Source organism: Enterocloster citroniae, assembly GCF_040545455.1.
Classification (GTDB): Bacteria; Bacillota; Clostridia; order Lachnospirales; family Lachnospiraceae; genus Enterocloster; species Enterocloster citroniae.
Genome location: NZ_JBEPLZ010000007.1, coordinates 115,344 through 230,686, shown reverse-complemented (window position 1 = coordinate 230,686; position 115,343 = coordinate 115,344). Strand labels below are relative to the sequence as shown.

At 46.3% G+C, this 115,343-nt stretch carries 103 protein-coding genes, 1 pseudogene and 1 other annotated feature (2 of these 105 cut by a window edge); of the genes and pseudogenes, 71 read left to right on the top strand and 33 right to left on the bottom strand.

Annotation, left to right across the window (positions count from 1 at the left end; genetic code table 11):
* The 3 genes from ABID13_RS12100 to ABID13_RS12090 form a co-directional block, all read right to left on the bottom strand.
* On the bottom strand, positions 1-567 hold the start of the coding sequence (locus tag ABID13_RS12100; RefSeq protein ID WP_048929029.1) for a PTS transporter subunit EIIC. Its footprint begins 849 nt before the window's first position; 567 of the gene's 1,416 nt are visible here — the first part of the coding sequence; the start codon lies at positions 565-567; its stop codon lies beyond the left edge, outside the window.
* A gap of 166 nt (positions 568-733) precedes the next feature.
* A complete protein-coding gene (locus tag ABID13_RS12095; protein ID WP_007861579.1) occupies positions 734-1,723 on the bottom strand; it encodes a LacI family DNA-binding transcriptional regulator in 990 nt (329 codons plus the stop codon).
* 143 nt (positions 1,724-1,866) lie between these two features.
* Positions 1,867-2,580 (bottom strand): GntR family transcriptional regulator, encoded by a 714-nt coding sequence (locus tag ABID13_RS12090; protein WP_242849202.1) that lies wholly within the window; start codon positions 2,578-2,580, stop codon positions 1,867-1,869.
* A gap of 313 nt (positions 2,581-2,893) precedes the next feature.
* Here ABID13_RS12090 and ABID13_RS12085 point away from each other — a divergent pair, with 313 nt between their 5' ends.
* The 11 genes from ABID13_RS12085 to ABID13_RS12035 all read left to right on the top strand — a co-directional run bounded on the left by ABID13_RS12085 (position 2,894) and on the right by ABID13_RS12035 (position 14,670).
* A complete protein-coding gene (locus ABID13_RS12085; RefSeq protein WP_048929027.1) occupies positions 2,894-3,742 on the top strand; it encodes a class II fructose-bisphosphate aldolase in 849 nt (282 codons plus the stop codon).
* Between the two features lie 22 nt (positions 3,743-3,764).
* Positions 3,765-4,700, top strand: a complete 936-nt coding sequence (gene pfkB, locus ABID13_RS12080; RefSeq protein ID WP_048929026.1) for a 1-phosphofructokinase — start codon at positions 3,765-3,767, stop codon at positions 4,698-4,700.
* Between the two features lie 41 nt (positions 4,701-4,741).
* Positions 4,742-6,076 carry a family 4 glycosyl hydrolase gene (locus tag ABID13_RS12075; RefSeq protein ID WP_048929025.1) on the top strand — a complete coding sequence of 445 codons (1,335 nt, stop codon included), beginning with the start codon at positions 4,742-4,744 and terminating at the stop codon, positions 6,074-6,076.
* A 124-nt stretch (positions 6,077-6,200) separates the two neighbouring features.
* Entirely contained in the window at positions 6,201-7,541 is a 1,341-nt protein-coding gene (locus ABID13_RS12070) for an extracellular solute-binding protein (protein ID WP_048929024.1), read from the top strand.
* A 34-nt stretch (positions 7,542-7,575) separates the two neighbouring features.
* Positions 7,576-8,451, top strand: a complete 876-nt coding sequence (locus ABID13_RS12065; RefSeq protein ID WP_048929023.1) for a carbohydrate ABC transporter permease — start codon at positions 7,576-7,578, stop codon at positions 8,449-8,451.
* 1 nt (position 8,452) lies between these two features.
* The gene (locus tag ABID13_RS12060) at positions 8,453-9,274 is read left to right on the top strand and encodes a carbohydrate ABC transporter permease (RefSeq protein WP_048929022.1); all 822 of its coding nucleotides are present in this window, start codon (positions 8,453-8,455) and stop codon (positions 9,272-9,274) included.
* Positions 9,275-9,284: 10 nt separating this feature from the next.
* Positions 9,285-10,262 carry an N-acetylglucosamine kinase gene (locus ABID13_RS12055; RefSeq protein WP_048929021.1) on the top strand — a complete coding sequence of 326 codons (978 nt, stop codon included), beginning with the start codon at positions 9,285-9,287 and terminating at the stop codon, positions 10,260-10,262.
* A gap of 33 nt (positions 10,263-10,295) precedes the next feature.
* Entirely contained in the window at positions 10,296-11,333 is a 1,038-nt protein-coding gene (locus ABID13_RS12050) for an SIS domain-containing protein (protein WP_048929020.1), read from the top strand.
* 206 nt (positions 11,334-11,539) lie between these two features.
* Entirely contained in the window at positions 11,540-13,000 is a 1,461-nt protein-coding gene (locus ABID13_RS12045; RefSeq protein ID WP_048929019.1) for an NAD(P)/FAD-dependent oxidoreductase, read from the top strand.
* A 3-nt stretch (positions 13,001-13,003) separates the two neighbouring features.
* A complete protein-coding gene (locus ABID13_RS12040) occupies positions 13,004-14,290 on the top strand; it encodes an NAD(P)/FAD-dependent oxidoreductase (protein ID WP_330376564.1) in 1,287 nt (428 codons plus the stop codon).
* On the top strand, positions 14,284-14,670 hold the full coding sequence (locus tag ABID13_RS12035; protein WP_045092943.1) for a DUF1667 domain-containing protein: 387 nt from the start codon (positions 14,284-14,286) through the stop codon (positions 14,668-14,670). The genes ABID13_RS12040 and ABID13_RS12035 overlap by 7 nt, the downstream gene beginning before the upstream one ends.
* Positions 14,671-14,833: 163 nt before the next feature.
* Here ABID13_RS12035 and ABID13_RS12030 read toward each other — a convergent pair whose 3' ends face one another.
* Complete coding sequence (locus ABID13_RS12030) at positions 14,834-15,517, bottom strand: GntR family transcriptional regulator (RefSeq protein WP_007869756.1); 684 nt, start codon at positions 15,515-15,517, stop codon at positions 14,834-14,836.
* Between the two features lie 384 nt (positions 15,518-15,901).
* Here ABID13_RS12030 and ABID13_RS12025 point away from each other — a divergent pair, with 384 nt between their 5' ends.
* The 6 genes from ABID13_RS12025 (at position 15,902) to ABID13_RS12000 (ending at position 21,671) form a co-directional block, all read left to right on the top strand.
* The gene (locus ABID13_RS12025) at positions 15,902-17,125 is read left to right on the top strand and encodes an ABC transporter substrate-binding protein (RefSeq protein ID WP_045092942.1); all 1,224 of its coding nucleotides are present in this window, start codon (positions 15,902-15,904) and stop codon (positions 17,123-17,125) included.
* 120 nt (positions 17,126-17,245) lie between these two features.
* Positions 17,246-18,112, top strand: a complete 867-nt coding sequence (locus ABID13_RS12020) for a branched-chain amino acid ABC transporter permease (protein WP_007869751.1) — start codon at positions 17,246-17,248, stop codon at positions 18,110-18,112.
* Positions 18,113-18,123: 11 nt separating this feature from the next.
* Positions 18,124-19,092 carry a branched-chain amino acid ABC transporter permease gene (locus ABID13_RS12015; RefSeq protein ID WP_045092941.1) on the top strand — a complete coding sequence of 323 codons (969 nt, stop codon included), beginning with the start codon at positions 18,124-18,126 and terminating at the stop codon, positions 19,090-19,092.
* Complete coding sequence (locus ABID13_RS12010; RefSeq protein ID WP_048929018.1) at positions 19,085-19,900, top strand: ABC transporter ATP-binding protein; 816 nt, start codon at positions 19,085-19,087, stop codon at positions 19,898-19,900. The genes ABID13_RS12015 and ABID13_RS12010 overlap by 8 nt, the downstream gene beginning before the upstream one ends.
* The gene (locus ABID13_RS12005) at positions 19,893-20,603 is read left to right on the top strand and encodes an ABC transporter ATP-binding protein (protein ID WP_007869744.1); all 711 of its coding nucleotides are present in this window, start codon (positions 19,893-19,895) and stop codon (positions 20,601-20,603) included. The genes ABID13_RS12010 and ABID13_RS12005 overlap by 8 nt, the downstream gene beginning before the upstream one ends.
* A gap of 48 nt (positions 20,604-20,651) precedes the next feature.
* Entirely contained in the window at positions 20,652-21,671 is a 1,020-nt protein-coding gene (locus tag ABID13_RS12000) for a zinc-binding alcohol dehydrogenase family protein (protein WP_007869742.1), read from the top strand.
* A 363-nt stretch (positions 21,672-22,034) separates the two neighbouring features.
* On the opposite strand, the gene ABID13_RS11995 is transcribed toward ABID13_RS12000, so the two are convergent.
* The 6 genes from ABID13_RS11995 to ABID13_RS11970 form a co-directional block, all read right to left on the bottom strand.
* Complete coding sequence (locus ABID13_RS11995) at positions 22,035-22,214, bottom strand: hypothetical protein (RefSeq protein WP_048929017.1); 180 nt, start codon at positions 22,212-22,214, stop codon at positions 22,035-22,037.
* A 10-nt stretch (positions 22,215-22,224) separates the two neighbouring features.
* The gene (locus tag ABID13_RS11990; RefSeq protein ID WP_048929016.1) at positions 22,225-22,716 is read right to left on the bottom strand and encodes a nucleoside recognition domain-containing protein; all 492 of its coding nucleotides are present in this window, start codon (positions 22,714-22,716) and stop codon (positions 22,225-22,227) included.
* A gap of 2 nt (positions 22,717-22,718) precedes the next feature.
* Complete coding sequence (locus ABID13_RS11985; protein ID WP_007869704.1) at positions 22,719-23,375, bottom strand: nucleoside recognition domain-containing protein; 657 nt, start codon at positions 23,373-23,375, stop codon at positions 22,719-22,721.
* A gap of 18 nt (positions 23,376-23,393) precedes the next feature.
* Positions 23,394-24,554 (bottom strand): M20/M25/M40 family metallo-hydrolase, encoded by a 1,161-nt coding sequence (locus ABID13_RS11980; RefSeq protein ID WP_048929015.1) that lies wholly within the window; start codon positions 24,552-24,554, stop codon positions 23,394-23,396.
* A gap of 51 nt (positions 24,555-24,605) precedes the next feature.
* Entirely contained in the window at positions 24,606-25,787 is a 1,182-nt protein-coding gene (locus ABID13_RS11975) for a hypothetical protein (protein WP_007869684.1), read from the bottom strand.
* A gap of 229 nt (positions 25,788-26,016) precedes the next feature.
* Positions 26,017-26,931: a LysR family transcriptional regulator gene (locus ABID13_RS11970; protein WP_007869682.1), complete on the bottom strand. Its 915-nt coding sequence runs from the start codon at positions 26,929-26,931 to the stop codon at positions 26,017-26,019.
* A 306-nt stretch (positions 26,932-27,237) separates the two neighbouring features.
* Between ABID13_RS11970 and ABID13_RS11965 the strand changes: the two genes are divergently transcribed.
* From ABID13_RS11965 to ABID13_RS11830, 28 genes are all read left to right on the top strand, one after another.
* Positions 27,238-28,236 (top strand): LacI family DNA-binding transcriptional regulator, encoded by a 999-nt coding sequence (locus ABID13_RS11965; RefSeq protein ID WP_007869679.1) that lies wholly within the window; start codon positions 27,238-27,240, stop codon positions 28,234-28,236.
* A gap of 184 nt (positions 28,237-28,420) precedes the next feature.
* Positions 28,421-29,386 carry an aminopeptidase gene (locus ABID13_RS11960; protein WP_048929014.1) on the top strand — a complete coding sequence of 322 codons (966 nt, stop codon included), beginning with the start codon at positions 28,421-28,423 and terminating at the stop codon, positions 29,384-29,386.
* A 64-nt stretch (positions 29,387-29,450) separates the two neighbouring features.
* Positions 29,451-30,737, top strand: a complete 1,287-nt coding sequence (locus ABID13_RS11955; protein WP_007869674.1) for an aminotransferase class V-fold PLP-dependent enzyme — start codon at positions 29,451-29,453, stop codon at positions 30,735-30,737.
* A 263-nt stretch (positions 30,738-31,000) separates the two neighbouring features.
* Positions 31,001-32,149 carry an ABC transporter substrate-binding protein gene (locus ABID13_RS11950; protein WP_048929013.1) on the top strand — a complete coding sequence of 383 codons (1,149 nt, stop codon included), beginning with the start codon at positions 31,001-31,003 and terminating at the stop codon, positions 32,147-32,149.
* Positions 32,150-32,175: 26 nt separating this feature from the next.
* The gene (locus ABID13_RS11945; RefSeq protein ID WP_007869670.1) at positions 32,176-33,042 is read left to right on the top strand and encodes a branched-chain amino acid ABC transporter permease; all 867 of its coding nucleotides are present in this window, start codon (positions 32,176-32,178) and stop codon (positions 33,040-33,042) included.
* A gap of 12 nt (positions 33,043-33,054) precedes the next feature.
* Positions 33,055-34,017 carry a branched-chain amino acid ABC transporter permease gene (locus ABID13_RS11940; protein WP_007869667.1) on the top strand — a complete coding sequence of 321 codons (963 nt, stop codon included), beginning with the start codon at positions 33,055-33,057 and terminating at the stop codon, positions 34,015-34,017.
* 5 nt (positions 34,018-34,022) lie between these two features.
* On the top strand, positions 34,023-34,790 hold the full coding sequence (locus ABID13_RS11935; protein ID WP_048929012.1) for an ABC transporter ATP-binding protein: 768 nt from the start codon (positions 34,023-34,025) through the stop codon (positions 34,788-34,790).
* Positions 34,790-35,524 carry an ABC transporter ATP-binding protein gene (locus ABID13_RS11930; protein ID WP_048929011.1) on the top strand — a complete coding sequence of 245 codons (735 nt, stop codon included), beginning with the start codon at positions 34,790-34,792 and terminating at the stop codon, positions 35,522-35,524. The genes ABID13_RS11935 and ABID13_RS11930 overlap by 1 nt, the downstream gene beginning before the upstream one ends.
* A gap of 17 nt (positions 35,525-35,541) precedes the next feature.
* Positions 35,542-36,441 carry a shikimate dehydrogenase family protein gene (locus ABID13_RS11925; RefSeq protein WP_007869658.1) on the top strand — a complete coding sequence of 300 codons (900 nt, stop codon included), beginning with the start codon at positions 35,542-35,544 and terminating at the stop codon, positions 36,439-36,441.
* Positions 36,442-36,905: 464 nt separating this feature from the next.
* Complete coding sequence (locus ABID13_RS11920; protein WP_048929010.1) at positions 36,906-37,400, top strand: deoxycytidylate deaminase; 495 nt, start codon at positions 36,906-36,908, stop codon at positions 37,398-37,400.
* Between the two features lie 4 nt (positions 37,401-37,404).
* Positions 37,405-39,180 carry a B12-binding domain-containing radical SAM protein gene (locus tag ABID13_RS11915; protein ID WP_045092938.1) on the top strand — a complete coding sequence of 592 codons (1,776 nt, stop codon included), beginning with the start codon at positions 37,405-37,407 and terminating at the stop codon, positions 39,178-39,180.
* 20 nt (positions 39,181-39,200) lie between these two features.
* A complete protein-coding gene (gene nth / locus ABID13_RS11910; protein WP_048929009.1) occupies positions 39,201-39,872 on the top strand; it encodes an endonuclease III in 672 nt (223 codons plus the stop codon).
* 72 nt (positions 39,873-39,944) lie between these two features.
* Complete coding sequence (locus ABID13_RS11905; protein ID WP_007869653.1) at positions 39,945-40,667, top strand: 3'-5' exonuclease; 723 nt, start codon at positions 39,945-39,947, stop codon at positions 40,665-40,667.
* Positions 40,668-40,912: 245 nt separating this feature from the next.
* Positions 40,913-42,487, top strand: coding sequence for a VanW family protein (locus tag ABID13_RS11900; RefSeq protein ID WP_048929008.1), 1,575 nt, complete (start codon positions 40,913-40,915; stop codon positions 42,485-42,487).
* Positions 42,484-43,098, top strand: a complete 615-nt coding sequence (locus tag ABID13_RS11895) for an AIR synthase family protein (RefSeq protein ID WP_007869646.1) — start codon at positions 42,484-42,486, stop codon at positions 43,096-43,098. The genes ABID13_RS11900 and ABID13_RS11895 overlap by 4 nt, the downstream gene beginning before the upstream one ends.
* 63 nt (positions 43,099-43,161) lie before the next feature.
* Positions 43,162-43,644, top strand: coding sequence for an Lrp/AsnC family transcriptional regulator (locus ABID13_RS11890; RefSeq protein ID WP_007869644.1), 483 nt, complete (start codon positions 43,162-43,164; stop codon positions 43,642-43,644).
* Positions 43,641-44,813, top strand: a complete 1,173-nt coding sequence (locus ABID13_RS11885) for an aminotransferase class I/II-fold pyridoxal phosphate-dependent enzyme (protein WP_007869641.1) — start codon at positions 43,641-43,643, stop codon at positions 44,811-44,813. Before ABID13_RS11890 ends, ABID13_RS11885 begins: the two co-directional genes overlap by 4 nt.
* A gap of 7 nt (positions 44,814-44,820) precedes the next feature.
* A complete protein-coding gene (locus tag ABID13_RS11880; protein WP_007869639.1) occupies positions 44,821-45,324 on the top strand; it encodes a tRNA (cytidine(34)-2'-O)-methyltransferase in 504 nt (167 codons plus the stop codon).
* 211 nt (positions 45,325-45,535) lie between these two features.
* Complete coding sequence (locus ABID13_RS11875) at positions 45,536-46,531, top strand: LacI family DNA-binding transcriptional regulator (RefSeq protein ID WP_007869637.1); 996 nt, start codon at positions 45,536-45,538, stop codon at positions 46,529-46,531.
* 48 nt (positions 46,532-46,579) lie between these two features.
* Positions 46,580-48,124, top strand: coding sequence for an acyl CoA:acetate/3-ketoacid CoA transferase (locus ABID13_RS11870; RefSeq protein WP_048929007.1), 1,545 nt, complete (start codon positions 46,580-46,582; stop codon positions 48,122-48,124).
* A 184-nt stretch (positions 48,125-48,308) separates the two neighbouring features.
* Complete coding sequence (locus ABID13_RS11865; protein WP_048929006.1) at positions 48,309-49,490, top strand: CaiB/BaiF CoA transferase family protein; 1,182 nt, start codon at positions 48,309-48,311, stop codon at positions 49,488-49,490.
* 5 nt (positions 49,491-49,495) lie between these two features.
* Positions 49,496-50,278, top strand: coding sequence for an enoyl-CoA hydratase/isomerase family protein (locus ABID13_RS11860; protein ID WP_048929005.1), 783 nt, complete (start codon positions 49,496-49,498; stop codon positions 50,276-50,278).
* A 14-nt stretch (positions 50,279-50,292) separates the two neighbouring features.
* A complete protein-coding gene (locus ABID13_RS11855) occupies positions 50,293-51,951 on the top strand; it encodes an FAD-binding protein (RefSeq protein WP_053095337.1) in 1,659 nt (552 codons plus the stop codon).
* 40 nt (positions 51,952-51,991) lie between these two features.
* A complete protein-coding gene (locus tag ABID13_RS11850; RefSeq protein ID WP_007869626.1) occupies positions 51,992-53,092 on the top strand; it encodes a C4-dicarboxylate TRAP transporter substrate-binding protein in 1,101 nt (366 codons plus the stop codon).
* Between the two features lie 19 nt (positions 53,093-53,111).
* Entirely contained in the window at positions 53,112-53,603 is a 492-nt protein-coding gene (locus tag ABID13_RS11845) for a TRAP transporter small permease (RefSeq protein ID WP_227162250.1), read from the top strand.
* On the top strand, positions 53,603-54,892 hold the full coding sequence (locus tag ABID13_RS11840; protein ID WP_007869622.1) for a TRAP transporter large permease: 1,290 nt from the start codon (positions 53,603-53,605) through the stop codon (positions 54,890-54,892). Before ABID13_RS11845 ends, ABID13_RS11840 begins: the two co-directional genes overlap by 1 nt.
* A 172-nt stretch (positions 54,893-55,064) precedes the next feature.
* Positions 55,065-56,156 carry a protein kinase family protein gene (locus ABID13_RS11835; RefSeq protein ID WP_048929003.1) on the top strand — a complete coding sequence of 364 codons (1,092 nt, stop codon included), beginning with the start codon at positions 55,065-55,067 and terminating at the stop codon, positions 56,154-56,156.
* Positions 56,157-56,271: 115 nt separating this feature from the next.
* Entirely contained in the window at positions 56,272-58,008 is a 1,737-nt protein-coding gene (locus tag ABID13_RS11830; RefSeq protein WP_045092929.1) for a phospho-sugar mutase, read from the top strand.
* A gap of 88 nt (positions 58,009-58,096) precedes the next feature.
* On the opposite strand, the gene ABID13_RS11825 is transcribed toward ABID13_RS11830, so the two are convergent.
* The 7 genes from ABID13_RS11825 to ABID13_RS11795 form a co-directional block, all read right to left on the bottom strand.
* Positions 58,097-59,020, bottom strand: a complete 924-nt coding sequence (locus ABID13_RS11825) for a tyrosine-type recombinase/integrase (RefSeq protein WP_048929002.1) — start codon at positions 59,018-59,020, stop codon at positions 58,097-58,099.
* A 43-nt stretch (positions 59,021-59,063) separates the two neighbouring features.
* On the bottom strand, positions 59,064-59,924 hold the full coding sequence (locus ABID13_RS11820; protein ID WP_007869600.1) for a tyrosine-type recombinase/integrase: 861 nt from the start codon (positions 59,922-59,924) through the stop codon (positions 59,064-59,066).
* 341 nt (positions 59,925-60,265) lie between these two features.
* A complete protein-coding gene (locus tag ABID13_RS11815) occupies positions 60,266-61,228 on the bottom strand; it encodes a choline-binding protein (RefSeq protein ID WP_045092928.1) in 963 nt (320 codons plus the stop codon).
* 147 nt (positions 61,229-61,375) lie between these two features.
* The gene (locus ABID13_RS11810) at positions 61,376-63,235 is read right to left on the bottom strand and encodes a PspC-like choline-binding domain-containing protein (RefSeq protein ID WP_048929001.1); all 1,860 of its coding nucleotides are present in this window, start codon (positions 63,233-63,235) and stop codon (positions 61,376-61,378) included.
* A 184-nt stretch (positions 63,236-63,419) separates the two neighbouring features.
* Positions 63,420-64,661: a putative ABC transporter permease gene (locus ABID13_RS11805; protein ID WP_048929000.1), complete on the bottom strand. Its 1,242-nt coding sequence runs from the start codon at positions 64,659-64,661 to the stop codon at positions 63,420-63,422.
* Between the two features lie 85 nt (positions 64,662-64,746).
* Positions 64,747-65,679, bottom strand: coding sequence for a tyrosine-type recombinase/integrase (locus tag ABID13_RS11800; RefSeq protein WP_007869588.1), 933 nt, complete (start codon positions 65,677-65,679; stop codon positions 64,747-64,749).
* An 18-nt stretch (positions 65,680-65,697) separates the two neighbouring features.
* A complete protein-coding gene (locus tag ABID13_RS11795) occupies positions 65,698-66,534 on the bottom strand; it encodes a tyrosine-type recombinase/integrase (RefSeq protein WP_007869578.1) in 837 nt (278 codons plus the stop codon).
* A gap of 751 nt (positions 66,535-67,285) precedes the next feature.
* Here ABID13_RS11795 and ABID13_RS11790 point away from each other — a divergent pair.
* The 11 genes from ABID13_RS11790 (at position 67,286) to rplL (ending at position 77,313) form a co-directional block, all read left to right on the top strand.
* Positions 67,286-68,326, top strand: coding sequence for a rod shape-determining protein (locus ABID13_RS11790; protein ID WP_007869576.1), 1,041 nt, complete (start codon positions 67,286-67,288; stop codon positions 68,324-68,326).
* A gap of 211 nt (positions 68,327-68,537) precedes the next feature.
* Complete coding sequence (gene recD2 / locus ABID13_RS11785; protein ID WP_045092925.1) at positions 68,538-70,829, top strand: SF1B family DNA helicase RecD2; 2,292 nt, start codon at positions 68,538-68,540, stop codon at positions 70,827-70,829.
* A gap of 347 nt (positions 70,830-71,176) precedes the next feature.
* Positions 71,177-71,902 carry a ComF family protein gene (locus ABID13_RS11780; protein WP_045091654.1) on the top strand — a complete coding sequence of 242 codons (726 nt, stop codon included), beginning with the start codon at positions 71,177-71,179 and terminating at the stop codon, positions 71,900-71,902.
* A 48-nt stretch (positions 71,903-71,950) separates the two neighbouring features.
* Positions 71,951-73,444 (top strand): hypothetical protein, encoded by a 1,494-nt coding sequence (locus tag ABID13_RS11775; protein ID WP_048928999.1) that lies wholly within the window; start codon positions 71,951-71,953, stop codon positions 73,442-73,444.
* Between the two features lie 168 nt (positions 73,445-73,612).
* Positions 73,613-73,762 (top strand): 50S ribosomal protein L33, encoded by a 150-nt coding sequence (gene rpmG / locus ABID13_RS11770; RefSeq protein ID WP_008726232.1) that lies wholly within the window; start codon positions 73,613-73,615, stop codon positions 73,760-73,762.
* 26 nt (positions 73,763-73,788) lie between these two features.
* Positions 73,789-74,049 (top strand): preprotein translocase subunit SecE, encoded by a 261-nt coding sequence (gene secE / locus ABID13_RS11765; protein ID WP_007869565.1) that lies wholly within the window; start codon positions 73,789-73,791, stop codon positions 74,047-74,049.
* A gap of 21 nt (positions 74,050-74,070) precedes the next feature.
* Positions 74,071-74,589: a transcription termination/antitermination protein NusG gene (gene nusG / locus ABID13_RS11760; protein WP_007869562.1), complete on the top strand. Its 519-nt coding sequence runs from the start codon at positions 74,071-74,073 to the stop codon at positions 74,587-74,589.
* Positions 74,590-74,686: 97 nt separating this feature from the next.
* Positions 74,687-75,112 (top strand): 50S ribosomal protein L11, encoded by a 426-nt coding sequence (rplK, locus tag ABID13_RS11755; RefSeq protein ID WP_007869559.1) that lies wholly within the window; start codon positions 74,687-74,689, stop codon positions 75,110-75,112.
* Positions 75,113-75,267: 155 nt separating this feature from the next.
* Entirely contained in the window at positions 75,268-75,963 is a 696-nt protein-coding gene (rplA, locus tag ABID13_RS11750; RefSeq protein ID WP_007869556.1) for a 50S ribosomal protein L1, read from the top strand.
* Between the two features lie 126 nt (positions 75,964-76,089).
* Positions 76,090-76,237, top strand: a sequence feature (ribosomal protein L10 leader region).
* Positions 76,238-76,292: 55 nt separating this feature from the next.
* On the top strand, positions 76,293-76,793 hold the full coding sequence (gene rplJ, locus ABID13_RS11745; RefSeq protein ID WP_007869553.1) for a 50S ribosomal protein L10: 501 nt from the start codon (positions 76,293-76,295) through the stop codon (positions 76,791-76,793).
* Between the two features lie 145 nt (positions 76,794-76,938).
* The gene (rplL, locus tag ABID13_RS11740) at positions 76,939-77,313 is read left to right on the top strand and encodes a 50S ribosomal protein L7/L12 (protein ID WP_007869547.1); all 375 of its coding nucleotides are present in this window, start codon (positions 76,939-76,941) and stop codon (positions 77,311-77,313) included.
* 95 nt (positions 77,314-77,408) lie between these two features.
* On the opposite strand, the gene ABID13_RS11735 is transcribed toward rplL, so the two are convergent.
* The 4 genes from ABID13_RS11735 to ABID13_RS11720 form a co-directional block, all read right to left on the bottom strand.
* On the bottom strand, positions 77,409-78,278 hold the full coding sequence (locus ABID13_RS11735; RefSeq protein ID WP_007869543.1) for a tyrosine-type recombinase/integrase: 870 nt from the start codon (positions 78,276-78,278) through the stop codon (positions 77,409-77,411).
* A 13-nt stretch (positions 78,279-78,291) separates the two neighbouring features.
* Positions 78,292-79,107 (bottom strand): tyrosine-type recombinase/integrase, encoded by an 816-nt coding sequence (locus ABID13_RS11730; protein WP_007869540.1) that lies wholly within the window; start codon positions 79,105-79,107, stop codon positions 78,292-78,294.
* Positions 79,108-79,319: 212 nt separating this feature from the next.
* A complete protein-coding gene (locus ABID13_RS11725; RefSeq protein WP_048928998.1) occupies positions 79,320-80,279 on the bottom strand; it encodes a hypothetical protein in 960 nt (319 codons plus the stop codon).
* 133 nt (positions 80,280-80,412) lie between these two features.
* A complete protein-coding gene (locus ABID13_RS11720; protein ID WP_048928997.1) occupies positions 80,413-82,206 on the bottom strand; it encodes a PspC-like choline-binding domain-containing protein in 1,794 nt (597 codons plus the stop codon).
* A 257-nt stretch (positions 82,207-82,463) separates the two neighbouring features.
* Between ABID13_RS11720 and ABID13_RS11715 the strand changes: the two genes are divergently transcribed.
* From ABID13_RS11715 to ABID13_RS11705, 3 genes are all read left to right on the top strand, one after another.
* Entirely contained in the window at positions 82,464-83,804 is a 1,341-nt protein-coding gene (locus tag ABID13_RS11715) for a tagaturonate reductase (protein ID WP_007869530.1), read from the top strand.
* Positions 83,805-84,172: 368 nt separating this feature from the next.
* Positions 84,173-85,924 carry a PspC-like choline-binding domain-containing protein gene (locus ABID13_RS11710; protein WP_048928992.1) on the top strand — a complete coding sequence of 584 codons (1,752 nt, stop codon included), beginning with the start codon at positions 84,173-84,175 and terminating at the stop codon, positions 85,922-85,924.
* A 139-nt stretch (positions 85,925-86,063) separates the two neighbouring features.
* A complete protein-coding gene (locus ABID13_RS11705) occupies positions 86,064-87,200 on the top strand; it encodes a PspC-like choline-binding domain-containing protein (protein WP_048928991.1) in 1,137 nt (378 codons plus the stop codon).
* Between the two features lie 109 nt (positions 87,201-87,309).
* Here the strand turns inward: ABID13_RS11705 and ABID13_RS11700 are convergent, their stop codons facing one another.
* Together ABID13_RS11700 and ABID13_RS11695 are read right to left on the bottom strand one after the other, a co-directional pair.
* On the bottom strand, positions 87,310-88,443 hold the full coding sequence (locus ABID13_RS11700) for a PspC-like choline-binding domain-containing protein (protein ID WP_048928990.1): 1,134 nt from the start codon (positions 88,441-88,443) through the stop codon (positions 87,310-87,312).
* 113 nt (positions 88,444-88,556) lie between these two features.
* Positions 88,557-90,266, bottom strand: coding sequence for an N-acetylmuramoyl-L-alanine amidase family protein (locus ABID13_RS11695; protein ID WP_354021039.1), 1,710 nt, complete (start codon positions 90,264-90,266; stop codon positions 88,557-88,559).
* Positions 90,267-90,522: 256 nt separating this feature from the next.
* Here ABID13_RS11695 and ABID13_RS11690 point away from each other — a divergent pair, with 256 nt between their 5' ends.
* Positions 90,523-91,923 carry an ATP-binding protein gene (locus ABID13_RS11690; protein ID WP_048928994.1) on the top strand — a complete coding sequence of 467 codons (1,401 nt, stop codon included), beginning with the start codon at positions 90,523-90,525 and terminating at the stop codon, positions 91,921-91,923.
* A 60-nt stretch (positions 91,924-91,983) separates the two neighbouring features.
* On the opposite strand, the gene ABID13_RS11685 is transcribed toward ABID13_RS11690, so the two are convergent.
* Positions 91,984-93,117, bottom strand: a complete 1,134-nt coding sequence (locus tag ABID13_RS11685) for a PspC-like choline-binding domain-containing protein (RefSeq protein ID WP_048928995.1) — start codon at positions 93,115-93,117, stop codon at positions 91,984-91,986.
* Positions 93,118-93,226: 109 nt separating this feature from the next.
* Positions 93,227-94,936: an N-acetylmuramoyl-L-alanine amidase family protein gene (locus ABID13_RS11680; RefSeq protein ID WP_354021038.1), complete on the bottom strand. Its 1,710-nt coding sequence runs from the start codon at positions 94,934-94,936 to the stop codon at positions 93,227-93,229.
* Positions 94,937-95,351: 415 nt separating this feature from the next.
* Between ABID13_RS11680 and ABID13_RS11675 the strand changes: the two genes are divergently transcribed.
* From ABID13_RS11675 to ABID13_RS11625, 11 genes and pseudogenes are all read left to right on the top strand, one after another.
* Positions 95,352-97,022 (top strand): O-antigen ligase family protein, encoded by a 1,671-nt coding sequence (locus tag ABID13_RS11675; RefSeq protein WP_082173764.1) that lies wholly within the window; start codon positions 95,352-95,354, stop codon positions 97,020-97,022.
* Between the two features lie 33 nt (positions 97,023-97,055).
* Positions 97,056-98,423, top strand: coding sequence for a sugar transferase (locus ABID13_RS11670; protein ID WP_048928989.1), 1,368 nt, complete (start codon positions 97,056-97,058; stop codon positions 98,421-98,423).
* Positions 98,389-99,327 carry a glycosyltransferase family 2 protein gene (locus tag ABID13_RS11665; RefSeq protein ID WP_048928988.1) on the top strand — a complete coding sequence of 313 codons (939 nt, stop codon included), beginning with the start codon at positions 98,389-98,391 and terminating at the stop codon, positions 99,325-99,327. The genes ABID13_RS11670 and ABID13_RS11665 overlap by 35 nt, the downstream gene beginning before the upstream one ends.
* Positions 99,328-99,346: 19 nt before the next feature.
* Entirely contained in the window at positions 99,347-100,633 is a 1,287-nt protein-coding gene (locus ABID13_RS11660) for a hypothetical protein (RefSeq protein ID WP_156200002.1), read from the top strand.
* A 364-nt stretch (positions 100,634-100,997) separates the two neighbouring features.
* Entirely contained in the window at positions 100,998-101,828 is an 831-nt protein-coding gene (locus ABID13_RS11655) for a glycosyltransferase family A protein (RefSeq protein WP_048928986.1), read from the top strand.
* Positions 101,828-102,868, top strand: a complete 1,041-nt coding sequence (locus tag ABID13_RS11650) for a glycosyltransferase family 2 protein (protein WP_048928985.1) — start codon at positions 101,828-101,830, stop codon at positions 102,866-102,868. The genes ABID13_RS11655 and ABID13_RS11650 overlap by 1 nt, the downstream gene beginning before the upstream one ends.
* A gap of 26 nt (positions 102,869-102,894) precedes the next feature.
* On the top strand, positions 102,895-103,695 hold the full coding sequence (locus ABID13_RS11645; RefSeq protein ID WP_048928984.1) for an ABC transporter permease: 801 nt from the start codon (positions 102,895-102,897) through the stop codon (positions 103,693-103,695).
* Positions 103,696-103,706: 11 nt separating this feature from the next.
* The gene (locus ABID13_RS11640; RefSeq protein ID WP_048928983.1) at positions 103,707-104,456 is read left to right on the top strand and encodes an ABC transporter ATP-binding protein; all 750 of its coding nucleotides are present in this window, start codon (positions 103,707-103,709) and stop codon (positions 104,454-104,456) included.
* Complete coding sequence (locus ABID13_RS11635) at positions 104,401-105,495, top strand: glycosyltransferase family 2 protein (protein ID WP_156200000.1); 1,095 nt, start codon at positions 104,401-104,403, stop codon at positions 105,493-105,495. Before ABID13_RS11640 ends, ABID13_RS11635 begins: the two co-directional genes overlap by 56 nt.
* Before the next feature lies 1 nt (position 105,496).
* Positions 105,497-108,184, top strand: coding sequence for a CDP-glycerol glycerophosphotransferase family protein (locus ABID13_RS11630; protein ID WP_048928981.1), 2,688 nt, complete (start codon positions 105,497-105,499; stop codon positions 108,182-108,184).
* Positions 108,185-108,206: 22 nt separating this feature from the next.
* Positions 108,207-108,359 (top strand): annotated as a pseudogene (locus ABID13_RS11625) (glycosyltransferase); the annotation flags it as partial.
* A gap of 394 nt (positions 108,360-108,753) precedes the next feature.
* Here ABID13_RS11625 and ABID13_RS11620 read toward each other — a convergent pair.
* The 8 genes in view from ABID13_RS11620 to ABID13_RS11585 are tightly spaced (at most 33 nt apart) and all read right to left on the bottom strand, a layout consistent with a single transcriptional unit that may run on beyond the window.
* On the bottom strand, positions 108,754-109,818 hold the full coding sequence (locus ABID13_RS11620; RefSeq protein WP_048928980.1) for an NAD-dependent epimerase/dehydratase family protein: 1,065 nt from the start codon (positions 109,816-109,818) through the stop codon (positions 108,754-108,756).
* Positions 109,819-109,834: 16 nt separating this feature from the next.
* The gene (locus tag ABID13_RS11615; RefSeq protein WP_048928979.1) at positions 109,835-110,542 is read right to left on the bottom strand and encodes an IspD/TarI family cytidylyltransferase; all 708 of its coding nucleotides are present in this window, start codon (positions 110,540-110,542) and stop codon (positions 109,835-109,837) included.
* Positions 110,539-111,489 carry a LicD family protein gene (locus ABID13_RS11610; protein WP_048928978.1) on the bottom strand — a complete coding sequence of 317 codons (951 nt, stop codon included), beginning with the start codon at positions 111,487-111,489 and terminating at the stop codon, positions 110,539-110,541. The genes ABID13_RS11615 and ABID13_RS11610 overlap by 4 nt, the downstream gene beginning before the upstream one ends.
* The gene (locus ABID13_RS11605; RefSeq protein ID WP_048928977.1) at positions 111,482-112,579 is read right to left on the bottom strand and encodes a glycosyltransferase family 2 protein; all 1,098 of its coding nucleotides are present in this window, start codon (positions 112,577-112,579) and stop codon (positions 111,482-111,484) included. Before ABID13_RS11605 ends, ABID13_RS11610 begins: the two co-directional genes overlap by 8 nt.
* Positions 112,580-112,612: 33 nt before the next feature.
* Positions 112,613-113,350: an ABC transporter ATP-binding protein gene (locus ABID13_RS11600; RefSeq protein WP_048928976.1), complete on the bottom strand. Its 738-nt coding sequence runs from the start codon at positions 113,348-113,350 to the stop codon at positions 112,613-112,615.
* 18 nt (positions 113,351-113,368) lie between these two features.
* Positions 113,369-114,157, bottom strand: a complete 789-nt coding sequence (locus ABID13_RS11595) for an ABC transporter permease (protein ID WP_048928975.1) — start codon at positions 114,155-114,157, stop codon at positions 113,369-113,371.
* Positions 114,158-114,184: 27 nt separating this feature from the next.
* The gene (locus ABID13_RS11590; RefSeq protein WP_048928974.1) at positions 114,185-115,222 is read right to left on the bottom strand and encodes a glycosyltransferase family 2 protein; all 1,038 of its coding nucleotides are present in this window, start codon (positions 115,220-115,222) and stop codon (positions 114,185-114,187) included.
* Positions 115,219-115,343, bottom strand: partial view of a glycosyltransferase family A protein gene (locus tag ABID13_RS11585; RefSeq protein WP_048928973.1) — the 3' portion only. 673 nt of this gene lie beyond the right edge of the window; 125 of the gene's 798 nt are visible here — the last part of the coding sequence; the start codon falls outside the window, past its right edge; its stop codon occupies positions 115,219-115,221. The genes ABID13_RS11590 and ABID13_RS11585 overlap by 4 nt, the downstream gene beginning before the upstream one ends.

The following is a 115,343-nucleotide window of genomic DNA, read 5'->3' as shown; positions in this document are numbered from 1 at the left end:
AATTCCCAGAATGGGGTTGCCTCCAAAGCGCTTCACTGCGGAATAGGTGATCAGCACCGGAAGGAAGGTGAAGGTTGCGGCAATGATGTTCAGGCATGCGGCAAAGTCCGCGACCAGTTTGCTCTGGTCTGCCAGAGAACCCTCCAGTCCGAATAAACCCGCTGTTGTAAGCAGGGATTTTATGCCCACGATCATGGCTGCTCCCACAAATGCCGGAATGATGGGAACAAAGATATCACTGAAGATTTTAAATGCTTTCTGAAGGGGCTTTAAATCCTCGGTACCCTCCTCTTTAACCTCCGCCACCGTGGACTCACCCAATCCGGTCATGATGAGGAATTCTTCATAGACCGCGTCCACGGTCTTAGTCCCGTAGATGATCTGCAGCTGTCCGCTGTTAAAGAAAACCCCTTTTACCCCGTCCAGTTCTTCCAGGGCCTTTTTGTCATACTTTGTATTGTCTGCCAGAATCAGGCGAAGACGTGTAACGCAGTGGGTAGCCTTGGATACATTTTCCTTTCCTCCGATCAGGGGAAGAAGCTGGGAAGCCATTTTCCTGTAATCCATACGTAAGATCCTCCTTTTTGTTGAGTGGTTCCAGATGGTTTATGATTGTTGGGGTGCTTCATATTGTTTAATTGCGCGCAACTTGGAACGTTCCAAATTTTCTTGGTTTTAGTATACATGGAACGTTCCAAGTTGCCAAGAGATAAATTAAAAAAATAAGACCGCTCTAAATACGAGTGGTCTTACCCTGGATAAATGTCACGGGAAACAGTTTGTAATATTCAACTTCCTCGCCTGCGATCTGCCTGCAAAGGGTGTCCACCGCATAGGCGGCTATGTCTTCCACAGGCTGGCGCATGGAGGAGATCCGGATCCGGTCATTAGCGTGACTTTTGGTACCGTCAAATCCAATGATCTGCAGGGTATGGCCGGGCACGGCCGGACAGCTGTGGGAACGGAGGGAATCGATCATATATTCCGCATACCGGTCCGCCGCGGTAAACACACCGTCCCATGGAGTGTTGTTTTTAAATTCCTGCTCCACAAAGCGGTCGATCTCCAGAATGAATTCCTGGGAATCAGATTCCGAATATAACTCTATAAAGGGGATGTCATTTTCCTGGCAATAGCTTACAAATCCATCCCGGCGCAGCTTGGTGACCCCGTTTTTATCTGAAAGCCGGCCGATGAAAGCCAACCGCCGGCAGCCCAGTTCCAGGAGCTTCTGGGCAGCCATCACGCCGCCCTGGAAATTGTCGGTGCTCACAAAGGGAATATGGGCATTAAAATAGCGTTCAATGGCCACCATGGGTATATTGGCATCCGCCACATAGGGGGCAATATCGCTGTAAGTAATGGACAGGATCCCATCCACTTTGTTTTCCTTTGCCATAGAAACATACTCCAGCTCCAGATGATAGTCATTCTGTGAATTGCACAGCAGAAGCTTGTAGCCCCGGCGGCGCAGCTCCTGTTCCATATCATTGGTTAGTTTGGAAAAAAAAGGAAACCAAACGGTGGGCAGAATGAGAGCCACGGTATGGGTCCTGTTGGATTTAAGGCTCCTGGCATAGGCGTTGGGGACATACCCCAGGTCCTTTATGGCCTGTTCCACCTTTTCCTGGTATTCGGGTCTGACCTTGACATGGTTGATGACATTGGACACAGTACCTCTGGACACACCGGCCAGTTTTGCCACATCATTGATGGTTACCATGGATGATTCCTCCTGTTGCACGCCTGAATCGCGGAATATGCTGCCAGCATACTGGATGGCGGCAGGCGAGAGATGATAGTTGTCCATATTATATCAGATCATGGGGGGAATGGCTAGAGTGTCTTTCGATTGGGGGAGAGCAGTTATTTTAGGTTTACTCTGAATATATATTTGTCCCCACGTATGACCGAATAGGTATATTCCGCAATGGAATCCTCCTCGTAACTGTATCGCTCCAAAAGCTGGCAGGGAATTGAATTGGAAATCTGCAGCAATTCCCTTTCCTTGCGGTCAGCCATGATGGGGCGGAAGGTTTCAATGGCATGGTCCACGTGGAAATCGTATTTTCTTTTTAAATATTCATATAGGGATCCCTTGTTTTTTAATAATTCTATGTTCAGCTGATGGAAGCGCCCTTTGGGAAGATAGGTGGTTTCCAGCATCAGAGGATAATTCTGCGCAGAGCGGAGACGGATCAGACGGTGAAAAGCACTCTGAACCGGGTAATTCAGTTTCTGGGCCAGCATATGGTCCAGCTGGATGACCTGGTAATCGATCAGATCATTGTGGATCAGTATGTTGTCGTTTTTTAGTTCGTCAGTAAAGGAATAGAATCCGCTCAAAGGCTGTTCAAATACCTGGGGCTGGACAAACGAGGCGTTTCCATGGACCGTATATATGTATCCGTCTTGTGACAGCCGGTTTAAAGCCATGCGTACAGTGGTCCGGCTGACATGGTATTTGTTGCTGAGATAGCGCTCAGAGGGAAGCTGGGAGTTCTCTTTGTATTCAAGAGATTCAATGGCAGCCAGTATTTCATTATAAAGTTTCATATATAAAGGAATGTCGTGCTTCAAGGGGTGGTCCTCTCCTCTAATCTGTATATTTTTAAAGTAATATATAAAACGTCAGAAAACTTTTTGTATATCTCAATAAAATATGTTCACTTAAATGACTATATCACTTTTTTTAGGATAGGGCAATTGGAAAAGAACAATAAATCAGGGGAATTTATGGAAAAATAATACCAGTGGCGCAAGTGGTATTGTTAATTGTTAGATACCACTGATGTATTGGGCGAAAATACCAATAAAAGTTGAAAATATAAGATATAAATTGTATGATATGGATAACAAAACTGAGATTTTACAAAAAAAGGAGGTATAAAAAATGCCGTTGGTGACAACAAAGGAAATGCTGTTAAGGGCACAGCGTGGATCATATGCAGTGGGGGCCTTTAATGTAGAAAATATGGAAATGGTAAAAGCCGTGATCGATATTGCAGAGGAACTGGAGGCGCCGGTAATCCTGCAGACGACCCCGTCCACTGTCAAATATGGAAACCTGTTGTCCTTTACAGCAATGGTCACGGCGGAGGCAGGGAAAAGACAGGTGGTGGCAGCCCTGCATCTGGATCACGGGAATAGTTTTGCCCTGGCGGCCCAGGCATTGAGAAACGGATATACGTCCCTGATGATCGATGGATCCCATGAATCATTTGAAGAAAATATCGAGCTGACAAGAAAGGTAGTGGAGATGGCAGGACCCAATGATATACCGGTAGAAGCCGAACTTGGGAAAGTCGGAGGAAAGGAGGATGAACTGACAGCGGAAAGTGATGTGTATACGGATCCGGAGCAGGCCAGGGAGTTTGTGGAAAGGACGGGGATTGATTCCCTTGCAGTGGCAATCGGCACTGCCCATGGTTTTTATAAGGAGACACCTGTTCTGGACCAGGACCGGCTCCGGGAGATCCGGAACCGAGTAACAGTTCCGCTGGTGCTCCACGGTGCCTCTGGGTTGAGTGACCAGGAGGTAAGAGGATGCATACAGCGGGGGATATGCAAAGTAAACTTTGCTACAGAACTAAGGGTTGCATACACGGATGCAGTAAAAAAACTGCTGAAAGAAAAGCCTGATGTTTATGATCCTAAGAAACTGGGGGAGGCAGGGATTGAACGGGTAAAGCAGGTTGTGAGGAATAAGATCCAAGTGTGCGGTTGTACGCACCGGGCTTGAGGAAAAGGACATAAGGAACGCTATGATAGGAACTGTTACATTAAATACCGCAATTGACAAACGTTATATCATAAACAGGTTTTCCATGGGGGACGTGAACCGGGTCAAGGAGTGCAGATATACGGCAGGAGGAAAGGGTATCAATGTTTCCAGGGTGGCAAGACTTGCGGGGGAGAATGTCATGGCTACCGGCTTTGTGGGCGGTCATGCAGGTGATTATATCATACAGGAGATCCAACGCCAGGGAATCACGCCGTTTTTTGTGCATACAGAAGGAGAGAGCCGCTCCTGCATCAATCTGTTTGACTGTGAGACCCACCGGCAGACGGAACTGCTGGAGCCAGGGGAGTTTGTCACAGATGAGGAGCAGAAGCAGCTTTTGGATCATGTGGACACCATGGCATCCCAGTGTGATGTGATCACAGTTTCCGGAAGCGCTCCTAAGGGAGTAAGTCCCAAATTGTATTCAGACATCATTGAGATTGCAAAAAAAAGGGGTAAAAAGGTGCTCCTGGATACCAGCGGGGAGATGTTAAAGCAGTCGCTGAAATCCGGTCCCTATCTGATCAAGCCCAATGGTGATGAGATCAAGTCGCTCACAGGAATCAGCCCGGAAACAGAAGAACAGGTGATACATGAAGCAAAAAAACTGCGGCGCATGAAGGTTGAGATCGTGGTGATATCTTTGGGAGTGAATGGTTCGGTGATTGCTTGTAATGAAGGGGTATATAGGGTTAGAGTGCCTGCTGTGGAATCTGTTAATACGGTGGGATGCGGTGATTCCATGATGGCTGGTCTGGCGGTGGGAATTGCCAGGGGGTATGGGGTGGAGCACCTTATACGGTATGCATCCGCTGTGTCAGTGGCAAATGCATTGCAGGAACAGACCGGTTTTATAGACATGAGTGATGTGGAGCGTTTGATCCCGGAAGTTGACATTGAGTTACTTGGAACATGATAAGTGAAACAATACAAAAACAAAAAGGAGAGAAAGAGCAGATGGAAAGAAAGAAATTCACCTTTATTGGAGCCGGTTCCCTTGGTTTTACCAGGGACCTTGTGAGGGATATACTAACATTTGATTCCTTCAGAAATGCAGAGATATGTCTTATGGACATTGATGAAAAGCGTCTGGAGTACTCAAAAAAGGGGATTGAAAAAGTGGTGCGCAAGGGGAACTATCCAGCGGCTATAACTGCAACCATGGATAGGAAGGAAGCTTTAAGGGATGCGGATGGAGTGTTGATCACCATTCTTCAGGGAGGTGTTAATGTATGGCGTTCCGATATTGAGATTCCTAAAAAATATGGTGTGGACATCTGTGTGGGGGATACCAGAGGTCCCGCAGGTGTGTTCCGGTTCCTGCGCACAGCACCTGTGATGCTGGACATATGCAGGGATATTGAACAGTATTGCCCCCATGCGGTGGTGCTTAATTATACCAATCCCATGGCCATGCTGTGCCGGTACATGCAAAGTGAAAGCCGGATCAATGTTACCGGACTGTGCCACAGTGTACAGGGAACGGCTGCCATGCTGGCCAGATGGATCGGCGCTGACATGGAGGATATTGAATATACATGTGCGGGAATCAACCATACTGCATTTTATCTGAAATACCTGTACCGCGGCCAGGATGCCTATCCCCTGATCCGGAAAGCGCTTAAAAAGGATGAGATCTGGAATGAGGAACAGGTGCGCAATGACATGTTTATCAATCTGGGCTACTATCCAACGGAGAGCTCCGGACATAATTCTGAATATAATGCATGGTTCAGAAAACGCCCTGATCTAATTGAAAAATACTGCACCCACGGAACAGGATGGAATCCCGGGGCTTACGGGTATATTCTGGACAGATACCTGAACCGGGAAGATACCTGGGCCAGGGAGTATGAGGAATGGCTGGAGAATGGAGAAGTGCAGCTGGAGCGGGGAAAAGAATATGCAGCAAACATATTCAATGCCATGTTTGGAGATAATCAGCCATTTCATTTTAACGGGAATCTGAGAAATCAGGGATATATCTCCAATGTGATCCAGGGGGCGGGGGTCGAGATTCCGGTCACGGCATCGAAGGATGGCATTATGCCTGAAACGGTGGGAGAGATTCCCCAACATTTGGCAGTAATGATCAACACTCTGGCGGGTTGCGAGGAACTGGCAGTCCAGGGATGCATTGAAGGTGACTGCAGGAAGATATTCCACTCCATCCTGTTTGATCCTTTGACTTCAGCGGTTCTCACCATGGACGAGATCAGGGATATGGTACAGGAAATGTTTGATGCCAATAAAGCGTATTTGAGTTACTTTCAATCCCTTACACTTGAGTGATCCGGACGATAGATTGAAATATAGTGTACATCTCATAAATTGGTACTCAACTGACAGAAAATCATCTCACAAATCTGAGTATCATGAGATTCAGCAAGTACCAAAAAGAAGAAGGAGGAAACATATGAAAATGAAAAAAATGTTGGCAGCAGGTTTGGCAGGAGTTATGGCAGTTTCAATACTGGGAGGGTGCGGATCATCCACTCAGACAACCGGTACACAGACAGCAGCAGACAGCAGTGCTCAGACAGATAACATCGGTGGGGAGAGCAGCGGGAAAACAGTGATCAAGTTTTGGGGACATCAAAATGAAGCTTGGCAGATCGCATATGAAGATATGATTGCAAAGTTTGAGGAAGCATACCCTGAATATGATGTCCAGTCGGAGTATTACCCATATAATGACTTCCAGACCAAGATACAGACATCCCTTATGGCCAAAGGGGATGGTGCAGATGTATATGCCATGTGGGGAGGATGGGCTCTGGATTTTGGAAGCACCGGCGCCCTGGCAGAGGTACCTGAGGACATGACAAAAAACCTGGAGGATGACTTCTACCAGCCTGCAGTTGCAGCTTATGAATACGGCGGAAAATATTACGGAGTTCCCATGGAGTATAATCTGGAGTACGGCGGAATGCTGGTCAATAAGAAGCTCTTTGATGAGGCAGGGTGCACCTACCCTATAACATGGGAGGAACTGGAAAAGGTATCGGATCAGGTTTCTAAATCCAATGGAAATGTAATGGAAATGAGAGAGTTTGACTTTGTGTCAGGGGACAGTCTTCCCTACCAGTGGCTGGGAATGATCCTCTCCAGTGGCGGTCAGTATCTCAATGAGGACGGTACAGTGGACTTTAATACCGATATAGCGGTATCTACCATGGAACAGTTAAGAAGTTATGTGGTTGACAGGAAGTGGACCAATCTGGATTCCCTGACCCAGGGAACTTCTGCCTATCGCCTGCTGTATGAAGGAAAGTCCTTTATGCATCCGGTGGGCTGCTGGTCAGTATCAAATGGTGAAGCCGCCTATGGATTAAAATACGGTGAGGATTATGATTATGTGGCACTCCCCTCATACAGTACCAAGACAGCTTTTGCAGCGGAGACCGGTTGGGGACTGGCTGTTCCTGAAGCCAGCAAACAGAAGGAAGGTGCCTGGAAATTCGTGGAATTCTTTACAGCCCCGGAAAATCTTATAAACTTTAATATGGCCTGCGCCCAGATACCTCCGCGTAAGAGCATGCTTGGAAATGAGACATACCTTAAATCCATGCCTTATGCTGAATGCCTGCTGGAGATCCTGGACAAAGGCCAGTGGATCGGGCCTTATAACACGGAAACCTTTAAGGGAGAGATCAATTCCATGTTTGTAACATTGTGCTCCACCAATGAATATGCATCTGTGGAAGAAGCCCTTTCAAAGCTGACAGATACAATTAATCAGACCAAGATCAACTGACGGGTTTGAATTTTTTAAGGAAGAAGGGGCGTTTATGAAAAGTAACAAATTCGTCATTCTGGTTCTGTTTCCAATCTTTGCATTGACCACTGTATTTTTAATAGCGCCGCTTTTTTATGGATTAGGTGTTTCTCTTTTTGATTTTAATCCGGTCAGGGGTCAGAATCCGTTTGTGGGGCTTAAGAATTACCAGAAGATGTTAAATGATGCCGTATTTTTGAAAGCGGTTAAAAATACGCTCATCTTTGTTTTGGTAACAGTGGCATTAAATATTGTATTCACGCTATGGATATCCACAACGCTTGTAGATCTGCCCTGGAGGCGGTGGAGAAATTTCTTCAGGGCCATATTCTTCATACCTTGTATCGCACCTTTAGTCACATCGGCTGTGGTATGGAATAAAGGCGTGCTCATTACCCAGGGAGGTCTGTTGAACTCCCTTCTGGGATATTTTGGAATTGCTCCGGTTAACTGGCTGGGCGATCAGAATATTGTCATGGCAGCCATTATCCTGTTTACCTTGTGGGCTGACTTTGGCTATAATACCGTCCTTTTCTGTGCTGGGCTGGAGGGAATCCCCAGGGATTTCCTGGAAGCCGCGGACATTGACGGGGCGGGACCCCTGCGCAAGTTTATGAGTATCCGTCTCCCATTGCTGGGACGCACCTTTGTATTTGTGCTTATGATGACCATCATATCCTATTTCCAGATGATCGTGCAGTTCATGGTGCTGGTGGCCAAAGGCGGGGTCAATAATTCTGCCACCACTTTAGCGTATTACATTTATAAAAATGGTTTTATAGACAAAAACATGGGATACGCATCCGCAGTTGCCACTATATTGTTTGTGCTCATATTTACAGTGTCCATGGTACAGCGGAGGCTGAACCGGGTAGATTGGGAGTATTGATATGGAAAAACGGAAAACGATACATAAAATTGAGGTGGCAGTTCTTCTGACCATAGCTGTGCTTGTGCTGATTCCTTATGTGTGGATGATTATGACTTCCTTTAAGACCAGCAAGGACTATCTGATGCATTCATCTTCCCTTTGGCCCAGGGCCTGGACACTGGAGGGATACAAAAAAGTATTTACCGGTTCGCCTTTTTTTAAGTGGTTTCTAAACAGTTTACTTGTCACTGGAAGCATTACGACCATTGTTATATTTACCAGCACCATGGCCGGGTTTGTGTTTGCAAAATACAACTTCTGGCACAAGGAGGTTTGGTTTGCCGTGATTCTGGCAACTATGATGGTGCCGTCACAGGTTACCATGATTCCCAATTTCCTGATCGTGCTGAATCTGGGTCTGTATAATAAACTGACAGCTCTCATTGTTCCCCAGATGGTCCGTATGTTCGGCGTGTTTCTTTGCAGGCAGGCCATAGAGGATATACCGGACAGCCTTTGTGAAGCGGCAAAGATCGATGGGGCAAGCGATTTTATGATTTACCGGAAGATCATCCTGCCGAACCTGAAACCCACCATAAGTTCTTTGGGGATATTTACCGCTCTTGCCATGTGGAATGATTATCTGAATCCACTGATCATGCTCAATGATGTTGAGAATATGACACTTCCCATTGCAATGAACTATTTTGCAAACCAATATACCGCGGATATGGGAGCGACCATGGCTGCCGCTACGTTAATGACATTGCCCATGCTTATTTTGTTCCTGTTGTTCCAGAGGCAGTTCATCGAGGGATCGACCCTGAGCGGAATCAAGTAGGAGGTTTGGTGTGTATTATCTGAGTGTAGATGGAGGAGGAAGCAAGACGGCTTTCCTCATAACGGACGAAGCCGGACATACTGTGGCTGAGGACATGGCGGATGGTTGTTCCTATCCGCAGATTGGAATTGATGGTGTTTCCAGAATGATTTCAGAAAAACTGGAATGCCTGCTGGATAAGGCAGGTCTAAGTACCAGAGACCTGAAAGGGGCTGCCTTTGGATTGCCTTGTTATGGAGAAGACCGTAAAGCGGACAAAGAACTTGAACGTGCGGTGATCAGTGCGGCGGATCTGCCCTGCGCCGGTGTTTATAATGACGTGGAGCTGGGCTGGGCCGGTTCGCTGGGACTGGATGCAGGCATCCATGTGGTTGCGGGTACGGGAGCCATTGCTTACGGCAGAGATATCAGCGGAAACAGTTTCCGCTCCAATGGGTGGCATGAAGATTTTTCAGATGAAGGGTCCGGCTACTGGCTGGGGATGCAGGCTGTCTCTCTGTTTGCAAAACAGGCGGACGGACGTTTAGAGAGATCCTTTCTGTATCAACGGATGAGAGAGGAACTAGGTATTTCAGGTGTGGATGAACTTGTGCCATTGTATAGGGCAGAGTATATGGAAAACAGAAAAAAGATTGCGGCTTTGCAGAAGGTACTGCTTAAGGCAGCAGCTGATGGGGATTCCAGTGCCGCTATACTATATGGCAGAGGGGCAGAGGAACTGGCTGCCAGTATAAGGGCCGTGGCCTCCGGACTGCATTTTGATGAACATAGTTCCATACCTGTATCTTACAGCGGCGGTGTGTTCCTGGCTGGGGAATTTATTATGAAACCACTGAAGGAGGCATTGGGCAGCAGCCGGTTTGATATGAGAAAACCACTGCTGGGGCCGGTACAGGGCGGTATCCTTCTGGCAGTACAGCAAACGGCACCGGATACAGTGCGGTCAGTCAGATTGGTGCTTACGGGCGGCAATAGAGGAGACGTGTGAGATGGACGGGAAAATGGAGAGGAGAAAAGGAAGATGTTTTTGACTGAAAAGGAAATAATGGAGCAGCATGTAGCGCTGACCAGGACATTCCAATATTTTATTGAGAATAAGGCGGTGATTGAGGAGTTTTTCCAACAGCACACCGAGAAAAAATTTTTGTTTTTAGGATGCGGCTCCAGTTATATGCTTGCAAAAACCGGGCAGAGAAAGTTTGCAGCCTGCAGAGACACGGCAGCTAATGCCATTGCAGGAGGAGATTACCTGGTGAACAAAGAGTTTTATGAGGAGACTGTAAGAGGAAGCATTGTGGTGGTCCTGTCCCGCTCCGGGCAGACAACTGAGATTGTTGAGAGCGTAAAGGAAATGAAAAAGCGTTATAACAACCCTGTGATCTCCATATCTGCCAAAGCGGATAATGATGTGATGCCCTACAGCAATCTGGATCTTACCCTTGACTGGTGTTATGACCAGAGTGTTTCCCAGACCAGGACTGTAACAAATCTTTACATGGCTGTCCTATTTCTGGCAGCCATTTACCAGGAGGATAACAGTGTCATAGCTGACTTATTCCGTGCCGTGCTGGAGAACAAGGAGTATAAGGAGGAGAACCGCGGCCGCTTGAGAAAAATTGCCGGAAGGGAATGGGACAACGTGGTTATTCTGGCAGATGGCCCGGTCGTTGGTGTAGGAGAGGAGGGTGCTCTGGCATTTACAGAGATTGCCATGATCCCGGGCAGGTTCTTCCATCTTCTTGATTACAGACACGGACCAATGGTGTTAAATGATGAAAGAACATTGACCATTGTTCTCGTAGGACCTGGTGAAAATCAGCTTCAGACAGATATGCTGGAGGATCTAAAGGCCAGAAAATGTATCCTTATCACCGTATCCACGGAAAAGGAGAACATCTATGGAGCAGATGAAAATATCTATATCGGAGACATAAAAGATTTTGGTGTTATGGGTATTCCTTTTATCTTTATTATGCAATGTCTGGCATATGAGAAAGCGGTCATAAAAGGCACTAACCCGGATGCACCCATTGGGTTAGATGCATTTATTACATTATAATAGCAATATAATTAAAAGCTGAGATATCTGCGGGCTATTTGCTGCGGATATCTCAGTTTTCTAGTCATCCCATGAATTTTGATTAATTACAATTTCCTATTGACTAAACTCAATACATATGATAAAAATAGATTATATTCATGGGATGAATTAAAAGCGTTCTGACAGACAGACGCAAAGTGCCATAACAAGGAGGAAACAGCGGCATGAAACAGCTATATGATGTACTCATTATCGGCGGCGGCGTGGTGGGAAGTGCCATTGCCAGGGAAATGTCCAGATATGACCTGAAGATAGGCGTTCTGGAGAAAAACCTGGATGTGTGCTATGAGACCAGCGGGCGCAATTCCGGCGTGGTCCACGGGGGGTTTGCATATGATACAGGCTCACTGAAAGCAAAGCTCTGTGTGGAAGGAAACAAAATCATGGGACAACTTGCAAAGGAGCTGGATTTTAAATTCATCCGCTGCGGCAAGGTATTGGTAGGGAACACCCAGGAGGATATGGATACCCTGAAGCGCACCATAAAGCAGGGCGAGGCAAACGGGGCCTCCGGGCTGGAGCTGGTCGATAAGGAACGCCTTCATGAGCTGGTTCCCGCAGTGGTGGGGGAGTTTGCCATGTTTTCACATAACAGCGGAATCGTGGACCCCTTTAACTACACCATTGCCCTGGCTGAGAACGCCCATGCCAATGGAGTGGATTACTATTTTGACCACCAGGTAACTGCTATTGAGCGTGATGATGACGGCATTTATAGTCTTACCACGTCCCATGGAGTGTTCCATACGCGCTGGGTGGTGAACGGCGCCGGACTAGGCTGCGGCCATATTTCCGATCTGCTGGGAATCAAAGGCTATAAGATCATTGGCTCCAAAGGCGACTATATCATACTGGACAAGAGGACCGGGCCGTTGCTTCCCATGCCCGTTTATCCGGTGCCCAGCAATACTTATATGGGGATCCATGTTACCAATACCACGGACGGCAATGTGATCATCGGGCCGAATGCGGATATGGTGACTGATTTTACATACTATGGCGTTCCCCAGGAAAATATGGATTACCTGGCGGAGAGTGCCTCCGGCCTGTGGCCCTGCATCCGCAAGCAGGACTATATCCGCAACTATTCCGGCATCCTTCCCAAGTGGGTGGATGACAATGGGGCGATACAGGATTTCAGGATAGAGATCCGGGATGAGATTGCTCCCAGGGCCATCAACCTGGTGGGCATTGAATCCCCGGGACTGACCGCCGCGGTGCCGATTGCGCGGTATGCCATCGGACTGATGGCGGAGCGGGAGAAGCTGGAGCCCAACCCTGGCTTCCAGCCTGTGCGCAGGGGGATCACAAGGTTTGAGGAGCTGACAAAGGAAGAACAGAACCGGCTGATACGGGAGAACCCTGACTACGGCGAAGTGATCTGCCGTTGTGAAAAGGTGACCAGGGCTGAAATCCTTGCCGCGATCCATAATCCCCTGGGTGTGGGCACCATGGCAGGCATCAAGTACAGAACACGCTCCATGATGGGGCGCTGCCAGGGCGGCTACTGCCAGATGCGGATCGCGCAGATGATAGAGGAAGAACTGGGCAAAAAAGAGACGGAAGTGCAGTATGCTGGAAAAGGCTCTCAGATGTTTTTCGGTAAAGTCAGGCAGGAGGCGTAGGATATGGATGAGCTGATGAATAAAAACACAGATACCCCCACAAACCAAATCAGAACCGAGTCGGTGGACGTCCTTATTGTGGGAGGCGGCCCCGCGGGTCTGGCTGCCGCGGTCCAGCTGTATCACAGGGGAATCCGCAGTATCCTGATCGTGGAAAGGGAAAAGCAGCTGGGCGGGATCCTGCGCCAGTGCATTCATGATGGCTTTGGCCTTACCCGGTTTAAAACAACACTCAGCGGACCTGAGTACGCAAAGCGTTTTATTGATGAGGTAAATGAGCTTCAGATCCCCTATATTACGGATGCCGCCGTACTGGAAGTGACGGACACAAAGCTGGTGACAGCGGCCACCCGTGACGGCTTAAGACAGTGGAAGGCCGGAGCAGTCATTCTCACCATGGGCTGCAGGGAGAGGACAAGGGGAGCGCTGGGAATCCCGGGAGAACGCCCCACCGGCGTGTTCACCGCAGGTGTTGCCCAGGCCTATATCAACCTTTATAACATTATGCCTGCCAGGGAAGTGGTGATACTAGGCTCCGGTGATATCGGCATGATCATGGCCAGACGTCTGACCCTTGAGGGAGCCCATGTCCAGGCTGTGTTTGAGATCCAGCCATACCCCAGCGGCCTTCCCCGCAACATTGAACAGTGCCTGAATGACTATAACATTCCGCTGTACCTGAGCCATACGGTTACTGCGATCCATGGAAATAAGCGTCTTACGGGTGTGACCATCTCCCGGGTGGATGAACATTTTAAACCCATTCCGGGCACGGAAAAGGAATACAGCTGTGACACGCTGATCCTCTCAGTGGGCCTGATCCCTGAAAATGAATTGTCATTGGATGCAGGTGTAACCCTGGATGGCAGGACCAAGGGAGCGCTGGTGGATGAATATTTCCAGACCAATGTGGAAGGTATCTTTGCCGCGGGCAATGTTCTCCATGTCCATGACCTGGTGGATTTTGTGTCCATGGAGGCTGAGGCTCTGGCTGACTCTGCAGCGGAATATATCAGGGAGGGAACGCTTCCCGACTGCCCGGTTGAAATAAGGACGGACAGGAATATAAACCATACCGTTCCCCAGCGCGTCAGCGGAACCCGCGGATTTAAGCTGTCCATGCGTGTTAACCGCCCCATAAAGGAATGCCGGATCGTTGTGCGCCAGGATGGTGTGGAGATTGCTGCAAAGAAAATGAAAAAGGCCATACCGGCAGAGATGATCCAGATGACCATTGACCCGGATAAACTTACAGCGGCCGGAGATCTGGAGGTGTGTGTGGAATGCTGAGAGAATTTACATGTATCATCTGCCCTAACGGGTGTGAGATCAGGGCTGAAATAGGGGAAAAAGAGAATGGGGCTGTGGAGATCCTCTCCATTGAAGGGGCTGCCTGTAAAAAGGGCAGCGCATATGTGGAACAGGAATTAAAGGATCCCCAGCGCAATATTGCCACGTCTGTCCTTGTAAAGGGAGGGATCCTGCCCCTTGCAAGCGTGCGGCTGACATCCCCTATTCCCAAATGCCGTATATTTGATGCCATGGCTGAAATCAGAAAATGTACCCTCACTGCTCCTGTGGAAGCAGGAACCGTGGTCATCCATACTCTTCTGGGATATGATACGGACGTGATCGTGACCAAGGAGATACCTGTATCTGCGGAAAAGTAATATATTATATCGAACTGTTACTCGAATTAAATATATTAGAAATCAAAAGCTTCCCAAAGCATAGATGCCGTACCGGCATATACGCTGGGAAGCTTTTTGCATAGGGGTCATTATGTTGACCGCAATCTTGGTCTTGGTCCCTGCATTGATATGTGTTTGTCTCCTACAGGAAATAGTCCGGGAATTTTTTCTTTAATATGTTCTGGTCAACAAGGGCTGTGGATATGTGTTCCACCATTGCCTTTCCTGCCTCCTTGGCATCCCGGTTTTCCAGGGCTTTGCAGATAGCCAGGTGTTCACTGATAACACGGTCGGAGATTGCGATATGGTAGCTTAGTTTTCGCTGGCGGTCAAAGTGGGGCATTACATTCTGCATGGTATCATAGATAAAGGACATGCTGCATATATCGTAAAATTCCTTGTGAAAGGCGATGTCCAGGGACAGGAACTTCTCAAAATTTTCCCTGGGGCCTCCGGAAGCATAATCTTTCTGGAGTGTGATGGTGTCATAGAGATTGTCCAGGTTGCTTTGGGAGATAAGGCCGCAGCTCATCTCGGCCAAAGGCCCCTCGATCATCCTGCGCATGGTGCACACCTGTTCAACGATCTCCGAATTGATCAGGGACACAAAAATCCCGCGCTGGGGATAGCTTTCGATCAGCTGTCCATTGGTAAGGGAAAGGATAGCTTCCCGCACCGGTGTCCTGCTTATGTTCAGTTCTTTTGATATCTCCATATCTGATATCTTCTGTCCCGGTTCAAAATTAAGGTTGATAATCTGGTATAGAAGATACCTCTGCGCGTATTCACGGGCAGTTTCCCCCGGCCTTTGAGTGAAATAGTCCATATTCAAGTCTCCTTTGGCAGTATACATATATTAATACCACAATTTGAGTAATATATTAAGTTATATAATCGTTAAGTTTTGCTTTCCAATAGTATATCGCTGTATTTGTTAATCTGTCAAGTGAGACAACGGCCTATAATATATAATAATACAGTATGTCAATAGAATGTTAACAAACCTTAACGGTCAAAATACACAAATATAAATTCAAATAAACGTGAAATGTAACAAAAGTATCGTTAAAAAAATATTTAATATTGCATTTGTAACTGAAAAATAGTATATTATCGGCACAAAGATATATTACATATACGTTAATATATCGTTAAGATTCTTAATAATAGTATTAAGAAGACAGGGAGATAAGAAGAGGAGGATTCAAACATGAAGAAAAACATGAAAAAAATCTTAGGCGTAACACTGGCAGCATGTATGGCGGTATCATCACTGGCAGGATGCAGCAATTCACCGGGCAAGCAGGCGGCGGCACCGGCCGGAGGAGAGTCGGCGGCAGGGGGATCGGCAGCCCAGTCCACAGCAACCGGAGACCCCATTAAGGTAGGTGTTTCCAACATGGTGACAGGACCCATGGCAGCCGGCGGCATCCGTATGAAACAGGCCATTACAATGGCATTTGAAGAGATCAATGCAAACGGCGGCGTGCTGGGCGGAAGACCCCTTGAGATGGTGCTGGTAGATGATACGGGGACACCAACCGGAGCTGTTAACGCGGTTAACAAGATTTTGGGTGAGAACGTATCTGTCTCCATCGGACCCCACACCTCCCCAATGGCATCTGCAACACAGGAACTTTACAGAAAAGCAGGCGTTCCCTTTATCTCAGCAGCTACATCACCAAAGCTTCTGGAAGCTGAGAATCCATATTTTTTCCGGATTTCCGTATCTGACGGAGCAGTGGGACCAGCTATGGTAGAGTTTGCAAAGGACAAGTTTGGAGCAAAGAAGATCGGCGCCCTGTATGATACAGACGACTATGGCGTGGCTGCTGACGGAGCGACCAAGCAGTACTGTGCGGACAACGGCATTGAGTATTATTCCGAAGGATTTACCTCAGGCGACAAGGACCTGACCTCCCAGCTTTCCAAGATCAAGGGATGGGGACCGGATGTTGTGTTTGATTTTTCCCATGACGCTGAGGCGGCCCTGATCGTACGTCAGCTGGACGAGCTGGGTATGGGCGATATCCCACACGTTGGACCAAACGCACTTGCACAGTCCCAGACCTATGACCTGTGTGATGCAAAGCAGCTGGAAGGCACCTATGCATCCACTGACTTCTACGCAGATGAGTCCAATGAAGCTATGAAAAAATTCCTGGATGATTTCCATGCTCGCTGGGGTGAGGATGTGGAGAGATACGCGGCAATGTACTACACGGCAGCATATCTTGCAGCAGATGCCATTGACAGGGCCGGATCCGACAAACCGGAGGATATCAGGAAAGCGCTGTCCGAGACAAAGGACTTTGACGCCGTATTCGGCAAGCTGAACTGCAGTGCCCAGGGCGAGATGAACACCAACCTGTACATCCTGGAATTTGACGGCGAGAAGAATATGAACGTAACACAGCAGATATCCCTTGATTAATGGGGGATAACGGGCCGCTGCACTAAGCTTGTGGGATACCCCGCTAAGTGCCGGTGACATGTATCGCACGTAAGCGGCTAAAAAACAGCCGCTACGTGCTTATAACAAGGAGGTTTACATATGCAGGTATTTGTACAGCTGCTTATTACCGGTGTTGCCATGGGCTTCATCTATGCCCTGGTAGGTATTGAGTACACGCTTATATGGAATTCAACCGGGCTCCTTAATTTCAGCCATGATAAATTCATTCTCTTTGGCGCCTATATGTTTGCAGGCTCCTATGTATTGAGCTTAGGGCTCCCGCCGGTACTGGCAATCCTGTGCACGGTCCTTACCATGTTCCTGCTTGGTATGGTAAGCGCATTTGCGATCTTTAACCCCCTGAGCAGATTATCAACGAATTTATTTGCTGTAATTGGAACCGTTATACTTGGCAGGATCATCACGGAATGTGTACGACTGATCTGGGGACCGCTGCCGTTTACCCTGGACAACTTCCTTAGGGGCTCTTTTCACCTGGGCCCCATCGTAGTGTCCAAGGCACACATTGTGATCATTGTTGTGTGTTCCATCATCACGGCAGGCCTTCAGATCTTCTTTAAGACCACCAAAATGGGAAAGGCTATGCGCTGCGTGTCTGAGAACAAGACAGCCGCGTCCCTTATGGGCATCAATGTTCCCATGAACATTGCATTTACAGTTGGCCTGTCAGCCCTGATCTGCGCCACTATCGGCGTTCTGGTTATACCGATTTTTAACGTAGAGCTGCAGATGTCATCCATGATAGGCCTGAAGGGCTTTGCATCAGGCGTGATCGGCGGGTTTGGATACCTTCCGGGCGCCATTGTAGGCGGCATCCTCCTGGGGGTTGTGGAAATCTTTGGAAGCATGATCATCCCGTCTGTTTATAAGGACTGCCTGTCCTTTGTGCTGCTGATCATCTTCCTGTTGATTAAGCCTTCAGGAATCTTAGGAAACAGGAGATAAGGAGGAGAGCTATGAAAAAGAATAAATCAGCAATGATCATTGCATTGGCAGCGATTGCTCTGGCAGCGATTCTCCCTATGTTCATAACCAATAACTACCACTTAAATCTGATGATACAGGTACTCATCAATATCATCATTGTAGTGGGACTTAACTTTATAACAGGTCTTACAGGTCAGATGAACCTTGGAACCGCAGGCATCTTTTCCATGGGCGCCTACACCTCCTCACTGCTGGCCACCAAGCTGGGGATCAATCCTTGGATCTGCCTGGTTGCAGCCGTTGGCATGGGATGTCTGATCGGCATGGGGCTTGGATATCCGTCCCTGCGTGTGTCAGGCGTATACCTGGCCCTGACCACCATTGGGTTTTCGGAAATTGTCAGGATCCTGATGACCAACCTGACAGGACTGACAGGAGGCGCCCTGGGCGTCACAGGCATCCCCGCCTTCTCCATCTTCGGCTTCAAGTTCCAGAGTAACAAGGAGATCTATTACCTGTACCTGGTGATCGCGGTGCTGCTTATATTCAATGCGTACCGGATCGTTAACTCCAAGTGGGGGCGTTCCTTCCTGGCTGTTAAGGACAACCCGGACGCGGTTGAGGCAGGGGGCGTCAACATTGCCAACATCAAGATCATGGCCTTTACACTGGCGGCCATCTACGCCACCATTGCAGGCAGCCTGTATGCACACTATGTGGGCTTTATCAACCCTAGCGCCTACAACCTGGAATTTTCAATTAACTATGTAGTTATGCTGGTGATCGGCGGTATTGGTTCCGTGCCCGGCAATGTACTTGGGGCGATCCTGGTCACCCTGGTACCTGAGTTCCTGCGGTTCATGGAGAACTATTACTGGCTTGTATTTTCCATTATCACCCTGCTGTTCGTTATCTTCCTGCCAAACGGGATCGTATCCCTGTTCAGGATCAAGCGGTCAGCGGAGAAAGCGGCGAAAGGAGGGCAGGCAAATGTCTGATAACAGGGAAGGAAAATCTGTTTTAACCTTAAAAAATGTTACAAAACGTTTCTCTGGACTGGTTGCGGTCAATGACCTGTCCCTTGATATGAAAGAGCGCACCATCCACGCCCTGATCGGACCAAACGGCGCGGGCAAATCCACGGCCATCAATATGATAACCGGACTTCTGCCCCTGACCGAAGGTGAGATCTATCATGAGGGCACCAAGATCAGCGGTATGAGCGCGCACCAGATCGCCCAGACACGCTGCAGCCGTACCTTCCAGAACCTGAAGCTGTACCGTTCCATGACCGTAAAGGAGAACCTGATGATGGGCAGCATGATGGATATGAAGCAGGGCTTCTTCCCGTTCATGTTCAACTTCGGGGCAGCGGCAAAGGAGGAGAAGCTGGTGAGTGAAAAGGCTGACTCCATCCTGGAGTTTATCGGGCTTAAGGATCTGGCCAATGAATTTCCGGCCAACATGCCTTATGGAAAGCAGAAACTCACCGAGCTGGCTCGCTCTCTGATGTCAGACCCCAAGCTGTTGTTTTTAGATGAGCCGGCAGCCGGTCTGAATCCGTCCGAGCGCGTGGAATTTGTGAATATCATGCTGAAGGTATTTGATTCCGGCATCGACATTTTCCTGATCGAGCATAACATGGATGTTATTATGAACATCAGCAATTATATTACGGTTATCAACTTCGGCGCAAAGATCGCCGAGGGCACGCCGGAGGAGATCCAGCAGGATCCGGTGGTTATCAAGGCTTACCTGGGCGACCGGTATAAGCAGAACATGGCAAGGGGGGCTGCACATGCTTAAGGTAAATGGAATTGATGTATATTATGGCAAGGTCCAGGCTCTGTTTGACGTATCCATTGAGGTGGGCGACAATGAGATCGTCTCCATCATCGGAGCCAACGGGGCAGGCAAGACAACCCTAATGAAATCCATCATGGGCATCAACAAGCCGAAGAAGGGGACCATTGAGTACAACGGACAGGTTATCAGCGGCCTGCCTTCCCACAAGGTGGTGGGCCATAAGATCGTGTATGTGCCGGAGGGGCGTGAAATATTTCCCAACATGACCGTGCAGGAGAACCTGGAAATGGGGGCTTATTCCGTTAAAATGTCCAAGCCGGACATGGACCGCCATCTGGAAGAACAGTATGATATTTTCCCAAGGCTTAAGGAGCGTGCAAAGCAGAAGGCCGGTTCCATGTCAGGCGGCGAGCAGCAGATGCTGGCCATTGCCAGGGGACTGATGTCGGACCCGGAGCTTCTGATGTTGGACGAACCCAGCCTGGGACTGGCGCCTGTGATTGTGGACGATATGTTTGACGTGATCGTGCGCGTTAATAAAGTAAGGAATATACCCATTGCAATTGTGGAACAGAATGCGTTTATGGCCATGTCCATTTCCAACAGGACCTATGTCCTGGAGGTGGGGAACCTGGTTGCCAGCGGAGACAGCAAGGTGCTGATGGATTCAGATGATATTAAGAAGGCATATCTGGGCGGCTGATGATGCCGGTATGATATCACGTTGTGTAAAAACAGGAGGAAATAAACCGTGAAGGCTATTAAATTTGAGGAACCATGGAAGGTTCAGTGTATTGATATTGAGAAGCCGGAGCCAAAAGAAGGCCGGGCGCTGGTTCGGGTAAGAGCGGCAGGCATTTGCGGAAGCGATATCGGGGCATTCAGAGGCACCAATCCCCTTGTGTCATTTCCAAGAATCATCGGTCATGAGATCGTGGGTGAAGTGCTGTCCATACCAAAAGATAACGGACGCGGCATTAAGATTGGCGACCATGTGATTGTGGACCCGTATCTTTACTGCGGCAAATGCTATCCCTGTTCCATCGGACGCACCAACTGCTGCACGGACCTTAAAGTGCTGGGCGTGCATGTGGAAGGCGGAATGGCGGAATATATGACCCATCCGGCTGATATGCTGTGGAAGCTGCCGGAGGATATGCCCTGGGATATCGCGCCCATGGCTGAGCCTTTGACCATTGCCCTTCATGGTATCCACAGAGGAAATCTGGCCGCAGGAGAGCACGTGGCCATCATTGGCGCAGGTCCCATCGGACTGCTGGCAGCCATGTCAGCCATTGCTTACGGCGCAGAGCCCATTGTGATCGATGTGGTGGATGAGCGTCTGGAGTTTGCAAGGGAGCTGGGCGTTAAATATACCATCAACTCCGCCAGGGAGGATATGGCCGGAAAGGTGTCTGAATACACCGATGGCCGTATGGCTGAGCTGGTGATGGAGTGCTCCGGCGCCAATGCCGCTGTCCGCTCCACCCTGGACATTGTTGCCAACGCAGGCCGCATCACCCTCACCGGATGGCCCAAGAAGGAAACTCCTCTGCCAACCGATGCCATCACCCGCAAGGAGGTGGACATCCGCGGCGCCCGCACCAGCGCAGGCGAGTTCGAGGAGGCGATCGACCTGATCTATACCGGCAAGGTGGATGTGAGAAAGATCCTTACCAAGGTCGTGACCATGGATGAGACGCCGGAGACGATCATTGACATTGAGAAGAATCCCGGCAATTATATGAAAGTGAATGTAGTGCTGGATTGATGCTCCTTTTGAATGCAGAATACCCCGGCCCCTCCTTCTGCCTGCATAAAGCTGCGTATCCCTTATATGATCGGCTTTCATGCGCATGAAGAACAAAAATCAGCGGATGCAGATTATGTTTATATGATCTGTATCCGCTGTTTCCTATGGATTTAAGTGTGATTAAAATGTTATAGGCGTTAGATCTTATGTGCGTTCTGACAGTCTTTCATGGATCTTTCCATAGTCGTATTCCGGCCCGCATTCTTTCGCAGCCTCACAAATGAGTTTGATCACATCCACGTCCTCTTCCAGGGCATCCGGGTCTTCATAGTGACTTTCAATAAATAACATGACATTAGTTAAGAATAAGGCGTTGGCGCCTTAACATCTAGGTTCTTTTTTCAGTATACTTATGCCAATTATCATAAGGACTGCAGATATCAATGCACAGACAATAATAAATTCACTAGTGAGTGCATATAAAAATGAATCTGTCAGCATTACGACAATAATTAATAGCATTCCTGTATTCTGCAGTACAAGCGCTGTCTCCCTGTTCATATCTACCTCCTTATGTGATCCCCATTACCGTCAGGATTACACGCATAATGATCAATGACAGGGCTGCGTCAAATAAAGGAATGATCAATAGCAGTGTATGCCATTTTTTGTTTGTTCCCGCCACCAGAACGATTCTTGCGTAGTGCCCAATGAGCGTTCCCATGAGGATACAGGCAGGCAGCAGCATAGAAGCCTGTCCCAGAGTCAGTACGCCATCCGCATACATAGTTGCTGCGGTTGCACATCCGGATGCCTTAGCAAAAAATGCTGATATCAATACTGCAAATGCCTCCCCCGGAAGCCCGAACACCCCCATGACCGGTGCAAATATACGACCGAGAAATGTCATCAGCCCTGTTACCTGAAGAATATAAACTAATGTATAGCCAAGGATCATCGCTGGAGTAATGTTTTCAATCCCAACTTTAAATCCTTTTCCACAGCCTTTTAAAAATGTATCCACAATCGAAGGCTTTACTGTTTTTTCTATCGCTTTTTCCATTTTTACGCCCCCTTTTTCTGCGAAACCTTAAGAATCAGACGAACTAAATTGGCTCCAATGAGCTTGCATACAAACTCAATCACAATAACCGGTCCCAGCGCCACTGGGCAAATGGCGATCAAAGGCGCTCCTCCGGTAATGGTATTATTAATGCAGGCAGAACCGGCATATTGGTAAGCCACAAATACAGTTCTTTCATTATCTGTCAAATCACCGCTGTCCGCAAGCTCTTTGGTCATAACCGCAGCTACATCCGATCCCGTAAAGCTGCTGATAAAAGCAACGCCGCATTTGCCCGGAATATTCAACATCGGCTTTAGTATGGGCCTGAACAGAATATCTGATGCCTTAAATGCTCCCAACTGCTCAAACACTCCCATAATCCCGCAGAAGAACATAACCGCCGGAATCAGGTTTAAACCGGCCATAAATCCGTCCTTTGCACCCATTCCGCCTTTTCCGATAAAGTTGGCCCCTGTATCACCAATTTGACCAAAGCTTCCGCACAGGTTTGTAAAGTCCATAACTTTTAATGCGGATTCACTGGTTCTGAATGCACCTGACAAAATTATGATCAGGATAACCAGAGAAATCCATGCCCCGATTCCAACCTTCGGTTTTGTGGCTGCCTGTTCCAGCTCCTTTTTTACATCTCCCATTCTTTCTTCCTCCTGCTTTTATAATGTATATGCAGCGCAGCCGGCCAAAACGGTTCTTTCAAACAAACTGTCCACTACTGCATACTCATCCATTGTATGATTCCCTTCTCCCTTTACTCCCATTGCACAAACAGTTGGCACTCCATTGGAGACACAGATGCCGGAATCCGATACGCCTCCCACAGAAAAGGCATGGAGGTCTCCGTATCCACATTCTGCCGCGGTATTATTTACATGTTCAAACAGTTTCCTCACACCATCCGTGGTCTCCATACATTCCATTAACATCCGTACCTGCATTTTTGCAGTGGTATCTGCAATATGTACATGCGCGGCAGCTGATTTGATATCCTCCAGTATTTCATCCCGGATTGCGGTGGTCGGGAAACGAATGCCAATGCTTATTTTTGCCTCTCCCGGAACCGTGTTCTCCCCTATACCGCCGCTAACCATACCACAGTTGATCAGCTTACCACGCTCAAGGTCTCTCTTGGACTCAATTTCAATAATTTTATAAGCCATTTCTGCCACCGCGCTTCTTCCTTTTTCCGGCGAGATCCCGGAATGTACCGGCACACCTTTTATTACGATATCAATAATCCCGCCGCCGTTTCTGCCCACAACCAGGCCGTCATCCACATAGCCAGTCTCAAAATTAAATGCAGCTTCTGCTTCTCCCAGTTCTGATAGCATAATATTTTTTGCATTGGAAAACATATGCAGATTTTCCTCGTCCCCCATAAAGATGCACTTAATAGGGCGCTCCCTATATCCTGCATCCCTTAATGCCCTGACTGCGTAAAGCGCAATGACAAGCCCTGCCTTCATATCCAGAACACCAGGACCATGAGCCAGTCCCTTTTTATCGATTTTAAACGGATTTATCTCAGCTGTTCCGTCCTTAAATACCGTGTCCATATGTCCGATAAACAGAAGCGGTTTTTTAGAGGCATCCATGCACCACTCGCCAACCAGGACAGGACCGGCTCCGCCGGATGGAATTACCCTGACAGTCATACCAATATCCTCCATCTCCTGCTTCAACACCCCGCATACTTCTTCAACACCCCGGATATTTCTGGAACCGCTGTCAATATTTACAATGCGCTCCAACAGCGCCTGCATATTCTCACGGCTCTCATATACGCTCTTTCTAACTGCTTCATATATCTGCTGCATACCTTTTTCCTCCCGCATATCTTCTTTATTTTTTATTTTTCAGTATTCGGTTTACAGGGAATTGACTGCAACTCCTGCAATTAAAACCGATACAATGGTAACGGTCACAAGTCCTGCAGTTAACATTTTAGGGAGCAGATAATTTTCAATTGCCGCTTTCTCCTCCTCTGTTTCACCAATCGCCTGCGCAACCTCCTGAGGCATCAGCATGGTGGTGGGAAAACCAAATGTGCAGCTGATTCCCAGTGAAATAGCCAACCCCGTACCCATGCGGAAAATCCTTGCCCCGGCCATACCCGCCGCGGCCACTCCCGATACTCCACTCAAAGATAAAATAACTAAGGGTTCAAGCACTTCCAACATCTGTGCCGGAGTTGTAGATGCCAGGTTAGAAAAAATAATAATAGTGACAAGAAAGGTAATCACTCCATTTGCCTGTGTCTTTTGAAGTATAAATTTGTCCAAAAATCCCAAAGAAAACAAAAGGATCCCTATCATAAGACACATTACAAAATAATGGACTGCGCCGCCAGTCATTTCCGCAAGATAGTAGGAGATCATGGCGGAGGCTGCCAGCTTTGCCAAAAATACCGAGGGTCTTGTAAATGATCGGGGGAGGTTTAGAAGCTTTTTGCCGCTTTGCAATTCCAATACCTTTTCCTCTTCTTTTGTTTTATTCCTGTAAAGCTGGATGTTTTCCGTGATTTTTCTAAAGTTTCGGGCCTCTATTCTCAGGAAATGAGAAGCTACCGGAACACCGATAAATTTCTGCATCACATACAGTACAATACAAAACGTGCTGGCCAGTTCCATAGAACGGTCTTTCAAGGCTGTTGTCATGATCAGGGTAGCTGCGCTTCCTCCTGCGAAAACAGGTGCTCCCGCAATTGCCATTTCCCTCATTCCAAATAGACAGCCCGCTGCAATAAATCCGGCAACTGCACCCAATACTCCCATAAGGGATACCAGAACAACTTTCCACTGACGTTTCAATTCCTCAAAATCAATGGTAGTACCCAGGGATGTGATCAATATTCCTGCAATTACATTGCCGAACTTATCTGCACCACAGTCTGAAAAAATCGTTTCCGGCAGGATACCGGTCCAAAATCCGGCCAACAGCAGCATTGCAATTCCAAGAACGGTTGAAAAGACTGCTTTTGTCTTTTTTGCAATCATCTCACCAGTCGCATAGATTGTTAACAATATGGTTAACGCAGTAATTCCGGGCATTTGTATCCTCCTGATTTTGTGCATTTTGTTTTATTTTATGTATATATTCTAAGGTTTTAATGCAATTTTGCCTAATCTTAAATTTTTATTTCTTAGTTATAAATAAAAAACATAGCATTTTTAATTATTAATAGAATCGTCTGTACTGTGATAAAAATAAAATGCCGGCTGGACTAAATCCAGCCGGACATCGGCATGTATATTTCTAAAACAGTTCTAAAAGACAACTCTAACGAATTGCTTCAGGAACCCATTTTTCCAACATCTGCACAAACTCCTGGGCAGAGGTACTTAATATTTCTTTTTTCCTGCGAATCCAGGCAACACTGATAGTAACCCCGCAATTTTTAATTGGTATTGTTTTTATTCCGTGCACTGCAAAATCCTCTCTGCTGATTCCGGGGCCAAACCGGAATACATCCGTATATTTCAGTAAGTTAAGCATGGCGGCATTATCACTCATATACTCAACTTTTTTGAATTCTGTCAATGAGATACCGCCAATGGACAGATAAAAGGTTAAGTTGGAAAAATAATCATCCGGCATTCTGACTACGGGATAACGGAGCAGCTCTGCCGCGTCCACTTCCTCTTTATCAAACAGCGGGCTGTGGGGGCCCACATTAACATACCATGTGTCTGTGCCGAGATAGTTAAGCTCAATATGCTTATAGCGGAGCATATACCTTATTTCCTTACTTTGAACATCATTATACATTAAAAATCCCAGTTCAGCCTCACCGCTTTCCACAGTTTCGATAACATGTCGCAGTCTGCGCTCTAACAGCTGGATTTTTATATCCTTGTCTTTGTGGTTGTTATATATCTCACATAGCAGTCTTGAGATGGATATTAGCGGATAGGATGCGATAGAAAGAATGGGGGTGTCCTCTCTTAATGCCATTCCTTTTATGAGATCCATTTGATTCAGAATGGTCTTACTATACTGATAAAGTTTCTTGCCATCTTCAGTCATGATAACGCCTTTATTGTTGCGTTTAAAGATTTCAATATTCAGTTCCGATTCCAAATTCATAATTGCGCGGCTTAAATTGGGCTGTGTAATAAGTAGTGCTTCCGCTGCCTTGTTCATGCTTCCCAAGTCCGCGATCTTCATAAAATATATCAGCTGCTGTATTTGCATTTTCCGTCCTTTCGTTTAACCTGCGGTTATAACTTAATTATACCAGACCAGAAGGTTTCAGGCTATTTTAATGTCTGCCATTATATGATTTGTAATGGCACATGGGTACTCATTTAAGTTTAAAGTTTAATAAATAAATATATAAATATAGATAATTTACATAATAAATGTGAACAAAACAAAGAGAAAATATCAATAATGTTGAAAAAATATTTAAAATAGATTGACATCATGGGTAAAAGATGATATATATAAACCATAAGATATTTATACGTATTTATAAATCATGAGAGAAAGGAAGAAAACATGAGCAAAACAGTTACCCGCGAAGATGTTGCCAAGCTTGCGAATGTTTCTCCTACCATTGTATCGTATGTGCTGAATAATTCCAATTATGTCAGCCAGGAGAAGAGGGAGAAGGTATTGGAGGCTGTGAGGCAGCTGAATTACATACCGAACCAGCTGGCAAGGGGACTCAGAACCAGCCGGTCCGCCCAGTTTATCTTTGTGTGTGACAACATTCAGGCGGAACTTTTTGAGGCGGTAGAGACCAGGCTCTTTGAGCGCGGATATTATATATCCCTGAATTACAGCAGGAATACCAAGGAATTCCTGGATATGCTGATCAGCAGACAGCCGGAAGGGATCTTCATGGCGACTAATATGTTTGACGCACAGCAGCTGAACTCCATTGCCATGAACGGAATACCCATCATCCTTTACAGGACCAAGCATTATGAGGAGCTGGATCCCAGGATCGTCACCGTTGTGCCGGATTATTATGACGCAGTGAGAAAGTCGGTGGATTATCTGATCCTAAAGGGTCACACCTGTATCGGCATGGTGCCCCCGGTCAAGTACCTGACAAAGGGCGTGGAGGGGGATGACTTCCGTGTCAGGGCATATGTGGAGGCGCTAAGGCGCAGCAGCATTCCCGTAAGGCCGGAGCTTATATGCACCAGGACCCAGACTGTGGATGATATATGCGAGGAGGTATTCCGCATGCTGGTATCCTCTGAGAAGGATGGGAAGCCCACGGCCCTGGTGGTTGGGAACGATTATCTTGCGGCCCAGATCATGCAGTACCTGAAGAAGCTGAACATTTCCGTGCCGGGGGATCTGTCCGTGATCGGATGTGACAATACACAGATCGCACCCCTTACAACACCGGCCTTGACCACGGTTGACGTTTCAAAGGAGAAGCTGGCCAAGACATACGTTGACAAGATGCTTGCACTGGTAGAGGGGCAGCAGGCGGAGGACGAATATATAGGCGTGAAGCTTATTATAAGGGAGAGCGCCTGATCGCACCTGGACAGATTAGAATGCAGAGGAATTTAGTGCCGTTTGGCGTAAATACGCCCGATGGAACGAAATATTCCTTTTCATTTTATCTAATATTTATACGAATAAATATTTAGATACTTAATCCGGATAAGGATTAAATATATAAGATCAATTAAAACTTTTTCTAAGAGAGGGAGAAAAAATGAGAGAGAAGAAAATTTATGAAGCATGCCAGCGTTTGCTCACCGTGTGTTCCCATTGTAAGGAGGATGAGAATATCCTGATTGTCACGGATGAGGAAAGCATGGAGATTGGAATGGCCCTTTGGGACGCGGCTGAAAAATTTCCAAACCGCACCCTGGTGCTGATGAACCCCAGGAAAATGCATGGAGAGGAGCCAACGGATCTGGTAGCTGCCGCTATGCTGAAAGCCGATGTTATCTTTCGCGCAACCACATTTTCCTTATCCCACAGCTATGCAAGAAGGAGGGCGTGCGAAGCAGGTGCACGCGATTTGAACTGTTGTGACTATGACTTCGGAATGTTGGAAAAGGGAGGCCTTTACACAGACTTTGAGGCCAACAAAAAATACGTGGACCAGATTGCCAAAGGTTTTGCAGGAGGAGACCAGGTACACATCACTTCTGCCCTGGGAACGGACTACTACTGCAGCATCAAAGGCCACAAGATATTCCCGCAGTACGGGATGAGCCATGAGAAAGGCCAGACCTGTTCACCGCCTGATATCGAGTGCGCTACCGGAGCCATTCCAGGAACTGCCCACGGCAAGGTTGTGATCGATGGAAGCATTACCCATCCGGCTATGGGGCTGTTGAAGGAACCCATTACCTTATATATTGAGAACAGCTTCGTGACAAAGATCGAGGGCGGGGAGGAAGCCGTGAAGTTTGAGAAGGTCCTTAAGGAGATCTATGACCCCAGGATCTACCGTATCGGTGAGATCGGCGTGGGGCTTAACCCGGATGCCAGTCTCTGCGGAAGGATGCTGGAGGATGAGGGATGCATGGGTTATGTACATGTGGCATTGGGCAACAATGAGACGGATAACCAGGACTGCCTGCTTCACATTGACATGATGTTTAAGGACCCGACCATTGAAGTGGACGGCAGAGTAATCTTTGATGAGGGTAAAGTGGTATTTGATTAAAGGGTTTGATCAAGAGGATAATTTATCAGATTAAAAGATGGCTCAAGACCAGGAGGAGCAAGAGATGAATATAAAGGATTACCCACAGGGGTTATTATTTGACGAGAAACTTCAGGCAGAGATCAAGGAGCGGTTTTGGAACGTGGATTCCGACCCGGAGGCAGGCAAAAGACTTTTTTTTGAAAATGCAGGAGGATCCCTGAGGCTGAAGGCTGTGAACAGGGCTTATGAGGAAGCAGACACCTTTCCGGACTGTGATTCCAGAAAGCATCCAAGGGCAAAGGCATTAAGACAGCTGACCTTAAATGGTTTCAGGGATTTAAGGATCATGTTCAACGCTCCCAAGTACGGACAGATCATAGCTGAGAAATCCTCATCCAAAGTAATGTTTGAGATGGTGCGCACGGTTCTTGAGAATGTCAGGGGCACCAATGTGGTAGTGACAGACCTGGACCATCCGTCCGCCTATGATTCCGTTATGTATTACGGGAGGAAGGCGGGGATGGAAGTGCGGATCGCAAAACCCAACAAGGTTACGGGCGGAATCGATGTGGAAGAGATTGAACGCCTGGTGGATAAGGATACGGCCCTTCTTGTATGTATTTATGCGTCCAACCACACCGGCGCCGTGATGGATATGAAGGAGATCGTAGCCCGCGCCCGCGCCGCCAAGCCGGACCTTTACATAATTTCCGATGCAGTACAGCACATGCCCCACGGACTGGTGGATGTGCAGGACCTTAATCTGGATGGGATCAACTTTGCGGCGTACAAGATCTTCGGATGCCGTGGATTTGGCGCAGGCTATGTGTCTGACCGCCTGGCGGCCCTGGACCATCCGGGAATTTTCGGAAACCTGGGCGACCCATGGGAGATCGGAGGTCCGGCACCGGCCATGTACGCAAGCGTTAGCGCCATCGTGGACCATGTATGCTGGATCGGAAGCCGCTATATTGACAGCACGGACAGAAGGGAACTGTACGTGGAAGGTATGGAGCGCATTGAGATGCATGAGAGGGCGCTGCTGTACAGGGCCCTGGAGGGAACAAAAGAGGTTCCGGGCATCCGCCATATCCCTCATGCCCGGGTTGAGTTTGACAGGGAGTCCCTGGAGAACAGAGATTTCATCATGCCTCTCACCTTTGACAATATCAGTTGTCCGGATGCGGTTACGGAGTATGTGAAAAGGGATGTCATTGTTTATGACAGAAGCGATTCCAATTATTATTCCGTCAGGTCCCTGCATCCCTTTGACCTGGCAGGCATTGTACGTGTATCACCGCTTCACTGCCATGGGGTGGAGGATATCGATACCTTCTTAAAGGCGACCGCGCAGATCGCGGCATTGTAGGGGCCGCAGAGGCCCGGCCATCCTCCCTGTTCAGACACGCTCCCGCTCGGTTTACGCGCAGCGGTACTAAGACGCGTGAAGGACCGCGTCTAAGTGGCGGCGGGTAAAATGGTCTTCACAGAAAGGATGTCCGGGACGGGGCTGAGGGATTGGATGGCCGGGAATGAAAGGATTGAGTGGGGAATGGGCCGGGGATGTTTTCTGGGGTTGTAAGATTTTGAGAAGCTACTGTTAAGAGCATAGATAGAGAAGGGGTTTATTATATGAGAAGAAATCGGAAGATAGCAGCAGTTCTGGCGGCAGCCATGGTTATGGGAATGATTACGGGATGTCAGGGGGAGACAAAGAGTAAGGACGGGAAAGAAACGGTTGTGCTGGGGTGCGTGGGCCCTCTTACGGGGAATGCGGCGGCCAGCGGCCTGGTGCAGGCAAATGCGGTTGAGATGGCTGTGAATGAGATCAATGAGGCGGGCGGTATTGACGGCAGGTATATGATCGAACTTGTGAAGGAAGATGATGAAGGCGTTCCCGCAAAGTCTGTTACGGTGACCCAGAAGCTGGTAAACCAAAATAAGATCACGGCGCTGATCGGCGCCCTGAACAGTTCCTGTACAATTGCGGATATGGAGATCACGGCGTCCTCTAAGATTCCGCAGATTACGCCCTGCTCCAGCGCCCAGAGTATCGTGGAACAGGGGAATGAGTTTATTTTCCGTACAACGGCTACGGATACAACTCATATAAAGACATTGTTTAAGTATTTTAAGGAAAAGTTAAATGGACAAAAAGTGGCTGTGCTGTACGAATCTTCTGATTTTGGCACCGGCGCCTTTGGGATCATCCAGGCGCTGGCTCCGGAGTACGGGATCGATGTGGTGGCCAATGAAATGTATAACTCAGGGGAAAAGGATTTTTCCGTACACCTGACCAAGATGAAACAGGCGGAACCTGACGCCATCATACTTTGGGGATATTATACCGAGGCGGCGCTGATCTGTAAGCAGGCCAAGCAGAACGGGATCCAGGCGCCTCTTATCGGTACGGGATTCAACTCTCCCAAGCTGGTGGAATTGGGCGGTGACGCTGTGAACGGGCTTATTTTTACCACTGCTTTTACAGAGGCAAACCAGGATGAGAAGGTCCAGGCCTTTGACAAAAAGTATAAGGAGATCTACCAGCAGAGCTATGACCAGAACGCGCCCCAGGCGTATGATTCCGTTTATCTTCTGGCAGATGCGGTTAAGAGGGCAGGTTCTCTGGACGGGCAGGCCATCAGGGACGCACTTTTGGCAACCAAGGATTTTGAGGGTGCCGCAGGTACCTATAACTTTGCTTCCAACGGTGAGATGATCAAGGATCTGATGGTTGTACAGATCGTGGACGGAAAGCATACCATCGTGCCAATAGATTAGCGGCAACGCGGGGAGAGGAGGAAACTATGGTCTTTCAACAGATTTTAAACGGCCTTACCAATGGAAGCATCTATGCCCTGCTGGCTATCGGTGTAACCATGATATATAAATCACTGGGTATGCTGAACTTTGCACACGGTGATACGATTATGATTTCTGCTTTTATCTGTCTGACTCTGATCACGGCTGGGATCCCCATACCCCTGGCCATTGTGCTGACCATTATTGCCGCAGCCTTCATTGGCTGCTGTTTGGAGCGTTTTATTTACAGGAAACTGGAATTCAGTTCCTTTACCAATCTTCTGATCGCCACCGTGGGTGTGTCCTATATCATGAAGAACCTGGCGATCGTTGTATGGGGCGCGGAACCTCAGGTGTTTCCGGCCCTGTTCAGCACAGAACCCATCAACCTGGGGAAGCTTTTGCTGCTGCCCCAGAACATCGGGATCATATGTGTGGCTGCCTGCCTTGTGGTAGTGCTCCAGCTGTTTTTTTATAAGACCAAGACCGGCAAACAGATGAGGGCCGCTGCCACGGACTCCGAGGGCGCGTCCATGATGGGCATCAATGTGAACAAGTGCCGTCTTGTCACATTCGGCATCAGTGCCGCTTTCGCGGCCATTGCCGGGATCCTTCTTTCCCCGATCTTCTACGTAAGCGTGGATATGGGCACACTGGTGGGGCTGAAGGCATTTTCCGCCGCCATACTGGGCGGGTTCGGCAATATTGTGGGGGCTATGCTGGGCGGCATCATCCTGGGGATCGTGGAAGCCCTGGGAGCCACTTACGCCACTGCTGCTTATAAGGATATCATTTCATTTGTGCTGCTGTTCCTGTTCCTGTATTTTAAGCCAAACGGGATCCTGGGCAAGCGCATAGAGCAGAAGCTGTAGGGAGGGACCGTGATGAAGCAAACAAAGAAATTAACTTTAATTGCAGTGGTTACAGCGGCAATACTGATTCTGCCCTTCCTGCTTCCCAATGCATATATTATCCAGATCGTTAATATGATCGGCATTTATGCCATTGTAGGTTCAGGGGTGAACATCTTAACAGGATATACGGGGCAGCTGTCCCTTGGGCAGGCGGCTTTCTATGGGATCGGGGCATACACCACGGCCCTGCTGAACACAAAGCTTGGGTGTCCGTTTTTTGTGGTGCTTCCCGTGTCCGTGCTGGTGACAGCCGTGTTTGGGGTGGTGCTTGCCATTCCGGCCCTAAAGGTGCGGGGCAGTTATCTGGCACTTCTGACCATTGGTTTTGGCGAGATCGTCAGGATGGTTCTGGTGAACTGGATCGACCTGACCAACGGCCCGGCCGGGGTGGTCGGCATCAAGGCTCCGGATCTGTTCGGATTCAAATTTGATACCTTGTTTAGGTATTATTATCTCATAGCATTTTTTGTGTTTATTGGGATCATGTACCAGAAATGGCTGATGAAATCCAGGACAGGAAGGGCGTTTATGGCAATCCGCGATGACGATAAGGTTGCAGAGCTCACAGGGATCAATATCACCACCTTTAAGATCAGGGCATTTGTGCTTTCAGCAGTCTACTCCGCGGTGGCGGGCGTGCTGTACGCCATGATGATCCACTACGTAAGCCCTGACAGCTTTACCAGCAATGATTCCAATATGTTCTTATGGACCGCTATCATGGGAGGCATGGGAACCACCATCGGACCGGTGATCGGAGCCGTTATCATGAACATTCTTCCCGAGGCCCTGCGCTTCCTGGGGGACTGGCGCATGGTGGTGTACGGGGTCATCCTTTTGACGGTTATCATCCGCTATCCGGGCGGCATTACTCCGTATGCGAAAAAACTCATTGGCTATGTGCAGGCGAAATTTGACGGAAAGGACAGGTGACGATCGTGGCAGTATTGGAATTAAAGGGAGTTACAAAACAATTCGGCGGCCTGACAGCTGTTTCTGAAGTTGACCTGAAGATTGAAAAGAACCAGATCTGTTCCCTGATCGGACCCAACGGAGCGGGAAAGACCACCGTGTTCAATATCATTACCGGCGTGTACCAGGTGACAAAAGGCGATATCCTTTTTGAGGACAGGTCCATCTGCGGCTGCGCCCCGTATAAGATCGTGGAAATGGGCATTGCCAGGACTTACCAGAACATCCGCCTGTTTAAGAAAATGACGGCAGTGGAAAATGTAATGACTGGTTTTCACTGCAGAAGCCGGGCCGGGCTGTTTAATATTGTCTACAACCGCAGGAAAATGCTGGAGGAGGACAGGACGATCCGCAAAAAGAGCGAGGAGCTTTTAGAGTACTTAAAGATCGCTGATCTGAAGGATGAGCCGGCATCCAGCCTTCCCTACGGTCATCAGAGACTGCTGGAGATTGCCAGGGCCATGGCCACACAGCCTAAGATCCTTTTGCTGGATGAACCGGCGGCAGGCATGAATGCCCAGGAAAAGGAGGACCTTATAAGCACGATCCGGGGAATCCGCAAAGACTTTGGCATGTCCGTACTGATCGTGGAGCACGACATGGATCTGATCATGAACATTTCAGACGATATCACGGTGCTGAACTACGGAGCAAGGATCGCCCACGGGGTTCCGGAAGAGATCCGGAACAACGAGGAAGTAATCGAGGCATACCTGGGAAGGAGTGATTCTTAATGGGGCAGAGGGGAACTGTGTTAGATATATCCGGCCTGCATTCCGGCTACGGAATGATCAAGGCGATCAAAGACATAAACATCCACGTGGATAAGGGTGAGCTGGTTTCTCTGCTGGGCGCCAACGGCGCGGGCAAGTCAACCCTGTTAAAATCCGTTATCGGTATGGTACATATTGAAAGGGGTTCCATCAAGTATCAGGGGGAGGAGCTTGTGGGAAAGAAATCCCATGAGATTATTCCCATGGGGATCTCCATTGTACCTGAGGGACGCAAAATATTCGCAGACGCCACGGTGATGGAAAACCTGGCCATCGGCTCCTACACAAGGGCAGCGGACAAAGCACTGGACCAGAGGATCCTGGATCAGGTATTTGAATTCTTCCCCCGCCTTGCTGAGAGGAAGACCCAGATGGGAGGGACCCTGTCCGGAGGCGAACAGCAGATGCTGGCCATTGGAAGGGCCATGATGTCGGACCCTAAGCTCCTTCTCCTGGATGAGCCGTCCATGGGCCTGGCGCCCCTGGTGGTGGAGCAGGTATTTCATATCATAGAAAAACTGAAGCGGACAGGAATCACGATTCTCCTGGTGGAACAGAACGCCAGGATGGCTATTAAGGTCAGCGACCGCTCCTATATGCTGAACACGGGAAAGATCGCCGGGGAACTGGATGCGTCCGATGGAGCCAGCCAGGATGCCCTGCTGGAGGTCTATCTGGGCAAGAGCGGGAAATAGAGGGGGAAACAGGTATCATGAATCTGGAAAATGTAAAATTCAATACAGACACAAAGCTTGTGTTAAACATAGGCGACCCCATGGGCAAGACCAACGCGCCCAGGGCGTACAACAAACTGTTTGGGGAGCTGGACATGAACGCCATCATGCTTCCGGTGGAAGTAAAAAAAGGAGAACTGCCCCAATTTATGGAGGCATGTAAAATGCTGCATATCCGCTACATATCCCCCACCATGCCTCACAAAAAGGATATCATTCCCCTGTTGGATGATGTGGACGAGAGTTCCAGGATCTTCCAGTCTGTCAACGCGGTCCGCATTGATGAGGACGGCACCAGCCATGGCGTGGGCATGGACGGCAAAGGCGCCCTGAACGCAATCTTAAGCAGCGGTGTTCAGCTGGTGGGAAAAGAGGCGCTCATGCTGGGAAGCGGCAGTATCAGCGGAGTGATCGGTCTGGAACTGTCAAAGCACGGCATCAGGAAGCTTACGATTTTAAACAGGACAGTGGAAAAGGCGCAGGAGATTGCAGACATACTGAATACCCATACATCCATGGAGACAAAGGCCCTGGCCTCCACACCGGAGAACCTGGATCAGGCGGCGGGCACGGCCCAGCTCTTTTTGCAGGTAACGCCCCTGGGAATGGCGGGATATGGAAGAACCCATGAGTATCTGGGGTTTGTAGATCATTTACCCAAAGACTGTGTGGTATTTGACGTTATCATCAATCCGGCGGATACACCCGTGATCTCAGCCGCCAAGGCAAGGGGCCTTAAGACAGTGCCCGGACTTAAAATGCTGGCCGGGCAGATGGAAGTAATTTTCCGGTTCATGTTCGGAGTGGAACTGACCCAGGAGGATAAGAATGCCTGCATTCAGGAATTATGCCAATTCCTGGGAGTTACCATTGACTGAAGACGCAGGTTGTTATCTGGACCTGTTTGTGGACATGAGGGATGCCGCGTGAAAGGAAACGCAGCAGTGCCATGCCTATCTGTCCAACACGGCCGAGGCAGCGGTCGGTATCGCGGCCGGGGTGATCGTGGCACCGGTTTTGGCCCACAGGCAGATGCGGCGTAGTTCTTGTTGAAAAAGTACAGGTATTGAAACTGCAATGATGATTGACAGGGGAGAGCAACAGCAAATTAAAAGCAGATACCGGAGTAAAACACCCGCCTTACAGATTTTCCATACGGCGGGTGTTTTTATTTGCTGCCGCCATGGTGGCAGAGGGCGGGCAGGCAGAGGGCAAAGGCTCGTGGCAACACCCAGGGCAACACCCAGCACCCTACATAAAGTCCAAAAACCATAGGAAAATAAGAAAATATGTGATATAATACGCTCCAAACAATAATCCGCATAAAAGGAGGAGATTGGGAATGACTGGAAAGCGTTCAGATTATATAACATGGGATGAGTATTTTATGGGAGTCGCCCTGCTGTCGGGAAGGCGGTCCAAGGACCCCAGCACCCAGGTGGGAGCCTGCATCGTCAGCCAGGACAATAAGATACTGTCCATGGGTTACAACGGATTCCCCAAGGGGTGTTCAGATGATGAGTTTCCGTGGGGAAAGGAGGCAGAGCAGGAAGATCCCTATAATTCCAAATATTTCTACTCCACACACAGTGAATTAAATGCTATCCTTAATTACAGAGGGGGAAGCCTGGAGGGAAGCAAGCTGTACGTGACACTTTTCCCCTGCAACGAGTGTGCCAAGGCCATCATCCAGGCCGGAATCAAGACCATTGTGTTCAGAGAGGACAAGTATGCCGATACCCCTGCCGTCAGGGCGTCCAAGCGGATGCTCAACGCAGCCGGAGTACGCTATTACCAGTATCAGCCAACGGGCAGGAAGATCGAGATTGAGGTATAGCCCTATGAAGATATTGCTGGTGGCTGTCAACGCCAAGTATATTCATTCCAATCTGGGCATATACAGCCTGAAGGCCTATGCCCGGCAGCAGCTGGAGGCCGATCCCCCGCGAACCCAAGATCCGGTCACCATTGAACTGGCCGAGTACACCATCAACCATCAGCTGGACGCATGTCTGCAGGATCTATACAGGAGAAAGCCCGATGTGATCGGGTTTTCCTGTTATATCTGGAACATAGAGAGTATCCGGTCCCTGGCCGCCGACATAAGGAAGCTGCTGCCCCATGTCCCCCTGTGGCTGGGCGGACCGGAAGTCTCCTATGACGCGAGAAAGGTTTTGCAGGACATGCCCTTTATTACCGGGGTCATGAAGGGGGAAGGGGAGGAGACGTTTGCACAGCTGGTCCGGTATTATGTGGATAACGGGACGGAAGATCCCGCAGACTGTGGAAAAGTCCGCGGTCAGGGCCTGTCCCGGCTTACGGGGCTTACCTACCGAGGCCCGGACGGCGTCATAACGGACACGGGCATTCGCCCTGTTATGGATCTCAGCCGTATTCCATTTTCCTATGACTGCATCAAGCTGGAGGAACTGGAACACAGGATCATCTACTATGAGAGCAGCAGGGGATGCCCCTTTTCCTGCAGTTACTGTCTTTCTTCCATAGATAAGCAGATCCGTTTCAGGAACCTGGATCTGGTTAAGGAGGAACTGCTGTTTTTCCTGAATGCCGGGGTGCCTCAGGTGAAATTTGTGGACAGGACCTTTAACTGTAAAAAAAGCCACGCCATGGCCATATGGAGGTGGATACAGGAACATGACAACGGGGTTACCAACTTCCACTTTGAGATCGCGGCCGACCTTTTGGGGGAGGAGGAGATGGAACTGTTAGCCGGTATGCGTCCCGGGCTGGTGCAGCTGGAGATTGGCGTCCAGACCACCAATGTGCAGGCCCTTGAGGCCATCCGCCGAAAGACTGACATAGATGAGATCCGCCGTATCACTTCCAGAATCAACGCGGGCAGAAATGTACACCAGCACCTGGACCTGATCGCAGGCCTGCCCTATGAGGGGATGGAGAGTTTTCAGAAATCCTTTGATGACGTGTATTCCATGGAGCCGGAGCAGCTGCAGCTGGGGTTCTTAAAAGTGTTAAAGGGGTCCTACATGGAGGAGAAAGCGCCGGACTACGGCCTGGTGTATTCATCCACTCCGCCATATGAGGTGCTTTCCACCAGGTGGCTGTCCTATGACCGGATACTGGAGCTTAAGACAGTGGAAGACATGGTGGAGGTCCATTATAACAGCAGACAGTTTACATGTACACTGAAGGCCCTTGAAAAAGAATTCCCCTCCCCTTACCAAATGTTCCTTGCCATGGGGGAATACTACCAAAAACATGGGCTGACAGGTATGAACCACAGCCGCATTGCAAGATATGAGATCCTTTTTGCAATGATAGAGGAATATCTGCACGGTCCGTCCGTGGAAGCTTACCGGGACCGTTTGACGGCGGACCTGTATCTGAGGGAAAATGTCAAAAGCCGTCCTTCCTTTGCCAGGGATCAGGCTCCGTATAAATCAAAGATCAGGGACTTTTTCATCTCTGAGGAAAAGAACCCCCGGTATCTGGCGGGCTACGAGGGCTTTGATTCCAGGCAGATGAGCAAGATGGCTCATGTGGAAGCCATGGGGGACAAAACATTGGTCCTGTTTGATTACAGGAACCGGGATCCCCTGACCTACAATGCCAGGGCATGTGTCCTGGAGTTAAACTGATCATCCTGAGAGGAAACTGTATGAAGGAAACTACAACCAGAAAAAAACGCGAGACAAAAAAAGAGCAGGCCGACCGCATCCTGCGCATCCTGGCGGCCCTGGACCGGGAGTACGGTACAGAGTACAGATGCTATTTGAACCATGAGACCCCATGGCAGCTGTTGATCGCGGTGATCATGAGCGCCCAGTGCACGGATGCCCGGGTCAATATTGTCACAGCGGATCTGTTTAAGAAATATAATACCTTGGAAAAATTTGCCCGGGCCGATTTAAAGGAATTGGAACAGGACATCCATTCCATTGGGTTTTACCATATGAAGGCAAAAAATATCATTGCCTGCTGCAGGGACCTGGTGGAGAAGTTCGGCGGGAAAGTGCCGGAGACCATAGAGGAACTGACCTCCCTGGCAGGGGTGGGACGCAAGACCGCCAATGTGATCCGGGGAAACATTTACAATGAACCCAGCATCGTGGTAGATACCCATGTGAAGCGCATTTCCAGGAAGCTGGGGCTTACAAAGGAAGAGGACCCGGAAAAGATTGAGTATGACCTGATGCGGGTACTGCCGAAGGACCACTGGATCCTCTGGAATATCCACATCATTACCCTGGGAAGGACCATCTGCATTGCAAGACGTCCCAAGTGCGTGGAGTGCTTTTTAAGGGATGAGTGCCCGGGATGTGAGTGCTGACCTTAGCGCTGCATTGCGTAAATTCCTGTGATTTACGCCATGAGGTACTAGAATAGGAGACGGAAGAAGAGAATGATGAATTCATACATAGCCTTGGATCTGGAGACAACGGGACTTGAGGCCAAACAGGAAAAGATAACCGAGATAGCAGCCATCAAGATCATAGACGGAGCCGTTGCCGGGCAGTTTGTGACCCTTGTAAACCCTATGCGCAGGCTGGGGATGCACATTACGCGGCTGACCGGGATTACAGATGAGATGTTAAAGGATGCGCCGCCCATAGAGGATGTGATAGGGGACGCAGTGGAATTCTTTGGCGATCTGCCCCTTTTGGGGCATAATATTATGTTTGATTATAGTTTTTTAAAGCACGCGGCAGTCAACAGCCGTCTGGAATTTGAAAAGGAAGGTTTGGACACCCTGATGCTGTGCCGGGCGTTTATGCCCGGGGATGTGAAGCGGAATCTGTCCTGTGCCTGCTCTTACTATCATATATCCCAGTCCGCTGCCCACCGTGCCCAGGCCGATGCGGAGGCGGCGCACAGGCTTTACCAGGAGCTGTTAAAGCTCCACAGCCAGGACAGACCGGAACTGTTCACCTCAAAACCCTTGATTTACAAGGCAAAAAGGGAGCAGCCGGCCACAAAAAGGCAAAAAGAATACTTGCAGGATTTAGTAAAATGTCATAGAATAGACATAACTGTGCAGATTGATGATATCAGCCGCAGCGAGGCATCGCGGATGATCGACACCATTATCTCCCAGTACGGAAGGATTCCAAGGCAAATCTCTTAAATATAGATAGATAAATGAAGAGATTCGAGGCATATTAATATTAAAGAAGGTGAATGTACATGATGAATATGAGCGATCCTAAGATGAAGAAGATTATTTCAACCATCATTGTTGTAGTGTTAGTTCTGGCAATGATCGTGCCCATGGCACTCAGCGCCCTGATGTACTAAAATCCGTTCTGGGCTTATATATATAACTCAGGATGTGAAGGAAAAGAATTTATGTAACCGGGAAGAGGAGAAATTATGAAAAAAGCAATAGGAAATGCCGGTTTGGCGGCAGTCATTAGTATAGGGCTGCTTGCGGCATTTCCAGTGATCGCCTGGGCCGCGCCCGTGCTTCCTGTGGGAATCAGCATAGGCAGCCAGAGTCTGGCAGGGATGACGGCGGAGGAGGCCAGGTCCGCAGTGGAACAGTATGTAAATGGGCTGGCGGGCCAGAAGGTGATCCTGAACGTGGACGGACAGGACGTTGAGACCACGGCAGGGGAGCTGGGCTTTCACTGGAGCAACACCGATGCAGTAGACCAGGCAGCCAGCCAGTATGCGGGGGGCAGCCTCATCAGACAATATATGGTCCAGAAGGATCTGGCGTCCGCGCCCGTGGATCTGGAACTGGACACGGAAGTGGATTCCGCAAAGGTAAAGGAATTTGTGGATACCCAGTGTCAGGCAGTGACAGCCCAGCCCCAGGATGCGACCATAACCAGGGAGAACGGCCAGTTTGTCATTACGGATTCTGTGGCGGGCAAGGTGGTTGACGCAGCGGCCACGGAAGCGGCCCTGAATGAAGCCCTGGAAGGCGGACTGGAAGAACCTGTAAAAGTGACGGCAGAGGTGGCTGAGCAGCAGCCGGCCATCACCACAGAGGCCCTTGCAACCATTCAGGATGTGCTGGGGACCTATACAACTGATTTCAGCAGCAGCGGTGCAGCACGCTCCACCAACCTTGCGGTAGGCGCGGCCAAGATCAACGGCCATCTGCTTATGCCCGGGGAGGTTTTATCCGGTTATGAATGCCTGCAGCCATTTACAACAGCTAACGGCTATAAGACCGCGGCGGCCTATGAGAACGGCCAGGTCGTGGACAGTATCGGCGGAGGTGTGTGCCAGCTTGCCACTACACTGTATAACGCATCACTGGAGGCCGAGGTGGAGATCGTTCAGAGACAGAACCACTCCATGATAGTGACCTATGTAAAACCATCCAGGGATGCGGCCATTGCAGGCACATACAAGGATATTAAGATTAAGAACAATTACAGCACTCCGATTTACGTGGAGGGTTACACCGAAGGCAGGAAGCTGACTTTTACCATTTACGGAAAAGAGACGCGTCCGGAAAACCGCAAAGTGGAATATGTATCCGAAACCCTTGGAAGCACCAGTCCGGGAGAACCCCAGCTGATCGTGGACAACGCACTGGCGCCGGGGGCAAAGGTGAAGGTCCAGTCCTCCCATACAGGACTCAGGTCCAGGCTATGGAAAGTGGTGACCGTGGACGGCGTGGAGCAGGAGAGGACCCTTCTCAACAAGGATACCTACAATGCATCCAAGGCAATCTACCGTGTAGGTCCCGCTCTTCCGGCCGATGTACCGCCGGATCCCAATGCAGTCGCTCCTGTGGAGACGGCACCGGTTGAGACCGCACCGGTGACCGGCGTGGACGGCGGACCGGGCGTGACGCAGCCGGCGCCTACAGAGGCGGCGCCAGACCCGGCGCCGGCAGATCCGGCTCCGGTACAGGCAGATCCGGCGCCTACAGAGGCGGCACCTGACCCGGCACCGGTTGTGACACCTGTACCGGAGGCAGCGGGATGAGGACCGCAGGCCAGGGACCGGGGGGATTTGAGAAGCGGGAAGGCTTCATGAAACCCGGTCAGGATCTGGTGATGGCGGGATTTACAGGCTTTGCCGGGACCTGCAGGATCGGAGCGCGTAAGAGAGGGGAGCTTGAGGCGCATTTTTCCCCCATGTTCTTAAACTGCCTGGACCAGGCGGAAGAAAGCTGTGTGAGACAATGGATGGAACGTGAGCTGTCGCAGAAGGATTGTGCTGTGACAGCCCACGAATATGCAGGAGAGGGCGGCGTATTAGCTGCCCTTTGGAATTTATCCGGAATTTTTAATGTTGGGATCGATGTGGATCTAAGGGCGCTGCCCATCCGGCAGGTGACCGTGGAAGTGTGTGAACTATATGAGCTGAATCCCTACAGGCTGCTCTGCGGTGACTGTGTCATCATGGCATCGGACCGGGGAGGGCAGCTGGTAAGACGCCTGAAAGCAGCGGGGATCCCCGGCGCGGTGATCGGATGTGTGACCGGGGGCATTGCAAGGCAGATCCGCCATGGAGAGGAGACCGTGGGTTATCTGGAGCGGCCAAAGCCTGACGAACTGTTAAAGATCACAGATAGTTACGCAGTACAGCACTAGCGCTCTGTTTGTTCAGGGCGTTGGTTCTGCATATAAATATAGAAAGCGGAGGATGTTATAACCATGAGAGAGAAGATTCTGGCAGTCATTGAAAAGAACAGCAGGATTGATATTAAGGACCTGGCCGTTTTGTTGGGAGAAAGCGAAGTCGCGGTGGCCAATGAGATCGCGGCAATGGAAAAAGAACACATTATCTGCGGATACCACACCCTGATCAACTGGGACAACACCAGCGATGAAAAAGTAGTGGCCCTGATCGAGGTAAAGGTAACTCCTCAGAGAGGCATGGGATTTGACAAGATCGCAGAGCGAATTTACCAGTACAGTGAGGTGGAGGCTGTTTACCTGATGAGCGGTGCTTATGATTTCACTGTATTCATTGAAGGAAAAACCATGCGCCAGGTGGCCCAGTTTGTATCTGACAGGCTGGCGCCCATGGAGTCCGTGCTCAGTACCGCAACCCATTTTGTTCTGAAAAAATACAAAGACCATGGCACCGTGATCAGTGAGCCGGTGCAGGATGAAAGGATGCTGATTACCCCATGAGAAATCCATTATCAGATAAGATCGTAAAGATACCGCCTTCCGGGATCCGCAAGTTTTTTGATATTGTCAGCGAGATGAAGGACGCCATTTCCCTGGGCGTGGGCGAGCCTGACTTTGACACTCCGTGGCACATCAGGGAGGAGGGCATCTATTCCCTGGAAAAGGGCCGCACCTTTTACACCTCCAATGCCGGATTAAAGCCCCTGAAGGTGGAGATATGTGAATACTTAAAGCGCCGGTGCGGCGTGGTTTATGACCCCGACCATGAGGTGCTGGTGACAGTGGGCGGCAGCGAGGCCATTGACATTGCCATGCGAGCCATGCTTAACGAGGGGGACGAGGTGCTGATCCCTCAGCCCAGCTACGTATCCTACATGCCCTGTGTGACCCTGGCGGACGGTGTGCCGGTGGTGATTGAGCTGGAGGAAAAGGATCAGTTCAGGCTGACTCCTGAAAAGATGCTGGAGAAGATCACGGATAAGACGAAGATCCTGGTGCTTCCTTTCCCCAACAACCCCACCGGAGCTATTATGGACCGGAATGACCTGGAGAAAATTGTGGAGATTGTTCTGGAAAAAGACCTGTTTGTGGTATCGGATGAGATCTACTCAGAGCTTACATACGGCGATGAAAAACATGTGACCATTGCGTCCTTCCCCGGGATGAAGGAGAGGACGGTTCTGATCAACGGTTTTTCCAAGGCATATGCCATGACCGGCTGGCGCCTGGGCTATGCTGCCGCTCCGGCTGTGATTTTGGAGCAAATGCTGAAGATCCACCAGTACGCCATCATGTGCGCCCCAACCACCAGCCAGTACGCTGCTGTCTCCGCCATGAAGAACGGGGATCCGGACGTGGCCATGATGCGGGAGTCCTACAACCAGCGCCGCCGCTTCCTGCTCCATGCATTTGCGGAGATGGGAATCGAGTGCTTTGAACCCCTGGGCGCATTTTATACGTTTCCCAACATTAAACGTTTTGGGATGACATCCGAGGAGTTTGCAACCAGGCTTTTGCAGGAAGAAAAGGTGGCTGTTGTGCCGGGAACCGCATTTGGTGACTGCGGGGAGGGTTTTGTAAGGATTTCCTATGCTTATTCCCTGAATAACCTGAAGGAAGCTCTGGGACGCATCCAGCGCTTTGTAAGCCGCCTGGATGGAAAGGCGTGACACAACCATGATGAACATTGTATTATTAGAGCCTGAGATGCCCTCCAATACAGGAAATATCGGCAGGACCTGCGTTGCCACCAAGACCAGGCTCCATCTCATCGAACCCCTGGGATTTAAGCTGAACGAAAAGGCGCTTAAGAGGGCCGGACTGGATTACTGGGATAAACTGGATGTGACCGTGTACAGTGATTATCAGGATTTCCTGGAACGCAACCCCGATGCCCTGGGGCGCATGTATTTTGCCACCACCAAGGCCCATAAGGTTTACTCCAATGTGGAATATGAACCGGACTGTTATCTTATGTTCGGCAAGGAGAGTGCAGGGATACCCGAGGAGATCCTGGTGGAGAATGAGGAGCATTGTATCCGTATTCCCATGTGGGGGGACATCCGCTCCCTGAACCTGTCCAACTCTGTGTCGGTGGTGCTGTATGAGGCGCTGCGGCAGCATGGATTTGAGAAGATGGCCCTCACAGGGCAGCTGCATCATCTGAACTGGAATCATTAGAATATATAGGGAAGGCTGCGGACACTGCGGTTTATTGCGCAGGGGGGCGGCCTTTTTCTATGGCGGCACGGATCTTATTCCTTGGGGCGGCGTACCTTTACAGATCCTATTATTGGGGCGGTTTGCGCTTTGGGAAACATAAAACATTCTTTGACGGAAGGAACCATGTCTGTTATACTGAAAAAAGTACAAGAGGCATGAGGTGTATAGAATGGCTACAATAAAAGACGTTGCAAAAGAGGCTGGTTTTTCTGTCTGTACCGTGTCCAGGGCCCTGGCCGGCAAGGGATATATTAAAGAGGAGACACGCCAGAGGATCATGGAGGCTGTGCGGACCGTGGACTACAGGCCCAATAATCTGGCGGTCAGCTTAAAGACGGGCCGGACCAACACGCTGGCGCTGATCATACCCGATGTTATGAACATGTATTATCCGCGTCTGGAGAAGTACATAGAAAAATATGCAGCGGATCAGGGCTTTATGGTATATCTGTGCAATTCCAATAACGACATTGAGCGGGAAAAGAAGTTCATAGAAAACCTCAGTCTGAAAAAGGTTGACGGGGTCATTGTTACGCCCTGTACCAATGAGCATCAGCATATCAAAAAGCTTAATGATTTCGGCATCCCCTATGTGTACCTGAACCGCAATTTCCCGGATGATGTTGAGCGGTGCATCCGGGTGGACAACTTTAAGGGAGCCTATGACTGCGTTTCCTACCTCCTGGACAATGGCTATACACGCATTGGCGGTGTGTTCCAGAGTTTTAATAACATGATCTATGAGGAACGTTATGCCGGAATGGTCAAGGCATTAAAGGACCGGGGAATCCAGGCGGACAAGGATATCATACTTTTGGACGTGGACGATCTGGATCATTCCCACAAGCGGATTGAGAAGCTTTTAAAAAGAAAGCACAGGCCGCAGGCCATATTTACATCCAATGATATGCTGGCCTTTGGTGTGTACAGGGCGGCGTATAACTGCGGCATCAGGATACCGGAGGATCTGTCCGTCATGGGTTATGACAATATCATCATGACCGATAAGATCATACCTCCCCTCACCTCCTATTACACGCCTGCGGAAGAGATTTCCAGGGCGGCGGTGGAGTATATATGCGCATGCATCAGCGGGAAAGAGGCGGACAGGTTCCCGATTTATGAAGGGAAACTGGTGCTGAGGGATTCGGTAAGGCCCTGTTGAGATTATGATCTGTTCTATTAATACACAACAAGAAGGGGGATATGAAGTATGTCAAAATGTATGTCACTGGAGGAGGCTGTAAATCTGGTAAAAGACGGGGACAGCTTGTGGCTTTCAGGAGGGGGAGGAGGGATCAACGATCCGGGTTATCTGCTCTCCGGCCTGGAAAAGCGGTTCTTGGACACGGGAAGCCCGGCCGGGCTGACCCTTTATCACAGCGCCGGCATCGGAGACAAGCAGGGGGGAGGAGCGGACCATTTTGCCCATAAAGGCATGGTGAGAAAGGTAGTGGGAAGCCACTGGACCTGGTCTGTGAATATGCAGAAACTGGCCATGGAGAACCAGATAGAGGCATATGTCCTTCCGCAGGGAGTCATGACCCAGCTGGTGAGGGAGATCGCGGCCGGGAGACCGGGCCTGATCACAAAGACGGGTCTTCATACCTTTGTGGATCCCAGAGTGGAGGGCGGCCGCGTGAATGAATGTTCAAAAGAGGAGCTTTCTTTTTTATTTACCAAAGATGTAAACGATTATATATTTTATAAAAGCTTCCATTTGGACGTTGCCCTGTTCCGGGGATCTGCCGCGGATGAGGATGGAAACATCAGTTTTGAGGATGAGGGACTGATGACGGAAGCGCTTTCCCAGGCCCAGGCGGTAAAAAACTGCGGCGGGGTCGTCATATGCCAGGTGAAACGGATGGTGGAACGAGGCGGGATCCGACCGGACTGTGTGGCGGTACCCGGTATACTGGTCGATGCCGTGGTGGTGGACTCCCGGCAAAGAATGTCCATGAAAACAGAATATGATGAAACCCTGTCCGGAAAGAAACGGGGAGGACTTCCTGAAAGCGAGTATATGCCCCAGGACAACCGTAAGGTAATGGCCAAGCGGGCAGCCATGGAGCTAAAAAGAGGTGATATAGTCAATTTGGGATTTGGGGTGCCCGCCGGAGTGGGCAAGGTGCTGGAGGAGAGCGGCTGCCAGTCCTGTATCCACCTGTCCCTGGAACAGGGGATCATAGGCGGTGTTCCCGCCACGGGCACTGATTTTGGCATAGCTTACAACCCCCAGGCGATCATCTGCGAGACAAACCAGTTTGACTGGTATGACGGCGGTGGGCTGGATGTGGCCGTGCTTTCCTTTGCTGAATTTGACCGGCAGGGAAATGTAAATGTAAGCAAGTTCAACCATGTGGTCAACGGAGTGGGCGGATTCATCAACATTTCCCAGAACGCAGGGCGGGTTGTTTTTACAGGAACATTTACGGCCGTGGGGCTGAGAGAGGAATGTAAGGAGGGAAGACTGCAGATCCTTCAGGAGGGAAGGGTGCAAAAGCTTGTGGATACAGTGGAGCAGGTCAGCTTCAGCGGGCCATACGCCAGGCAGACGGGACAGCCGGTCCTTTTTGTGACCGAACGGGCAGTGTTCCGGCTGGCAGATGAAGGGGTGGAACTGACAGAGATCGCCCCGGGGATCGATCTGCAAAAGGACGTTCTGGATGTCATGGGATTTGAACCCATTGTCAGCAGATACCTTAAAGTCATGGATCCACAGCTGTTTCAGGATATCCCTGTAAAATTAAATCTATAAATCACTATCAATGTATCGTTTAATAAAACCGGCTGGGGGCGGCCGGTTATTTATTACGTGAAAAACCTCTTGACATTTGTTGTGTAAACGATTATATTTAGAATTAACAAAACATATAAACGTTTACATATTATGCAACTATAAAAAAATAATAAAGAAAAAATAAACTACGGGAGGGAATCTTATGCTGGAAGGTGTTAAAGTCTTAAGCTTCACACATTATCTCCAGGGACCATCGGCAGCGCAGATACTGGCTGACCTGGGGGCGGAAGTAGTGAAGGTGGAGTCTCCAAAGGGAGCTTACGAGCGTTCCTGGTCAGGATGCAATACATACCCGGGAGGGGTCAGCATGTTTTTTCTGCTGGGCAACCGCAACCAGACATCCATTGCAGTGGACCTTAAAAGTAAGGAAGGGGTTGAGATCATCCACAAGCTGCTACGGGAGTATGATGTGGTGATCGAGAATTTCCGTGCAGGGGTAATGGAAAAGCTGGGACTGGGATACGAGGACCTAAAGAAGATCAACCCGGGCATTATCTATTGTTCCTGTTCCGGCTACGGATCTTCCGGTCCCTATGTGAAGAAGCCGGGGCAGGACCTGCTGATCCAGAGCATGAGCGGCCTTGTATCCCTGACCGGCTCCGATCCCGAGGCCCCGTCACCAGTGGGAACACCAGTGGTGGACCAGCATGGGGCAGTGCTGGCAGCCCTTGGGGTGGTGGCCTCCGTTTATGACAGGGCCAGGACGGGGAAAGGCCATAAGGTGGAGGCAAGCCTTCTGGGATCGGCATTGGATCTGCAGCAGGAAGCCCTGGGATATTATCTCAACGGAGGACAGTTTACAGAGCGCCCCACCACCGGGCTCAGCACCAGGTTCCACCAGTCTCCCTACGGCGTGTACAGGACCGGGGACGGCTGCATCACCCTTTCCCTGGTTCCGGTGGAAAAGCTGAGGGAGCTTTTTACGCCGGGATGTCTGGACGGATATACCTCCAGGGACCAGATGGAGCGCAGATTGGAGTTTGATGCCGTGGTATGCCGGGAGATGAAGAAAAAGACCACCGGGGAGTGGAAGAAGATTTTCGATGAAAACGGCATCTGGTACGCTCCTGTGAATAATTACCAGGAGGTCCTGGAGGACGAACAGGTCAGGTACAATGACAATATCCTGACCATGCACCATCCCGTTGCAGGGGATGTGCGGGTGGTAGGACATGCAAACCGTTACGATGGGGAGAATATCAAGATCCGAAAGCTGCCTCCGAAACTGGGGGAGAGCACAAAAATCCTGATGGAACACCTGGGTTATAATGAGGAGACCATCAGAAGGTACAGGGAACACGGCATCATTACAATGGAGGAGTGACAGGGATGGAATATATAAATGATCTGCTGAAGGTAGAGGTACAGGATTATGTGGCGCTGGTGACGATCAACCATCCGCCTCTCAACATACTTACTCTGGAACTGAGTGCGCAGATGAGGGATACCCTACACCGTCTGGAGGAGGACGATGCGGTCCGGGTGGTGGTGCTTCGCGGGTCCGGGGAAAAGGCATTCTGTGTGGGAGCGGATATCAAGGAGTTTCCACAGGTGTGGGATGATGTGATCGGGAAAAAGCTGATGAACGAAAACCTGGCAATTGACGCCATTGAGCTTTTGGATAAGCCGGTTATTGCGGCCATGGAAGGCAATACCCTGGGCGGAGGATGCGAGATCGCCATGGCCGCGGATATCCGCATCATGAGCCAGGAAGGCAGGATCGGGCTTCCTGAGATCAATCTGGGAGTGTTTCCGGGGAGCGGCGGGCTGTTCCGGCTTGCCAGATATGTGGGGATCGCAAAGGCCTATGAGATGCTTTACACGGGAACTATCCTGGATGCCGGGGAGGCGCTTCAGTGCGGCCTGGTAAACAGGGTCGTGCCCCGGGGGCAGACGGAGGCGGCTGCCATGGAGATGGCAGGGATCATTGCGGACAAACCCTTTGAGGCGATCAAACTTATAAAGAAAGGGGTAAGACAGCTGTGGCAAAAGACCACGGAAGAGAATTTTTACCCTAATCTGGAATTCAGCAGAACGGTTTTTAAGACGCCTGACTGTGCAGAAGGGGTGGATGCATTTATCCATAAGCGCCAGCCCCGGTTCAGCAAATAACCAGGAGAGTGGAAATGAATATAACAATCGACATTTTAGTGATCGGCGCCGGAGGCGCCGGCTGCAGGGCGGCCATAGCGGCCGCGGACTGCGGAACCTCGGTTCTTCTGGCAAGCAAAAAGCCCTTGGGGGAGTCCGGGGCCACCAGTTATCCGGTGGCGGAGATGGCGGGATATAATGCAGGGGATGTCTCCATTCCCATGGATGTGCAGATGCATTACAACGATATCATCGAGGCTGGACAGGGAATGGCGGACGAAGAGCTGGCGGCCATTGTTGCATCCAGGGCTCCGGAAACCATAAGGCAGCTGGAAGAGTGGGGAGTGAAGTTTGAGCATGAGAATGAGGGGTATTATGTGTTCCGCAGCTGTTTTTCACATTACCCCAGGACCCATGTGATCAAAGGCCACGGTGAACCCGTGGTAAGAGCCATGAAGGACCAGATCCATGCGCGGCCCAATATAACGGTGATGGATGATGTCACTATCATGGGTCTGTATGTCAGGGATGGCTGCTGTGTGGGGGCCTGCGGCCTGGCGGGCCGGGAGATGGTATACATTAACTCCAAAGCCGTCATTCTGGCTTCAGGAGGATGCGGTCAGGCGTTTGAGCGCAATATGAATCCAAGCGATGTGACCGGTGGCGGTTATTCCATGGCATACCACGCGGGGGCAGACCTGGTGAACATGGAGTTTATGCAGATTGGAATGGGTTTTTCCTGGCCCGTTGTGAACATTTTCAACGGATACATATGGGAGACAAAACCAAGGCTGTCCGACCGGGAAGGAAAGGATATCTTTGAGGAGGTCCTTCCTCAGAATCTTACGCCGGACCAGGTGATGCATGAGCACAGGAAGCATTTCCCGTTTTCCAGCAGTGACGATTCAAAATACCTGGAGGTGGCTGTCCAAACCGCGGTCAAGAATGGGCGCGGCACACAGCGGGGAGGGATCAGGGCTGACTTTTCCCACATTACGGATGAATACGTGAACAGCCTGAAGGATGACTGCGGGATCCACCACATGTGGCCCATTGCAAGGGATTATTTAAGATCCCGGGGCGTGGATCTGCTGCTGGACCAGGTGGAAGTGGCCTGTTATGCACACGCCATCAACGGCGGGGTGCGGATCAATACAAAGGGCATGTCCTCCATACAGGGACTTTACGCAGCGGGCGAGTGTGCGGGCGGACCCCATGGAGCGGACCGCCTGGGGGGCAATATGATGGTGACCTGCCAGGTGTTTGGGGAGATTGCAGGCACCAGCGCGGCTGAGTATGCGCTGAGGACCCAGCATGCGGAACATGTGGAACATCTCAGAGATCCCCACATGGAGGAGATGAAGGCGCTGCTGCACCGGAAACTTGACTGCATGGGGATGTTAAACCGGCTGAGAAAGGCTGCCCAGGACAATCTTCTGGTGGCCCGGACCGAAGATGGGCTTACCCAGGTGTTAAATGTGGCCGGGGAACTGGAGGGGGAGATGGTGCATGCAGATACCTGCCAGGAGATATACCCGGAAAATATCGATCTTTACCACATGCTCACAACCGTGCGGATCATGGCCCGGTGCGCCCTGGAGAGAAGAGAAAGCCGGGGATCCCATCACCGTGCGGATCATCCCTTTAAGGACGAGAGATTTAACAAACCTGTAACCATACGAAAGAACGGCTAAGTGCCTTTCTGAAATAAATCCAACAAAGGAGAAGGAAATTATGAAGAAACACGTATTAGCATTAGCAATGGCAGCATCCATGGCAGCGCTCACAGCATGCGGCTCCATGCCTGGTATGGGAGTGACACAGGCGCCGGCCACTGAAGCGGCCAAGACAGAGGCGGCTAAGGCGGAGGAAGCACAGTCCGGCGACAGCAAGGCAGAGATACCTGCGCCTGCCGCTGACGACAAGGTTTATACGCTGAAGATCTCCACTTCCCAGACCGACCAGTCCCTGATCACCCAGGCATATATGAAGCTTGCGGACCGGGTAAAGGAAAATTCCAACGGACGCCTGGAAATCGAGGTATTCCCCTCCAGCCAGCTGGGCAATGACGAGGACGTGATCGAGCAGGCCATCCAGGGGGCAGGGATCGCCGTGAACACGGATGCGGCCAGGATGGGTACCTATGTAAAAGACATGGGCATCCTGATGATGGGATATTTTGCGGATAATTATGAGGAATGCCGTAAGATTACGGAGACAGACACGTTTAAGGGCTGGGAGAATGAACTTGCAGACAAACACGGAATCCGGGTGCTGGCATTTGACTTTTATGACGGGCCCAGGCATTTCATGACCAATAAGGAAGTTAAGACGCCTGAGGACTTAAAGGGGCTGCGTGTAAGGACCATTGGTGCAGAGGTGTGTACGGAGTCCATTGAAGCCATGGGAGGAACACCCATTGCCATGGCGTGGGGCGAGGTGTACAACGGCATTCAGTCCAAGGCACTGGACGCCTGTGAGGCGCAAAATACATCCACCTATCCGTCCAGAATTTATGAGGTTTGCAAGTACCAGACCAAGACAGGCCACTTCCAGCTTCTTCAGGCCCTGGTGTGCGGCGAATCCTGGTTTAAGAGCCTGCCTGAAGACCTGCAGAAGATCCTGGTGGACACTGCAAGGGAAGTGGGAGCGGAGAGTGCAGCAGATGTTTTGACAGAAGCGGAGAACTGTGAGAAAAAGATGGTGGAAGCCGGACTGACCATTGTGGAGCCGGACGTGGAGGCATTTAAGACAGCGGTGGAGCCGGCCTATGAGAAATTGGGTTATACGGAACTTCGTGAGCAGCTTTACAAAGAGATAGGAAAGACCAACTAAAGATTGCAGAAAGGTTTGGATGGCAATGAAAAGAATATCGGATATTACCCTCAAAGTCGAAGAGATCCTGGCCGCCGGCCTCCTTTGCCTGATCTCGGTCCTGGTGTTTGGCTCAGCCGTGGCCAGAACCATAGGCGTGCCTATTAACTGGGCCCAGGACATTGCGCTGCTGGCCTTTGCATGGCTGACCTTTCTGGGCGCGGACGTGGTGGCCAAATCCGGACGGCTCATTAATATTGATATGTTGACCAATCAGCTGCCAAAGGTGGTGCAGAAGCTCCTTGGGATCGTATTTGATATGATGATGTTGCTGTTCCTGTTTATTTTGATCGTGTATGGATTCCTGCTTGTGTCCCAGAGCTGGAGCCGTATGTTCAATACATTAAAGCTCAGCTATGCATGGTGCACCCTGGCTGTTCCTGTGGGAGCGCTCCTTCTGTTTACCACGGCGGCGGGCATGCTTGTAAGGGATATCAGAAAACCTGCAAAGGATTGGGGGCGGAGGGCATAATGTTAAACGCAATTGGGATATTTATGATTTTTTTGTTTTTAGGCATGCCGGTTGCATTTGCAATTGGAATATCAGGATTTATATTTTTCCTCATGAGGCCGGAGATACCGTGGACCATCCTGGTCCAGAAATCTCTGTCCACCACCCAGTCCTTTACCATGCTGGCGATCCCACTGTTCATATTTGCCGGAAACCTGATGAACAACACGGGCATTACCTCCAGGCTGGTGAAGCTGGCCAATGTTCTGACAGGACACATGTATGGCTCCATCGGCCAGGTATCCGTGGTCCTGTCCACCCTCATGGGCGGCGTGTCGGGATCGGCTGTGGCGGATGCGGCCATGGAGTGCCGTATCCTGGGGCCGGAGATGACAAAGCGCGGGTATGCCCCGGGCTGGTCAGCGGCCATCAACTGCCTGTCCGGACTGATCGTGGCCACCATCCCCCCGTCCATGGGCCTGATCCTCTACGGCACAGTGGGGGAGGTATCCATTGGGCGTCTGTTTATCGCAGGCTTTGTACCGGGCTTTATCATGTGTATTTTTATGATGATAGCCACATCCTGGTCAGCCCGCCATTTCGGCTATAAGCCGGACCATGAAAAGCCCTCCTCCCTCAGGGAGATTGGGAAAGCCTGCATTGAAAGTATCTGGGCACTGCTCTTCCCGGTCATCCTGATTGTCTTAATCAGGGGCGGAGTGATGACGCCATCGGAATCAGGGGCATTTGCCGTATTTTATGCCCTGGTGGTGGGGGTATTTGTGTACAGGGAGCTGACCTGGGAGAAATTTAAGGAATGCCTGATCGACAGCGTAAAAGATATTTCTGTTATTACCATGGTCCTGGCATTTTCCGGGATCTTCAGCTACGGGGTGGTGTATGACCAGCTGCCAAAGGATGTTGCCTCCTTCCTGGTAGGCATGACCAGCAACCCAACCGTCATGCTGTTTCTGATCATTGTCATGCTGATTGTGTGCGGCATGTTTATGGAGACAACGGTCATTACCCTGATCGTCACCCCCATCCTTCTGCCGGTCATCAGACAGTACGGCATTGATCCGGTACAGTTTGGAATCATCATGATGACCACGGTAACCATGGGCTGTTCCACGCCTCCCGTGGGCGTGGCTCTGTATACCTGTTCCTCTATTATGGACTGTCCGGTGGAGGAGACCACAAAGTACTCCTGGCCCTTATTTGTGGCGATTTTTGGAACCCTTTTGATCTGCATTTTCCTGCCTGACCTGATCCTCTTTCTTCCGAATCTGGTATATGGGCCGTCCATGTGACCAATGGGCAAATTCAATGGTTTTATAAGGTGACTGCCATGCTTTGCGTGGCAGTTTTCTTTGCCCTCATCTGTCATAAACATCCAATTCTTTACATACCCTAGAAGTAGCTGAAACGGCAGCTTCCCGTTTCGACTAAATGTGATGGGATAGAGTGTGGAGGGGTTGGAAAATGAACGAGAAGTACGTGGAAGCCTTAGAGCAGTATGAGATGGATGTAATATCAGTGAGAAAGGGCCGCGGTTCATGGATCTGTGAGACCAGGAACGGCTGCAGGCTTTTAAAAGAATACCGTGGAACGGTTAAACGCCTGGAATTCGAGGACGAGGTTCTGGGGATATTGGATACCAGGGGAAGCCTTAGGGCTGACCGGTACATCAGGAATAAAGAGGGAAGCCTTCTGACAATGACAGGAGACGGAACGCGCTACATACTAAAGGATTGGTTTATGGACAGGGAATGCAACATAAAAGACGGCTTTGAAATCCGTCAGGCATTGTCGCGCCTTGCCATGCTGCACGGTCAGCTGAGAACCGTGGAATTTAAGGAGGAGTGGAGCATGGGCTCCATCCTGTCCGAATCCCTGGAGGAAGAACTGGAGCGTCATAACAGGGAAATGCAGCGGACACGCAATTATATCCGCGGCAAACGGAAAAAATCCGAATTTGAGCTCTGCGTTATTGGAAATTACAACATGTTTTATGAGCAGGCCCTGGAGGCGGTGCAGGGGATCAAAAGCTTGTGGACGGAGAATGCAGTGGATTCCGAGTATGATGCCCTGGAGGCAGCGGAGATAAAGAACCCCAGGGGACCAAAGGGGGCGGTGCAGACTGCCGTACCTTCGGACCGCACAGGGGAAAAACCCGCATTCCTGTGCCATGGTGACCTGGACCAGCATCATGTGCTCATGGGGCCAAACTATACGGCTATTATCGAGTATAACCGTATGCACCTGGGGATCCAGGTCTCAGACCTATACCGGTTCATGCGTAAAGTCATGGAGAAGCACGGATGGAATGTGGACCTGGGATTATCCATGCTGGACTCCTATGAGCGGATCCTGCCCATGGACCGTCAGGAATTGACCTGCCTGTATTATCTGTTCCTGTATCCTGAGAAATACTGGAAACAGCTGAACTTTTATTACAATGCCAATAAGGCATGGATACCGGGCCGGAACATTGATAAACTCCACGGTCTGGAGGAACAGCAGCAGCAGAGGAATCACTTCCTGAAACGCCTTCAGGCTGACTGCGGGGTGTGATTAGTGTAAATTAATCAAGGCTTGTACTTCCTTTTTTTTGCCTGATATAGTATAATCTTAAGCATAATATGCAGGCAGATTATGCCTAATACTGCATTCAGGAGGGAGTATATTTATGAAAGATTACATGAAGATATACCAGGAATGGTTATCAAACCCCTATTTTGATGAGGCCACAAAAGAAGAGCTCCGCGCCATTGAGGGCGATGAGAATGAGATTAAAGAGCGTTTCTATATGGATCTGGAGTTCGGTACAGCCGGACTGCGCGGCGTAATCGGTGCAGGCATTAACCGTATGAATATTTATGTGGTAAGGCGTGCAACCCAGGGCCTTGCCAACTATATTATCAAACAGGGCGGCGCAGACAAGGGTGTTGCCATTGCCTATGATTCCCGCCACATGTCACCGGAGTTTGCCATGGAGGCGGCCATGACCCTGGCAGCCAACGGTATTAAGGCATACAAGTTTGAGTCGCTGCGCCCCACGCCGGAGCTGTCCTTTGCAGTCCGGGAGCTGGGCTGTATTGCCGGCATCAACATCACAGCCAGCCACAACCCGCCTGAATACAACGGCTATAAGGTATATTGGGAGGACGGCGCCCAGTTTACACCGCCTCATGACAAGGGCGTTACTGATGAGGTGCTGGCCATTGAGGATCTGTCCACGGTAAAGACCACGGACGAGGCATCCGCAGCGGCAGCGGGCAAGTACCAGGTGATCGGCAAGGAGATTGATGACAAGTATATTGCCCAGGTAAAGGCCCAGGTTGTGAACCAGAAGGCCATTGACGAGATGCAGGACCAGATCACCATTGTGTATACACCTCTCCACGGAACCGGTAATATCCCGGCCAGAAGAGTGATGGAGGAGATCGGCTTTACCCATGTCTATGTGGTGCCTGAGCAGGAACTGCCGGACGGTGATTTCCCAACTGTAAGTTATCCCAACCCGGAAGCCGAGGAAGCATTTGCCCTGGGCCTTAAGCTGGCCAGGGAAAAGGATGCGGACCTGGTTCTGGCAACAGATCCGGATGCCGACCGTCTGGGCGTATATGTAAAGGATGCCCGTTCCGGCAATTATATTCCTCTCACAGGCAACATGTCCGGTTCCCTGCTATGCGAGTATGTGCTCAGCCAGAAGCAGGCGGCAGGTAAGATACCAGCCGATGGCCAGGTGATCAAGTCCATAGTTTCCACCAACCTGATCGATGCGGTTGCAAAGGAATACGGATGCCGGCTCATTGAGGTGCTCACGGGCTTTAAGTGGATTGGACAGCAGGTGCTTAAGAACGAAAAGACAGGCCAGGGAACCTATCTCTTTGGAATGGAAGAGAGCTATGGCTGTCTCATCGGCACCTATGCCAGGGACAAGGACGCGATCTCGGCCACGGCAGCGCTGTGTGAGGCAGCAGCCTACTACAAGCAGAAAGGCATGACCCTGTGGGATGCCATGGTGGCTATGTACGATAAGTACGGCTACTATAAGGATGCGGTCAAGTCCATCGGCCTGTCCGGCATTGAAGGACTGGCCAAAATCCAGTCCATTATGGAGACACTGCGGGCCAATACGCCGGAAGCGGTGGGAAGCTACAAGGTTATCTCAGCAAGGGATTACAAGTTAGACACCGTCAAGGACATGACTACCGGAGAAGTGAAGCCCACCGGACTTCCGTCCTCCAATGTACTGTATTATGACCTGAATGACGGCGCCTGGATCTGCGTAAGGCCTTCAGGAACAGAGCCCAAGATCAAGTTCTACTACGGGATCAAGGGAAGCTCCATGGAGGATGCGGAGGCAAAGGCAGAGGCCCTGGGAGCAGCCGTGATGGCCATGGTGGATCAGATGATGTAAGTGAATATCATGAATATTATAGGGGATGCCCGGCGGCGTAAGCTGTCCGGCATCCCTTTTTGGCGCAGGGCGCCCCGTGCATGAGCGTTTACCAGGTGACGATTTTATCGATCAGCTCTCTCTGTTCATCCGTGGATTTGTTAAGGTAAATGCGCGTGGTTTCAATGCTGTCATGTCCCATCAGATCTGCCAGCAATGAGATGTCATTAAAATTTGCAAGAAAATTTTTGGCAAACCGGTGCCGGAAGGCGTGGGGATACACGGTATCCTCAGGTATGCCGTAGCGGCGGGCCAGCACCTTTAACTGGCTGCTGATGCCTCTTGGGGTGATGGGATCCCCGTGGGAGTTGGTAAAGAGAAAGCCGGATACAACGCCTTTTTCATGGACCCAGTCCAGGGCTTCCTGGCAGAGGGCATCGGGAAAGTAGATCCTGCGCACCTTTCCGCCTTTTGAGCATAGGTCCATATACCCCATCTCCAGGTGTTCCGCCTTGATTTGTATCAATTCACTGACCCTGGCTCCGGTGCAGGCCAGGAACCGGACCACAAAATACCAGTACATGTTGCCATCGGATTTCAGGGAATCTTTGAATCTCATATAATCTTCCTGGGAGATCACGCGGTCCAAAAAAGAAACCTGCTGCGTCTGCACCACAGGGAGACGGAAGGCGTCACGGCTGTCCCTATGGCAGTCCGAGGGAAATCCAGTGTTGTCCGAAGCAGCCCTGCTGCCATCGGAATCCGGCCCTTTGTTGTCCAAAGCCATTCCAATGCAGTCCAGGTACCTGTTGATCCCATAGATCCGGTTGTTGACCGTGGCAGCCGTATAGTGCTGCACCAGATAATCCTTATACAGCATCAGATTGGTCGTATTCAGTTCACCGAACAGGGAGTAGTAGAGCCGGCATGAGGCCAGACAGCTTTTAATGGTATTAGGGGAGGCGTCCCGCCTTTTCAGATAATGGATAAAATTTAATTCTGCTTCTTCAGGCATCTGTCTTGATGCGCACATAAAAATCACAACCTTTTATAACAAGTGACTGATGGCTTACGGATCACCAATTCACCACCTGATTAAAAATCTGCGCCTGTTCGGTGCTGGTTCTTCTCAGGTAAATGCGGGTGGTCTCAATGCTGTCATGCCCCAGTAAATTGGAGAGAAAAGCAATATCACCGCCATTTTCAATAAAGTTCTTTGCAAAGCGGTGGCGGAACGAGTGTGGGTAAACTACCTTGGGGTCCAAATTATACCGGCAGGCATAGGTCTTTAACTGCGCCCGTATGCCCGAGATGGATATACAGCTTCCCAGGTGGCTCAGAAACAGGGGCCCGGTGCGTCTGCCCTCTGCCTTAAGCCAGTCCATGGCGTCCTTTTGCAGGGAAGATGGGATATAGATGCGCCTCATTTTATTTCCCTTTGAATAAAGATCCTTGTATCCCCTGTGCACGTCCGCTACCTGGAACATCACCAGTTCGCTGACCCGGACACCGGTGGCGGTGATGAATCTGACAATAAAGTAAAATGTGTACTGTTCATCTTCCCAAAGCCTGCGCTTTAAGTATTCATAATCAGCCTGGCTGATGACATGGTCCAGATAGCTTTTTTGCTGGACGCGGACGGCACGGATCTTATAATCCCTGATCCCCAGGAATTTCAGGAAACAATTCAATGCCCGGATGCGTATGTTGACGGTCTGCGGTTGGTAATGATCCATGAGGGAGACCTTATAAAGGCTGATGTTGTCCGGTGACAACCGGTCATAACAGGAGTAAAAATGTTTCACCCCATATACATATGCGGTTATGGTATTGGAAGCCATATTTTGCCGCAGCAGATAGTCCTGGAATGCGTCTAAGGCTTTGCTCAGCTCCTGGTTTTCAGCGGCTGCATGGGCGGAGGTTTCTGACGTTTGCATGCTGATACACGACCCTTCTGTAATTTATCGAATATAGTAGCATAAATGTTTAACAAAATAAATGTACAGTTGTTAAAAACCTGTCCAATTTGCCAAATTTCCATAAAAAAATTCCAGGATACTCGCCCCCCTGGCGGGACAGCGCTGGGAAAAATAGACAATATGAGGAAAACTGTCACCCTGCAGGTAAAAATATAAGTGGTATGTGAAGGGGTATAAAAATACCCCCATACCACTTATCATAATATGTTGTAACTGTTCAGGACGGCGTATCTTCTTGACCGGTCATGCCGTCCAAGAAGCATCGGATGTCCATCGGATGTGAAAATGGGTGCAATATGTCATTGATTGACAACGCCCGGTCCCAGGCTCTTGTTATCCTGCTCCGTCTTGGCGGATGGATTGCCGTCCCAGACACCGCTTGCATCCACATAGTAGCCGTCAGGCGTTATGCTGTCTGTTTCCATATAGGCGGCGATGTTAAAATAGTACCATTTCCCATCCGTATCCTGGACCCAGGTGGATGCAGCATAGTATCCGTTCTTTCCAACATACCGCCATCCCTTATCATCCTGGACCCACCCCGGGTGATAGCTGGTTTTTTCACCGCTGGAATTGACATAATATCCGTCCGGCGTAATGGTGTCGGCCAGCATGATGCCATTTTCATCCATATAATACTGCTGGTCGCTGACTTTCAGCCATCCATTGCTTACATAGGTGCCGTCCGGCTTCAGGTAACGGTATTTGCCGTCCTCATCCTGCTGCCATCCGGGGGTGACGGTCCCCACATAGGCCCCGGCATCGGACCCGTCCACATTGATCAGGTATTTCCGCACTTCCGGGGGAAGATCGCCTGGATTAACTCCTCCCGGCAGACTGACCACATCAATGTAGCGTTCCCTGGAGGGCAGGACCTTATTGTTTGTCACCAGTGTGATGCGCAGGGCAGGTTGTGTGCCTTCCGGGAGGGAGGGCTGGTTTTCCGGAATTGCCCAGACTCCGTTTGCATTTACAAGGTCCGGCGCCTGGCCCCAGGGCCTCCCCGCCGTATAATCAAAGGTATACGCGTAATCATAACCCCTGTTCAGGATCACATCACTTTCCTGAATGGTATTCCCGCCCACCAGGATCGCAAAATAATAACCGTTTCCGCAGTCAATGGGTCTCCACTCAAAAAGATAGGCGCCGCAGTTTTCCATGGCCGTGGCGGCGGCATCAGTCTGGTCTGCATATACAGATGCAGCAGATGACATGGCCAGGATCAATGCCATACCCAGCCCTAACAAATTTTTCTTTAACATATGGACCTCCTGTCATTTCTGTTCTCCGCAAAAGGAAGAGTATTTATCAGCTGACGCCAAAAAGGCGTTATGACCAACATATTGCTATATCAGCCATAACGCCTCCCCCTTAAATCATGTCAGTGCGGTTTAAGGCAATATCAGGAATTAGTCCTCAACATAAACGCCTTCGATGGTTCCGCCCTTCTTAACTACATAGTAGTAGTCGTTTCCATCCTTGTTCTTGCTGTTGCTGTCAATTACCTTACCGGAAGTATTAACCAGGATGTACTCAACACCCTCCTCAGCCGCATCGGTACTGAGTACATAAGCTTCCTTCAGATCCTTGGCTTTCTTGGAAACATGACCGATATCAACAGACTCGTTTTCAGTCTTGTCGCCGATTGCGTCTACCAGTCCTGCATCATCAATAAAGTCAGCAGCGTCATCCAGCTTCTTGTAAGTTACAGTTTTCTTGTTAGTGGTGGAATCTGTAGTGGTTGTCTTTTTAACAACAATGTACTTGTCATCGGAGTCTGCTCTCAAAAGCATACCGGACTGGTACAGCTTATCGTCCTTCTCGCCTGTTACGCCAGCGCCCTTGTTTCCGCCGGACTTCTCAAAGTAGAAGTTGTGGTTCTCGCCGTCAACAGAAACAGTGGTCTTGCCGGTTCTCATGGAGCCGTCATCGCCGCCGCCGAAGTAGTAGCACTTGAAGCCGTTGGTCTCATAGTAATCAGCTGCATTGTCAAGGAAATTATCCTCATCGTCAAATGGATAGTAATCATCATCATCCGCTTTTACGATCAGGTTCTGGTTATCCTTATCCTCATAGATGAACTTCAGGCCGTTGATCATACGTCCATCATTCCTGAATGCATACTTCTTGCCCTTGATGGTCTTAAACTCTCCGGCATACAGGTTGCCGCTGCCGTCTGCATAGTACCATGCCTCTTCATCATCATCATATTTGTCATCGTTGAGATATTCAGCGGATACTACCTTGAACCATCCCTTGCTTACACGGGCACCGTCATCCACACTGCTGAAGTATTTCCATGCCTGTGTATAATGGGAGTCTTTTCCGCTGCCGGTAAGGATGCCGTCTCCATTGCCGTCCGTACCGCCAATTGCGTAAGACTGTGTTCCTACGCCGCCTGCGCCGCTGGTGCCTTTTTGTACCACGGAACCGGAAGCAGTAGTGCCTGCACTGTAATTGCTTTCTTTCTTAAGGTCATCCTCATCCAGAGACCACTCTGCAACCATTGCGCCATACTCGTCAAATGCGTACTTTCTGCCGTTGATGGTCTTGTCTTTTGTGCGGTCTCCGTTTTCTGCATATACTTTCTTACCGTTGGATTTGAAGTAGAACCAGCGGCTCTGATCCTCGTCATCATTAAATGCAGCAGCAGTATATTTGTAATCGTCCTCGGTTGCTTCATCATAGGTGATATCCAGCTGGATCCAGCCAACTGTCATTGCACCGTCATCCTCGCCGCCGAAGTAATAAACGCCTTCCTTGAAGCCGTCCCCGTCTGAGTCGTCAACGCGCTCTGCGCTGTCATCATCAACCCATCCAAAGAGCATCTTGCCATCTTCGTCAAACGCATATTTCTTACCGTTGATGGTCTTTAAGGAAACCTTGTCATTGTCGCCATTGGTTAAGGCCTTGCCGTTTGCCTGGAAGTAGTACCAGTAATGCTCCGGCTCGTCATCCTCACCTGCGTCCTCGTTCTCAATGGCAACCCACTGGTTTGCAGCCATCACACCGTTGATGTCCACATAGTAGTAGTTATCGCCATCCTCAATCAGGGTATCAATGGCCATCTCGCCATCGCTGTCCAGGTAATACCAGTTGTTCCCGGATTTCTTCCACTGATCGGTTGCGCGCTCGCCGTCTCTGTTGTAGTATACCCAAGTACCATCTTCCTCAGCCCATCCTGTAGCTGCAAAAGAAGTCATGGATGCACCAATAGCGAGCAGTGCTGCTGTTGATAATACAGCAACTAATTTTGTCTGCTTTCTCATAATTAATGCACTCTCCTTTTTCTTTTTGAAATACTTTTTGAAATTCCTTTATTGCATTACGAGTTGATTATACTTCGGATAAGGAAAAGTATAGATAGTCACGCCCCCTCCATTCCTAAATGTGCCGAAGACAAAAAAAGGGCAGAACCGCCAAACAGTTCTGCCCATTGCATCATATTGCTTTTTATTGTTCCTCTCTCTTTCTGTCCGCGATCTCCCTCAGCTCCTTTAAGGCCTCCCCAAACCTGGAGGAGGATGCGGAAGGATTGCCCTTTAAAAGGCTCCGCCTGTAAAATCCCATGGGGCTGGATATGCGGTGCCTCTTTTCCGTGAGCACGCTGAGCCGCCCGGACAGAGCAGCCAGCTTTTCCCTGCGTTCCCTGACCGCTGCCCTAAGTTCACCGGTGAGATCCCTGTGTCCGGCCGGTACTTCGACAGATCCATGCTTGGCCCCGGTCTCCCCGGCCGCGGTTTTCCCGGCTCCGGCCCCGGTCTCCCCTGCCACGATTTCTCCGGATCCAATTTCCCCGGCCCTGGTCCCGTCACGCTGGCTCAAAGTGGCGCTCACCCTGGCAGCTGCATCCTCGGTGAACTCAGACAGCTTCCTTGCGGTCCCGGACACCTTGTCCGCGGTCCCGCCAACCAGTCCGCCCACCTTCTCAGCCGTATCCTCCACAAATTCGCCCATGCGTTCCATGGTGTTTTCCATCATGTCACCCAGGCGCTCTGCCGCATCTTCCTTCAGGGACGCTGCACGCAGGGCTGCTTCTGATCTGACCATTACAAACTTCTGGGAAGCCTCTTCCTTTACTTCCTCCACCTTCTGGGCCGTCTCAGCCTTCAGCAGCGCCATCTGCACCTGGATATCATCCAGCTCCGCCCGCATATTGGTCATGGCATCCAGCACCTTGGCCAGGTCCAGGGCAGCCTTGACCGACTCGGCTGCATCGGCTGCAAACAGCAGGGATACCACAACAACACAGACAATATTCACCATCAAAGGCAGACCCAGCACATACCGCTCAATGGGACGGTGGATCACCTCGGTGAGGAAAATGGTGAGAAAACCCCAGGCAATGGAGGAACTGAGGCAGATATATCCCTTAAGGTTCAGACGCTGGTTGCTGTAATCCCAGTATTTCATCTTAAACAGCTTTTCCATTCCCCAGCCAGTAACATATTCCAGGATCGTGGCAGCCACCACGCCGGAGAGGTACACAAGGAACAGGTTGTCCTTCACCGGCAGGGAGACCCACAGCATCATAACAGCCCCGGTCCCGTACAGGGGGAGCATGGGAAGCCGCAGGAACCCGCGGTTCACAAAATGTTTCTTTTTCAGCGACACATAGGAGGATTCAAAGATCCACCCGAAAAAACAATATATAAAGAAAAAAGTAAGCCACTGATACCACGCGTATTCGTACATATAAGGTCATCCTTTGCTCTGTTTTATGCTTTAATCATACTGGGTTTCTGTGAAAAATGCAATCTGCATGTGGCCATTCGCCAATCTACCAGGTAACAATTTTGTCGATCAGCACTCTCTGCTCATCGGAGGAACGGGTCAGGTAAATGCGGGTGGTCTCAATGCTTTCATGTCCCATAAGGTCTGCCAGCAATGAGATATCGTTGAACTTTGTGAGAAAATTTTTGGCAAACCTGTGTCTGAAGGAATGGGGATACACCGTGTCCGGACGGATCCGGTAATGTTTTGCCAGCACCTTAAGCTGGCTGCTGATCCCACGGGGAGTGATCTGGCGGCCCCGCCGGTTGGTAAAGATAAAGCCGGTCTGCACACCGCGCAGGGCCAGCCAGGCCAGCATTTCCCCGCAAAGCTTTTCCGGAAAATATATACGGCGGACCTTCCCCCCTTTGGAGTACAGGTCCATACATCCGATCTGTACATGCTCGGCTTTGATCTGTATCAGCTCGCTGACCCTGGCTCCCGTGGCCCCCAGAAAGCGCACTACAAAATACCAGAACATATTGTTGTCCCGTTTCAGACAGCGCTTTAAGCGCTCATAATCACGTTTGGAGATCACATTGTTGAGAAATGGCTTCTGCTGGTGCCTTACTGACGGAAGTTTATAAGGAGTCAGAAGGGAAAGGGTCTCAGGCAGGACAAAAAATGGATTCTCCTCATGAGCGGGCCCCATATTCTCCTCGGTAAATGCTGCCTGGAGTGCGATCACGTACTGGTTGATGCCGTATATGCGTGTGTTGACCGTACAAGGTTTATAGTGCTCCATCAGCCAGGCCTTATACTCCTGAAGATGCTCCACCGTGATATCGCAGAACAGGGAGTGATAATGCCGGACCGATGTGAGATAAGAGTCAATGGTATTTTCAGCGGAACCGCGCTTTTGGAGAAAGTCGCGGAAATACTCTAAGTTTGCCTGGAACATGTCCGGATTATGCACATTTTTATCTGTAATGGAATTCATATCATATCACCCCCAATCTTACCAGTCCACAACCTTGTTGACGATCCGGTACTGTTCACTGCTGCTGCGCCGGAGATAGATCCTGGTGGTCTCAATGCTCTCGTGGCCCAAAAGATCGGAGAGCAGGGAAATGTCCCCGCATTTCTCTATGAAATTTTTTGCAAACCGGTGCCGAAAGCTGTGGGGATACATGACCTCCGGGTCCAGGCCGTAGCGTATGGCGAAAACCTTGAATTGGGATCTGATGCCGGAGGGAGAGATGGGAGAGCCGAAACGGTTGAGAAACAGAGGGCCAACCGTGCGGCAGGCAGCCGAAAACCATTGCTGGAATTCGCCTTTCAGAATAGTGGGAATATAGATACGCCGCATTTTATTTCCTTTAGAGTAAATATCCTTGTGCCCTCTGTGGATGTCTTCTATCTGGAATGTGATCAGTTCACTGACCCTGACCCCGGTGGCAGTGATGAGCCGCACAATGAAATAATAGGTGTACTCCTCGTTTTCCATCAGCTTCCGCTTCAGGTATTCATAATCACCTTGGCTGATGATCTTGTCCAGGTAGGTTTTCTGCTGTATCTTGATCATGGAAACAGGGGTGATGGATGTCTGCCGGTATTCCATAAAACAGTTCAGGGCCCGGATCCGCAGGTTGACGGTCTGGGGCTTATAATGTTCCAGGAGATACACCTTGTAGAGCTGCAGGTTTCTGGGGGTGAGCTGCGGATAGAGATGGTAGAACTGTTCCACTGCATAGCGGTAAACACAGATCGTGTTAGGGGACTTGTTCCTTGTGACCAGGTACTTTTGAAACTGGTCCAGGGTATGGTTTGGCTGTAATTTAGGTGTTGCTGTCATTGCTGATACCTCCTCTTATGTGGTTAAATTTTCCAGTTTTAATAGTAATTTATATCTTCGGAAAATGTAAGAGGTGGGGGCACAGGGAGAACAAAAAAGAACGTCTCCCTGTGTCCTCCACAGTGAACGTCCCTTTTTGTTGGTTCGCATGGTCAGCGGCCATGCGAGGGAATGGTAGGTATATAAAAAAAGAAAATGTTATAGGGGGACCGGATAATTTTACTTACCCGGTATGAGTATGAAAAAGCTTTTTGTGCTTTACAGGTCTTATTATCTCAGGTAAATGTGAGAAAAGTATGGACGTTTCATGAAAAAACAATAAAAATTATTAGGAAACAATAAAAACAGTCCGATGCAGGCAGCGCCGGCATATAAAAAACCGCTTTGAAAAAGCCAAAGCGGGTATAATTAATAGGGGGGCCGGACGAATTGCTTCGTCCGGTATGAGTATGAAAAAGCTTTGTGATTTCAAGTAATCACTTGAAACAAAGGCCTCGTCCACCTCTCGGTGAACTTGTTATTATCATAAGCAATAATTGTGACAGAAATATGTCTATAGCATAAAAAAAACCTAAAGAAAATAAAAAAGAAAAAAACCCTTTGAAAACTTTACAATATTGTATATAATAGAAGCAATGCTATAAATAGAACAGCACAAAAACCCCATTTTAGGAGTAATAGAAGCAGCCGTTCCGGCCATACAGGTTCCATAAGCCTGCATGGGTGCGGATAGCGAGGAGGAATTATCTATATGTTTTCGATGATGTCCAATGATATTGGAATTGACTTAGGAACAGCCAGCATCCTTGTTTATATCAAGGGTAAAGGCGTTGTATTAAAAGAACCGTCCGTAGTGGCTATTGATCGTGATACCAACAAGATCATGGCCATCGGCGAGGAAGCGCGTCTTATGATCGGACGAACCCCCGGCAATATTGTTGCGGTCCGCCCCCTGCGCCAGGGCGTTATTTCAGATTACACCATAACAGAGAAGATGTTAAAGTATTTCATCAGCAAGGCAGTGGGTAAGAAGACCCTGCGCAAGCCCAGGATCAGTGTATGTATCCCCAGCGGCGCCACCGAGGTGGAGAAAAAGGCTGTGGAGGACGCCACCTACCAGGCAGGCGCACGTGAAGTGGCCATTATCGAGGAGCCGGTGGCAGCAGCCATTGGCGCAGGTATTGATATTGGCAAGGCCTGCGGTAATATGATCGTTGACATCGGAGGCGGAACTGCTGATATTGCCGTCATTTCCCTGGGAGGTCCGGTGGTAAGTACATCCATCAAGATCGCAGGTGATGACTTTGACGAGGCCCTGGTGCGCTACATGAGGAAAAAGCACAATCTGCTCATTGGCGAACGTACAGCCGAGGAGATCAAGATCAATATTGGAGCGGCATACCGCAGACCGGAAGTTCTTACCATGGAGGTAAGGGGACGTAATCTGGTGACCGGCCTTCCAAAGACCATTGTAGTCACCTCGGACGAGACCCTGGAGGCATTGCGCGAGCCGGCCCTTCAGATCGTGGATGCGGTGCACAACGTGCTGGAGCGCACCCCTCCGGAATTGGCAGCAGATATTTTTGACAGAGGCATTGTCATGACAGGCGGCGGCTCCCTGCTCAGCGGGCTGGATGCCCTGATCGAGGAGAAGACAGGCATTACCACCATGATCGCGGAAGACCCGCTGACAGCAGTGGCGATCGGAACCGGCAAGTTCATTGAGTTTGCCCACGGTATGAACATGGCCATGGAAGCATCCATGGGCGGAAGCAGCAGAGAAGATTACTAAATTACAGAACCCGGACCCATTCCAGAGCGTGTCTGAACACCTTTTCCCGCCATCTGCAGGTCCCACGTTGCGGTATATTTGACCCAATGGATTTGACGCAGTCCGCTGCGCCTGCCCATTGGGACAAGCTTTCCCCAAGGTGCGGCACACAGCTGGCACAAGGCAATGATCAGGCGCAGGCTGGGAGTCCCGGGTTCTTTCGGTTGGAAATATGGCGACAATCACGGGATTTATAGAGCGGATCAAGTTCCGCAACGAAGACAACGGTTACACGGTTTTAAGCGTGACGGACCAGAGTGACGGCGGGGAAGTCATCATGGTGGGCAATCTGGCATATGTGTCGGAAGGCGACATGATCCAGGCCAGCGGCCGCATGACGGAACACGCCGTGTACGGCGAACAGCTGCAGATTGAGAAATATGAAATGAAGACGCCCCAGGACGAGCTGTCCATGGAGCGTTATCTGGGCTCCGGTGCCATTAAAGGCATCGGGGCCGCTTTGGCTGCAAGGATCGTGCGCCATTTTAAAGCAGACACATTCCGTGTGATGGAGGAAGAACCGGAGCGGTTGTCCGAGGTAAAAGGGATCAGTGAGAAGATGGCCATGGCCATCGCAGAACAGGTGGAGGACAAAAAGGACATGCGCCAGGCCATGATGTTCCTTCAAAATTACGGCATTACCATGAATCTGGCTGCCAAGATATATCAGCAGTACGGCCCCGCCCTTTACGGCATCATCAAGGAGAACCCCTACCGGCTGGCGGATGATATCCCGGGGGTTGGGTTTAAGATGGCGGACGAGATAGCGGAACGGGTGGGCATTTTCACGGATTCCGATTACCGCATCAAGGCCGGTATCCTGTACACGCTTCTCCAGGCCACGGCCAATGGCCATACATACCTGCCCCAGGAGGAGCTGTTTGGCCTGGCATCCGATATCCTGAAGGTGGAGCCCTCAGCTATGGGAAAACATCTCATGGATATGCAGATCGACCGCAAAGTGGTGGTCAAAAACACGGCCCAGGGACCGGTCATTTATTCTTCACAGTACTATTATCTGGAACTGAATACCGCCAGGATGCTTCACGACCTGAACATCCACGGGGATACCCCGGAGGATGAGATCAAGGCCAACCTGAAAAAGGTCCAGGCCCTTCAGCAGGAATCCATCAGCCTGGATTCTCTTCAGGAAAAGGCAGTCCATGAGGCCGTGAACAGCGGTCTGCTGGTCATCACAGGCGGTCCGGGAACAGGTAAGACCACCACTATCAACACCATCATCCGCTATTTTGAACTGGAGGGCATGGAAATACTTCTGGCAGCGCCCACAGGCCGCGCGGCCAAGCGTATGACGGAGGCCACCGGGTATGAAGCCAGGACCATCCACCGCATGCTGGAGCTGGTGCCATCAGGCGTGCCGGGAGGGAACGGGGATTCAGGAAAGACCACAATGGCCGGCATGCATTTTGACCGCAATGAAGAAAATCCCCTGGACGCAGATGTGATCATCATTGATGAAATGTCCATGGTGGACATCAGCCTGATGCATTCCCTGCTCAGAGCCGTCAATGTGGGCACACGCCTGATCCTTGTAGGCGATGTGGACCAGCTGCCCAGCGTGGGGCCGGGCAATGTGCTCAGGGACATCATAGATTCCGGCTGCTTTAATGTGGTAAAGCTGACTAACATTTTCCGCCAGGCAGCCCAGAGTGACATTGTGGTCAATGCCCATAAAATTAATTCCGGAGAGCGCGTGGACCTGGGTAAACGCAGCAATGATTTCCTGTTTATCAAGCGGGATAACCCGGATTCGGTTATAGGGGCCGCCATTACCCTGATCCGGCAGAAGCTGCCGGGCTATGTCCATGCCCAGCCCTTTGACATCCAGGTCATGACGCCCATGAGAAAAGGAGCCCTGGGGGTGGAGCGCCTGAACCAGATCCTTCAAAACCACCTGAATCCCCCTGACAAGAACAAGAAGGAAAAGGAAGCAGGCGGCATCATTTACCGGGCAGGCGACAAGGTGATGCAGATCAAGAACAACTACCAGATGGAGTGGGAAATCCGCAACAAATATGGGATCCCCACGGACAAAGGCGCCGGCATTTTTAACGGGGATGTGGGTATTATCCGGGAGATCAATGAATTCGCCGAACTTCTCACCGTGGAATTTGACGAAGGGAAGATGATAGAGTACAGCTTCAAACAGCTGGAGGAGCTGGAGCTGGCCTATGCGATCACCATTCACAAGTCCCAGGGAAGCGAGTATCCGGCTGTGATCATCCCCATGTACAACGGTCCCAGGATGCTCATGACCCGCAACCTGATCTACACTGCCGTAACCCGGGCACGCTCCTGCGTCTGCCTGGTGGGCCAGCCCGATGCCTTCTATACCATGGCGGCCAATTGCGTGGAACAGAAACGGTACTCAGGGCTGAAGGCGCGGGTACAGGAAATCTATGACCAGGACGAGGAGGGGGACCTGGGAGCGCAGCAGCGTTGAGGAAAATCTCATGGTCTTAACCAGGGCCCCCGGGAGTGCCTGGAAGAATCTCATAGCCACAACCGGATTCATCCTGCCCCTTTCTTCCGGATCGGTCCTGCCGTATTGTAAATATCCCCCATTCATATCCCCCATTCATATCCCCCATTCATATCCCCTATTCATATCCCCTATTCATAACCCACATTTATAACCCACATTCATAACCCACATTTACCCCCCCATCTCCCCCGTCCCCCCATCCCCCCGTCCCCCCCATCTCTCCCATCATCCGCTCCCCAGGATCCAAATATACCCCAGATACTAAGTGAACAATAATCTTAAGAAATGGCAGGATAAAATTAATAATGAATCTGGTGAAAATCTGTTATAATAACATTCTAAACATCCTGTTTCCGCGGCGCTGTCCGGTCTGCGCCCGGATCGTGATGCCCAAGGGCTTCCTCATATGCCCTGATTGCATGAAAAAGCTGTCATGGGTCCGCCGTCCCACCTGCAAAAAATGCGGAAAAGAGGTTATTGGGGACACGATTGAATACTGCTATGACTGTACCAGGCATAAACGGAGTTTTGAGTACGGACTGTCCGTGATCAACTATGATGAAACTGCAAGCCGGTCCATGGCCGGGATCAAATACAATAACAAGCGGGAATACCTGGATTTTTATGCGGAAGCCATGTTCCGCAGCCTGGGCCCCCGGATAATGCGCATGAAAGCAGATGTATTGCTGCCGGTTCCGGTCCACCCCTCACGGATGAAGACCAGAGGTTTTAACCAGGCCCAGGAACTGGCCGTCAGGCTTTCTGAGAAACTGGGAATACCTGTAAACTCAACAATTCTCAGGCGCAGCAAAAAGACTGCGCCCCAGAAATCCCTGGACCCTTCCGGACGTTTGAAAAATCTGGAGCAGGCATTTATGGCAGACCATCTGCCGCCTTACATACATTCCGTGATTCTGGTGGATGACATATATACCACGGGCAGCACCATTGAGGCGTGTACAAGGATTCTCAAAAAGGCCGGGATTGAAAGGGTATATTTTATAACGATTTTTATCGGCAACGGCCAATAAAAGAAAATATATAAACCATGCTAAGACAATGATACGAGGAAGATGTCCATGAAACGATTTGCAAATTTCAGAAAACAGATAAAAATGATTGCTGCAGCGGTTTTGACAGCGTGGACACTGTGCAGCTTTGGCATTATCTTTTCAGGGGGCGCCGAGCTGCCGGGGGCAGTCACGGAAACTATAAACAGTCAGGAGGAGCTGGTCCAGTGGTACGAAAAACAGACAGGAACCGGCAATACAGTGGGAATCCTGGCAAAGGGATTGGTCATCAATAAGGAAATACGTTTAAGTTCTTCTGCCTCAGCCGGACACGGGCTGATCCAGATCCGGATACCGGAAGGACCTGTAAGGATCCTGGGGCAGGGAACGCTTATGATCGATGATCCCGGGGTTAACATTATGGGACCACACCACCTTTTTACAGTGGAGGAAAATGGAAAGCTTATACTCGCCCAGGCAGCAATAGGGGTGGAGGATAAAACAAAGCCATCCATCCTGTGCAGAACCAGGGAGCAGGTTATCATTAGCGATAAAGTGGAGGGCGCCAGGGAGCTTATAATAGAAGCCTCAGATACGCCCGGACCGGATCCGCTGCCTCCGGATGAGAGCCAGCCGCATCCCCTCCCGGATCCGCCGGAACAGGAAATGGATCCTGAACTGACAGAAGTCTACTTACTGAACATTGCCAGTGATAAAAGCGGTTCGGCCAGACTGAGCTTTGCAAATATCCCTGCCAATATTACGGGCTTGTACATATCCCGCAGCCCGGATGGAAAGACATGGACAAAGGAAAAAAACAAGCGCACTCTCCCGTCTTCCCAGAATGGCCAGGGCACGGTGGAATATGAAAATTTCCTGAAAGAACCGGACAATACCCTTGACACCAGCATTGTGAATGACGGATACATGATCTACAATTTCCAGTCAGCCGATCACTCCTTTTATATCAAAGTCAGGTTTGAATGGCCGGACGGGTCATGGGAATCCCGGAAAATAAAGGTGGCGGTCCCGGAATATACAGGACAGGGGCTGACCTTTGTTTACGGCGGAGGAAGTTCGGGAGGATACTACGGATCCTATGGAAGTTCAGGGGGAAGTTCCGGCAGAAGTTCCTATGGAAACTACTCCTACAATACACAGGACAGCGAAGGCACTCAGGAAGAGTCCGATGCATCGGAAGGCCCCATCAGCCGCGGAGGCGGAGGACTCAGCTGGAAAGACTTTTTCCCGGATTTCAGCAGATCCGTGCCTGAATCAGTGAAAGGACCGGAAAATGCGTCACCATCCACAGCAAAACAGATTCCGGATCCGGCACAGGGATCAGATCCAACAGGCACTGAGGAAGAAGCCTTAGGAAATACAGAGAACGGCCCGGCCGAAGTGCCGGATGAGGAACCGCTTTACCAGGCCGGCGCAGGGGAACTGTCCGAAACACCGGATAATGGTATGCATAAAAAGACATGGACCGGAGTTGCCGCAGCAGTCATTATCATAGCCTGTGCAGGCATTGGGCTGATTTTTTACCGAAGAAAAAAGAAATAAGCAATGACGAAACAATGATGAAAAAGACCTAAAAAACCTTGACGTCCTGGCATTTCTATGGTATAGTAGACGGGCGAATGGAAGAGCTTAGGTCTTTTTTTTATGCTCAAAATTAAGTATCTAAGCAGCAAAATGTGAACTACGATAATATAAGTGGAGGTGGAAGTCGTGCGCACAAAGATTACACTGGCATGTACAGAATGCAAACAACGCAACTATAACATGACGAAGGACAAGAAAACTCATCCGGACCGTATGGAAACAAAGAAGTACTGCAGATTCTGCAAGAGACATACCATGCATAAGGAAACCAAGTAATCCTGTTCAGTAAAGGACGTGATAATATGGAAGAGAATACAGTATCTACTGTAGAAACCACAGAAAAAACGGCCAAGGCTGACAAGGCAGAGAAGAAATCAGCTAAGAAAGAGAAAAAGCCCAGCTTTTTCAAAGGGCTGAAAAAAGAGTATAAGAAGATCGTCTTTGCTGACAAGGAAACAGTAGCAAAACAGACAGTAGCAGTGCTTATCATGTCTATTTTTATCGGTGTGGTGATCGCTGTCCTGGACTTCGTTATGAAGTTTGGTTTGAGCTTTATTCTTTAATTCAAAGGCGAGGGTGATTGTATGTCAGAAGCACATTGGTATGTAGTCCATACCTACTCAGGTTACGAGAACAAAGTCAAGGTCGATATTGAGAAGACAATTGAAAACAGAAACCTTCAGGACCAGATCTTAGAGGTATCCGTGCCCATGCTTCCCGTAGTGGAGCTGAAGAACGGCGTGGAGAAAAAAGCTGACAAGAAGATGTTCCCGGGATATGTGCTCATCAACATGGTCATGAACGATGACACATGGTACGTGGTGCGCAACACCCGAGGTGTTACGGGCTTTGTGGGTCCGGGCTCCAAACCGGTTCCTCTGACAGAAGAAGAGATGGCCAGCCTGGGCTTCCAGAGAGAAGAAGATGTCTTAGTCGATTTTGAAGTAGGGGATATGGTAGTAGTTATCTCCGGTGCATGGAAGGATACTGTCGGCGCCATTAAGGCAATCAACGACAGCAAGAAAACCATCACAATGCATGTAGAAATGTTCGGCCGCGAGACACCGGTTGAACTGGGATTCGCTGAAGTCAAGAGGATGTAAGCGGATAAAAGCAACACACGGAATCAGCTTTTGCAGGGCAAGGGCTGGTGGGAGGGACATTCCCGACAATACCACATAATTTTAGGAGGTGCCTAAGATGGCAAAGAAAGTAACAGGATATATCAAATTACAGATTCCAGCTGGCAAAGCAACACCAGCACCACCAGTTGGACCGGCACTTGGTCAGCACGGTGTTAACATCGTTCAGTTTACCAAGGAATTTAACGCTAGAACAGCAGACCAGGGCGATATGATCATCCCTGTAGTTATTACCGTATATGCGGACAGAAGTTTCAGCTTTATCACCAAGACTCCGCCTGCAGCTGTACTGATCAAGAAGGCCTGCAACATAAAGACCGCTTCCGCAGTTCCCAACAAGAACAAAGTAGCTGTCCTTAAGAAGGCTGACCTTCAGAAGATTGCAGAGACTAAGATGCCAGACTTAAACGCTGCCAGCTTAGAAGCTGCTATGAGCATGATCGCAGGTACTGCAAGAAGTATGGGCGTTACCATCGAGGAATAAGAATTGGTGCATGGATCCGAAGACCCCTGAGCAAGGTTTTTGGATTAAAGTAAAGTCCACGATAGAAAAGAATCGTGGAACGATGCTGAAGCATTTTCCCGTTATATGAACGTGGGAGGGAGATTCCCCGTCAATACCACTAGGAGGTTATAAGAATGAAATCAGGTAAAAGATATGCAGAGGCTATGAAAAATGTAGACCGTACTGCACTTTATGACGTAGCAGACGCAATCGCATTAGTTAAAAAGAATGCATCTGCAAAATTTGACGAGACTGTAGAAGTCCATATCAGAACAGGATGTGACGGACGTCATGCTGACCAGCAGATCCGTGGCGCTGTTGTACTGCCTCACGGAACAGGCAAGACCGTACGTATTTTAGTATTTGCAAAGGGACCAAAGGCTGACGAGGCTCAGGCTGCAGGTGCTGATTACGTAGGTGCTGAGGAACTGATCCCAAGGATCCAGAACGATGGCTGGCTGGATTTTGACGTAGTAGTAGCTACTCCTGACATGATGGGCGTTGTAGGCCGTCTTGGCCGTGTGCTGGGCCCCAAGGGCTTAATGCCCAACCCAAAGGCCGGTACCGTTACCATGGACGTAACCAAGGCTATCAACGATATCAAAGCTGGTAAGATTGAGTACAGACTTGACAAAACAAACATTATTCACGTGCCAGTAGGAAAAGCTTCTTTCACAGAGGAGCAGTTAGCGGACAACTTCCAGACGCTTATTGATGTAATCGTGAAAGCGAAACCAAGCACAGTTAAGGGTGCATACCTTAAGAGCGTTGCCCTGGCCTCTACCATGGGCCCTGGCGTTAAGCTGAATGTAGCTAAGCTGGTTAACTAATCGGTTGCAACCATATAGGTGCTGCCATGGATCTGATGCAGCCGCCGGCATAGCCGCGGCGGTCTCAGCCATGGCAGCATATTTTTATAAAATGAGGCTTGACATCAATCATACATTATGATATACTGCTACAGTATTGAATGCCCTGAGACAGCAGGTACCGTAAGGTGTAAGGCGTAACCGCCTGCCGAGGAACATACAAAACTCTGATTTTTTATGATGAGATTTTGCGAACCTCTCTGTCCATATGGCAGAGAGGTTTTTATGTTTAAATGATTCCATGCTATGACGGTTTTCAATGCAGAATAAAATAAGGAGGTAAACCATTCATGGCAAAAGTTGAATTAAAACAGCCAGTTGTAGACGAAATCAAGGGAGTGCTTGAAGGTGCTGTAGGCGCAGTGATCGTAGATTACCGCGGTCTGACTGTAGAGCAGGATACCCAGCTGCGTAAGAAGTTAAGGGAAGCTGGAGTAACCTACAAAGTATTTAAGAACACCCTGATCAAGCGTGCAGCAGAGGGAACCGAATTTGCAGCCCTTGAACCACAGCTGGAAGGACCGACAGCATTAGCAGTTTCCAAGGAAGATGCAACTGCTCCGGCAAGGATCTTAGCTGAATTCGCTAAGACAGCACCAAAGCTGGAACTGAAGGCATCCATCATTGAAGGAACCTACTATGATCAGGCCGGAACCCAGGTTATCGCTACTATCCCATCCAGGGAAGTACTTCTGGGCAAGCTGCTTGGCAGCATCCAGTCTCCTATCACCAACCTGGCTCGCGTTCTCAATCAGATCGCAGAGAAGAACGGTGGAGCAGCAGAAGCATAAGTTGCTTTTTTCTCATCTGTTCAGACAGTACAGGAGATCATCCGCTGTTTGGAATTAGAAGAAGAAACAGGTATCCGGCAGCATAAGGCTCCGGATTTAAGAAAAGAAACACAGAATATTTAATATTAAACAGGAGGAACATAAAATGGCAAAGTTAACAACCGCTGAGTTTATCGAAGCTATCAAGGAATTATCCGTATTAGAACTGAATGATTTAGTAAAAGCATGTGAGGAAGAGTTTGGCGTATCTGCAGCAGCAGGCGTTGTAGTTGCAGCAGCAGGTGCTGGCGCAGCAGCAGCTGAGGAGAAGACCGAATTTGACGTAGAACTGACTGAGGTTGGTCCTAACAAGGTTAAGGTTATCAAGGTTGTACGTGAAGTTACCGGCTTAGGCCTGAAGGAAGCTAAGGACGTAGTTGACGGTGCTCCTAAGGCTATCAAGCAGGGCGTTTCCAAGGAAGAGGCTGAGGACGTTAAGACCAAGTTAGAGGCTGAAGGCGCTAAGGTTACCCTGAAGTAATTTAACTTTATAATCATATGAAAACAGGTATCGGAGATGGATGGACAGCAGTTCAGCATTTCTCCGGTACCTGTTTTGTTTTTATAAAGTCTTTGCTACCAGGTAACAACCCTGTCGATCAGCAGTCTTTGTTCATCAGAGGAACGCTTAAGATAGATTCGGGTCGTCTCAATGCTCTCATGCCCCATCAGATCCGCCAAAAGGGCGATATCATTAAATCGGTTCAAAAAATTTTTGGCAAACCGGTGTCGAAAGGAATGGGGGTAGACGGTGTTCTCGGGGACTCCGTAACGCCTGGCAAGGGCTTTCAGCTGAAGGCTGATCCCCCGGGGTGAGATGGGCTGCCCGGACCGGTTGGTAAACAGGAAGCCGCTGCTGACACCATTGGATTCCAGCCATTGAAGCCCCTCGGTGCACAAGGATTCAGGAAAATAGATGCGCCTGATCTTGCCGCCCTTTGAGCATAGGTCCATGTAGCCCATCCGCACGTGTTCAACCTTGATCTGGAGCAGTTCGCTGATTCTGGCTCCGGAAGAACATAGAAAACGCACCACAAAATACCAGAACATGTTATGGTCCTGTTTCAGGCCCTTTTTCAGACGCTCATAATCCGTCTGGGATATAACATTATCCAGAAACATTTTCTGCTGCTGCTTTACAGAAGGGAGACGGTATGTTTCCAAAGGAACCTCTAAACCCTCGCCGCACTGCCGGATATACTGGTTAATACCATAAATCCGCGCGTTCACAGTAGCTGCCTTATAATGCTGGATCAGGTATTGCTTATAAGAAAGCAGATTATTCATGGTCAGCTCATCATATAAAGAAAAGTAAAGTCTTACGGAAGCCGTATACACCGTCACAGTGTTGGGGGATACACCGCTTTCCTTCAAAAATCCCTGGAACAGCAGAAGGCGGTTGTCTTTTTCAGGGATTGTCCTGTTTGTAACAGATATATCACACATAGGAATTTCCTTTCTACCAATTCACTACCTTATTTATAATTGCATACTGTTCCGTGCTGCTGCGCCGCAGATATATTCTGGTGGTTTCAATACTCTCATGCCCTAAAATGTCCGAGAGAAGGGCAATATCCCCGCATTTCTCAATAAAGTTTTTGGCGAACCGATGGCGGAAGGAATGGGGATACATTACATCCGGGTTCAAGGCATAACGGGCAGAGAACATTTTAAGCTGGGAACGGATCCCGCAGGGAGACAGCGGATCGCGGTAGCGGTTTAGAAACAGCGCGCCCTTATGGCGGTTTTCCGAAGCAGTCCAATCCATCAGGGCTTGTTTCAGGACAGTGGGAATATAGATCCGGCGCATTTTATTTCCCTTGGAATAAATATCCTTTTGTCCTGTATAAACGTCCTCTACCTGAAACATTACAACCTCACTTACACGGACTCCCGTGGCGGTGATCAGCCGGACCAGGTAATAGTATGTGAATTCCTCATCCTCATAAAGACGCCGTATAAGATATTCATAGTCGGCTTCACTGATGATCTTGTCAAGGAATGTTTTCTGCTGGATCCGTACCATGGTCAATGGAGGAATGGAAGAGTCTTTTTGTTCAAGGAAGGAATTTAATGCGCGGATCCGCAGGTTTACGGTCTGGGGTTTATACTGATCCATAAGCTGGATCTTGTATTTTTGCAGATTGGCTGATGTCAGCCGATGGTACATTTGGTAAAATTGTTTTACTGAATATAGATAAACCTGGATCGTGTTTGGGGCCAGATTTCGTGAGGTTAAATATTGTTCAAATTGCTTTATATCTGATGGCAGCATATTCAATTCCTCCTTCCAAATTGACTTTAGGTGGAAGTATAGCAGTGAAATTTAATGCAAGTCAAGGACTTTAGACAAATGTTAGGGTCTTGTTACGGTTTTGAGATAAAAATAATGGCATACGTTTATATTTCACAAAATGTTCACAGTTTTAAGGACAAAAAAACCCGGGCCATGTAATGGTCCATGACCCGGGAATGCGGGAGCGGAAACTAAAGGCCGGGGCCTAAAACAGCAGTATTCAGAGATGATTCCTGGCCATCCCAGACACCATTAGCATCCACATAATATCCGTCAGGCGTTTGTGTTTCGGTTTCCATATAGGCGCCTATATTAAAATAATACCACTGACCGTCTGTATCCTGTATCCATCTGGCTGCTGCATAAGAGCCATTTTTCATAAGGTATCTCCAGCCGTTTTCTGTTTGTGTCCAACCGGGGATATAATTTTTTCGCTCCCCTCTGTCATTAACATAATATCCATCAGGGGTGACGGTGTCAGCCAGCATAAAGCCTTCTGGGTCCATGAAATACTGCTGATCGTCCACAACAAGCCAGCCGTTGGATATATATGTTCCATCAGTTTGTCTGTAACGCCATTGTCCATCCTCCTGGTACCAGCCGGAGGTAAGGGTTCCATCATAGGCTCCGGCATCTGTTCCGTCCACATTGATTAGATATTTTCTTACTTCAGCAGGCAGATCGGATACATTCACACCGGAGGGGAGGCTGACAATATCCACATACCGTTCCTTGGTAGAAGAATTTCCGTTGTTGGTAACAAGGACCATGCGGGTCACAGCCTGACTTCCTTCGGGAATAAGGGAGCTGTTTTCTGGGATCCCCCAAAGGCCGTCTACATTGACAAGGGACGGGACCTCGCCCCAGGGACGGGGGAGGGTGGGGGAAAATGTATAAGCATAGTCATATCCTCTGTTAAGTATGACATCCTGCTCGGAAATGGTATTTCCTCCTGCCAGGATGGCAAAATACCGGCCGTTTCCGCAATCCACAGGCCGCCAGGTAAAAAGATATGCCCCGCAGTTTTCCATAACGGTCGTATTGGTTTCCGTTTCCGCATAGGTTATAAAGCTGTTGGTTAGAGCCGCGGATGACAAAAGGACCGCAAAGGTAAATGCTGAAATTGATGCTGAAATTGGTTTACGTATCATGATAAGGGACCTCCCGTAAATTTTGTGGGCAGACTGGCCGGAAAAAAACGTCATGACCAACTTGGTGTATAGTAGCAGCCATGACGTTTGTTCCGTTATTTAATTTGCTGTGAGTACATATCCTTTGCGGAAACTAGTCTTCCAGATAAATTGCCATGATCTGTCCGCGGTTATTTGTTACATAGTAGTAATCGCTGCCATCCTTGCTTCTGCTGCGTCCGTCAATAACTTTGCCTGAAGTATTGATCAGGATATAATCTGATCCCAGACCGGATGCGGTAGTGTAGCCGCCGTTTCCGTCCTCAGCAGTTCCAAAAATATACAACTCCCTTAGATCATCAGCGTCTTTATTCAGATTGCTGATACCGAACATGTCGCCCATATCAGCGCTTCCAAGGGTGCTAACAGGTACATTTACATAGTTGGAAGAATCCACAGCTGCCAATAATCCATCTACATCATCCAGCTTTGTAAAGCTGTCGCGTTCCTTATCTGCATCCTTGCCGGCAGCTACGGTAACCGTATCTCTTACAATAACCTGATATTTTTCATCAGAGCCAGCTTTGAGTAAAAGTCCGGACTGGTAATACCTGTCATCCTGTTCACCGGAGATACCGGCACCCCTTCTGCTTCCGGAGCGTTCAAAGTAGAACGTGGTGTTATCGCCGTCAAATGAGAGAGTTGTTCTGCCGGTTTTCAGTGAACCATCGCTGCTGTCGCCGAAATAGTAGCATTTATAACCCATTCCCTCAAGCACTGAGGCATTTTCCATAAAGTCATCCTCATTGTCAAATGGATAATTATCATTGTCATCCGCAAGAACTTCAATATAATCACTGTCCTCAAGGATGAACTTCAGTCCGTTGACCATGCGGCCGTCATTTCTGAAAGCGTATCTTCTGCCATTGATGGTCTTGAATTCACCGGCATAGATATTGCCGCTTCCATCTGCATAGTACCAGTTGTCTTCATCATCATCATAGCGATCCCGGTCAAGCATTTCGGCAGCAACAACTCTGAACCATCCTCTGCTCACCCTGGACCCGTCTTCCACACTGTTAAAGTATCTCCAAGCCTGGGAATACTGGGCGCGGCTTGAGGTTGCCAGTGAATTTCCGTCAGAAGTAGTGGCTTTTTCCGTATCCATGGACCACTCAGCGGTCATTGCACCATACTGGTCAAAGGCATAACGCCTTCCGTTAATGGTTCTTTCCTTCTGGGAATCGCCGTCATCAGCCTTGATTTTTTTACCGTTAGAGAGGAAATAGAACCATCTGGTCTGATCCTCATCTTCGGAAAATACTGGGGAGATCCACTCATAGTCACCGCTGGTAGCTTCATCATAAGTGATATCCAGCTGGAGCCATCCGGTTGTCATGGCACCGTCATCTTCGCCGCCGAAATAGTAATCACCTTCAAGGAAGGCATCTCCGTCCGAATTGTCAACACGTTCTGCACTGTCGGCATTTACCCATCCATAGAGCATACGGCCCTCGTCATCAAATGCATAACGTCTGCCGTTTATTGTTTTTAAGGAAACCCGGTCGCTGCTACCGTTTGTCATGGCCCGGCCATTTGCCTGGAAATAGTACCAGTAGTGGTCCGGTTCATCATCATCTCCGGCATCCTCATTATCAACAGCAACCCACTGATTAGTTACCATTGCTCCGCTTGCATCCACATAGTAATAGTGGTCACCATCCTCGATCAGCTGGTCAATGGCCATGTCACCTGAATCATCCAGGTAATACCAATTGTTGCCGGATCTTGCCCACTGATCGGTAACCCTGTTCTCGCTTCTGTCATAGTATACCCAAGTGCCGTCTTCCTCAGCCCAGCCTACGGCTGCGAAAGAAGTCATGGATGCACCGATGGCGAGCAGCGCTGCTGTTGACAACACAGCAACTAATTTTGTCTGCTTTCTCATAATTAATGCACTCTCCTTTTTCTTTTTGAAAAAACTTTTTGAAATTCCTTTTTGCATTACGAGTTGATTATACTTCTAGTAAGGAAAATTATAATGACCAAGAATGTAAACGCTTACAATTTCTGCATCAAACCCCTTGCATAATTTTGAATAATGTTGTATAGTATTCTCAGAAATAAAGCAACAGTGCTGCATACCATATAATGTAAGCACTTACAAAAAACAACAATTCTATAATCCTATGGAGGTAGCAGATCATGAGCAATAATGTAAAAGAGACAGTGATCCAGTTTGGTGAAGGCGGATTCTTACGTGGATTTGTGGATTACTTCTTCCACAAACTTCAGGAGAAGGGTTTATATGACGGTAAAATTGTAGTAGTCCAGCCAATTGAAAGAGGAATGTGCCAGATGCTGGCGGACCAGAACTGTGAATACAATCTGTTCCTGCGCGGCATTGACAATGGTGAGGTGGTTAATGAGCATACCCATGTGACCTCCATATCCAGAGCCCTGAATCCATACACCCAGTATGAGGAATATATCGCACTTGCTGAAAGTCCTGACATAAGGGTACTTGTATCCAACACCACAGAGGCTGGAATTGAATATATTGGAACAGAGAAGCTCACGGACATGCCCCCAAAATCATATCCTGCAAAACTGTGTCAGTTCCTATATAAAAGATACAAGGCAGGATTAAAGGGATTGATCCTTCTTCCCTGCGAACTGATCGATGACAATGGTGATAATCTGAAGAAATGCGTTCTCCAGTACGCGGATCTCTGGGAACTGGAAGACGGATTTAAGGATTGGATTGAAAATGAAAATGATTTCTGCAGCACTCTGGTGGACCGTATTGTAACCGGTTATCCCAGGGATGAGGTGGAGGAACTGACCAAGCAGATCGGCTACGAGGATAAATTGATCGATACAGCCGAGATCTTCCACCTGTGGGTGATCGGCGGTCATCATGAGGATGAACTTCCATTCCGGAAAGCCGGCTATAATGTTGTTTGGACAGATGATGTACATCCTTATAAGAAGAGAAAAGTACGCATCCTGAACGGCGGCCACACTTCCATGGTCCTGGGTGCATACCTTTACGGCCTTGAGACAGTAGGCGAATGCATGAAGGATGAGAAAGTGTCTTCCTTCCTTAAGAAATGTATTTTTGAAGAGATCATCCCCACAATTGGAGATACAGAAGATAACCGCAAGTTTGGCGCGGCTGTCTTAGAACGCTTCTCAAATCCATTTATCAAGCATCTTCTGTTAAGCATTGCCCTGAACTCCGTAAGCAAATTCCAGGTACGCGTTCTTCCCACCATCCTGGAGTACAAGGAAAAGTTCGGCAAATACCCGGCGGCCCTGACATTCTCCATGGCAGCCCTTATATCCTTCTACCGCACCGATAAGGCAAATGACGGCGAGGAGATCCTGCAGTTTATGAAGACAGCCTCTGTGGAGGATATTATGAAGCGTCAGGATTACTGGCATGAAGACCTGAGCGAAATGATCCCCATGGTTCAGGAGTACTATGATCTGATCCAGAGCAAGGGAATGTCAGAGGCTTACAGCACGATTCTTGCGAAATAATTGCGATAAATAAAACTGGTTAAAAGTGGTACCTGATATCAAAAATCGGGTATCACTTTTTTATATCCCCAAATTGTACAAATATAAGTACAATTTCTGCAAAACCTTTGTTTTCCGTAATAATTACGTAAGAAAATGCACAGGTAAATGTTATGGTATTTTCCCCAGATTTATACTATACTAAATGCGTGTGATGGAGTTGGTATCCTTCATCTGGTAAATTGTCTAATTTGCGCATTTTTAGTAGAAATTGCAAAAAATGCAAAAAAACTATTGATAATTTTCCTTATCCGAAGTATAATCAACTCGTAATGCAATAAAGGAATTTCAAAAAGTATTTCAAAAAGAAAAAGGAGAGTGCATTAATTATGAGAAAGCAGACAAAATTAGTTGCTGTATTATCAACAGCAGCACTGCTCGCTATTGGTGCATCCATGACATCTTTTGCGGCTCAGGGTTGGGCTGAGGAAGATGGTACTTGGGTATACTATGATAGGAATGGCGACAGAGTAACCGATAAGTGGGCAAAGTCCGGTAATAACTGGTATTACCTGGATAGCGATGGCGAGATGGCTATCGACACCCTGATCGAGGATGGCGACAACTACTACTATGTAGATGTGAATGGCGTTATGGCTTCCAATCAGTGGGTGGCTATTGAGAACGAGGATGCCGGTGAGGATGATGAGCCTGATAACTACTGGTATTACTTCCAGGCTAATGGTAAAGCTTTAAAGAACAGTGGAGACAGTGTTTCTTTAAAGACTGTTAATGGCAAGAAGTATGCATTTGATGATGAAGGCAAGATGCTTTATGGTTGGGTAGCAAAAGACAACGCAGAGCGTCTTGATGATACTGACGGCGAAGGTTTTGTTGATGGTGATTATTACTTCGGCGGTGAAGATGATGGTGCTATGACTGTTGGCTGGCTGCAGATTGATATTACCTATACAGACGTTGATAATGATACTTACAATGCAATCGCACCTGTATTTACAGATGATGAAGATCAGACTCGTTGGTTCTATTTCCAGTCTAACGGCAAGAAGGTTAAGTCTGATGATCCTGATAAGGTAAAAGAGAAGACTATTAATGGCAAGAAGTATGGCTTTGATCAGTACGGCGCAATGGTAGCTGAGTGGTCTGCTGATATTTATGAAGCTTCCAAGAGCGGTGTTGATATTATCGGAAGCAGGAGTGATTCTACTAACAAGAAGTCTGTAACAGCTAAGTACGCTCAGCAGTGGAGATACTTCAACAATGTTGAAGATGGTGCAAAAGTAAGCAGAGGCTGGTTCAAGGTTGTATCTGCCGAGTACCTCAATGATGAGAAGTTCGATGATGATGAGGATGCTTGGTACTATGCTGATGGCAGCGGCGATCTGTATGCCGGAGAATTTAAAACCATTAAAGGCAAGAAGTATGCATTTAGAAACGATGGCCGTATGATTAACGGGCTGAAGTTTATTTACGATAGTGGCAGCGGACTTAGCGTTAAAGCTGATGATAATGATGAAGCTAACTTTGGTCCATTTGACACAGAAGATGACTTCCTTGCAAATGCACCTAAATATGAATCACAGCAGTATAAGTGCTACTACTTTGGCGGTGGTGATGATGGTGCTATGAGAACCAATAAGGCTACTATTGGAATTGATGGAGATAACTACAGTTTCTACTTCGAAAAATCTGGTAGCAACAAGGGCGCTGGTAAGACTGGCGTGAAAGATGATAAGTTCTATCAGTCTGGTATGTTGCTGAAGGCTGGCTCTGACGAGAGGTATCAGGTTGTACAGACTGTAACTGGTGGATATACAAAGCTTGCTGACGTAGATGCATTCTTAGGTGAAGTTGGTACAACAGTGAAGAAGAAGGGCAATGTAACTGCGGCTGATGTGGCAATTGCTGACGCTGTAAAGAACACTTCATTCAGCAAAAAGGCCGATGATTTAACCGAACTGTATGTAATTGACTATACTAATTTAAATGAGTCTGATTTTGCACTGGTTAATACTTCAGGTAAGGTTATTGACAGCAAGAGCAAGAGCAAAGACGGCAGCGATTATGTATATGTTACCGACAACAAGGGTGTTATCAGAATCATCTATGTTGAAGACTAATTATATGTAAGCGGTAATTATGTTTAACTAAAATTTAAGGGGGAAGCGTTGTGACTGATGAGATATATAATTAGTCGCAGCGCTTCTTTTTGCTATAAATGCTATACAAATATTAAAATGATTATAGGAGGTACGATTGATGATAAAAAAGCATTTTGCTGTGTTTGGGCTTATCCTAGCTTTGTCTATAGAATCCTCATTTACAGCTTTTGCAGATACAGCCAATAGTATAACTATGGAAAACAGTGGCGCCTTTCTTTTTCAGTGGCGCCCAGTAGACTGCGGTGACGGTATGTCTTTTGCTATTCTAGTAGGTGGAAATACTATCAGTGAAAGTGATGTTATCTTAAACCGTGGATACGACTATGCCTATACATTTGAACCAATGACTTATTCAAGGCCCTGGGGTACAGTGCCGGATTTAGTGAATGTAAATGGTGTATGGGCAATTCCTGAGAATTGGTCATCTCTACCAGAAGGAACACAGCCAACTTTGCAGATTGTTCTCAAAACAAACTATAAAAATCTTGACACCGATAAACGGTATATAAATGTTGTCCATCTCCCGAATGGTGTTGACGCTTCCGATTTACCCACAGAAGTACGCAAATATTTAATTAATGTAGACGGCTCTGATGCTGGTGCTTATGATGGAACAGTAACTAGTGGGTGGGAAAAAAATGATAATGGTCAATGGACTTATAGAAGGCATGATGGAACATTTGTAACCAATAGCTGGCTCACTGTAGATGAAAAAACATATTATTTGGATGGTAACGGAGTCATGCTTACTGATACATATGCTCCGGATGGAACCTATCTAAATCCAAGTGGTGAACGTGTAAGCTATAAACCAGGATGGGTTTCTGATGATAAAGGTTGGAGATATATCCAGAAAAATGGGTATCATGCTGCCTCAACCTGGTTACAGGATGCAGATGGAAAATGGTACTATTTTAATATTGGTGCATATATGGCGGTTGACACCGCAACGCCAGACGGTTATTATGTAAATGCCGATGGTGTATGGGATGGCCAACCAAGCACAATTTCTAATAATGTAAATCTTGGACCAGGAATGTCATCTTCAGGCGGATGGGAACAAATCGATAACAATTGGAAATATCTTCAGGAAGATGGTACTTATGTGACCAATGCTTGGAAACAGGTTGACGGAAAATGGTACTATTTTGATGAAAATTCTATAATGGTTACGAACCAGGAAACTCCAGATGGTTATTACGTTAATGCTGATGGGGTTTGGGTTCAGTCATAACTAAAACAAATGCGTAGTAGATAAGTAAAAAGACGAATTCCTAAAGCTTTGCCTTGGAATTCGTCTTTTTATTAAAGGAACAACAAATAAGTCCCGGATGTGTAACATGTTACTGTTCCCAAACACCATCTGCATTGACATAATAACCGTCAGGTGTGGTCTGATCTGTAGCCATTAAGGAATTTTCATCAAAATAATACCAATTCCCATCAACCTGTTTCCAAGCATTGGTTACATATGTACCATCTTCCTGCTTAAACTTCCAATCAGTACCTACCGATTCCCATCCGTCAGCAGACGACATTCCAGGTCCAAGGTTTACTTCATTGACGATCGTACTAGCCTGACCATCCCATACTCCATTGGCGTCTACACGGTATCCGTCTGGTGTAGTGGTGTCAACTGCCATGTAAGCACCGATATTAAAATAGTAATACTTGCCATCTGAATCCTGTAACCAGGTAGATGCCGCATAATAGCCGTTCTTCTGTATATATCTCCAGCCATTATCATCAGAAACCCATCCTGGCTTATAGCTTACCTTTACTCCGCTTGGATTCACATAGGTGCCGTCCGGCGCATATGTATCCGCTAACATAATTCCATTTTCATCCATATAGTATGTTTTTTCATCTACAGTAAGCCAGCTGTTAGTAACAAATGAACCATCACTTTTTCTATAGGTCCATTGCCCATTCTCATTTTTTACCCATCCGCTGGTTTCAGTTCCTTCATATGCACCAGCATCAGAACCATCTACATTGATCAAGTATTTACGAACTTCTGCAGGAAGTGTTGACGAATCTACGTTACCTGGCAAATGAACTACATGAATGTAACGCTTATCTGTATCCAGGTTCTTATAATTTGTTTTCAATACGATCTGCATAGTAGGCTGGCTCCCTTCCGGTAATGAAGACCAGTTTTCTGGAATCCCCCATACGCCATCCACATTAACTAAATCCGGCGCCGTACCCCAAGGCCTTGAATAGGTCATTGGTTCAAAGGTGTAAGCATAATCATAACCACGGTTTAAGATAACATCGCTTTCATTAACTGTATTACCACCTACAAGTATAGCAAAGGATACACCATCACCACAGTCAACTGGACGCCACTCAAACAGGTATGCGCCACTGGTTTCCATGGTTATACTGTTTGCAGTATTCGCAAATGATTGTACTGCTGCTCCCGCAGAAAGGGCTGCAACAAGCCCGAATATTATAAGGTGTTTCTTTATCATATAGTTCCTCCCGCTAAATTAAAAGGAAGCGCTGCGACTAATAATATAAAATCATCAGTCACAACGCTTCCCCCTTAAATTTTAATTGCTAAAGTCAAAGTACTAATATAGAATTAGTCCTCAACATAGATAACTCTGATTACGCCGCTGTTATCAGTTACGTAAACATAATCGTTACCATCTTTGCTCTTGCCCTTCTTATCAACAACCTTACCGGATGTATTGATAAGTTTCAGATCATTCTCTGGCAGAACATAAAGTTCTTTCAGATCATCAGCCTTCTTATTGAAGGAGGAAGCAGCATCCTTAGCAGCAGCTACATTTTCATCGGTTACAGTGTCAGATGTTGGTGTAACAACTTCCATTACTTCCTTAGCATCAGCCAGCTTCTTCCATGTCTCTACTTCATCATCAGCACTTACTTTCTGAATAGCCTGATACTTGTCATCAGATCCGGCCTTCAGAAGCATACCAGCAAGATAGTACTTATCATCCTTCTCACCGTTTACACCAGAGCCCTTCTTAGAACCTGATTTCTCGAAGTAGAAGTTGAAGTTATCTCCATCAATTGAGATAGTGGTCTTGTTGGTCTTCATAGCGCCGTCTTCACCATCACCAAAGTAATAGCAAAGGTAATCATTTGCATTGTAGTACTGAGCGCTCTCGATGAAATCGTCCTCAGTATCGAATGGATAATCATCATCATCGTCAGCTTTTACAGACATACCATCTTCTTTGACAAACTTCAGGCCACTTACCATACGGCCATCATTTCTGAACGCATACTTCTTGCCCTTGATGGTCTTGAACTCGCCTGCGTACAGGTTGCCGCTTCCATCTGCATAGTACCATGCATCCTCATCATCATTGTACTTGTCTTCGTTCAGGTACTCAGCTGCTACTACCTTGAACCAGCCCTTGCTTACGCGGGCGCCATCTTCTACGCTGTTGAAGTATCTCCATGCCTTGGAATACTGAGCAGAATTACCTGTCTTCTCAACAGCTGCTGTACTGTTGGTTCCTAAGTTAGAAGTTGCCTTTGCAATATCCAGAGACCACTCAGCTACCATTGCACCATACTGGTCAAATGCATACTTCTTACCATTGATGGTCTTCTCTTTGGTATCGTCAGAACTATCAGACTGAACCTTCTTACCATTGGACTTGAAGTAGAACCAACGGCTCTGATCCTCATCATCATTAAATACTGGAGCAATCTCATAATCACTGGTTGCTTCATCATATGTGATATCCATCTGCAGCCAGCCAACGGTCATGGCACCGTCATCTTCGCCGCCGAAGTAGTAAACGCCATCCTTGAAAGCATCGCCGTCTGTATTGTCGATACGCTCTGCACTGTCAGAGGATACCCAGCCATACAGCATCTTGCCTTCATCGTCAAACGCATATTTCTTACCGTTAACGGTCTTTAATGCAATGTTGTCTCCGCTGTTCTTTAAAGCCTTACCATTAGCCTGGAAGTAATACCAGTAATGCTCTGGCTCATCATCCTCACCAGCGTCCTCGTTGTCAATAGCTACCCACTGATTGGAAGCCATAACGCCATTGATATCTACATAGTAGTAGTTGTCGCCATCCTCGATCAGGGTGTCGATAGCCATCTCGCCATCGCTATCCAGGTAATACCAGTTATTACCGGACTTTGCCCACTTATCGGTTACTCTGTCGCCATTCCTATCATAGTATACCCAAGTACCATCTTCCTCAGCCCAACCCTGAGCCGCAAAAGATGTCATGGATGCACCAATAGCGAGCAGTGCTGCTGTTGATAATACAGCAACTAATTTTGTCTGCTTTCTCATAATTAATGCACTCTCCTTTTTCTTTTTGAAATACTTTTTGAAATTCCTTTATTGCATTACGAGTTGATTATACTTCGGATAAGGAAAATTATAGAAAGACATATACAAACCATACAAACTTATATAATTGATGCGAAAAGTGTCTATTTAATAAGAAGTATTTATCTTGAAAATATCCTTATAAAGTGATATGCTAATCATACAATTACTAATCAATCAATTAGTAATTGTATGATTAGTATAATGGAGGTATTCTATGTTTGTAGGACGTGAGCGCGAGCTGAAAAAATTAGAATCACTTTATAACAGCAATCAATTTGAGTTTGTTGTTTTTTATGGAAGAAGGAGAGTTGGCAAGACAACTCTGATCAATGAATTTATTAAGAATAAGCAGGCTGTGTACTACATGGCAATTGAGGGTACCCGTAAGGAGAACTTATCGGGTTTATCCAAGGTTCTATTGTCAACAGGGCCAGAGGCTGCCTGTTCTGAATTTACGGATTATAATAATATGTTAAATCATATAGATGGTTTATGTAAAAAACAGGAACGCATCATTATTGCTATTGATGAATTCCCATACCTTGCAGCATCCTATCCTGCAATATCCTCTATGCTTCAAAGCCATATTGATCAGTGTTGGAAAAACAGTAAACTTTTTCTTATCCTATGCGGTTCTTCAATGAGTTTTATGGAGGAGCAGGTATTAGGCTATAAAAGCCCTCTGTATGGCCGCAGAACGGCTCAGTTTAAAATACATCCATTCACCTTCTTTGAGGCGCGCAGCTTGCTTCTAGGCTTCTCAGACGAAGATCAGGCAGTTCTATATGGTGTTACCGGAGGAATACCTGAATATCTCTCTAGGATCAAATGTAACGAAAGCCTGGATAGAAATATTATTGATTTGATTTTTGACGAAAGTGGACGCTTATTTGAAGAACCCATAAATCTTTTAAAGCAGGAATTAAAAGAGCCAGCTTCCTATCATTCTATTATTTCTGCAATAGCAAGTGGTGCCAGCAGATTGAATGATATTTCAACAAAGGTGGGTTTGGAAACCAGTGGGTGCAGCAATCAAATATCCTCATTGATCTCTTTAGGCATTGTACGAAAAGAGATTCCTATAACAGAGCACTCCACCAGCAGAAAAACATTATATCAGCTTGAGGATAGTATGTTTCTGTTTTGGTATCGTTTTGTACGTCCTAATTTAAGCAGTATTACCCGGGGAGTCGGCGAAACCATTTACAATACATTGGTAAAGCCCCAGATCAATAATTTCATGGGGAAAATATTTGAGAATATCTGCCAACAATATTTATTTCATCATAGAGTGTATGGAACCTTGCCCTTTGCTATTGGAAATGTTGGACGATGGTGGGGAAATAACCCAAAGAAAAAATGTCAGGAAGAAATAGATATCATGGCGGTTCAGGACTCGTCCGCCTTATTCGGCGAATGTAAGTGGAGAAACGCACCTATTGATATGGATGTAGTTCATGTTTTGATTGAGAGGGGAGAATTGTTTCAATTTTCAGAAAAATACTATATGCTCTTTTCTAAAAGTGGTTTTACACAATCTGTTATAGATTATGCAAAAGATAAGAGTAATAAAATGGGATTAATATCTTATGATCAGATATGTGAATTAGAGTAAAAAGACGAATCCCAAAGAATATGCATTCCACGGATTCGTCCTTTAATTTACAATGATTTATTATTGTATCCAAACACCATCAGCATTAACATAGTAACCGTCAGGCGTGGTCTGATCGGTAACCATTAATGAACTTTCATTAAAATAATACCATTTTCCATCAACCTGTTTCCATGCATTGGTCACATATGTACCATCTTCCTGCTTAAATTTCCAATCAGTACCCACTGATTCCCATCCCGCAGCAGATGACATTCCAGGTCCAAGGTTTACTTCATTGACGATTGTACTTGCCTGACCATCCCATACTCCATTAGCATCTACGCGGTAGCCGTCTGGCGTGGTGGTGTCAACTGCCATGTAAGCACCGATATTAAAATAATAATACTTACCATCAGAATCCTGCAACCAGGTAGCGGATGCATAATAACCATTTTTCTGAATATATCTCCAGCCTTTATCGTCAGAAACCCAGCCCGGTTTATAACTCACCTTTACTCCGCTTGGATTTATATATGTGCCATCCGGAGCGTATGTATCTGCCAACATAATTCCATTTTGATCCATATAGTATGTTTTTTCATCTACCGTAAGCCAGCTGTCGGTAACAAAGGAACCATCACTTTTTCTGTAGGTCCATTGTCCATTCGCATTTTTTACCCATCCGCTGGTCTCAGTTCCTTCATATGCGCCAGCATCAGAACCATCTACATTGATCAAATATTTGCGCACATCCGCAGGAAGGGTGGATGAATCTACGTTACCTGGCAGATGAACCACATGAATATAACGCTTATCCGTATCCAGGTTCTTGTAATTTGTCTTCAATACAATCTGCATGGTAGGCTGACTTCCTTCCGGAAGGATAGACCAGTTTTCGGGAATTCCCCAGACACCATCTATATTTACTAAGTCTGGCACTGTCCCCCATGGCCGAGAATATGTCGATGGTTCAAATGTGTAGGCATAATCATAACCGCGGTTTAAGATAACATCGCTTTCATTAACCGTATTGCCACCTACAAGTATTGCAAAGGATACCCCGTCACCACAGTCCACCGGACGCCACTCAAATAAGTATGCACCGCTGCTTTCCATAGTTATACTACTTGCTGTATCAGCAAATGATTGGGCTGCTGTTCCCAATGACAGGGTCATAGCAAGTCCAAGTATTGCAAGATGTCTTTTCAACATATAGTTCCTCCTAAATTAAAAGGAAGCGCTGCGACTAATAATATAAAATCATCAGTCACAACGCTTCCCCCTTAAATTTTAATTGTTAAAGTCAAAGTACTAAATAGAATTAGTCCTCAACATAGATAACTCTGATTACGCCGCTGTTATCAGTTACGTAAACATAATCGTTACCATCTTTGCTCTTGCCCTTCTTATCAACAACCTTACCAGATGTGTTGATGAGTTTCAGAGTATTTGTAGGCAGAACATAAAGTTCTTTCAGATCTGAAGCTTTCTTATTGAAGGAAGAAGCAGCAGCCTTAGCAGCAGCAACATTAGCCTCAGTTACTGTATCAGATGTTGGTGTAACTACAGAGAGCACTGCCTGAGCATCATCTAACTTTTTCCATGTCTCTGCTTTACCTGCTACGGTTACATCCTGGATAGCCTGATATTTATCATCAGATCCAGCCTTCAACAGCATACCAGCAAGGTAATACTTGTCATCCTTCTCACCGTTCACGCCAGAGCCCTTCTTAGAGCCTGATTTCTCGAAGTAGAAGTTAAAGTTATCTCCATCAATTGCAATGCTGGTCTTGTTGGTCTTCATAGCACCATCATTGCCATCACCGAAGTAGTAGCAAAGGTAATCATTCTGGTTGAACCACTGAGCACTGGTGATGAAATCATCTTCAGTATCAAATGGATGACTGTTATCATCATCAGCAACTACTGTCATATCGCTTTCCTTGATGAATTTCAGGCCATTAACCATACGGCCATCATTTCTGAATGCATATTTCTTGCCCTTGATGGTCTTGAACTCACCTGCGTACAGGTTGCCGCTTCCATCTGCATAGTACCATGCATCTTCATCATCATTGTACTTGCCTTCGTTCAGGTACTCAGCTGCTACTACCTTGAACCAGCCCTTGCTTACACGAGCGCCGTCTTCTACACTGTTGAAGTATCTCCATGCTCTGGAATACTGAGCAGAATTACCTGTCTTCTCAACAGCAGCTGTACTATTTGTTCCTAAGTTAGAAGTTGCCTTTGCAATATCCAGAGACCACTCAGCTACCATTGCACCATACTGGTCAAATGCATACTTCTTACCATTGATGGTCTTCTCTTTGGTATCGTCAGAACTATCAGACTGAACCTTCTTACCATTGGACTTGAAGTAGAACCAACGGCTCTGATCCTCATCATCATTAAATACTGGAGCAATCTCATAATCATTGGTTGCTTCATCATATGTGATATCCATCTGCAGCCAGCCAACGGTCATAGCACCGTCATCTTCGCCGCCGAAGTAGTAAACGCCATCCTTGAAAGCATCGCCGTCTGTATTGTCGATACGCTCTGCATTATCAGCAGCTACCCAGCCATACAGCATCTTGCCTTCATCATCAAACGCATATTTCTTACCGTTAACGGTCTTTAATGCAATGTTGTCTCCGCTGTTCTTTAAAGCCTTACCATTAGCCTGGAAGTAATACCAGTAATGCTCTGGCTCATCATCCTCACCAGCGTCCTCATTGTCAATAGCTACCCACTGATTGGAAGCCATAACGCCATTGATATCTACATAGTAGTAGTTGTCGCCATCCTCGATCAGGGTGTCGATAGCCATCTCGCCATCGCTATCCAGGTAATACCAGTTATTACCGGACTTTGCCCACTTATCGGTTACTCTGTCGCCATTCCTATCATAGTATACCCAAGTACCATCTTCCTCAGCCCAACCCTGAGCCGCAAAAGATGTCATGGATGCACCAATAGCGAGCAGTGCTGCTGTTGATAATACAGCAACTAATTTTGTCTGCTTTCTCATAATTAATGCACTCTCCTTTTTCTTTTTGAAATACTTTTTGAAATTCCTTTATTGCATTACGAGTTGATTATACTTCGGATAAGGAAAATTATCGGGAGGTGCAAAATAAAGGGATCAAAAATGGGGGATGGGGGAGAAATTGGGAAGTAACGAAGATCCAATACGAAAACAATAATATATCATACGATTTTAATAGAAAAATAAATAAAAGCAACTCTTTTTTTAAAAGTCATAAAGTTGCGTTCTTGGGGGTAAAATGATATACTGATATATGTTCTAAAATCAGGTATTTGCTAAGTATACCTGTGGATACAGGGAAAATCCGAGAGAACTGGCTTCTGGCAGGAAGCGTCCATAATGGGTTTAGCAATTTAACGATTGTATAGTTCTCAAAATAAGAAGGAGACCAAGAACTATGAATGATTCAAATATAAAGAGTGATGCCAACGGCAAGGGGGGCCCCGGATCTGAATGGAAACGGATGAATGCAGTGGTCACTGGCCTTTTTACCTTACTTATTATAGCTGGCGTGCCAGTGATATTTCGGGATTACTATTTTGATATATTATCCTTTAAGTATCACTTTTATTGTGCTGTAGTGATCCTGATGGCTGTAGTGATGCTTATTGTGGCGATTGTATATGACTCCAAAGAGAAAGACCAGCCTGACGGAAGGGGTATGGGGGAGGTGATGAAAGGTTTCAGTATCAAGTCGCTTTCGGCACCTGATTGGGCTATGATATGCTTTTTTCTTGCAGCAGCCATCTCTACCTTTCAATCAGAGTATTTTTATGAATCTTTCTGGGGAAATGAAGGAAGATATTGCGGTTTGTTTTTGATCATCCTTTATACGGTCAGCTTTTTTTTGATCACTAAGTGTTTGAGGTTTAAACAGTGGTATTTAGATGTTTTTCTTGTAGCAGGCATGGTCGTATGTATAGTTGGAATACTTCATTATTTCCAGTATGATCCATTGGGATTTAAGGTGGATTTAATTGATAAGGATTATAAGACCTTCACATCCACGATCGGTAATATTAATACTTATACGTCCTTTATTGCATTACTGATGGGAATGTCTTCCGTTCTCTTTGCAATTGAGGCTAACCTTTATAAAAAGATATGGTATTTTGTATGTTTTACCGTATCATTATTTTCACTAATTACAGGGATTAGCGATAATGCATATCTGGCCCTTGCGGCTTTATACGGATTTTTGCCGCTATATCTTTTTTCAAATTTAAAAGGATTTAAACATTATATATTGATGCTGGCTGTTCTTTTTTCAGAGTTTCAGCTGATTGACTTTCTTACCCAGAAAATTCCGGATCATGTCATGGAGATCAGCGGGCTGTTTAATGTGGTGTCTGGTTATGGAAAATTGGCCTATATTGTAATTGCACTTTGGCTTATGGTTGCAGCTCTTTATGTATTAGATATCAGGATGAAAAATCAGAATACGGGTAGGGGAGAAAGCAACATAGGAAGATATATTTGGCTGGCAATTATCGTTATTGTTGTATTGCTGATGGCGTTTGTTCTTTATGATGTCAATGTCAGAGGAAATGCGGATAAATACGGCTCACTATCAGGCTACTTACTTTTTAATGATGATTGGGGAACCCACAGGGGGTATATATGGCGGATTGGAATGGAAAGTTACCAGCGTTTCCCACTGAGCCACAAAATATTTGGATATGGTCCGGATACATTTGGAATAATAACAAAATATAATTATTATGAAGATATGGTGAGCCGGTATGGAGAGAAATTTGAGAGTGTCCATAATGAGTATCTGCAATATTTGATCACAATTGGAATTGCAGGTCTGATAAGCTATATTGGTTTGCTGTCTGCTTCCATATGGAAAATGCTTCAAGGTGCTAAAAAGGAACCTGCTGTAATTGCGATCGTTTCCGCGCTTATTTGTTATGGTGCCCAGGCATTTGTCAATATCAGCGTACCGATGGTAGCTCCGGTAATGCTGACTCTTATGATGATCGGGCTGTCGGCAGTACGGGACACAAGATCCCATCTTCCAGAAGATACCGTTGCCGGAGGATTAAGCAGGTGTTATACTGGATAAGGTGCTTAAAATATTTTTTGAGGAAAGATACAAGTGAAAAAATACGAACAGTATAAACGGTTAATAAAATTCCTTTTTTCGTTTAATGCAATTCTTTTTGTTGTGATTGTATATTGGTTTGTGTGGAATGGATATTATAACAAGATTATTGAGAGACCCTTTTGGCGTAGAGGAAACTGGCTGATCGTTCTTTTGTATGCTTCATTGCTGGTATTCTTTTACAAAACTTATGGCGGCTTTAAGATAGCATATTTGAAAAAGGGTAATTTGATCTGGTCGCAGATCTTGTCAATTATTTTTGTTAATATCATTACATACATCCAAATATCGCTGCTTGACCAGGAGCTGCAGTCTGTTTATCCAATGTTATTTATGAGCCTTATTGAATTTTGTATCGTTGCACTATGGGCTAATATATTTCAATGGATATATAGGAAAATGTTTCCGCCTAAGAAATTGTTGCTGGTATATGGGGATCGGCCGGCATTTCACCTGCGCGATAAGATTAGTTCCAGGGAGGATAAGTATTATCTTGAAGATGCGGTCCATATAAGTATGGGCGAAGAAGAGATAATGAAGCTGGCGGTTAATTATGATGCGATCATCATAGGTGACGTACCGTCCCATGAAAGAAATCTTCTTATGAAATTATGCTTTAAGGAATCGATTCGCACCTACAGTGTACCTAAGATATCGGATATATTAATTCGTACGTCATCGGAACTGGATATTTTTGATTCGCCTTTATTGCTATCCAGAAATGAGGGGCTTCAGATTGAACAGCGTTTTGTAAAACGTATCCTGGATATTGTGTTCTCGGTTTTAGGGCTGATCTTATCTTCTCCGTTTTTTGCGGTGATTGCATTGATGATAAAATGCACGGACAGAGGAGCGGTGTTTTATCGCCAGGACCGTCTTACCCAGAATGGAAAAGTCTTCAGTATCTGCAAATTTAGGACCATGATACAAGACGCGGAAAAGGATACAGGCGCAAGACTGGCGTCAGATCATGATGACAGGATTCTGCCGGTAGGGAAATTTCTAAGACGAACCAGGCTGGATGAATTGCCGCAGCTGTGGAACATTTTAAAGGGAGAGATGTCCGTTGTTGGCCCCAGACCTGAGCGGCCTGAGCTGGCAGAGGAAATAGAAAAGGAAATTCCTGAATTTCATGACAGGTTGAAAGTAAAAGCTGGGTTAACCGGCTATGCACAGATCTATGGTAAATATAACACGACTTCTTATGATAAACTGAAGCTGGATCTATCATATATCAGAAAATATTCAGTCTTTTTAGATCTGAAATTGATATTGATGACGCCTAAAATCATGTTTATGAAAGAGAGTACGGAAGGTGTAAAAGAAGATGGACACAATAGCGGTGTTAATTCCATGTTATAATGAAAGCAAAACCATTGAGAAGGTTGTAAATGATTGGAAACGCCAGCTTCCGGAGGCCACAATCTATGTTTATGATAACAACTCCTCTGATCAAACAGCCGAGCTTGCACGCCGGGCGGGTGCGATCGTCCGACAGGAATTCAAGCAGGGAAAAGGGAATGTGATCCGGCGGATGTTTCGTGAGATTGACGCGAAGTGCTATTTGATGGTAGATGGAGATGACACCTATCCCGCTGAGTATGGGAAAGAGATGGCGGATAAGGTGTTGAAAAACAATTCGGATATGGTGGTGGGAGATAGGCTCTCATCTACTTATTTCGAGGAAAACAAGAGACCGTTTCATAATCTTGGCAACTCCCTTGTGAGGAGCACAATCAATCATTTGTTTAAAACAAATGTGCGCGATATTATGACAGGATATCGCGCTTTAAGTTATCTGTTTGTAAAGACATTTCCTGTTTTGTCTAAAGGGTTTGAGATTGAAACGGAGATGACAATCCATGCCATTGATAAAAACATGATGGTGGATCATGTGGTCATAGAATATCGTGACCGTGTGGAGGGAAGCGAATCAAAGCTCGATACATATTCGGACGGATTTAAGGTGCTGAAGTCGATTTTTAGACTTTATAAGAATTACCGTCCAATGGAGTTCTTCGGAGGTCTGTCCGTGTGCCTGTTTGTGATAGCGGCGCTTATGTTTTTCCCTATATTGTTGAAGTTTTTTAGGACAGGGCTTGTGCCAAATTTCCCCACGTTGATCGTCAGTGGATTCGTAGCATTAACAGCAATTATTTCATGGTTTTCAGGAATGATCCTTACCTCCATAGTGGAAAAAGATCGACAGCAATTTGAGTATCATCTGAATCTAATGGAAGTGATTCGGAAACAATATAATGATTAATATTGGTAGGGAGACCTTGATGAAACGTTTGAATACACCCATAAAAATGTTCCTGGTTCTAGTCTTTAGTATGGTAGTTGGAGTTATTTTACTTTACCTTGTGTTTCTGATCCCAACTGATCCGATTTACAAACATGTAAAGGATTCGATCCATGTGTTTGAAATTGAAAATACATATCCTATAATGGATGGTAAAAGAGCAAAGATATTGGACAACTGGACGGATGCATTGATGCTTGGAAATGCAGCATTTGATAATACGGATGCAGATACATTACATAAGGCGTTAAATGTCTATAGACCGGCCTATAACGATGATAATCCTACGTATTCTCTTATCGATTATATCAACGGGGCTGAGGTCGAGCGTATTTCCATTTACCCACGTTATTGGCATGGATATCAGGTGATTTTAAAACCGCTTTTATTCATGACGGATTATTTGGGATTCCGCAGTATCAATCAAATTGTTTTACTTACATTGAGTGCACTCATATTGGCTGCTATGTATAAATTTGGGCAGCGCAAGATCATGATTCCGTTTTTGCTTACATTATTATTCTTAAGGCCCAAGGCTATTGCGTTTTCACTTCAGTATTCCGCTGTTTTTTACATAACGCTTACGGCAACGCTGGTCAGCTTGGTCTGGAATCAAAGATTACGGAAGGGACAGGGATATTTGTTTTTCTTTCTTATCCTAGGAATCATTACAAGTTATCTGGATTTATTAACCTACCCTGTCATAACACTTGGAATCCCTCTTACAATGTGGCTTATCATGCAGGAGGATTCCTTCACTAAAAAAAAGGTTATAAAAATAGTGCAGTATTCAATTACATGGGCTCTGGGATATTTTGGAATGTGGGCAGAAAAGTGGTTGGCAGCATCTGTTCTGCTTCAACGGAATATATTCAAGGATGCGATCAGTCAGGCTCAGTTTCGCGTATCAGGCCAAATATCAGGGGAAGCCTTCACCAGATTGGAGGTGGTTGGAAGAAATCTGTACTATGGATTTTCTGAGATCCTTATACCAAGCGGTATTATATTACTTGCAATATGTTTGTTTATATTGTGGAAATATAAAATGGATTTCAAGACCATGTGTGTGCACATGATTCCTTATATGCTGATTTGTTTGATACCATTTACATGGTATATGGTATTGAGAAACCATTCATATATACACATAAGTTTCACCTACCGAGCTTTGTCCGTGGCTGTGTTCTCGTTTTTGTGTATGGGGGCGGCTGCTGGGGATGAGGGGAGGAGAACAGATTATAAGAGTAGGCTTCATAGAATAAAGTGACGGTTAATAATTAATAACATTGTGGAAAAGAAAAACAAATCTTATAGTATACCAACGGAGGAGACTTCCTCTCTCGATATCGGGAGAGGAGGTCTCTATTTTGATTACCTTATCTGCCATCACGTGGCACCGATTCCGGAATATGATTGAGGATTTGAACGAAACGTCCTATCCCAAAGTGTTGCCTTCACTAAATGTCACATAAATCAATAACATACATAATTCAATGAACTTTTTGATTAATCAATATATAACAAAGATAAAAAGCAGTCGATATCATTGATAATATCGTCTGCTTATTATATAGATAAATTTCAGTATAGTATTACATGGTTACCGATATTTGAAAAACGAGGTAAACTGCATGCAATTGGAAATTCTTTTATCCTGCATGAATCAGGCTGATACATCTCTTATAAACAAAAGCGGTATTGTTGGAAATGTTTTAATGATTAATCAGTGTGTTAAAAATGATTTCAGTACAGCAAGAGATCAGCCGAAAGAGAGTGTATATAATACAAACCCATATGTAAGAGTTATCACAACACATGAAAGAGGCCTTTCTCGCAGCCGTAATATGGCGATTTTACATTCCCTGGGTGAAATTTGTCTTCTATGCGATGATGATGAACGGTTTAAGCCAGATTATCAAGAGACTATTCTCAGCGCTTTTCAGAAGCTTCCACAGGCAGATATTATTATTTTTAACGTGTGCGGGAAAAGGACACGGCTTTCTCCAAAAATTCAGAGACTTGGATTTTTCGGTTGTTTAAAGATTGCCTCTTATCAAATTGCATTTCGAAGAAAAGCAATATTAGAGCATAATATTAAGTTTGATATTTATATGGGCGCAGGAAGCGGCAATGGTTGTGGCGAAGAAAATAAGTTTCTTCTCGATAGTTTAAAAGCTGGTTTAAAACTTTTTTACGTGCCACATACCATTGCAACCGTAATGCCTCAAAAATCTACATGGTTTTCTGGTTATGATAAATTCTTTTTTTATCAGCGAGGGGCTGCTACGAGATACATGTTAGGTACAGGTATAGCCCTGCTTTATGGAGTATACTATCTGGCTGCCAAAAGACATTTATATTGCTCAGATATCAGTAGTCTGCAAGCAGGTATAGCTCTTTTTAAAGGTATTTGGGAAAATCCCATTGTGCATCAGATAAAAAGAGCAGTAGGAGAAAAATAATGGAAAAAATTATATCGTTTATAATCCCTTCTTATAATGTAGAAAAGTATCTTGTTACTTGCCTGGATTCCTTTCTTGTTCCTAATCTCTTAAAACAATTTGAGGTGATTGTTGTGGATGACGGATCTACAGATAAAACATCAGCGATTGCTAATTCTTATGTAGAACGTTTTTCAGACACATATCGTTTGCTTAAAAAAAATAATGGTGGGCATGGCTCTGCCATCAATGCTGGCAGTAGAGTTGCTAAAGGAAAATATTTTAAAGTTATTGATGCTGATGACTGGATCGTAACCGAAAATTTAGAAGATCTGATACGACAACTCTTACTATGTGATGCTGATGTGGTGCTCACCCCATTCCATATGGTAGACAAATCTACCGGTAAACGAGAAATACGCTGCATGTACATTGACAATTACGAAAATGCTCTTACCCTGGATCAAATAATGGCAAATTGGAAAGCCTTCGACCGCTGTATGACTTTCCATGGCATTACTTACAAAAGATCTTTTTATAATGAGTACCGCCATGAGCTGCCGGAAAAGATATTCTATGAAGATCAGGAATACGCCTCAATACCCTGTTGTCATGCTCAGAGCATCCAGGCTTTAAATATATTTGTTTATCAGTATCTGATAGGAAATAACGAGCAAAGTGTAGCAGCCCATAACCAGTTAAAACGAATTGATCATATAAAAGGAGTGGCACTTAATACAGCAAAATATTATTCTGTTCATCCGGAATTGGGTTCTGGCGGAAAAAATTATCTTTCCATGAAGATCCAAGGAATTCTTTTAAGTTATTATACGACTACATGTATTGTTAATCCAGATAAAAGGGAGGGGAGACTCGCATGCAAAAAAACAAACAAAGAAATAAAAATGTTAAGTCCCGAGTTATTTCAGCAAGTCTCAAAAAAGTTTAAAGTATATCAACTATTCAGCTTTTTAAACATAAACAAAAGGCAATATGAAAGCCTACTTCAATTGCGATTTTACAATCGTCTTAGGAAAAATCATGACCGCATTAATGAATGACTACTGATAATAAGGAGACTGAAAGAATGAAAAACGTCATAAACCTATTTCATCGGCGTTTAATTAACTCATGGCAGTATCGGGATTTACTCAAACAACTGGTAACACGTGATATTAAATTAAAATACAGGCGAAGCTTTCTTGGCTACGTGTGGAGTGTATTAAATCCATTGTTAATAATGATCGTTATGGCTATTGTATTTTCTACTATGTTTAAACGTGATATAGAAAATTTCCCCGTCTATCTGTTTACCGGCCAAATTATGTTTAATTTTATGAATACATCCACACATCAGGCTATTTTTTCTATTACCGGAAACAGTGCACTATTAAAAAAAACGTACGTCCCCAAGTATATATTTACTGTCTCCAAAATCACAAGCGGTTTAGTTGACTTTTTCTTTTCTTTAGGTGCATTGATACTTGTAATGATAGCTACAAAGGCTAGGTTTACTCCTTATTTGCTCCTTATTCCTTTCGTGGCATTACAATTGTACGTATTTTGTATTGGTCTTGGTATGTTTTTAGCTCAAGCTAATGTTTTTTTCCGTGACATTCAGTATATTTATAACGCAGTAACCACTGCATGGATGTACTTAACACCAATCTTCTATCCGATAGACCTTTTGCCTGCTAATGTTATGTGGATGGTTAAACATCTAAATCCTATGTATTTTTACGTAGGACAATTTCGCGACATTGTATACTATGGTAGGATGCCTGGTCACATAATTGTATTTGCAGGTTGCTTTACTGCCATTGCTATGTTAATTATTGGTGTTAGATCTTTCCTTAAAACACAAAATAACTTTATTTTATATATATAGCAGGAGGCAGTATGGGAAATAAACCAGTAATAATAGATATTGACCATGTAACCATACGTTTTAATCTGGCAAACCAAAAAGTAGACAATCTAAAAGAATATTTTATTAAGCTTGTCAAAAAGGAATTAATGTTTCAGGAGTTTCTAGCGGTAAAAGATGTTAGCTTTCAGATTCATGCAGGTGAATCCTGGGGAATCATTGGTGTTAATGGATCCGGTAAATCCACCTTATTAAAAGCCATCAGCGGAATTCTAAAACCCTACCACGGCAGCATTACAGTTAAGGGTAATGTAGCACCACTCATTGAATTAGGCGCCGGCTTTGATGCTAATATGACTGCAAGAGAAAATATATTCTTAAATGGCTGCGTACTTGGCCATACAGAAAAATATATGAAGGAACATTTTGATGAAATCGTAGATTTTGCAGAACTTTGGGATTTTTTGGACTCACCTATCAAAAATTACTCTTCAGGAATGAGGGCTCGGCTTGGGTTTGCAATTGCCACTATGGTAAAGCCTAATATACTTATTGTTGATGAAATTCTGGCTGTAGGCGATTATAAATTCCGCCGAAAATGTGAACAGCGTATGAGTGCTATGCTTGAAGGAGGCACAACATTACTTTATGTCTCACACTCTATTGATGAAGTAAGGAGACTCTGTGACCATGTAATATGGTTAGAAAAAGGAGCTGTTCGTCAAATTGGCGAAACACAAAAAGTCTGTGATGAGTATATTAAATGCATGTCAATTAAGTAGGTGCAAAATGATATATATATCAATAATAGTACCTGTATATCAGGCTGAATGTTATATAGAACGTTGTTTGCTAAGTTTGTTAAATCAATGTTTTACTAATTATGAGATCATATGTATTGATGACGGATCAACAGACAAATCTGCTCAGATAATTAAAGATTTTATATTGAGATATCCAATCATTCGATACTACTATCAACCAAATAAAGGTGTTAGTGCAGCTAGAAATCTTGGATTGAGCAAAGCAAGCGGAGTATATGTACTATTTGTTGATTCTGATGATATACTCAAAAAAAATGCAATAAAAGCACTTTACAATAAAGCCAAAAAAGTCAATGCGGAAATCTTAATATTCGGAGGACAAGCCGATAAACTTCTTTTGACACCTGATTGGGTAAAAGATGCATTTTTTACAAAGAACGAACTATATAATAGTAATTCAATAACAGCACTTTTTAGTGCAAGTGGTGCACGACCATCTGTATGTAATAAATTGTTCTATAAAAAAACATTAGATGGCTTATCATTTCCAGAACATATATCTATAGGTGAAGACATAGCCTTTTTGTTTATGGCTTTTCCAAAAGCAGAGAATATTGTATGCTGGTCAAAGAATATTTATAGATACCAAGTTTCAAACGCAGCATCTGCTATGAACACCATAGAAGATAAGAGAAAAGATTTTTTTGATAATCATTTAAAAACAGTGGAATATATAATCGATGGATGGAAAAGATTAAATATCTTGGACAAAAATAAAATTTTATTCATACAATGGATGATACACTTTTTGGATTATGTTTATATTTCTCTGAATGAGCAAGAAAAACTCCTTTTTAAGGAACGATTAATTAAGGTTTTTTTACAATTAGATATCACATATGAGGAAACAATTCAACATCTAACCTATGTTCCGGAAAAAGGGGCTATTACAATATGTAAATTATTTAATTCAATGCTACATCAAGTAAAAAGATATGGTTTTAAATTTGGTATCAAAAGTATTATAATTAAACTTTTCGAACATATAGGAGTATAAAATGGAATTGCAAAAGCATTATAAATTTAAATTCACTATTATTACAGCAGTATATAACATATCCCCTTTTCTATCAGAGGCTATAGATAGTTTAATAAACCAAGACATTGGATTTGAAGAAAATGTTCAGCTAATATTGGTTGATGATGGATCCACTGATGGATCTTCTGATTTATGTGATATATACAAAAAACAATATCCAGATAATATTATAGTCATCCATAAGACCAACGGCGGAGTATCATCTGCACGAAATGAAGGCCTGAAATACGCTGAAGGAAAATATGTTAATTTCATGGATGGCGATGACAAATTATCAGAACAAACTTTATCCACGGTTGATAAATATTTTAAACTTTGGCCAGAAGTATGTATAATAACTATTCCATTAGTGTTTTTTGATGGGCAAACCGGAAGCCATATTCTTAATAACAAATTCAACCAATCATCACGTATTATTAATGTCATAAAGGAATATCAATATCCACTATTAGCTATTAATGCAACGTTTATAACATATGAAATAGCTCAGAAGGTACATTTTGATGAGCGCCTTACTACTGCAGAAGACGCAAAAGTCGTTATGCAAATTTTACTGCATACATTTAACTATGGGGTCGTATCAGATGTAACATATTGGTACCGAAAACGGACAACTGGAGAGAATTCAGCAATACAAAATGCTGTACATTCTAAACCTTGGTATATTAACCATATGCAATATTTTGCGCGTTGGTGTATTGATGAATGCCTCTCTTCTAAGGGATATATCCCTCGCTTTGTTCAATATATCTTAATGTATGATTTACAGTGGCGGTATAGAATTCCATCACTGCCTCATAACCTATTATCAGAGGAAGAACTTCAGGCGTATGTAAATAATATAATATATTTGATAAAACATTTTGATGATGACATTATCATGGCACAAAAAAACATATATTTAGAACATAAATTATTTATCTTAAAGCAAAAGTATGATAATGCACCAGATGAATATGTAATTAATAATGATATAGTCTATGCATATGGAAGCATGGAAATATATCGCAGATCACAGGTCAATGTTAAAATTGATTTTATAGAAATACATGAAAACCGTTTGACCCTAGAAGCTTCATCTATATTTTGCGGACTTAATTCTAACCCAAAGGTTCAATGGTACTTAAGGATTAACGATGATTTAATTCCTTGCACGAATATAGAGCGGAATGGAAACATTAAATCTCTGGATGAACGTATCGCTGTATCACTGGGTTTTACAGCATCTTTTTATTTGGAAAAAGGTAAATCATATAGCATCACTATTATCTGTAAAATTGGTGATGCATATGTTGAGCAACAAAAAATAAGCTTTGGTAAATTTTCACCTTTACAAGGTGAGATGTGGAATTCTTACTACATAGGAGATAACCATATATTAACCTATTCATATCATACCTTATTACTAAAACCCTATCACCTTTATTCACATATTTATCGTGAATTATCTTATTTAAAAGGACTTATAAAACGGAATTCTACTGCTTCATGGAAAGCTATATTTATTCGATGTGCATATATATTAAGGAATATTTTTCCTCATAAAAAAATTTGGCTGATTTCCGACAGAATAAACAAGGCAGATGATAACGGTGAAATATTTTTCAAATACATGCAAGAGCATCCAGCTAACCATATTAAATGCTACTTTGCTATATCAAAAAGCAGTAATGATTTTAAAAGGATTTCCAACTACGGAAAGGTTATACCTTTTGGTGGCTGGCGTTATAAATGGTTACATATATGTGGTGCAACAATTATTTCTTCGCAAGGGGAAGACTATGTATTCCACCCATTGCAAAATAGCTCTATATATTATTCAGATATAATTCAAAAGGGGCGTTTTATATTTCTGCAGCACGGCGTAATCCAAAATGACTTATCTGAATGGCTTAATAAATACAATAAAAATATTTCCTTATTTATAACGACTACGTATCCAGAGTATAAGTATATATTAAACAGTAACTTCTATTATTCAGATATGATTGTTAAGCTTACCGGATTGCCGCGACACGATTACTTGTACCATAACGAACAAAAAATCATTACAATCATGCCAACCTGGCGTCGGTACTTAGTATCAGAGATATCCTCCTCTCAAGTAGCGAGAACACCCTTAAATGGGTTTACAAAAAGTACCTATTATAATATGTATACACAACTATTAAATCATCCTAAATTAATTTCAGCAGCAAAAGATTATGGATATTCCATACAGCTTATGATTCATCCAAATATGTCCTGTACACTTCCGCTTTTTTCATTCGACCCATTTATTAATGTGCTTTCAATTGATGAATCGTATAGAAAAATATTTGCTGAAAGCAATTTATTAGTGACTGATTATTCCTCAGTATCATTTGACTTTGCTTATCTACGGAAACCGGTTTTATATTATCAGGTAGATAAGAAAGAAATTTTTTCTGGTATACATACCTTTAAGAAAGGGTACTTTGATTATGAAAAGCATGGTTTTGGAGAAGTCGAATATACTGTCGATACAATGGTCGAACGGATAATTGAATATATGGAAAGAAACTGCTCTTTAAAAGATATTTATCTTGAAAGAATTAATGAAACATTTCCGTTTGATGATAAATGTAATTGCAAACGGGTATTTGAGTCAATTAACTCGTTAATCTAATATAACTTTTGAAATAAGTCTTATCTGTTTCATAGGAGGTATTCAATTAATAAGTTTAGGCGTATTAGGCGAATATATTGGAAAGATTTATCTTGAAACAAAAGTTCGCCCACGATACATAATTAGCGAGAGGACTTATACAAAACCAGTTATGTCTAATCATCAGGAGCTATAATCGTTTCATCTTTACATCTACACCTTACCGATTCAAAACTATTTTATACTGTTAGGAAATAATCACTTTCATATCCCTTTTATGTTTCTGAATCAGTTACGCATTATACTTCATTATAACAGAGACCTCCTCTCCCGATATTGAGGGAGGAGGTCTCCTCCATTGGTTTACCATAAAATTTGTGATTCAGAAAGTTGGCTATGTTAACAGTTATGTGCAAAGAATTGGATATGCGCACGAAATTCCGGACTGAGATGCAACTAGACTAAGACTCTCCCGTTTCCTCCAATAGTTTATATTTGCAAGTGACTAATCCGGGTTGGATAGACGAGACATTAGATCCTTTCGGATTCCTTAGGGAGTCTAGGAGTTTATCATTCTCTATTGGTTCTTATTAGCTTTTATAGTTCATCTTAGCTGCATACAAATCCACCGTTTTTTTGACCTTTTGTTCTATTGTGCCATTCACACGCCATCCTAATTTTCTTAATTTTTGAGCATCTAAGCGGGCAGTAGTGGCTTTGGAAAATCCTTTTTTTTCCACATCGTCCGGGAGTTCAAAAACGACTTTAGTTCCTGCTATTTTGGCTAAAAGCGCGGTTAAATCTTTTAATTTGATATCGAACAATTCATCAGCGATGTTGTAAGCTTCTCCTGTTTTTCCGTAGAGAAGTATATACAAAAGCGCGGATACAACATCTGCCACATAGCAGTAAGAGAAATATTGCGTGCCTTCACTTTTTAAAACAATATCTTCTTGCCTGGCGGCATTCTTTATAAACTGTGCAAGGGCTTTGCTGTCTGTATCAAGCATAGTAGGGCCGAAAACACGGCATATTCGTGGGATTACAATGTCAAGTCCATATTTTTTAATATATGCCTGGCATAATGCTTCTCCGGTCCGTTTCCCTTCAGGATAGCCAGCACGCATAGTATTACAGTCAATATATCCGCAATAGCTTTCATCAAACTTTTCTTTATCGCCACGGTTTTCTCCATAAATTTCTACTGAGGAAAGATATATAACCCTTTTTGCATGAGATTTTAAAGCTATTTGCATTATGTTGTTAGTTCCTAAGACATTGGTCATGATAGTCCCAACCGGATCTTCCGCATACGCTCTTGGATGAGTGTTACTGGCACAGTGAAATATATAATCAATTTGTACATTAATGTCCATGGGTTCATTAATATCTTGCTGAATAAAATGAAAGGTTTGATCCATATAATAGGAAATAAAACGTTCTTTTGCCCGTTTATCAGATCGCCCTAACGCATATATTTGAATATTTGAGTGAAACTGCAGATTTCGCTCCATTAGTACATCCACTAAAAGCGTTCCGATCATACCTGTGGCGCCTGTTATAAGAATGGACTTATTATGAAGCATTTCCCAAGAAATATCTAAATTAGACAATATTTTGATGTCATCTTCGTAGAGTAGGTGATTTAAATACATAGTTCTTCTCCTGATCTTAATACTTATTTTTAATCTCCAACAATGCTTTAAAGAGTTCCAGATCTTCTGGTGTTGTTATTTTTATATTCTTATCAGACCCTGCTGCAAAATAAAGTGTTTCCCCCAAATCTGTCATCATTGTATTAGTATATGAAGCACCCAATATGCCTATCTGTTTTTCGAACGCCTCATGATATGCCCAAAGAAGTTTTCCGTATTTATAGGCCTGAGGTGTTGAAACACGCCGTAAAGTATCGCGGGGAATATAGTTTCTTGTGGTAAATTCATCAGCTTTAATAAAAATTTGTTCATTGTAGGGAAGAGATGTAACTGCATTTCCATATAATTCGCATTTGACTATTACATCTGATAGGATGGTCTCATCTACTAATGGACGAATTCCATCATGAATTATAACAATATCATCAGAGCTACAGATGTCTTCCAAATAGTATACGCCGTTACGAATTGATTCCTGGCCTGTATTTCCACCACTGATTACCCAGTGCATTTTAGTTATTCTACTTTGTTTTGCATAGCTTTTTAGTATATCATGCCATCCATCTATACATACAACTAAAATATTATCTACTTGGGGATGCTTTTGAAAAGCTTCCAAGGTATATATAATTAAAGGCTTATCGTTTACATTAATAAACTGTTTTGGTATTTCCTGACGCATCCGTTGTCCGGTGCCGCCAGCAAGAATTAGTGCTGTATTCATAATTTTTCTCCAATTCGCATTACAACATCCTGATGATTGATACAATAATCCTGATACGGAACCTCCGGGTCAAATGTAATATCTCCATGTACCCGTCCATTTGCAGCAGTAACATCTCCAGGTATTTTCATATAATCACCATACTGCCGTCCCAAGACATCTTTATAAAATAAAGGGGCCCGCAATTGAATGTTTTCAAACGGCAAATAGAAATATCCCTCATACCATCCCCTGGGCCACTGCACATTTTTACGCCATTTGAGAGTAATGTCTCCCACCATTTTTGTTTTCTTACCGGAATAACGGGCTAGAACCTTTAAATTAAAATGAGTAAAAAATTTTTTAAATGGATATATTTTAAAAAAACAATGTATCAGTTTATAGATCACCTTGCCTTTTATAGTTAATTCATTGTATGTTCTGTCATATTCATAAGCCAGAATTTTCTTTTTTGTCTCGATTTCTTTGCGGTGTAGATATCGGAAAATAAAGTTATCCGCTATTCCATCTAAAACAAAAATATCAATAAATATCCCTTTATTTATATTTTTTTCTCCATCTATCTGAATAAAACCGGTTGTTTCGCTATTTCTTAATTGTGCATGTGTGCGGAAAAAACCATCTTCCGTAAGTGTGTTTTGAAAAAAATACGGATATTGAAACTCCTGAGACGCGATTTTAAATAATTTATTGTAATCCTCGCGCGGCATAATAACATCTGCATCATCATCCCATGGTATAAAACCTTTATGCCGTACAGCCCCTAGCAAGGTACCCCCATCCATAAAATAATTAAGATTGTTTTTTTCGCATACATCAGAAAATTTTTTGAGCAGATCCAATTCTATTGACCATATTTTTTTCATTTCTTCTGAAACATAATAACCGCAGCGCTCTTCGGAATAATAAAATTCATCAGACAAATTAATTGACAATGTTTTATTCATGACCTCTCCTCCTGCCGAGAACCTTTCTGCATTTACCGAAAAATGCTTTCCATCCATGTACTTCTATAACCTCTAATGCTCGATTAATATTTCTGGCAGTAAAAAGTTTATTACCAAAAATAAGATTATGGTATTCATCGGGAGATTTTAAAAGTGCGCAAAGCAATTTGCGCTGATTTACTGAACATAATCCAGTGTCTAGAAGATGCATTTGTTCCGCCTCAACAAACTGATCATGAAAAAATTGTCTGAACTCTTTTCTGAATTTAGGTGCGATCCGCATATAAGTTTGGTGATAGGCACGGAATAGTCTGGCATAATATACGGGCAATAATGTCTGTTCAAATTCGGGATGTTTGGCTAAAAAGGCTCGAATAAATGCATATTCCTCGGCCATTGTATAAACCTTGTCTGGATTATTAATGGATGAGCCGGGGTTATCAATTCTATAGCAGTAAAACGGTCTAGGTATGTACACCAAGCGTTCTGTCTGAGAAAATACTTGGAAGTAAAATCCATTATCCTGGTATGATGCGCCGGGTGTTTCATTATAGCGTATGTTTTTATCTCTAAGGAAACTCATTTTATAAATTCCTGTCCAGTTATGCATAACAAATGTATAGACTTCAGGTTCTTTATTGGGGCAAATCAAACGGTAATAATAACTGTAATCTTTACTCATTTGTTTCGCAGTAAGATTAACCTTTCCATATTTTGTTATATAGTCAAAATAATCGGATCTAACAATATCTGCATCAAACTTCTTTGCATTTTTGTAAAGCATTTCACAGGTATCCGGCATAAAAAAATCATCAGATTCCAATATGGAGAAATACTCGCCACGAGCCAAATCAAGCCCAGTGTTCATAGCTACACCGTATCCTCCATTTTCCTTATGAATGACACGGACTCGGGAATCCTGTCTTACGTATGCATCTAAAATCTCTCCGCTTTTATCAGTGGACCCATCGTCAATACAAATTATTTCTATATCCTCAAGCGTTTGTTGAATAGCACTGTCCATGCATTGTTCCAAAAAGTTTTCCACGTTATATACGGGAATAACTATAGACACCTTTGGACTGCTCATAAGATTATATCCTCCCTCTTTACTACAATATATTTATTTGTTATGGTTTCCGTAGGCTTTACAAACATCATCCACATTGCCCGCCATTTTTGTTCGTCCATGATCCAGCCATAATGCATGGTCACAAAGCCGGCTAACATCTTCTATGTTATGGGATACAAAAAGAAGCGTAGTGCCATCATTCAACATTGTGTTCATCCTATCCATGCACTTTTTTCTGAACAAAAAATCTCCTACCGCTAGTATTTCATCCACAATTAGTACGTCAGAGGATACCATTGTTGCAACGGAAAATCCCAGACGGGCTTTCATCCCAGAAGAAAAGTTTTTAATCGGCGTGTCTAAAAAATTCCACAACTCCGCAAAATCTACTATTTCGTCAAAATGCTCGTCCATATACTTTTTGCTATGTCCCAGTACCGTTCCGTTCAGATAGATATTTTCCCGAGCAGTCATATTTCCATCGAATCCTGCTCCCAGTTCAATCAATGGGGCGATTTCTCCCAGTACGGTCACCGAACCCTTATAAGGTTTTAATATTCCACTGACTGCTTTAAGAAGAGTGGATTTGCCTGAACCATTAACACCAATTAATGCCCAGGATTCACCTCGCTTTATCTTGAGCGAAACATCCTGAAGTGCCAGAAACTCTTTGAATTTAAGTTCTTTTTTAATGAGCTTAATCGCATATTCCTTTAAATTATCAACCTTTTCACTTGCCATGTTAAAACGTATGGTAAGATTATCCACATCTACAATATATGGCTCCATCTTAAAAAGCCGCCTTTCTTAAATGAACAGGATAAAATCATCCTGTTTTCGTTTAAATGCCCATAGACCGATTACCAACATAATAAATGCCATGATCCATCCGCCCCACAGAATCCTAGGCCCTGGTATCTGGCCATAATAAACTAAATCTCTAAACTGAGCCACATAATAATAGAGAGGATTTAACCCCTTTATTAAGATTTGCAGATTATGCGGCAAAGACTCAATTGGGTAAAAAATGGGAGTCAGATACATCCAGGCCGTTGTGATGGCATTATATATGTACTGAATATCTCTAAAAAAAACATTAAGCGCTGCGAGAAGGAAGCCTAGCCCCAGGCAAAAAATATAAATCTGGACAACTACGGTTGGAAACAAAACAGAGGTCCAGGTTAGCTTCGCCCCTGTTGCAATAATAACGATTAACAATGCACCAAAAGAAAGGACAAAATCAACCATGCAACTGGTAACTTGGGAAAAGGTAAAAATGTATTTGGGCACATATGTCTTCTTCAAGAGAGCACCATTATTGACAACTGAAGTCATGGCCTGCCGTGTAGAAGTAGATAGAAAGTCAAATAACATTTTGCCGGTAAATAGATACACAGGGAAGTTCTCAATATTGCGGCTGAACATAGCAGAAAATACAATAGTCATAACTATCATGACAAACAATGGATTCAAAATGCTCCATAAGTATCCTAAAAAACTTCTTCTATATTTCAGCTTGATGTCGCGGCTTACCAACTGTATAATCAAATCCTTATATTTCCAAAACATAGATATCCTATATTTCCATGGGTTCATGTATTTATACCCTTTCTTCTATTTTATTCATTCCTTTTCTAAACGGTTTGTTTTTCTAAGCTTACTGTATAACCCAGAATATAGCATTTTCCGATACAGTGTAGGAGTCAGATGCAGCCATGACAGTAAACGGTATATCTGCGATTTACGTAATACTCTCTGGTATACAGCTGGATCAAAAGACTGAATCATTGCATTAAACTGGTCCATGTCTTTTCTTCCTTTTTTCTTATTTCTTTGTACAATACAAACTGTTTCGTAATAACTTGGAATACCACTTTCAATTTTCAAATCCAGATACTTCATTCCTTCAGAGGTCAAATTGGAATGTTCTCTGCGATAAATTAATAAATCTCTGGTAACTTTCTCTGCATGGGATAGACGTGCTAATTTGTTTTTGTCCGATACACTTTGCTCACTATTGCCTACGAGATACTGATATACATATATATTTATTGGATAAATCGAATCCGCATAACAGAATGGAATTGAAGAAAATTCATGATCCTCATAAAATATTTTTTCTGGCAATTGATAATTATGATATCTATAAAACTCTGTTCTATAAGAAATACCATGAAACATACAACAACGATCAAACTTTTTCCAGTCTGCTACTATATCTTCCAGGCTATAAACTTTTTTATAATTATCGCAGTACATATTCCAGCTTTCTCTGGATCCATCTTTCATATCTATACGGTGATAGGGTGTCAATACTACATCACAAGTACAATCTTTTAAAATATTAACAAATTCAGGAAGATTCTCTGAAATCACCCAGTCATCTGCATCAACTACTTTAAAATATGTTCCTGATATATAGGAAATAGCGCTATTAATAGCAGAGCCATGCCCCCCATTGCTTTTATTTACCAAAATTACATTTTGGGGATACTGTCTTACATATTGCGTTGCAATTTCCTCTGTTTTATCCGTAGAGCCGTCATTGACAACAATAATTTCAATGTCCTGGAGTATATCCTGTACCAGCATTGAATTTAATGCCTTATGAAGGCACCATTCAACATTGAAAGAAGGAATAATGAACGATAGAATCTTCATATTGGGGGCTCCTTTTTTGTGACTTGATTGGCAAGTTGATTTTTATATCTGAAATTCACTGCACCTTGGAGCATAAGATATAATACATGCTGTATCGGTACGTCATTAAACTTTTTATGAT

Bases quoted from the DNA above. Each gene is read 5' to 3' on its own strand.
- ABID13_RS12095 (WP_007861579.1), bottom strand. From the start codon at position 1,723: ATGGTAACCATCAATGATGTGGCAAAACTGGCCGGTGTGTCCAGAGGT.
- ABID13_RS12085 (WP_048929027.1), top strand. From the start codon at position 2,894: ATGCCGTTGGTGACAACAAAGGAAATGCTGTTAAGGGCACAGCGTGGA.
- pfkB (WP_048929026.1), top strand. From the start codon at position 3,765: ATGATAGGAACTGTTACATTAAATACCGCAATTGACAAACGTTATATC.
- ABID13_RS12075 (WP_048929025.1), top strand. From the start codon at position 4,742: ATGGAAAGAAAGAAATTCACCTTTATTGGAGCCGGTTCCCTTGGTTTT.
- ABID13_RS12070 (WP_048929024.1), top strand. From the start codon at position 6,201: ATGAAAATGAAAAAAATGTTGGCAGCAGGTTTGGCAGGAGTTATGGCA.
- ABID13_RS12065 (WP_048929023.1), top strand. From the start codon at position 7,576: ATGAAAAGTAACAAATTCGTCATTCTGGTTCTGTTTCCAATCTTTGCA.
- ABID13_RS12060 (WP_048929022.1), top strand. From the start codon at position 8,453: ATGGAAAAACGGAAAACGATACATAAAATTGAGGTGGCAGTTCTTCTG.
- ABID13_RS12050 (WP_048929020.1), top strand. From the start codon at position 10,296: ATGTTTTTGACTGAAAAGGAAATAATGGAGCAGCATGTAGCGCTGACC.
- ABID13_RS12045 (WP_048929019.1), top strand. From the start codon at position 11,540: ATGAAACAGCTATATGATGTACTCATTATCGGCGGCGGCGTGGTGGGA.
- ABID13_RS12040 (WP_330376564.1), top strand. From the start codon at position 13,004: ATGGATGAGCTGATGAATAAAAACACAGATACCCCCACAAACCAAATC.
- ABID13_RS12035 (WP_045092943.1), top strand. From the start codon at position 14,284: ATGCTGAGAGAATTTACATGTATCATCTGCCCTAACGGGTGTGAGATC.
- ABID13_RS12030 (WP_007869756.1), bottom strand. From the start codon at position 15,517: ATGGACTATTTCACTCAAAGGCCGGGGGAAACTGCCCGTGAATACGCG.
- ABID13_RS12025 (WP_045092942.1), top strand. From the start codon at position 15,902: ATGAAGAAAAACATGAAAAAAATCTTAGGCGTAACACTGGCAGCATGT.
- ABID13_RS12020 (WP_007869751.1), top strand. From the start codon at position 17,246: ATGCAGGTATTTGTACAGCTGCTTATTACCGGTGTTGCCATGGGCTTC.
- ABID13_RS12015 (WP_045092941.1), top strand. From the start codon at position 18,124: ATGAAAAAGAATAAATCAGCAATGATCATTGCATTGGCAGCGATTGCT.
- ABID13_RS12010 (WP_048929018.1), top strand. From the start codon at position 19,085: ATGTCTGATAACAGGGAAGGAAAATCTGTTTTAACCTTAAAAAATGTT.
- ABID13_RS12005 (WP_007869744.1), top strand. From the start codon at position 19,893: ATGCTTAAGGTAAATGGAATTGATGTATATTATGGCAAGGTCCAGGCT.
- ABID13_RS11995 (WP_048929017.1), bottom strand. From the start codon at position 22,214: ATGAACAGGGAGACAGCGCTTGTACTGCAGAATACAGGAATGCTATTA.
- ABID13_RS11990 (WP_048929016.1), bottom strand. From the start codon at position 22,716: ATGGAAAAAGCGATAGAAAAAACAGTAAAGCCTTCGATTGTGGATACA.
- ABID13_RS11985 (WP_007869704.1), bottom strand. From the start codon at position 23,375: ATGGGAGATGTAAAAAAGGAGCTGGAACAGGCAGCCACAAAACCGAAG.
- ABID13_RS11980 (WP_048929015.1), bottom strand. From the start codon at position 24,554: ATGCAGCAGATATATGAAGCAGTTAGAAAGAGCGTATATGAGAGCCGT.
- ABID13_RS11975 (WP_007869684.1), bottom strand. From the start codon at position 25,787: ATGCCCGGAATTACTGCGTTAACCATATTGTTAACAATCTATGCGACT.
- ABID13_RS11970 (WP_007869682.1), bottom strand. From the start codon at position 26,931: ATGCAAATACAGCAGCTGATATATTTTATGAAGATCGCGGACTTGGGA.
- ABID13_RS11965 (WP_007869679.1), top strand. From the start codon at position 27,238: ATGAGCAAAACAGTTACCCGCGAAGATGTTGCCAAGCTTGCGAATGTT.
- ABID13_RS11960 (WP_048929014.1), top strand. From the start codon at position 28,421: ATGAGAGAGAAGAAAATTTATGAAGCATGCCAGCGTTTGCTCACCGTG.
- ABID13_RS11955 (WP_007869674.1), top strand. From the start codon at position 29,451: ATGAATATAAAGGATTACCCACAGGGGTTATTATTTGACGAGAAACTT.
- ABID13_RS11950 (WP_048929013.1), top strand. From the start codon at position 31,001: ATGAGAAGAAATCGGAAGATAGCAGCAGTTCTGGCGGCAGCCATGGTT.
- ABID13_RS11945 (WP_007869670.1), top strand. From the start codon at position 32,176: ATGGTCTTTCAACAGATTTTAAACGGCCTTACCAATGGAAGCATCTAT.
- ABID13_RS11940 (WP_007869667.1), top strand. From the start codon at position 33,055: ATGAAGCAAACAAAGAAATTAACTTTAATTGCAGTGGTTACAGCGGCA.
- ABID13_RS11930 (WP_048929011.1), top strand. From the start codon at position 34,790: ATGGGGCAGAGGGGAACTGTGTTAGATATATCCGGCCTGCATTCCGGC.
- ABID13_RS11925 (WP_007869658.1), top strand. From the start codon at position 35,542: ATGAATCTGGAAAATGTAAAATTCAATACAGACACAAAGCTTGTGTTA.
- ABID13_RS11920 (WP_048929010.1), top strand. From the start codon at position 36,906: ATGACTGGAAAGCGTTCAGATTATATAACATGGGATGAGTATTTTATG.
- ABID13_RS11915 (WP_045092938.1), top strand. From the start codon at position 37,405: ATGAAGATATTGCTGGTGGCTGTCAACGCCAAGTATATTCATTCCAAT.
- nth (WP_048929009.1), top strand. From the start codon at position 39,201: ATGAAGGAAACTACAACCAGAAAAAAACGCGAGACAAAAAAAGAGCAG.
- ABID13_RS11905 (WP_007869653.1), top strand. From the start codon at position 39,945: ATGATGAATTCATACATAGCCTTGGATCTGGAGACAACGGGACTTGAG.
- ABID13_RS11900 (WP_048929008.1), top strand. From the start codon at position 40,913: ATGAAAAAAGCAATAGGAAATGCCGGTTTGGCGGCAGTCATTAGTATA.
- ABID13_RS11895 (WP_007869646.1), top strand. From the start codon at position 42,484: ATGAGGACCGCAGGCCAGGGACCGGGGGGATTTGAGAAGCGGGAAGGC.
- ABID13_RS11890 (WP_007869644.1), top strand. From the start codon at position 43,162: ATGAGAGAGAAGATTCTGGCAGTCATTGAAAAGAACAGCAGGATTGAT.
- ABID13_RS11885 (WP_007869641.1), top strand. From the start codon at position 43,641: ATGAGAAATCCATTATCAGATAAGATCGTAAAGATACCGCCTTCCGGG.
- ABID13_RS11880 (WP_007869639.1), top strand. From the start codon at position 44,821: ATGATGAACATTGTATTATTAGAGCCTGAGATGCCCTCCAATACAGGA.
- ABID13_RS11875 (WP_007869637.1), top strand. From the start codon at position 45,536: ATGGCTACAATAAAAGACGTTGCAAAAGAGGCTGGTTTTTCTGTCTGT.
- ABID13_RS11870 (WP_048929007.1), top strand. From the start codon at position 46,580: ATGTCAAAATGTATGTCACTGGAGGAGGCTGTAAATCTGGTAAAAGAC.
- ABID13_RS11865 (WP_048929006.1), top strand. From the start codon at position 48,309: ATGCTGGAAGGTGTTAAAGTCTTAAGCTTCACACATTATCTCCAGGGA.
- ABID13_RS11860 (WP_048929005.1), top strand. From the start codon at position 49,496: ATGGAATATATAAATGATCTGCTGAAGGTAGAGGTACAGGATTATGTG.
- ABID13_RS11855 (WP_053095337.1), top strand. From the start codon at position 50,293: ATGAATATAACAATCGACATTTTAGTGATCGGCGCCGGAGGCGCCGGC.
- ABID13_RS11850 (WP_007869626.1), top strand. From the start codon at position 51,992: ATGAAGAAACACGTATTAGCATTAGCAATGGCAGCATCCATGGCAGCG.
- ABID13_RS11845 (WP_227162250.1), top strand. From the start codon at position 53,112: ATGGCAATGAAAAGAATATCGGATATTACCCTCAAAGTCGAAGAGATC.
- ABID13_RS11840 (WP_007869622.1), top strand. From the start codon at position 53,603: ATGTTAAACGCAATTGGGATATTTATGATTTTTTTGTTTTTAGGCATG.
- ABID13_RS11835 (WP_048929003.1), top strand. From the start codon at position 55,065: ATGAACGAGAAGTACGTGGAAGCCTTAGAGCAGTATGAGATGGATGTA.
- ABID13_RS11830 (WP_045092929.1), top strand. From the start codon at position 56,272: ATGAAAGATTACATGAAGATATACCAGGAATGGTTATCAAACCCCTAT.
- ABID13_RS11825 (WP_048929002.1), bottom strand. From the start codon at position 59,020: ATGTGCGCATCAAGACAGATGCCTGAAGAAGCAGAATTAAATTTTATC.
- ABID13_RS11820 (WP_007869600.1), bottom strand. From the start codon at position 59,924: ATGCAAACGTCAGAAACCTCCGCCCATGCAGCCGCTGAAAACCAGGAG.
- ABID13_RS11815 (WP_045092928.1), bottom strand. From the start codon at position 61,228: ATGTTAAAGAAAAATTTGTTAGGGCTGGGTATGGCATTGATCCTGGCC.
- ABID13_RS11810 (WP_048929001.1), bottom strand. From the start codon at position 63,235: ATGAGAAAGCAGACAAAATTAGTTGCTGTATTATCAACAGCAGCACTG.
- ABID13_RS11805 (WP_048929000.1), bottom strand. From the start codon at position 64,661: ATGTACGAATACGCGTGGTATCAGTGGCTTACTTTTTTCTTTATATAT.
- ABID13_RS11800 (WP_007869588.1), bottom strand. From the start codon at position 65,679: ATGAATTCCATTACAGATAAAAATGTGCATAATCCGGACATGTTCCAG.
- ABID13_RS11795 (WP_007869578.1), bottom strand. From the start codon at position 66,534: ATGACAGCAACACCTAAATTACAGCCAAACCATACCCTGGACCAGTTT.
- ABID13_RS11790 (WP_007869576.1), top strand. From the start codon at position 67,286: ATGTTTTCGATGATGTCCAATGATATTGGAATTGACTTAGGAACAGCC.
- recD2 (WP_045092925.1), top strand. From the start codon at position 68,538: ATGGCGACAATCACGGGATTTATAGAGCGGATCAAGTTCCGCAACGAA.
- ABID13_RS11780 (WP_045091654.1), top strand. From the start codon at position 71,177: ATGAATCTGGTGAAAATCTGTTATAATAACATTCTAAACATCCTGTTT.
- ABID13_RS11775 (WP_048928999.1), top strand. From the start codon at position 71,951: ATGAAACGATTTGCAAATTTCAGAAAACAGATAAAAATGATTGCTGCA.
- secE (WP_007869565.1), top strand. From the start codon at position 73,789: ATGGAAGAGAATACAGTATCTACTGTAGAAACCACAGAAAAAACGGCC.
- nusG (WP_007869562.1), top strand. From the start codon at position 74,071: ATGTCAGAAGCACATTGGTATGTAGTCCATACCTACTCAGGTTACGAG.
- rplK (WP_007869559.1), top strand. From the start codon at position 74,687: ATGGCAAAGAAAGTAACAGGATATATCAAATTACAGATTCCAGCTGGC.
- rplA (WP_007869556.1), top strand. From the start codon at position 75,268: ATGAAATCAGGTAAAAGATATGCAGAGGCTATGAAAAATGTAGACCGT.
- rplJ (WP_007869553.1), top strand. From the start codon at position 76,293: ATGGCAAAAGTTGAATTAAAACAGCCAGTTGTAGACGAAATCAAGGGA.
- rplL (WP_007869547.1), top strand. From the start codon at position 76,939: ATGGCAAAGTTAACAACCGCTGAGTTTATCGAAGCTATCAAGGAATTA.
- ABID13_RS11735 (WP_007869543.1), bottom strand. From the start codon at position 78,278: ATGTGTGATATATCTGTTACAAACAGGACAATCCCTGAAAAAGACAAC.
- ABID13_RS11730 (WP_007869540.1), bottom strand. From the start codon at position 79,107: ATGCTGCCATCAGATATAAAGCAATTTGAACAATATTTAACCTCACGA.
- ABID13_RS11725 (WP_048928998.1), bottom strand. From the start codon at position 80,279: ATGATACGTAAACCAATTTCAGCATCAATTTCAGCATTTACCTTTGCG.
- ABID13_RS11720 (WP_048928997.1), bottom strand. From the start codon at position 82,206: ATGAGAAAGCAGACAAAATTAGTTGCTGTGTTGTCAACAGCAGCGCTG.
- ABID13_RS11715 (WP_007869530.1), top strand. From the start codon at position 82,464: ATGAGCAATAATGTAAAAGAGACAGTGATCCAGTTTGGTGAAGGCGGA.
- ABID13_RS11710 (WP_048928992.1), top strand. From the start codon at position 84,173: ATGAGAAAGCAGACAAAATTAGTTGCTGTATTATCAACAGCAGCACTG.
- ABID13_RS11705 (WP_048928991.1), top strand. From the start codon at position 86,064: ATGATAAAAAAGCATTTTGCTGTGTTTGGGCTTATCCTAGCTTTGTCT.
- ABID13_RS11700 (WP_048928990.1), bottom strand. From the start codon at position 88,443: ATGATAAAGAAACACCTTATAATATTCGGGCTTGTTGCAGCCCTTTCT.
- ABID13_RS11695 (WP_354021039.1), bottom strand. From the start codon at position 90,266: ATGAGAAAGCAGACAAAATTAGTTGCTGTATTATCAACAGCAGCACTG.
- ABID13_RS11690 (WP_048928994.1), top strand. From the start codon at position 90,523: ATGTTTGTAGGACGTGAGCGCGAGCTGAAAAAATTAGAATCACTTTAT.
- ABID13_RS11685 (WP_048928995.1), bottom strand. From the start codon at position 93,117: ATGTTGAAAAGACATCTTGCAATACTTGGACTTGCTATGACCCTGTCA.
- ABID13_RS11680 (WP_354021038.1), bottom strand. From the start codon at position 94,936: ATGAGAAAGCAGACAAAATTAGTTGCTGTATTATCAACAGCAGCACTG.
- ABID13_RS11675 (WP_082173764.1), top strand. From the start codon at position 95,352: ATGAATGATTCAAATATAAAGAGTGATGCCAACGGCAAGGGGGGCCCC.
- ABID13_RS11665 (WP_048928988.1), top strand. From the start codon at position 98,389: ATGGACACAATAGCGGTGTTAATTCCATGTTATAATGAAAGCAAAACC.
- ABID13_RS11660 (WP_156200002.1), top strand. From the start codon at position 99,347: ATGAAACGTTTGAATACACCCATAAAAATGTTCCTGGTTCTAGTCTTT.
- ABID13_RS11655 (WP_048928986.1), top strand. From the start codon at position 100,998: ATGCAATTGGAAATTCTTTTATCCTGCATGAATCAGGCTGATACATCT.
- ABID13_RS11650 (WP_048928985.1), top strand. From the start codon at position 101,828: ATGGAAAAAATTATATCGTTTATAATCCCTTCTTATAATGTAGAAAAG.
- ABID13_RS11645 (WP_048928984.1), top strand. From the start codon at position 102,895: ATGAAAAACGTCATAAACCTATTTCATCGGCGTTTAATTAACTCATGG.
- ABID13_RS11640 (WP_048928983.1), top strand. From the start codon at position 103,707: ATGGGAAATAAACCAGTAATAATAGATATTGACCATGTAACCATACGT.
- ABID13_RS11630 (WP_048928981.1), top strand. From the start codon at position 105,497: ATGGAATTGCAAAAGCATTATAAATTTAAATTCACTATTATTACAGCA.
- ABID13_RS11620 (WP_048928980.1), bottom strand. From the start codon at position 109,818: ATGTATTTAAATCACCTACTCTACGAAGATGACATCAAAATATTGTCT.
- ABID13_RS11615 (WP_048928979.1), bottom strand. From the start codon at position 110,542: ATGAATACAGCACTAATTCTTGCTGGCGGCACCGGACAACGGATGCGT.
- ABID13_RS11610 (WP_048928978.1), bottom strand. From the start codon at position 111,489: ATGAATAAAACATTGTCAATTAATTTGTCTGATGAATTTTATTATTCC.
- ABID13_RS11605 (WP_048928977.1), bottom strand. From the start codon at position 112,579: ATGAGCAGTCCAAAGGTGTCTATAGTTATTCCCGTATATAACGTGGAA.
- ABID13_RS11600 (WP_048928976.1), bottom strand. From the start codon at position 113,350: ATGGAGCCATATATTGTAGATGTGGATAATCTTACCATACGTTTTAAC.
- ABID13_RS11595 (WP_048928975.1), bottom strand. From the start codon at position 114,157: ATGAACCCATGGAAATATAGGATATCTATGTTTTGGAAATATAAGGAT.
- ABID13_RS11590 (WP_048928974.1), bottom strand. From the start codon at position 115,222: ATGAAGATTCTATCGTTCATTATTCCTTCTTTCAATGTTGAATGGTGC.